Annotated in this window: 100 protein-coding genes (1 of these 100 running past the window's edge); 40 read left to right on the top strand and 60 right to left on the bottom strand. The window is 72.7% G+C overall.

Annotated features, from left to right (window positions below):
- The 3 genes from ACFP1K_RS15735 to ACFP1K_RS15745 form a co-directional block, all read right to left on the bottom strand.
- Positions 1-1,051: alkene reductase (locus ACFP1K_RS15735; protein WP_380753063.1), on the bottom strand; the 1,051-nt coding region annotated here is incomplete at its 3' end.
- Between the two features lie 599 nt (positions 1,052-1,650).
- Complete coding sequence (locus tag ACFP1K_RS15740) at positions 1,651-3,756, bottom strand: tetratricopeptide repeat protein (RefSeq protein WP_380753066.1); 2,106 nt, start codon at positions 3,754-3,756, stop codon at positions 1,651-1,653.
- Between the two features lie 12 nt (positions 3,757-3,768).
- Positions 3,769-5,025, bottom strand: coding sequence for a hypothetical protein (locus tag ACFP1K_RS15745; protein WP_380753069.1), 1,257 nt, complete (start codon positions 5,023-5,025; stop codon positions 3,769-3,771).
- 510 nt (positions 5,026-5,535) lie between these two features.
- Between ACFP1K_RS15745 and ACFP1K_RS15750 the strand changes: the two genes are divergently transcribed.
- Complete coding sequence (locus ACFP1K_RS15750) at positions 5,536-7,920, top strand: AfsR/SARP family transcriptional regulator (protein ID WP_380753072.1); 2,385 nt, start codon at positions 5,536-5,538, stop codon at positions 7,918-7,920.
- A 9-nt stretch (positions 7,921-7,929) separates the two neighbouring features.
- Here the strand turns inward: ACFP1K_RS15750 and ACFP1K_RS15755 are convergent, their stop codons facing one another.
- The 11 genes from ACFP1K_RS15755 to ACFP1K_RS15805 all read right to left on the bottom strand — a co-directional run bounded on the left by ACFP1K_RS15755 (position 7,930) and on the right by ACFP1K_RS15805 (position 19,071).
- Entirely contained in the window at positions 7,930-9,084 is a 1,155-nt protein-coding gene (locus ACFP1K_RS15755) for an alpha/beta hydrolase family protein (protein ID WP_380753075.1), read from the bottom strand.
- A gap of 70 nt (positions 9,085-9,154) precedes the next feature.
- On the bottom strand, positions 9,155-10,402 hold the full coding sequence (locus ACFP1K_RS15760; protein ID WP_380753078.1) for an amidohydrolase family protein: 1,248 nt from the start codon (positions 10,400-10,402) through the stop codon (positions 9,155-9,157).
- 64 nt (positions 10,403-10,466) lie between these two features.
- Entirely contained in the window at positions 10,467-11,468 is a 1,002-nt protein-coding gene (locus ACFP1K_RS15765; RefSeq protein ID WP_380753081.1) for an amidohydrolase family protein, read from the bottom strand.
- A complete protein-coding gene (locus ACFP1K_RS15770) occupies positions 11,468-11,992 on the bottom strand; it encodes a 3-hydroxyanthranilate 3,4-dioxygenase (RefSeq protein WP_380753084.1) in 525 nt (174 codons plus the stop codon). Before ACFP1K_RS15770 ends, ACFP1K_RS15765 begins: the two co-directional genes overlap by 1 nt.
- Complete coding sequence (locus ACFP1K_RS15775) at positions 11,989-12,411, bottom strand: RidA family protein (RefSeq protein WP_380753089.1); 423 nt, start codon at positions 12,409-12,411, stop codon at positions 11,989-11,991. Before ACFP1K_RS15775 ends, ACFP1K_RS15770 begins: the two co-directional genes overlap by 4 nt.
- Positions 12,408-13,919 carry a 2-hydroxymuconic semialdehyde dehydrogenase gene (locus tag ACFP1K_RS15780; protein WP_380753094.1) on the bottom strand — a complete coding sequence of 504 codons (1,512 nt, stop codon included), beginning with the start codon at positions 13,917-13,919 and terminating at the stop codon, positions 12,408-12,410. The genes ACFP1K_RS15775 and ACFP1K_RS15780 overlap by 4 nt, the downstream gene beginning before the upstream one ends.
- 1 nt (position 13,920) lies before the next feature.
- Positions 13,921-15,309, bottom strand: a complete 1,389-nt coding sequence (locus ACFP1K_RS15785; RefSeq protein WP_380753101.1) for an FAD-dependent oxidoreductase — start codon at positions 15,307-15,309, stop codon at positions 13,921-13,923.
- Positions 15,306-16,580 carry a kynureninase gene (gene kynU / locus ACFP1K_RS15790; protein ID WP_380753106.1) on the bottom strand — a complete coding sequence of 425 codons (1,275 nt, stop codon included), beginning with the start codon at positions 16,578-16,580 and terminating at the stop codon, positions 15,306-15,308. The genes ACFP1K_RS15785 and kynU overlap by 4 nt, the downstream gene beginning before the upstream one ends.
- A gap of 63 nt (positions 16,581-16,643) precedes the next feature.
- The gene (locus tag ACFP1K_RS15795) at positions 16,644-17,540 is read right to left on the bottom strand and encodes a tryptophan 2,3-dioxygenase (RefSeq protein WP_380753109.1); all 897 of its coding nucleotides are present in this window, start codon (positions 17,538-17,540) and stop codon (positions 16,644-16,646) included.
- 176 nt (positions 17,541-17,716) lie between these two features.
- Positions 17,717-18,730: an LLM class flavin-dependent oxidoreductase gene (locus ACFP1K_RS15800; protein WP_380753112.1), complete on the bottom strand. Its 1,014-nt coding sequence runs from the start codon at positions 18,728-18,730 to the stop codon at positions 17,717-17,719.
- Positions 18,727-19,071, bottom strand: coding sequence for a TIGR04076 family protein (locus ACFP1K_RS15805; RefSeq protein WP_380753115.1), 345 nt, complete (start codon positions 19,069-19,071; stop codon positions 18,727-18,729). The genes ACFP1K_RS15800 and ACFP1K_RS15805 overlap by 4 nt, the downstream gene beginning before the upstream one ends.
- A gap of 591 nt (positions 19,072-19,662) precedes the next feature.
- Between ACFP1K_RS15805 and ACFP1K_RS15810 the strand changes: the two genes are divergently transcribed.
- Positions 19,663-22,305 carry a LuxR C-terminal-related transcriptional regulator gene (locus ACFP1K_RS15810; RefSeq protein ID WP_380753118.1) on the top strand — a complete coding sequence of 881 codons (2,643 nt, stop codon included), beginning with the start codon at positions 19,663-19,665 and terminating at the stop codon, positions 22,303-22,305.
- 22 nt (positions 22,306-22,327) lie between these two features.
- Here ACFP1K_RS15810 and ACFP1K_RS15815 read toward each other — a convergent pair whose 3' ends face one another.
- Entirely contained in the window at positions 22,328-23,488 is a 1,161-nt protein-coding gene (locus ACFP1K_RS15815) for a GH12 family glycosyl hydrolase domain-containing protein (RefSeq protein ID WP_380753121.1), read from the bottom strand.
- Between the two features lie 240 nt (positions 23,489-23,728).
- Positions 23,729-24,436 (bottom strand): TetR/AcrR family transcriptional regulator, encoded by a 708-nt coding sequence (locus ACFP1K_RS15820; protein WP_380753124.1) that lies wholly within the window; start codon positions 24,434-24,436, stop codon positions 23,729-23,731.
- A gap of 117 nt (positions 24,437-24,553) precedes the next feature.
- Between ACFP1K_RS15820 and ACFP1K_RS15825 the strand changes: the two genes are divergently transcribed.
- Complete coding sequence (locus tag ACFP1K_RS15825) at positions 24,554-24,736, top strand: hypothetical protein (RefSeq protein WP_380753127.1); 183 nt, start codon at positions 24,554-24,556, stop codon at positions 24,734-24,736.
- Positions 24,733-28,191 carry an FxSxx-COOH system tetratricopeptide repeat protein gene (fxsT, locus tag ACFP1K_RS15830; RefSeq protein WP_380753130.1) on the top strand — a complete coding sequence of 1,153 codons (3,459 nt, stop codon included), beginning with the start codon at positions 24,733-24,735 and terminating at the stop codon, positions 28,189-28,191. Before ACFP1K_RS15825 ends, fxsT begins: the two co-directional genes overlap by 4 nt.
- Before the next feature lie 28 nt (positions 28,192-28,219).
- Here fxsT and ACFP1K_RS15835 read toward each other — a convergent pair whose 3' ends face one another.
- Positions 28,220-29,464, bottom strand: coding sequence for a CHAT domain-containing protein (locus ACFP1K_RS15835; RefSeq protein ID WP_380753133.1), 1,245 nt, complete (start codon positions 29,462-29,464; stop codon positions 28,220-28,222).
- 200 nt (positions 29,465-29,664) lie between these two features.
- On the opposite strand from ACFP1K_RS15835, the gene ACFP1K_RS15840 reads away from it, so the two are divergent.
- From ACFP1K_RS15840 to ACFP1K_RS15850, 3 genes are all read left to right on the top strand, one after another.
- On the top strand, positions 29,665-31,977 hold the full coding sequence (locus tag ACFP1K_RS15840) for a hypothetical protein (RefSeq protein WP_380753136.1): 2,313 nt from the start codon (positions 29,665-29,667) through the stop codon (positions 31,975-31,977).
- 238 nt (positions 31,978-32,215) lie between these two features.
- A complete protein-coding gene (locus ACFP1K_RS15845) occupies positions 32,216-33,451 on the top strand; it encodes a hypothetical protein (RefSeq protein ID WP_380753139.1) in 1,236 nt (411 codons plus the stop codon).
- Positions 33,448-34,434, top strand: coding sequence for a hypothetical protein (locus ACFP1K_RS15850; RefSeq protein WP_380753142.1), 987 nt, complete (start codon positions 33,448-33,450; stop codon positions 34,432-34,434). Before ACFP1K_RS15845 ends, ACFP1K_RS15850 begins: the two co-directional genes overlap by 4 nt.
- On the opposite strand, the gene ACFP1K_RS15855 is transcribed toward ACFP1K_RS15850, so the two are convergent.
- The 4 genes from ACFP1K_RS15855 to ACFP1K_RS15870 are packed head-to-tail and all read right to left on the bottom strand — an operon-like array spanning position 34,416 to position 37,624.
- On the bottom strand, positions 34,416-34,832 hold the full coding sequence (locus ACFP1K_RS15855) for an RrF2 family transcriptional regulator (protein ID WP_380753145.1): 417 nt from the start codon (positions 34,830-34,832) through the stop codon (positions 34,416-34,418). The two genes, ACFP1K_RS15850 and ACFP1K_RS15855, sit on opposite strands and share 19 nt — an antisense overlap.
- Positions 34,833-34,846: 14 nt before the next feature.
- Positions 34,847-35,725 (bottom strand): ABC transporter permease, encoded by an 879-nt coding sequence (locus ACFP1K_RS15860; RefSeq protein ID WP_380753148.1) that lies wholly within the window; start codon positions 35,723-35,725, stop codon positions 34,847-34,849.
- Complete coding sequence (locus ACFP1K_RS15865; protein ID WP_380753151.1) at positions 35,715-36,506, bottom strand: ABC transporter ATP-binding protein; 792 nt, start codon at positions 36,504-36,506, stop codon at positions 35,715-35,717. Before ACFP1K_RS15865 ends, ACFP1K_RS15860 begins: the two co-directional genes overlap by 11 nt.
- Before the next feature lie 29 nt (positions 36,507-36,535).
- Positions 36,536-37,624 (bottom strand): ABC transporter substrate-binding protein, encoded by a 1,089-nt coding sequence (locus ACFP1K_RS15870; protein ID WP_380753154.1) that lies wholly within the window; start codon positions 37,622-37,624, stop codon positions 36,536-36,538.
- A 288-nt stretch (positions 37,625-37,912) separates the two neighbouring features.
- Here ACFP1K_RS15870 and ACFP1K_RS15875 point away from each other — a divergent pair, with 288 nt between their 5' ends.
- The 5 genes from ACFP1K_RS15875 (at position 37,913) to ACFP1K_RS15895 (ending at position 42,277) form a co-directional block, all read left to right on the top strand.
- Positions 37,913-38,815 (top strand): TauD/TfdA dioxygenase family protein, encoded by a 903-nt coding sequence (locus tag ACFP1K_RS15875; RefSeq protein WP_380753156.1) that lies wholly within the window; start codon positions 37,913-37,915, stop codon positions 38,813-38,815.
- Positions 38,816-38,925: 110 nt separating this feature from the next.
- Positions 38,926-40,314, top strand: a complete 1,389-nt coding sequence (locus tag ACFP1K_RS15880) for a selenium-binding protein SBP56-related protein (RefSeq protein ID WP_380753159.1) — start codon at positions 38,926-38,928, stop codon at positions 40,312-40,314.
- Entirely contained in the window at positions 40,311-40,901 is a 591-nt protein-coding gene (locus ACFP1K_RS15885; protein ID WP_380753163.1) for a hypothetical protein, read from the top strand. Before ACFP1K_RS15880 ends, ACFP1K_RS15885 begins: the two co-directional genes overlap by 4 nt.
- 78 nt (positions 40,902-40,979) lie before the next feature.
- A complete protein-coding gene (locus ACFP1K_RS15890; protein WP_380753167.1) occupies positions 40,980-41,111 on the top strand; it encodes a hypothetical protein in 132 nt (43 codons plus the stop codon).
- Positions 41,111-42,277 carry a YeiH family protein gene (locus ACFP1K_RS15895; RefSeq protein ID WP_380753170.1) on the top strand — a complete coding sequence of 389 codons (1,167 nt, stop codon included), beginning with the start codon at positions 41,111-41,113 and terminating at the stop codon, positions 42,275-42,277. Before ACFP1K_RS15890 ends, ACFP1K_RS15895 begins: the two co-directional genes overlap by 1 nt.
- A 137-nt stretch (positions 42,278-42,414) precedes the next feature.
- Here the strand turns inward: ACFP1K_RS15895 and ACFP1K_RS15900 are convergent, their stop codons facing one another.
- Positions 42,415-43,206 (bottom strand): hypothetical protein, encoded by a 792-nt coding sequence (locus ACFP1K_RS15900; RefSeq protein ID WP_380753173.1) that lies wholly within the window; start codon positions 43,204-43,206, stop codon positions 42,415-42,417.
- Positions 43,207-43,452: 246 nt separating this feature from the next.
- On the opposite strand from ACFP1K_RS15900, the gene ACFP1K_RS15905 reads away from it, so the two are divergent.
- Entirely contained in the window at positions 43,453-43,749 is a 297-nt protein-coding gene (locus tag ACFP1K_RS15905) for a hypothetical protein (RefSeq protein WP_380753176.1), read from the top strand.
- Positions 43,750-43,759: 10 nt separating this feature from the next.
- Here ACFP1K_RS15905 and ACFP1K_RS15910 read toward each other — a convergent pair whose 3' ends face one another.
- The 3 genes from ACFP1K_RS15910 to ACFP1K_RS15920 form a co-directional block, all read right to left on the bottom strand.
- A complete protein-coding gene (locus ACFP1K_RS15910; RefSeq protein WP_380753179.1) occupies positions 43,760-44,503 on the bottom strand; it encodes an MBL fold metallo-hydrolase in 744 nt (247 codons plus the stop codon).
- Between the two features lie 28 nt (positions 44,504-44,531).
- The gene (locus ACFP1K_RS15915) at positions 44,532-45,179 is read right to left on the bottom strand and encodes an AAA family ATPase (RefSeq protein ID WP_380753186.1); all 648 of its coding nucleotides are present in this window, start codon (positions 45,177-45,179) and stop codon (positions 44,532-44,534) included.
- A 234-nt stretch (positions 45,180-45,413) separates the two neighbouring features.
- The gene (locus ACFP1K_RS15920; protein ID WP_380753190.1) at positions 45,414-46,256 is read right to left on the bottom strand and encodes a hypothetical protein; all 843 of its coding nucleotides are present in this window, start codon (positions 46,254-46,256) and stop codon (positions 45,414-45,416) included.
- A 178-nt stretch (positions 46,257-46,434) separates the two neighbouring features.
- On the opposite strand from ACFP1K_RS15920, the gene ACFP1K_RS15925 reads away from it, so the two are divergent.
- Positions 46,435-47,271: a hypothetical protein gene (locus ACFP1K_RS15925; RefSeq protein ID WP_380753195.1), complete on the top strand. Its 837-nt coding sequence runs from the start codon at positions 46,435-46,437 to the stop codon at positions 47,269-47,271.
- Here ACFP1K_RS15925 and ACFP1K_RS15930 read toward each other — a convergent pair.
- Positions 47,264-48,649 carry a C40 family peptidase gene (locus ACFP1K_RS15930; protein WP_380753200.1) on the bottom strand — a complete coding sequence of 462 codons (1,386 nt, stop codon included), beginning with the start codon at positions 48,647-48,649 and terminating at the stop codon, positions 47,264-47,266. The two genes, ACFP1K_RS15925 and ACFP1K_RS15930, sit on opposite strands and share 8 nt — an antisense overlap.
- A 159-nt stretch (positions 48,650-48,808) precedes the next feature.
- Between ACFP1K_RS15930 and ACFP1K_RS15935 the strand changes: the two genes are divergently transcribed.
- The 3 genes from ACFP1K_RS15935 to ACFP1K_RS15945 all read left to right on the top strand — a co-directional run bounded on the left by ACFP1K_RS15935 (position 48,809) and on the right by ACFP1K_RS15945 (position 52,527).
- Positions 48,809-51,496: an AAA family ATPase gene (locus ACFP1K_RS15935; RefSeq protein WP_380753205.1), complete on the top strand. Its 2,688-nt coding sequence runs from the start codon at positions 48,809-48,811 to the stop codon at positions 51,494-51,496.
- A 75-nt stretch (positions 51,497-51,571) separates the two neighbouring features.
- Positions 51,572-52,132, top strand: coding sequence for a carboxymuconolactone decarboxylase family protein (locus tag ACFP1K_RS15940; protein WP_380753208.1), 561 nt, complete (start codon positions 51,572-51,574; stop codon positions 52,130-52,132).
- A 29-nt stretch (positions 52,133-52,161) separates the two neighbouring features.
- Positions 52,162-52,527 carry a DsrE family protein gene (locus ACFP1K_RS15945; RefSeq protein WP_380753211.1) on the top strand — a complete coding sequence of 122 codons (366 nt, stop codon included), beginning with the start codon at positions 52,162-52,164 and terminating at the stop codon, positions 52,525-52,527.
- 100 nt (positions 52,528-52,627) lie between these two features.
- Here ACFP1K_RS15945 and ACFP1K_RS15950 read toward each other — a convergent pair whose 3' ends face one another.
- The 8 genes from ACFP1K_RS15950 to ACFP1K_RS15985 form a co-directional block, all read right to left on the bottom strand.
- Complete coding sequence (locus tag ACFP1K_RS15950) at positions 52,628-52,975, bottom strand: cellulose binding domain-containing protein (RefSeq protein ID WP_380753214.1); 348 nt, start codon at positions 52,973-52,975, stop codon at positions 52,628-52,630.
- A complete protein-coding gene (locus ACFP1K_RS15955; RefSeq protein WP_380753217.1) occupies positions 52,972-53,712 on the bottom strand; it encodes a lytic polysaccharide monooxygenase auxiliary activity family 9 protein in 741 nt (246 codons plus the stop codon). The genes ACFP1K_RS15950 and ACFP1K_RS15955 overlap by 4 nt, the downstream gene beginning before the upstream one ends.
- A gap of 265 nt (positions 53,713-53,977) precedes the next feature.
- Positions 53,978-54,694, bottom strand: coding sequence for an ABC transporter ATP-binding protein (locus tag ACFP1K_RS15960; protein ID WP_380753220.1), 717 nt, complete (start codon positions 54,692-54,694; stop codon positions 53,978-53,980).
- Complete coding sequence (locus tag ACFP1K_RS15965) at positions 54,687-54,743, bottom strand: ABC transporter ATP-binding protein C-terminal domain-containing protein (RefSeq protein ID WP_380753406.1); 57 nt, start codon at positions 54,741-54,743, stop codon at positions 54,687-54,689. Before ACFP1K_RS15965 ends, ACFP1K_RS15960 begins: the two co-directional genes overlap by 8 nt.
- On the bottom strand, positions 54,737-56,416 hold the full coding sequence (locus ACFP1K_RS15970; RefSeq protein WP_380753223.1) for an ABC transporter permease subunit: 1,680 nt from the start codon (positions 56,414-56,416) through the stop codon (positions 54,737-54,739). Before ACFP1K_RS15970 ends, ACFP1K_RS15965 begins: the two co-directional genes overlap by 7 nt.
- Positions 56,413-57,282 (bottom strand): branched-chain amino acid ABC transporter permease, encoded by an 870-nt coding sequence (locus tag ACFP1K_RS15975; RefSeq protein ID WP_380753226.1) that lies wholly within the window; start codon positions 57,280-57,282, stop codon positions 56,413-56,415. The genes ACFP1K_RS15970 and ACFP1K_RS15975 overlap by 4 nt, the downstream gene beginning before the upstream one ends.
- Before the next feature lie 68 nt (positions 57,283-57,350).
- Positions 57,351-57,917 carry an ABC transporter substrate-binding protein gene (locus tag ACFP1K_RS15980; protein ID WP_380753409.1) on the bottom strand — a complete coding sequence of 189 codons (567 nt, stop codon included), beginning with the start codon at positions 57,915-57,917 and terminating at the stop codon, positions 57,351-57,353.
- Positions 57,898-58,272 (bottom strand): ABC transporter substrate-binding protein, encoded by a 375-nt coding sequence (locus tag ACFP1K_RS15985; protein WP_380753229.1) that lies wholly within the window; start codon positions 58,270-58,272, stop codon positions 57,898-57,900. The genes ACFP1K_RS15980 and ACFP1K_RS15985 overlap by 20 nt, the downstream gene beginning before the upstream one ends.
- 17 nt (positions 58,273-58,289) lie before the next feature.
- Between ACFP1K_RS15985 and ACFP1K_RS15990 the strand changes: the two genes are divergently transcribed.
- The 5 genes from ACFP1K_RS15990 to ACFP1K_RS16010 all read left to right on the top strand — a co-directional run bounded on the left by ACFP1K_RS15990 (position 58,290) and on the right by ACFP1K_RS16010 (position 64,725).
- The gene (locus tag ACFP1K_RS15990; protein ID WP_380753232.1) at positions 58,290-58,940 is read left to right on the top strand and encodes an IclR family transcriptional regulator domain-containing protein; all 651 of its coding nucleotides are present in this window, start codon (positions 58,290-58,292) and stop codon (positions 58,938-58,940) included.
- 156 nt (positions 58,941-59,096) lie between these two features.
- Positions 59,097-60,866, top strand: coding sequence for an ABC transporter ATP-binding protein (locus ACFP1K_RS15995; RefSeq protein WP_380753235.1), 1,770 nt, complete (start codon positions 59,097-59,099; stop codon positions 60,864-60,866).
- Between the two features lie 97 nt (positions 60,867-60,963).
- Entirely contained in the window at positions 60,964-61,668 is a 705-nt protein-coding gene (locus ACFP1K_RS16000; protein WP_380753238.1) for a ThuA domain-containing protein, read from the top strand.
- Positions 61,653-62,741 carry a Gfo/Idh/MocA family protein gene (locus ACFP1K_RS16005; protein WP_380753241.1) on the top strand — a complete coding sequence of 363 codons (1,089 nt, stop codon included), beginning with the start codon at positions 61,653-61,655 and terminating at the stop codon, positions 62,739-62,741. The genes ACFP1K_RS16000 and ACFP1K_RS16005 overlap by 16 nt, the downstream gene beginning before the upstream one ends.
- 160 nt (positions 62,742-62,901) lie before the next feature.
- A complete protein-coding gene (locus tag ACFP1K_RS16010) occupies positions 62,902-64,725 on the top strand; it encodes an ABC transporter ATP-binding protein (protein ID WP_380753244.1) in 1,824 nt (607 codons plus the stop codon).
- 9 nt (positions 64,726-64,734) lie between these two features.
- On the opposite strand, the gene ACFP1K_RS16015 is transcribed toward ACFP1K_RS16010, so the two are convergent.
- A complete protein-coding gene (locus tag ACFP1K_RS16015) occupies positions 64,735-65,499 on the bottom strand; it encodes an endonuclease/exonuclease/phosphatase family protein (RefSeq protein WP_380753247.1) in 765 nt (254 codons plus the stop codon).
- 188 nt (positions 65,500-65,687) lie between these two features.
- Between ACFP1K_RS16015 and ACFP1K_RS16020 the strand changes: the two genes are divergently transcribed.
- From ACFP1K_RS16020 to ACFP1K_RS16040, 5 genes are all read left to right on the top strand, one after another.
- Positions 65,688-66,329, top strand: coding sequence for a hypothetical protein (locus ACFP1K_RS16020; RefSeq protein ID WP_380753250.1), 642 nt, complete (start codon positions 65,688-65,690; stop codon positions 66,327-66,329).
- Between the two features lie 120 nt (positions 66,330-66,449).
- Positions 66,450-67,331, top strand: a complete 882-nt coding sequence (locus tag ACFP1K_RS16025; protein ID WP_380753254.1) for an ABC transporter permease — start codon at positions 66,450-66,452, stop codon at positions 67,329-67,331.
- A 15-nt stretch (positions 67,332-67,346) separates the two neighbouring features.
- The gene (locus tag ACFP1K_RS16030) at positions 67,347-68,405 is read left to right on the top strand and encodes a taurine ABC transporter substrate-binding protein (protein ID WP_380753257.1); all 1,059 of its coding nucleotides are present in this window, start codon (positions 67,347-67,349) and stop codon (positions 68,403-68,405) included.
- The gene (locus ACFP1K_RS16035; protein ID WP_380753260.1) at positions 68,392-69,198 is read left to right on the top strand and encodes an ABC transporter ATP-binding protein; all 807 of its coding nucleotides are present in this window, start codon (positions 68,392-68,394) and stop codon (positions 69,196-69,198) included. Before ACFP1K_RS16030 ends, ACFP1K_RS16035 begins: the two co-directional genes overlap by 14 nt.
- A gap of 26 nt (positions 69,199-69,224) precedes the next feature.
- Complete coding sequence (locus ACFP1K_RS16040; protein ID WP_380753262.1) at positions 69,225-70,109, top strand: TauD/TfdA dioxygenase family protein; 885 nt, start codon at positions 69,225-69,227, stop codon at positions 70,107-70,109.
- A 110-nt stretch (positions 70,110-70,219) separates the two neighbouring features.
- On the opposite strand, the gene ACFP1K_RS16045 is transcribed toward ACFP1K_RS16040, so the two are convergent.
- Positions 70,220-70,882: an LLM class flavin-dependent oxidoreductase gene (locus ACFP1K_RS16045; RefSeq protein WP_380753265.1), complete on the bottom strand. Its 663-nt coding sequence runs from the start codon at positions 70,880-70,882 to the stop codon at positions 70,220-70,222.
- Between the two features lie 490 nt (positions 70,883-71,372).
- On the opposite strand from ACFP1K_RS16045, the gene ACFP1K_RS16050 reads away from it, so the two are divergent.
- Positions 71,373-72,434 (top strand): sensor histidine kinase, encoded by a 1,062-nt coding sequence (locus tag ACFP1K_RS16050; protein ID WP_380753268.1) that lies wholly within the window; start codon positions 71,373-71,375, stop codon positions 72,432-72,434.
- A gap of 16 nt (positions 72,435-72,450) precedes the next feature.
- Positions 72,451-73,161, top strand: a complete 711-nt coding sequence (locus ACFP1K_RS16055) for a response regulator (RefSeq protein WP_380753271.1) — start codon at positions 72,451-72,453, stop codon at positions 73,159-73,161.
- Here ACFP1K_RS16055 and ACFP1K_RS16060 read toward each other — a convergent pair.
- The 5 genes from ACFP1K_RS16060 to ACFP1K_RS16080 are packed head-to-tail and all read right to left on the bottom strand — an operon-like array spanning position 73,125 to position 77,774.
- Entirely contained in the window at positions 73,125-74,312 is a 1,188-nt protein-coding gene (locus ACFP1K_RS16060; RefSeq protein ID WP_380753274.1) for a glycosyltransferase, read from the bottom strand. The two genes, ACFP1K_RS16055 and ACFP1K_RS16060, sit on opposite strands and share 37 nt — an antisense overlap.
- Positions 74,313-74,363: 51 nt before the next feature.
- Positions 74,364-75,440 (bottom strand): endonuclease/exonuclease/phosphatase family protein, encoded by a 1,077-nt coding sequence (locus ACFP1K_RS16065; protein WP_380753277.1) that lies wholly within the window; start codon positions 75,438-75,440, stop codon positions 74,364-74,366.
- Positions 75,437-76,087 (bottom strand): class I SAM-dependent methyltransferase, encoded by a 651-nt coding sequence (locus ACFP1K_RS16070; RefSeq protein ID WP_380753280.1) that lies wholly within the window; start codon positions 76,085-76,087, stop codon positions 75,437-75,439. The genes ACFP1K_RS16065 and ACFP1K_RS16070 overlap by 4 nt, the downstream gene beginning before the upstream one ends.
- Positions 76,084-76,758 (bottom strand): class I SAM-dependent methyltransferase, encoded by a 675-nt coding sequence (locus tag ACFP1K_RS16075; protein ID WP_380753283.1) that lies wholly within the window; start codon positions 76,756-76,758, stop codon positions 76,084-76,086. The genes ACFP1K_RS16070 and ACFP1K_RS16075 overlap by 4 nt, the downstream gene beginning before the upstream one ends.
- The gene (locus ACFP1K_RS16080; protein ID WP_380753286.1) at positions 76,755-77,774 is read right to left on the bottom strand and encodes a glycosyltransferase family 2 protein; all 1,020 of its coding nucleotides are present in this window, start codon (positions 77,772-77,774) and stop codon (positions 76,755-76,757) included. Before ACFP1K_RS16080 ends, ACFP1K_RS16075 begins: the two co-directional genes overlap by 4 nt.
- 113 nt (positions 77,775-77,887) lie before the next feature.
- Here ACFP1K_RS16080 and ACFP1K_RS16085 point away from each other — a divergent pair, with 113 nt between their 5' ends.
- Positions 77,888-78,856, top strand: a complete 969-nt coding sequence (locus ACFP1K_RS16085) for a lysylphosphatidylglycerol synthase domain-containing protein (protein ID WP_380753289.1) — start codon at positions 77,888-77,890, stop codon at positions 78,854-78,856.
- A gap of 5 nt (positions 78,857-78,861) precedes the next feature.
- Here ACFP1K_RS16085 and ACFP1K_RS16090 read toward each other — a convergent pair whose 3' ends face one another.
- The 4 genes from ACFP1K_RS16090 to ACFP1K_RS16105 all read right to left on the bottom strand — a co-directional run bounded on the left by ACFP1K_RS16090 (position 78,862) and on the right by ACFP1K_RS16105 (position 83,145).
- Positions 78,862-79,653, bottom strand: coding sequence for an AfsR/SARP family transcriptional regulator (locus tag ACFP1K_RS16090; protein WP_380753292.1), 792 nt, complete (start codon positions 79,651-79,653; stop codon positions 78,862-78,864).
- On the bottom strand, positions 79,650-80,624 hold the full coding sequence (locus ACFP1K_RS16095) for a UbiA prenyltransferase family protein (RefSeq protein ID WP_380753295.1): 975 nt from the start codon (positions 80,622-80,624) through the stop codon (positions 79,650-79,652). The genes ACFP1K_RS16090 and ACFP1K_RS16095 overlap by 4 nt, the downstream gene beginning before the upstream one ends.
- 68 nt (positions 80,625-80,692) lie before the next feature.
- Positions 80,693-81,715, bottom strand: a complete 1,023-nt coding sequence (locus ACFP1K_RS16100; protein WP_380753298.1) for an NAD-dependent epimerase/dehydratase family protein — start codon at positions 81,713-81,715, stop codon at positions 80,693-80,695.
- Between the two features lie 11 nt (positions 81,716-81,726).
- Positions 81,727-83,145, bottom strand: a complete 1,419-nt coding sequence (locus ACFP1K_RS16105) for an aspartate aminotransferase family protein (protein ID WP_380753301.1) — start codon at positions 83,143-83,145, stop codon at positions 81,727-81,729.
- Between the two features lie 295 nt (positions 83,146-83,440).
- On the opposite strand from ACFP1K_RS16105, the gene ACFP1K_RS16110 reads away from it, so the two are divergent.
- From ACFP1K_RS16110 to ACFP1K_RS16130, 5 genes are all read left to right on the top strand, one after another.
- The gene (locus ACFP1K_RS16110; RefSeq protein WP_380753304.1) at positions 83,441-84,931 is read left to right on the top strand and encodes a helicase HerA-like domain-containing protein; all 1,491 of its coding nucleotides are present in this window, start codon (positions 83,441-83,443) and stop codon (positions 84,929-84,931) included.
- Positions 84,932-85,171: 240 nt separating this feature from the next.
- Positions 85,172-87,991: a carbohydrate-binding protein gene (locus ACFP1K_RS16115; RefSeq protein WP_380753307.1), complete on the top strand. Its 2,820-nt coding sequence runs from the start codon at positions 85,172-85,174 to the stop codon at positions 87,989-87,991.
- A gap of 75 nt (positions 87,992-88,066) precedes the next feature.
- On the top strand, positions 88,067-91,189 hold the full coding sequence (locus tag ACFP1K_RS16120; protein ID WP_380753310.1) for a glycosyl hydrolase family 95 catalytic domain-containing protein: 3,123 nt from the start codon (positions 88,067-88,069) through the stop codon (positions 91,187-91,189).
- Positions 91,190-91,260: 71 nt separating this feature from the next.
- A complete protein-coding gene (locus tag ACFP1K_RS16125) occupies positions 91,261-91,629 on the top strand; it encodes a DUF2203 domain-containing protein (protein ID WP_380753313.1) in 369 nt (122 codons plus the stop codon).
- A 74-nt stretch (positions 91,630-91,703) separates the two neighbouring features.
- Positions 91,704-92,153, top strand: coding sequence for a hypothetical protein (locus tag ACFP1K_RS16130; protein WP_380753316.1), 450 nt, complete (start codon positions 91,704-91,706; stop codon positions 92,151-92,153).
- 56 nt (positions 92,154-92,209) lie between these two features.
- Here ACFP1K_RS16130 and ACFP1K_RS16135 read toward each other — a convergent pair whose 3' ends face one another.
- Both ACFP1K_RS16135 and ACFP1K_RS16140 read right to left on the bottom strand, forming a co-directional pair.
- Complete coding sequence (locus tag ACFP1K_RS16135) at positions 92,210-93,442, bottom strand: hypothetical protein (protein WP_380753319.1); 1,233 nt, start codon at positions 93,440-93,442, stop codon at positions 92,210-92,212.
- Complete coding sequence (locus tag ACFP1K_RS16140; protein WP_380753322.1) at positions 93,439-94,167, bottom strand: TetR/AcrR family transcriptional regulator; 729 nt, start codon at positions 94,165-94,167, stop codon at positions 93,439-93,441. The genes ACFP1K_RS16135 and ACFP1K_RS16140 overlap by 4 nt, the downstream gene beginning before the upstream one ends.
- 136 nt (positions 94,168-94,303) lie before the next feature.
- Here ACFP1K_RS16140 and ACFP1K_RS16145 point away from each other — a divergent pair, with 136 nt between their 5' ends.
- Complete coding sequence (locus ACFP1K_RS16145) at positions 94,304-95,434, top strand: FAD-dependent oxidoreductase (RefSeq protein ID WP_380753325.1); 1,131 nt, start codon at positions 94,304-94,306, stop codon at positions 95,432-95,434.
- 9 nt (positions 95,435-95,443) lie between these two features.
- Here the strand turns inward: ACFP1K_RS16145 and ACFP1K_RS16150 are convergent, their stop codons facing one another.
- The 3 genes from ACFP1K_RS16150 to ACFP1K_RS16160 are packed head-to-tail and all read right to left on the bottom strand — an operon-like array spanning position 95,444 to position 97,170.
- The gene (locus tag ACFP1K_RS16150) at positions 95,444-95,956 is read right to left on the bottom strand and encodes a hypothetical protein (protein WP_380753328.1); all 513 of its coding nucleotides are present in this window, start codon (positions 95,954-95,956) and stop codon (positions 95,444-95,446) included.
- A gap of 12 nt (positions 95,957-95,968) precedes the next feature.
- The gene (locus tag ACFP1K_RS16155) at positions 95,969-96,844 is read right to left on the bottom strand and encodes a WXG100-like domain-containing protein (RefSeq protein WP_380753331.1); all 876 of its coding nucleotides are present in this window, start codon (positions 96,842-96,844) and stop codon (positions 95,969-95,971) included.
- Positions 96,835-97,170 carry a hypothetical protein gene (locus ACFP1K_RS16160; protein WP_380753334.1) on the bottom strand — a complete coding sequence of 112 codons (336 nt, stop codon included), beginning with the start codon at positions 97,168-97,170 and terminating at the stop codon, positions 96,835-96,837. The genes ACFP1K_RS16155 and ACFP1K_RS16160 overlap by 10 nt, the downstream gene beginning before the upstream one ends.
- A gap of 152 nt (positions 97,171-97,322) precedes the next feature.
- On the opposite strand from ACFP1K_RS16160, the gene ACFP1K_RS16165 reads away from it, so the two are divergent.
- The 4 genes from ACFP1K_RS16165 to ACFP1K_RS16180 all read left to right on the top strand — a co-directional run bounded on the left by ACFP1K_RS16165 (position 97,323) and on the right by ACFP1K_RS16180 (position 100,904).
- Entirely contained in the window at positions 97,323-97,718 is a 396-nt protein-coding gene (locus tag ACFP1K_RS16165) for a YbaB/EbfC family nucleoid-associated protein (RefSeq protein ID WP_380753337.1), read from the top strand.
- 21 nt (positions 97,719-97,739) lie between these two features.
- The gene (locus ACFP1K_RS16170) at positions 97,740-98,141 is read left to right on the top strand and encodes a YbaB/EbfC family nucleoid-associated protein (protein WP_380753340.1); all 402 of its coding nucleotides are present in this window, start codon (positions 97,740-97,742) and stop codon (positions 98,139-98,141) included.
- 200 nt (positions 98,142-98,341) lie between these two features.
- Positions 98,342-99,631 (top strand): SDR family NAD(P)-dependent oxidoreductase, encoded by a 1,290-nt coding sequence (locus tag ACFP1K_RS16175; RefSeq protein WP_380753343.1) that lies wholly within the window; start codon positions 98,342-98,344, stop codon positions 99,629-99,631.
- 172 nt (positions 99,632-99,803) lie between these two features.
- On the top strand, positions 99,804-100,904 hold the full coding sequence (locus ACFP1K_RS16180) for a M20 family metallopeptidase (protein ID WP_380753346.1): 1,101 nt from the start codon (positions 99,804-99,806) through the stop codon (positions 100,902-100,904).
- 44 nt (positions 100,905-100,948) lie between these two features.
- Here ACFP1K_RS16180 and ACFP1K_RS16185 read toward each other — a convergent pair whose 3' ends face one another.
- The 10 genes from ACFP1K_RS16185 to ACFP1K_RS16230 all read right to left on the bottom strand — a co-directional run.
- Complete coding sequence (locus ACFP1K_RS16185; RefSeq protein WP_380753349.1) at positions 100,949-102,568, bottom strand: PucR family transcriptional regulator; 1,620 nt, start codon at positions 102,566-102,568, stop codon at positions 100,949-100,951.
- A 22-nt stretch (positions 102,569-102,590) separates the two neighbouring features.
- Positions 102,591-103,715 (bottom strand): o-succinylbenzoate synthase, encoded by a 1,125-nt coding sequence (menC, locus tag ACFP1K_RS16190; protein ID WP_380753352.1) that lies wholly within the window; start codon positions 103,713-103,715, stop codon positions 102,591-102,593.
- Complete coding sequence (locus ACFP1K_RS16195) at positions 103,712-104,494, bottom strand: GNAT family N-acetyltransferase (protein ID WP_380753355.1); 783 nt, start codon at positions 104,492-104,494, stop codon at positions 103,712-103,714. The genes menC and ACFP1K_RS16195 overlap by 4 nt, the downstream gene beginning before the upstream one ends.
- Before the next feature lie 2 nt (positions 104,495-104,496).
- Positions 104,497-105,876: a serine hydrolase domain-containing protein gene (locus tag ACFP1K_RS16200; RefSeq protein WP_380753358.1), complete on the bottom strand. Its 1,380-nt coding sequence runs from the start codon at positions 105,874-105,876 to the stop codon at positions 104,497-104,499.
- A complete protein-coding gene (locus ACFP1K_RS16205; RefSeq protein WP_380753365.1) occupies positions 105,873-106,604 on the bottom strand; it encodes an ABC transporter ATP-binding protein in 732 nt (243 codons plus the stop codon). The genes ACFP1K_RS16200 and ACFP1K_RS16205 overlap by 4 nt, the downstream gene beginning before the upstream one ends.
- Positions 106,601-108,406: a dipeptide/oligopeptide/nickel ABC transporter permease/ATP-binding protein gene (locus ACFP1K_RS16210; protein WP_380753368.1), complete on the bottom strand. Its 1,806-nt coding sequence runs from the start codon at positions 108,404-108,406 to the stop codon at positions 106,601-106,603. Before ACFP1K_RS16210 ends, ACFP1K_RS16205 begins: the two co-directional genes overlap by 4 nt.
- A complete protein-coding gene (locus ACFP1K_RS16215; protein WP_380753371.1) occupies positions 108,406-109,368 on the bottom strand; it encodes an ABC transporter permease in 963 nt (320 codons plus the stop codon). The genes ACFP1K_RS16210 and ACFP1K_RS16215 overlap by 1 nt, the downstream gene beginning before the upstream one ends.
- A gap of 2 nt (positions 109,369-109,370) precedes the next feature.
- On the bottom strand, positions 109,371-110,963 hold the full coding sequence (locus ACFP1K_RS16220; protein ID WP_380753374.1) for an ABC transporter substrate-binding protein: 1,593 nt from the start codon (positions 110,961-110,963) through the stop codon (positions 109,371-109,373).
- On the bottom strand, positions 110,960-112,339 hold the full coding sequence (locus ACFP1K_RS16225) for a serine hydrolase domain-containing protein (protein ID WP_380753376.1): 1,380 nt from the start codon (positions 112,337-112,339) through the stop codon (positions 110,960-110,962). The genes ACFP1K_RS16220 and ACFP1K_RS16225 overlap by 4 nt, the downstream gene beginning before the upstream one ends.
- Positions 112,340-112,426: 87 nt before the next feature.
- Positions 112,427-113,315, bottom strand: partial view of a dipeptidase gene (locus ACFP1K_RS16230; RefSeq protein ID WP_380753379.1) — the 3' portion only. It continues 74 nt past the right edge of the window; 889 of the gene's 963 nt are visible here — the last part of the coding sequence; its start codon lies off the right edge, out of view — the gene reads right to left on this strand; its stop codon occupies positions 112,427-112,429.

The raw sequence follows: 113,315 nt of genomic DNA on the forward strand, positions 1-113,315 counted from the left end.
GGGTGTAGTCGGTGTAGCCGCGGTGGTCGCCGCCGTAGTACGTGGTGGGGTCGGGGGGGTTGAGGGGGGTGCGGGTGCGGAGGCGGGTTACCAGGTCGGGGTTGGCTAAGAAGGCTCGGCCGAAGGCGACCAGGTCGGCGCCTTGGGTCAGCCAGTGTTCGGCTGTTGAGCGGCCGCCGTCGGCGGGGAGGTCGCCGCCGGTGCTGGGGGCGGCTATCAAGGTGCCGGGCCAGGTGGCGCGGATTTTGCCGGCCAGGGGGGTGGCGGCGGGGACGCCTGCCAGGTGGAGGTAGGCGAGGTTCAGGGGGGCCAGGGCGGCGGCGAGGGCGGGGTAGGACTGGTCCGTGTCGTGTTCGGCGATGTCGTTCAGGGTGTTGCCGGGGGTGATGCGGAGGCCTACCCGCTCGGGGCCGATGGCGGTGGCGGTGGCGGTGGTGACCTCTATCGCGAAGCGGAGGCGGTCTTGGCCGTAGGGGTCTTCGCGGTGGTTGGTGCGGGCGGACAGGAACTGGTGGATCAGGTAGCCGTTGCCGCCGTGGAGTTCCACGCCGTCGAAGCCCGCGTCCATGGCTCTGCGGGCGGCGTCGGCGAAGTCGCGGATCGTCGCCTCCACCTCGGCCGTGGTCAGTTCGCGGGGGACGGGGTGGTCGCGGCGGCCGTCCCTCGTGTAGATCTGGCCGGCGGCCGGGATGGGGGACGGGGCCACCGGGAGCAGGCCGTTCAGGCTGGGGTGGCCGATGCGGCCGCTGTGCATGAGCTGGACGTAGATGTGGCCGCCCGCGGCGTGTACGGCGTCGGTGACCAGGCGCCAGGCGGCCACCTGGGCATCGGTGTGCAGGCCGGGGGTGCGGGGGTAGCCCTGGCCTTCCAGGCTGGGCTGGGCGGCCTCGGTGATAATCAGGCCGGCGGTGGCGCGCTGGGCGTAGTACAGGGGGGCGTCGGGCGGGAGTATCCCGTGGTCGTCGGCGCGGCTGCGGGTCATGGGCGACATCACCAGCCGGTTGGGCAGACGCAGCCGTCCGAGCCGGACGGGTTCGAATAGGTCGGCCATCGCACCTTCCCTTCAGATGTCGCGTGAACCTGCTGTCCGCGCGTCGTGTACCACGACTCCCCCGGCGCCTGCCGTCCCTGGCGGGCCGAACGGCGGGGGTGCCACCCGGCGGCCGGTTTCCCGGTACCCGGTGTCCCTCGCGGGGCCGACCGGGAGTGTTTACCCGGCGGCCGATCTCTCGATGCCTGGTGTCCCGGCCGGACGAGGTGACGCCCGGCGGCCGGTCCCCCGGTACCTGGCGTCCCTCGCGGACCGACCGGCACTTCTACCCGGCGGCCGATCCCTCGGTGCCTGGTTTATGGGACGAGTCCCGGCGGCCGATCCCCGGCGGTTCTCGCGGACCGCCCGGCCGAGGCCCGGCGGGCGATCCCCGGTCCCCGGCGGACCTCACGGACCGCCCGGCCGAGGTCCGATAGGCGATCCCCCGAGGCCCGGCGGTCCTCGCGGGCCTGCCACCGGTGTCCGGGTGTCCCTCGCGGGCCGCCCGGGTGGGGTGGTGCCATCCGGCGGCCGGGTGAGGCCGCTCTTGGGCCGGAGGTGCCCGGCCGTCGAGGCGGTGCCCGGCCGCCGGACGATCTTGTCCGGCCGCCTGACGGGTGTCAGGCGGGGGCGGGGGTGCCTTCCATGGCTTTCAGGGAGGCCTCCATGCGTTCCTTGGCGTCCTCGTCGCCGGTGGCGGCGTGGACCTTGCCGAAGTCGGTGGCGGCTTCGGTGTGACGGCCGGCGTCGGCGTAGACGACGGCGCGGTTGTAGAGGATCTCGGGGGAGTCGCTGAGGTCCACGGCGCGTTCGAAGTCCTCGATGGCGGCGGGCAGGTCGCCGGCCTGGTAGGCGAGTTCGCCGCGCAGGGCCCAGGCCTCGGCCAGGCGGGGGTTGCGGGCCAGGGCGGCGCTCAGCGCCTCGCGGGCGGCGCCGGGCTCGCCGCGTTCGGCGAGGAGGCGGCCCTTCAGGCACAGCAGGTGGGGGTGGGCGGGGGCGGCGTCGAGGCCGGTGCTGACGTCGCGCCAGGCGGCGGCGGTGTCGCCGAGGTCGCACAGCAGGCCCGCGCGGTTGGCCCGGGCGTCTACGTGAGCCGGGTCCAGTTCGATGGTGTACGAGAAGTCGGCCAGGGCGCCCTCGACGTCGCCGAGTTCGAGGCGGGCGTCGCCGCGGTTGTAGTAGGCCTCGGGGAACGGCGGGGACAGCTTCAGTGCCTGCTCGTACGCCGCGATGGCCTCCTCGTCGCGGTTGAGGCGCCGCAGCATGTTGCCGATGTTGAAGTGGTGCTCGGGGAAGTCGGGGTCGACCTCCAGCACCTTGCCGTAGTCGGCGAGCGCGTCCTCCAGGCGGCCCATCATGCCGAGGACCTGCGCCCGGTTGTAGCGGAGCACGGTGCGGTGCAGGGCGTGCTCCCCCGGTTCGAGCTCGCGGTCCAGGCGGGCCATGCCCTCCTCCAGCATGCGCAGCGCCGCCTGGGGGCTGTTCTGCCGGACCTCCACCAGGGCCAGCCCGTTACGCCCGAACACCGAGTGGAACGCGCGTTCCTTGGGCTCCTCCAGCAGGGACGCGATGGCGATGGAGACGTTCATCCAGGCGCGGGCCTGCTGGTAGTCCCGCTGCGGCTCGGGGTAGTGCCGCGCGTACAGCATGGCGGTGGCGTAGGCCAGTTCCATGTGCATGGCGGGGTCGATGCTCGCGGCGCGCGACTCGTCGTAGATCGCCTTGGCCTCGTCGGCGCGGCCGAGGGTGGCGAGCGTGATGCCGGTCGCGTCGGCGAAGTACCACCACTCCTCCTCCTGCGTCGCCCGGTCCACGATGGCCCGGGCCCGCAGGCCGAGGTCGGCGGCGGCCTGGTAGAGCCCGACGCCCCGGCAGTAGGCCACCGCGTTGTGCAGAGCGGTCAGGCCTGCGCCGCCGGGGTCGCTCCCGTGCTCGGCGTGGAAGGGGATCGCGCCCAGCGTCAGGGAGTACTCGTCGGAGCGCGCCAGTTCGGCCGCGCGCTCGTCGTGCAGCGCGGCCCGCTCCTCGGCGGCCAGCCGCTGGTAGGCGGCGATCTGGCGGGGGTCGTCGTCCACGCAGTCGCCCTGGACGTACGCGCGCGGGTCGGGCGCGGGGCCGTCCGGGTCGGCGACCGAAGGGGCGTCGACGGGGGTGGCGTACCGCTCCAGCAGCGGTGCGAGCGAGATAGAGATCTCGCCGGGCGGGTCGGCGACGGGATCGTCGCCGGTGCAGGCCACGACGGTCAGGGGGCCGAGGTCGCCGCGGCGCAGCAGCACCGCGACCAGTTCCTGGTCGGTGGCGTCGGCCTCGTGCAGGTTCTCGACGACCAGCGTGCGGGGGGCGCCGCCGAGGGCCGCGAGGTAGTCGCGGAGCAGTTCGGCGAGGCCGTTGGCGATGTTCAGGGTGTGCAGCCGGGAGTAGAACCGGGTGCGCTCCCCCTTGCGGGCGGACCACTCCAGCGAGGTCCAGGCGCGCGGCACGGCGTCGGCCAGCTCGGGGGTGCTCGTCATGATCTCGATGTTGTGCTCGATGCCGAGCTCGGGGGCGCGCTCCAGCAGGTCGGGCGCGATGGCCCGCAGCAGGGTGCCGGTGGCGGTGTACGGGCCGCGCAGGCGGCGGTGCGCGTCGACCACGGCCAGCTCCGGCGGCAGGGCGAGCCGGCCCCTGACCAGGTCTCGGTCGCGGCGTCTCGCGCCCCGGATCCAGTAGTGGTCACGCTCACCCATGGTGCGTCCCTTTCAAGCGATGACGTGGCGGAGCTCGCCCTGCCGCCGGCGGAGCCGGTCGCGCAGCGCGAGCCCGCCGAGAACGGCGAACTGGATCAGGATGAAACCGGCGAAGATCGTGGAGTCCAGCAGCTCGGCCCAGGTGGCGCCGTCGTCCACGAAGCGGGAGAGCACGGCGACGCCCATGGTGTACAGCAGCGGCACGACGGCCCAGGCGAAGGTGGCGAGGCTCACCGTGTAGCCGCCGAGGATCAGCCAGGAGTACCACCGCGCGGCCCGGCGGTCGGCCGGGTGCCACCGGGACTCGTCCACCAGCTTGTCGTGGCGGCGCAGCAGGCGGTTGAACCGGTTGCGCAGCAGCCGCTTGGCGGTGGTGTCGAGGTCGACGCAGCGCAGCACGGTGGACACCAGCACGTACAGGTCGGTGCGCAGGTAGAACGAGAACTGCCACAGCACCCGCAGCAGGATCGCGAACGCGAAGGCCAGGCAGAACCGCCCGGTCAGCGTGAACCCGCCGCCGGCGGTGCGGCTCAGGTCGGCCGCGATGGTGCACAGGGCGATCACGACGATGTCGGCGAACATCCCGGCGACGATGGGCAGGTATCTCTTGCGGCGCGGCACGGCCACCAGGCCGTCCAGGGAGGTCTCCAGCACGATGAAGTAGAGCCTGCGCCCGACGGACAGGCTGGAGCGCAGGCCGAGCCGGCGGCCGGCGAGGGCGTGGAAGGCCTCGTGCAGCAGGAGCTGCGGCACCGCCGCGATGAACAGCGTGACCTGGATGACGGTGTAGTAGTCGGTGAAGAAGACGTTCTGGTAGTTCGGCACCAGGTCGGGGTGCCGGATCATCGCGACCAGCGCCCAGCCGATGACCGCCGCGTACGCGACCCAGGCGAAGGGGGAGAACAGCGCCACACCGAGGCGCCGCCAGCGCACGGGGGCGCCGGGGGCGGGGCCGGGGGCGGCGGGCGGGTCCTCGGGGTCGCGGATGAAGCCGAGTTCGGCGAGCGCCCCGATCACGTCGTCGATGTCGACGTTCTCGTGGTAGGTCTCCGCGTACCACGCGGCGGCCTCGCGGGGGGTGTCGCCCTCCTCCAGCCTGCGCACCAGGGCGGCGCCGTCCGGCGGGAAGATCGCGTACGAGTCCGTGTCGCGGCGGCCCACGGTGACCTCGTCGCCGTCCGCCAGGTGGACGAGCGGGTGCAGCGGGAGCGGCCGGTCAGGGTCGTACTCGATCGCCACGGGGTCGTCCAGCGCCTCGGTTTCGGTCAACGGGACAACCCTCCGTGCGTTTATGTGCGTCCTTTTTCGGAGCGATTACGGTTTATCTTTCGGGTGTTTTCGGACGGGGAGACGCCGGACGCGGATGCCGCGTCCGGCGCGCCCACCGGTGCCGGTACTAGCTCGTCTTCTTGTAAACGGAGCACGCGGCGGCGGTCAGGCGAACCGGACCGGCCTTACGAATCTGAATCTTCTTCATGGGATCCTCCTCCCGAGGGATCAGCAGACACGAGCTACGATGACTCGCGCCGCTGGATCGGTGCCGCCACCTGGCTGGACGCGGCGGTGCCCGCCGCCCGCGCCGGGTCCAGCGGATCGTCAGCCGGACTCCAGCCCCATGGTGTCCCCCGACGTCAGGGCGATTTATTCGTTTTGCCGTATTGCATGAAACATGCGAGATGTGGCCAGATTAGGACACCGGACTATCTCGCATTACAGCCAGTCAAAACATATGATTCTTCCGATTTCCGGCACGTGTCCGCACTCGCTCCGGGGAGACACATGGCAGAGCTACGGTTTCACCTGCTGGGCCCGTTAAGGGTCTGGCGCCGGGAAACCGAAATCAAGATCAGCTCGGACAAGCAGCGGGCCGTGCTGGCCCTCCTGCTCCTCAAGGCCGGCATGCCCGTGCGGCGCCAGGAGATCATCGACGCCGTCTGGGGCGGCGACGCGCCGGACTCTGTCGTCAACCTCGTGCAGACCTACGTCGGGCGGCTGCGCCGCCGCATCGACCCCGGCGACGCCGCCCGCTCGGGCTCCTCCTGGCTCGCCGGCCTCGGCGCGGCCTACGCCGTCCGGCCGGACCGCTGCGAGGCCGACCTGGTCGCCTTCCGGGCGGCCGTCGGCTCGGCCAGGCAGGCCTCCTCCCCCCGTGAGTCCCTCCATCTGATGCTGGACGGTCTCAGGCTGTGGCAGGGACCGTGCCTGTCCGACCTGGACCACGTGCTGAAGGGCCACCCCTGGGTGCGCGCCGTCGACCAGGAACGCATCAACGTGCTCCTGGAGGCGGCCCGCACCGCGCTGCGGCTCGGGCTCGCCGACGAGGTGCTGCCCCAGCTGCGCGCGGTCGCCGAGGCCGAGCCGCTGAACGAGGCCGTGCAGTCGTGGCTGGTGCTGGCCCTGGCGGCGTCCGGCGCGCAGGCCGAGGCGCTGGCCGAGTACGACTCGGCGCGGGCGCGGCTGGCCGAGGAGCTCGGCATCGATCCCGGGCCCCAGCTGCGGGCCGCGCACCTTCAGGTGCTGCGGCAGGAGGCCGCGCCGCCGCCCTACGAGACCGCCTCCGCCGGGACGCTCCGGCCCTCGCTGCTGCCCGCCGGGGTCGGCGACTTCACCGGCAGGGAGAAGCTGGTGGAGCACCTGTGCGCGGTGACGGCCAAGCGGGTGACCGGCCCGCTCCCGGTGACGCTGATCACCGGGCAGGCCGGGGTGGGCAAGACGACGCTGGCCGTGCACGTGGCGCACCGCATGAGCGAGGCGTTCCCCGACGGCCAGCTGTACGCCGACCTGAAGGGCACCGAGGACCACCCCGCCGACCCCGGGCGGGTGCTCACCCGGTTCCTGCGGGCGCTCGGCGTGCACTCCTCGGCGATCCCCGAGGACATCGACGAGCGGGTCGACCTGTACCGCAGCCAGCTCGCCGGGCGCCGGATCCTGGTGGTGCTGGACGACGCGGCGGGGCAGACGCACGTGAAGCGGCTGCTGCCCGGGGCGCCGTCCTGCTCGGTGATCGTGACCAGCCGCTGCCGGCTGTCGGGCTGGCCCGGCGCCCGCATGGTGGACCTGGACGTGCTGGAGCCGCTGGACGCCGAGAACATGCTCACCGCGATCATCGGCGAGGAGCGCGGCCGCGCCGAGCCCGGCGCGGCGGCGGAGCTGGTCCGGCTGTGCGGCTACCTGCCGCTCGGCGTGCGCGCCGCGGGCACCAGGCTCAGCACGCGCAACCACTGGACGATCGCGCACTTCACCGAGCGCTTCGCCTCCGGCGGGCTGGACGAGCTCAGCATGAAGGACCTGGACGTGCGGGCCACCCTGGCGGTCGGCTACCAGAGGGTCGGCGACGCGGCGCGGCGCGCGTTCCGGCTGCTCGGGGTGCTGAACCTACCGTCGTTCTCCGCCTGCACGGCCGCCACCACCTTGGAGACCTCGCCCGGTCTCGCCGAGGAGCTCATCGACGCGCTCACCGACGAGCGCCTGCTGGAGGTCGCCGAGACCGACGCCATCGGCCGCACCCGCTACCGGTTCCACGCGCTGGTGCGCCTGTACGCCCGCGAGCGCGCCGCCGAGGAGGAGACCGAGACCAGCGTGCGGATCGTGATCACCCGGACGCTGGCCACGCTGCTCGCGCTGGCGCAGGAGGCCGACGGTCATCTGCCCGGCTCGTCGTACGCGCCGATCCGCGGCCGGGCGCCGCGCTGGCCGCCGCCGGGGCCGATCCACGAGCGGCTGCTCGCCAGCCCGGAGGCGTGGTTCGAGAGCGAGCGGGCCAGCCTGGTCGCCGCGGTGCGGCAGGCCGCCGCGACCGGGCACGACGAGCTGGCGTGGGAGCTGGCGGCGTCGACGCTGAACGTGTCGATGCTGCGGGACTACTGGAACGAGCTGGAGCAGACCCACCGGGTGGCCTTGGTGGCGTGCCGGTTGTCGGGCAACCGGCTCGGCGAGGCGGTGATGATGCGCGGGCTGGCCGAGCTGGAGCACACCCTCGGCCATCACACGGCCTGCGCGGGCGACCTGCGCGCCGCGCACGCCATCTTCGCCGACCTGCGGGTGCCGAGCGGCGCCGCCGAGGCCCTCGCCCGCCTGCGGGCCCTGCGCCAGGGCACCGCGCCGCCTCCCCTCCACCCGCCCGCGCACGTCACGGTCCGGCACCGGTCCAGCGGCCGTGCGTGACCCCCGCCGTCAGGGGCGCAGGCGGCGGGCCAGCTCGGCGGCGGTGGCCTGCCAGGCCGGGGAGGCGGGGTCGATGACGTCGAAGTGGTCGCCGGGGCGTTCCAGGTGGACGACGTCGTCGCCCGCGGCCTGGGCGGCGGCGGCGTAGCGGCGGCTCATGTCGATCATGTCGAGGTCGTCGCCGGTCCCCTGCACGACGAGCTGCGGCACGCCGAGCGGCAGCCGGGTCAGGGGGTCGGCCGCGGCGTAGACCCACGGCACCTCCTCGCGCGTCCCGCCGAGCGCCCCCGCGACCGCTCCGGTGCCGAGGCGCCGGCGGTCGGCCTCGGCGAGGTCCAGCACGCCGGCCAGCGACACCGCCAGGGCGACGCCGCCCGCGTCGGCGGCCAGCCGGAACGCGAGCTGGCCCCCGGCCGAGTGGCCGACGACGGCGATGCGCTCCGGGTCGAGCGGCGGGCCGTCCTCGATGGCGGGCCCGGCGGCGGGCGGAGGGGCCGAACCGGTGGCGAGGGCGGTGAGCGCGCCGAAGCCGTCGGCGACGTCGGCGGTGGTGGACTGCCAGCCGTGCTGGTCGGGGCGGCGGTATTCGAGGTTCCAGGCGGCGTAGCCGCGGGCGGCGAGGTCGATGGCCAGGGCGTCCATGAGGTCGGCGCCCCAGATGGAGCGCCAGAAGCCGCCGTGGACGAGCACCGCGACCGGCACGGGGGCGCCGCCGCGGACGTCCGGGAGGCGCAGCTCGGCCCACTGGTCGGCGGCGGGGCCGTAGGGGACCCGCCGGGCGGGATGGCGCAGCCGGTGGACGGCGTGCCGCACGGCCCAGGCCAGGCCCCAGATGCCGCGGCCGGCCATGCGCACCGAGCCGGTGGCGACCTCGGCGGGGCCGGGCAGTCCCGTGTCGTACCAGACGGTCCGCGCCGCGTGCGGGCCCGGTCGGGACAGGACGGGGCGGACGGCGACGTCGGGGCCGTGCAGCACCACGACCGCGCAGGTCTCGTCCTGGCCCGCGGCCGTCAGCACGTCCCACAGCGCGGTGGGGCCGCCCACCACGACCAGCCGGCCGGGCACCCCGAGCGCCCGCCACTCCGTCTCCGCCACCTGCCGCAGCAACCCGGGATCGGCGGCCACTCCCGGCCCGATCACGATCACCACGTTGGGTTCACCCATGCTCACCGCACCCCCCGGCGACCATCATCACATCCACGCCCCTCCGGAGCCGGGTGTACGCACCGGCAGGTCAGGGGACGGCCCAGCCCGTCGCGTCGTCCCGGACCACCGTGCCGCCGCGCATGACCCACCGTACGCCGCGGAACGCCGAGGTGGCGGCGAGAGGGTCGGCGTCCATGGCGACGAGGTCGGCGTACTTGCCGGGCTCGATCGTGCCGAGGTCGGCCTCGGCGCCCAGCCAGCGGACGGGGCCGAGGGTGGCGGCGTACAGGGCGCGGGCGGGACCGAGGCCGTTGCCCGACATGTGCTCCAGCTCGCGGACCGTGGCGTTGGTGCCCTCGAACGGCCAGAACGGCGGCATGTCGCTGCCGAGCAGCACCTCGACCCCGGCGGCGAGGGCCATGGCGTAGCTCTCCAGGTGGCGCGGGCCGGCGTCCAGGGAGCGGCGGCGCATCCACTCGGGCACGCCGAGCTCGGCGAAGAAGGATTCGCAGCGGGTGACGAGCAGGGTCGGCACCAGGGCGGTGCCGCGCCCGGCCATCAGGGCGGTCACCGGCTCGGTGAGCTGGTACCCGTGCTCCACGCAGTCCAGCCCGAGCTCGACGGCCTCGGCGACGACCCGCGCGGGGCCGGCGTGCGCGGTGACCTTGCGGCCCCAGGAGTGCGCGGTCTCGATGGCGGCGCGCAGCTCGTCGGAGAACAGCTGCCGGGTCGCGATCTGCTCGTGCTCCCCCGCGATGCCGCCGGAGATCATGATCTTGATGAGGTCGGCACCGGCCTTGACCTGGCTGCGCACGCCGCGCCGCATCCCATCGGCGCCGTCGCACTCCAGGGTGTCGGACCCCTCGTGGCCGTGGCCCCCGGTGCACACCAGCGCCCGGCCCGCCGTGTAGATCCGCGGGCCGGGCACGTGGCCCGCGGCGATGGCGCGGCGCAGCGCGAAGTCGGCGTGGTCTTTCTCGGCGACGCAGCGCACGGTGGTCACGCCGCACAGCAGGGTGCGGCGGGCGCCGTCGGCCATGTACAGCGCCAGGTCGTACGGCCCCATGTCCTTGAGCGCGTCCCCGGCCCTGCCCGGCAGGGACAGCGACAGGTGGGTGTGCATGTTGACCAGGCCCGGCGTGACGTACGCCCCGCCGAGGTCGATCTCCCTGACGTCTCCGGCGGCCCGCGCGGCGGCGGTCACCTCGGCGGCGGGGCCGACCGCGGCGATGCGCTCGCCGCGCACCCACACCCCGGCGCCGGGCAGCGGCCCGGTGCCGTCCAGGACCCGGCCGTCGACGACGGTGCAGCCGGTCAGCACGACCGAGGATTCCATGCGGCCTGTTCTATCAGGTGGTAATTCCGTGAACAAACCGCCCCTGTGTTCACGAGGGTGAACGTCAGCGGCCGAGGAAGCGCCGCGCGTTGCCCGACAGCAGCTTGGTGCGCTGGGCCGGGGTGAGGAAGCCCGACTCGTGGACCACCCGGCCCACCGGACGCTCGCCGAGAGGGTAGGGGTAGTCGCTGCCGAGGATCACCTGGTCCTCGCCCATGGTGTCCACGAGCAGGCGCAGCGCGGCGGGGTCGAAGACGACGGTGTCGACGTGGAAGCGGTCGGTGTAGTGGCTGGGCGGGAAGGCGGAACGGCCGCGGACCACGTCGCCGCGGCGGTGCCAGGCGTTGTCGGCGCGGCCCAGCCAGAAGGGGAACCCGCCGCCGCCGTGCGCGAAGCACAGCCGCAGCGAGCGGGGCACCCGGTCCAGCACGCCGCCGAGGATGAGGGCCAGGACCGACAGGTGGGTCTCGGCGGGCATGCCGGTGAGCCAGCGCGCCATCCACCGGTCCAGGCGCGGCCCGCCGGGCATGTCCCACGGGTGCACGAACACCGGGGCCCCTACCGAGGCGCAGTGCTGGAGGAACGTCACGATGCCCTCGTCGTCCAGGTCCCGGTCGCCCACGTGGTTGCCGATCTCGACACCCGCGTGCCCGGCGGCAAGGCAGCGGTCCAGCTCGGCGCAGGCCGCGTCGGGGTCCTGCAGCGGCACCTGGCAGAACGGCACCAGCCGGTTCCCGCCGGCCGCGGTGACCTTCAGCGTCAGGTCGTTGAGGATCCGCGCCGCGGCGGCGGCCTGGGCCGCCGGGCGCTCGTAGCCGAAGAACACCGGCGTGGGCGACACCACCTGCACGTCCACGCCGTCGGCGTCCATGTCGGCCAGCCGGGCCTCGGCGTCCCAGCACTCGGCGCCGACCGGCCGGAACTCGGTCTCACCGATCATGATGGTGGCGGCGCGCGGCGAGTCCACGCGCAGCCAGGGCCAGGCGGAGCCGCCGCAGCGCGCGGACAGGTCCGGCCAGCCCTTGGGCACGACGTGCGTGTGCACGTCGATCACCGGGTCGGGCATCAGCCCTTGCCCGGGTGCAGCGTGCCGCAGGCCTTGCAGGTGCGGGCCTCCAGGTCGCCGTAGAACGCCTGGAAGACCGGCGGCAGGTCGGTCACGATGTCGCGCACCTGCAGCTCGACCTCGTGCACCATGGCCTGGCAGGACGGGCAGTACCACTGGAAGCGCTCCAGCGTGCCCTCCTCGCGCACCCGCTCCACCACCATGCCGATCGAGCCGGGCTCGGGGCGCTGCGGCGAGTGCGGCACGCCGCCGGGCAGCATCCACATCTCGCCCTCGCCGATGCGCACCGACTCCGGCCCGTCCGGCGTCATGATGTCGACGTGCATGGTGCCCTTGACCTGGTAGAAGAACTCCTCGTACGGGTCGACGTGATAGTCGGTGCGCTGGTTCGGGCCGCCCACCACCTGCACGATGAAGTCCGACCCGCCGGGGAACATCTCCTTGTTGCCCACCGGAGGCTTGAGCAGGTGCCGGTTGGCCTCGATCCAGCCGGGGAAGCTCACCGGCCCGGCGATGTCACTCATCCCACGTTCCCTTCCGGTCGTACCGCGACGGCCTGCATCTCGATCAGCAGATGTGGATGGGGCAGCTGGTGCACCGCGACGGTGGTCCTGGTGGGGCCGCCCTCGTCGAAGTATTCGGCGTAGACCTCGTTGTACCCCCCGAAGTCATTCATGTTCACCAGATACGCGGTGATCTGCACCAGGTCGCCGAGGTCGGCCCCGGCGGCGCGGAGGATGTCGCGGATGTTCTCGATCACCGCGCGGGTCTGCTCGCGGATGTCCGCCGTGACGGTCCCCATCGCGTCCGCGCGCGCCCCCGCGATGGTGCCGTCGGGGCGCCTGCTGGAGGTGCCGGACACGAACACGAGGCCGCCGGCCACCTTGACGTGCGGGAACCGGCCGCGGGGCACCGCCTTTCCGGGCACGACCTGGCCGGTCATGACAGGTCCACGCAGACGTTGGTCAGCTCGGAGTAGAAGTTCAGGGAGTGCGCGCCGCCCTCGCGGCCGATGCCGGACGCCTTGGACCCGCCGAACGGGGTGCGCAGGTCGCGCAGGAACCAGGTGTTGACCCAGACCAGCCCTGCGTCCAAGCGGGCCCCGGCCCGGTGCGCGCGGCCCACGTCGCGGGTCCACACCGTGGCGGCCAGGCCGTACTCGCTGTCGTTGGCCAGCGCGAACGCCTCGTCCTCGTCGGCGAACGGCGCGATGTGGCACACCGGGCCGAAGATCTCCTCACGGTTGGTGCGCGCCTCGGGACCGAGGCCGGTGAGCACCGTCGGCCGCACGTAGGCGCCGCCGTCCCTGGCGTCGCCGAACACCGGGACGTCCCCGCCGGTCAGCACGGTGGCGCCCTCGGCGCGGGCCAGGTCGTAGTACCCCAGCACCTTGCGGCGGTGCGCGGTGGAGATGAGCGGCATGGTCGCGGTGGCCTCCGCGCACGGCCAGCCGAACTCCAGCGCGGCGGCCCGCGCGGCCAGCCGCTCGGTGAACTCCTCGAACACCGGCCGCTGGACGTACAGCCGCTCGGTGCACAGGCAGACCTGGCCGCCGTTGGTGAAGGTGGAGCGGACCGAGCCCGCCACCGCGGCCTCCAGGTCGGCGTCGGCGAAGACCACCCCGGCGTTCTTGCCGCCGAGCTCGAACGACACGGCCTTAACGCCGTCCGCGGCGGCCCGCATGATGGCGCTCCCGGTGGCGGACTCCCCGGTGAAGGTGATGGCGTCCACCCCGGGGTGCCGGGTGAGCATCTCGCCCGCCGCGCCCGGCCCGTGGCCGTGCACCAGGTTGAACACGCCGTCCGGCACGCCCGCCTCGGCGATCACCTCGGCCAGCACCGTGGCCGAGGACGGCGTCTCCTCCGACGGCTTCACCACCACCGCGTTCCCGCAGGCCAGCGCGGGGGCGACCTTCCAGGTGAGCAGCAGCAGCGGCAGGTTCCACGGCACGATGACCGCGACCACGCCGACCGGCTTGCGTATCGCGTAGTTGAGGGCACGCCCGCCGCCCGCGGTGGCGATGACGAACGACTCGCCGGGGGCGGTGACGGCGATCTCGGCGAACGCCCGGAAGTTGGCGGCGCCGCGCGGCACGTCCAGCGTGCGGGCCTGCGCGACCGGCTTGCCGGTGTCGGCGACCTCGGCGGCGACCAGGTCGTCGAAGCGGCGCTCCAGCCCGTCGGCGATCCTGCGCAGCACCGCCGCGCGCTCATGCTCACCCATCCGCCCCCACGGGCCGCGCAGCGCCCGCCGGGCGGCGGCCACCGCCGCGTCCACCGTGTCCTGGCCGGCCTCGGCGACCTCGAACAGGGTCTCGCCGGTGACCGGGCTGATCTTGGGGAACGTCGTCTCGGCGCCGGTGAAGGCGCCGCCGACGAAGTTGCGCAGCAGGCCGGGCTCCCCGGCCGGGCGTCCCGCCATCAGGTCCTGGCCCCACACCGTCGCGGTCATGTCACGTGCCCCTCCCGCCCGTCCCGCCGCGCGCGGCCCGCACGGCGAGCGCGCCCAGCACCAGCGTTCCCGCACCGGCCAGCGCCGCGAGCACCTGGTGCTGCCTGCGCACCCGGCGACGCACCCGCGCGTACGGCATGGTGGAGAACGACACCAGCTCGTACCGGGAAACGTACCGGCCGGGCAGGGCTCGTTCCAGGGCGTGCTCGACGCTCTTGCCGAGGCGGAACACCGGGGAGGCGACCTTGTCGCGCATCTCGACGAAGTTGGCGAGCGCCATCCGCGCGATGGCCTCGGTGTCGTCGCGGCGGCGCGCCTCGAACAGCGGCAGCGCCTCCGCCCAGTCGTCGCCCGCGGCGTCCAGGCAGCGGTCCAGCTCGACGACGTCCTCGAACGCGCAGTTGGCGCCCTGGCCGTAGAACGGCACGATGGCGTGCGCCGCGTCGCCGATGAGGCCGACGCGTCCCTCCGCGTGCCAGGACGCGCAGCGCACGGTGCCGAGGGTGCCCACCGGGTTGCGCAGGTAGTCCTCCACCAGGCCGGGGGCCAGCGGCATCACGTCGGGGTACTCGGCGCGGAAGTGCCGCTCGACGGCCTCGGGGGCGTCCAGGGAGGCGAAGCCGCCGGGGCCGTCGGCGGGCCAGAACAGCGTGCAGGTGAACGAGCGGTCCGGGTTGGGCAGGGCGATCATCATCGAGGTGCCGCGCGGCCAGATGTGCAGCGCCCCGGGGTCCAGCGCGAAGTCCCCGTCGTGCGGGGGGATGGTCAGCTCCTTGTAGCCGTGGTCCAGCAGGTCCACGGTCTCGGTCAGCGTGCCGTACGCCAGCAGCCTGCCGCGCACCGCCGAGCCCGCGCCGTCCGCGCCGAGGACCACCGGGGCGGACGCCTTCACCTCGCCGTCCTCGGTCTGGAACGTCATGGTGCCGCTCGCGGGGTCCAGGCCGGTCAGGCGGTGGCCGAACACGGCGCGCACGCCGGGCCGGCCGGTGGCGGCGGCGAGCAGGGCGTCGTTGAGGGCGCCGCGGCCGATCGAGTTGATGGCGCGGTCGCCGTGCGTGCTGTACGGCTGGAAGCCGGGGGTGCCGCGCACCGGGTGGACCATCCGGCCGCGCATCGGCAGCGCGCCCGCCATGACCTGCCCGTCCAGGCCGATGCGGCGCAGCGCGTCCAGGCCGCGCTCCGACAGGGCCAGGTTGATCGAGCGGCCCCGCTCCGGCGGGCGTCCCCGCGGGTCGGGGCGCCGTTCGTACAGCGTCACCTGGTAGCCGCGCCTGGCCAGGAAGCAGGCCAGCAGGCAGCCGGTGAGCCCGGCGCCGACCACCGCGACCTCGCCCATCCGCGGCCCGCCGCCCGGCGGCAGGCCGTTCCCCGCGTGCTCCCGGGGCGTCATCGGGTCTCCTCGACCAGGTGCGTGAGGGCCTCGGCGAGGCGCCAGCAGTCGTGGTAGGTCGAGTAGAGCGGGACCGGGGCGGCGCGCAGGACGTCAGGTTCGCGGGCGTCGGCGATGACGCCGTGTTCGTGCCGCAGGCGCTTGGCCAGCTCGCCCGCGCCCCGGCCCACCCGCAGGGAGAGCTGGGCGCCGCGCCGCGACGGGTCGCGCGGGGTGATCACGGTGACGGGGCGGGTGGCGGTGACCTCGTCGAGCAGGCGCTCCAGGTAGCCGGTCAGGCGGGTGCTGCGGGCCCGCAGCTCGGTCATGCCGACGCGGTCGAAGATCTCCAGGGAGGTGCGGACCGGGCCCATCGCGAGGATCGGCGGGTTGGACACCTGCCAGGCGTCCGCCCGCGCGGGCGGGCGGGACACCGGGGCCATCTCGAAGCGGGTGGCCGGGTCGGTGCTCCACCAGCCCTCGAACCGCTGGATCGCCGGGTCGCCGAGGTGCCGCTCGTGCACGAACACGCCGGCGAGGGCCCCCGGCCCGGAGTTGAGGTACTTGTAGGAGCACCAGGCGGCGAAGTCCACGTCCCAGGCGTGCAGCTCCAGGGGCACGTTGCCCGCCGCGTGCGCGAGGTCCCAGCCGACCACGGCGCCGGCAGCGCGGCCGGCCCGGGTGATCGCCGGGATGTCCATCAGCTCGCCGGTGAGGTAGTTGACCCCGCCGAGCAGCACCAGCGCGATCCGCTCCCCCTGTTCGGCGAGGACGGCCAGCACGTCCTCGGTGCGCAGCGTGTCCTCACCGGGCCTCGGCTTGAGGCGCAGCACCGCCCGGCCGGGGTCCAGGCCGTGGAAGCGGGCCTGGCTGCGGACCGCGTAACTGTCGGAGGGGAACGCGCCGTCCTCGACGACGATCAGGTTCCGCGTCCCGCCGGGCCGGTAGAACGACACCATCAGCAGGTGCAGGTCGACCGTCAGCGAGTTCATCACCACGGCCTCCTCGGGCAGGGCGCCCACCAGCCGGGCCGCGGTCGCGGTGAGGTACTCGTGGTACGGCAGCCAGGGCCGCGTCCCCTCCAGGTGGCCCTCCACGCCGAGCCGCGCCCACGCGTCCAGGTCGGCCAGCAGCTCGTCCCGGGTGGCCCTGGGCTGCAGGCCGAGGGAGTTGCCCGCCAGGTAGGCGGTCTCGGCGTACCGCCCCGCCGTGGCCGGCGGGACGTGGAACAGCTCGCGGTGCCCGGGGTCCCCGGTGTCCAGCCGCCGGGCCTCGTCCTCACCGTGGATCATCGTGCCCCGTTCTCGCCGCAGGTCGTCAGCCGTAACGTCATCGCACCAGCCCGTGGCGTCCGGTCACATGTGGGTCCGGGCGGTCAGGAGCTCGGGGAACACCACTTGTTCCATGCTGCGGCGCAGCCAGGCGACGCCGGCCGAGCCGCCGGTGCCCGCCTTGCCGCCCATGGCGCGCTGGGCCGCCTTCAGGTGCTCGTAGCGCCAGTCGGCGAAGCGCTCGGCGACCTCCGACAGGGCCTCGCCGAGCATGCGCAGGTGGTTGCCGGGGGTGTCGGTGCGATAGATCTCGACCCACGCGGCCTCCACGGCGGGGTGGACCTCGTGCTGGACGGTGACGTCCCGCTCCAGCAGGGCGGCCGGCACGTCGAAGCCCTGCCGGGCCAGCAGCGCGATCACCTCGTCCCACAGGCTGGGCACGCTCAGGTCGCGGACCAGTTCGTCGTGGACCTCGGGCTGGCGGCGGAACGGCCGGACCAGCGCCTCGTTGCGCACGCCGAGCGCGAACTCCAGCTGCCGGTACATCGCGGACTGGAAGCCCGAGCCCTCGCCGAGCAGGTCGCGGAAACGGTTGAAGTCGGACGGCGTCATCCAGCGCAGCCCGCGCCAGGCGGCGTTGAGGCCCTCCAGGTCCAGCGCGGCGCGGCGCAGCGGGCGCAGCGCGCCCCACACGTCGTCCGCGCGCAGGGACCGCGCGGCCTCGCGCAGCTCGAAGCGGGTGAGGCCGAAGTAGAGCTCCATGATCTGGCTGATCATGAGGAACGACATCTCGCCGGGGTCCTCACCCAGCGGCTGCTGCAGCGTGTGCAGGGTGGCCGCGCGCACGTAGGCGTCGTAGGGCAGGGCGTCGGCGAACTCCAGGGTGGGCTCCCCGGCGTTGGCGGACGCCCGCACGTCGCGTTCCTCGGCGGTGACGGGACGGACCCGGCCCGTCAAGATCTTGATCCCAGTGCTGTCCACGTGCCACTCGCCTCCTCGTCCTCGCCTGAGTGGTCTGTTCTCAGCTGCCTCGATACTCCCCCAATCCTCAGGTCCGCTGAATATCCAACAAACGGTATATGTGCCCATTAACCTGCACATTCACCGCCAACGGCTGCCCAGACTTAACGAACGGAAACCTTCCGCGCCGCCACACGTCACGACGCGGGGTCGCGGCGCAGGGACGGCAGCACGGCCGTGCCGAGCAGCTCGACGCCGGTGTCGTCGGTGAGGCCGTGCGGGGTGCCGAACTCGACCCGGCGCACGCCCGCGTCGATCAGCGCCTGGGCCTGGGCGGCCACCTGGTCGGGGGTGCCGGAGAACGCGAAGAGGTCCAGCACGTCGCCGGGCACCAGCCGCCCGGCCTCCTCGTGCCGTCCCGCCTCCACCAGCGCCGCCACCCTGGCCACCAGGTCCGGCGGCAGCTCCACGGTGGGGTCCAGCTCGGCCACCACGGCCAGGTACATGGCGACCTCGGTCCTGGCCCGCGCCCTCGCCGCCGCGCCGTCGCGGTCCACGACCGTCACCGCGCCGAGCACCACGCCGACGTCGCCCTCCGGCCGCCCGGCGGCCGTCTCGCCGGCCCGCACCCTGTCCCTGACCAGGCGGGCCATGGCCGGGTTGGCGCTGCCGCCGACCTTGATCTCGGCGGCGACGCGCCCGGCGAGCGCCGCGCCCTTCGGCCCCCAGGCGCCGAGCAGCAGCGGCGGGTCGGGTCTGCGCACCTCGTACCGGAACGCGGTGCCGGGGGCGAGGCGGAACACCGTCCCCTCGTATCCCTCGACGTCGCCGCGCAGCAGGCGGTACACCACCTCGGCGGCCTCGGCCAGCGTGGCGAGCGGCCGGGGGCGGTCGATGCCGACCGCGTCCAGCCAGGTGCCCCGGGCCAGCCCGAGGTAGGCGCGGCCGTCGGAGGCCAGGTCGAGCGCGGCCACCTGGCCGGCGATCTCGTACGGCGCCATGGAGTAGGGGTTGAGGCAGGCAGCGCCGAGGCGGACGCGGCCGGTGGCGGCGGCCATCTCCAGCAGCGGGAAGATCGGCGGCTGGTACATCAGGTCGCCGAACACGCTCAGCACGTCGAACCCGAGCTCCTCGGCGCGCCGGGCCAGCCGGGCGTAGTCGCCCGGCCGCTTGTCGCTCTGCAGCCCGAGGCCGATCTCGGCGGCCGTCACGTCAGGTCGGCGGAGTCCATCCGCCGCCTCCGGGTGCGCTCGACCCGCATGATCAGGCGCTCCTCCGGGTCCGGGCAGGCGAAGTGCGCATCCTGCGCCAGCCAGTCGCCCGGTGCCAGGTCGCGCTGCTTGGCCGCGAGGAACGGCAGCACCGCGGCCAGCGCGTAGACGCAGAAGTGCCGTCCCTCCGGCAGGGTCAGGTGGGCGCTCTCGGTCAGGTCGAAGTGGTCCCCCACCCGCATCCCGCACACCGACCGGCCCTCGATGCGTTCCACCCGCACCCGCAGGTCGTAGAGCTCCATGTCCCCGCCGCCGTCCGCGCCCGGCTCGTCGTCCGCCATCAGGCCCTCCTTCCACCGGCCCGCACGCCCGTGCCGCCGCCCCCGCACAGTAACCGGCGCCTCCCGGCCCCCCGCGCACGGCTCCCGCCGTCACCGTCCGCGTCCTCACTGGTGGGGTCGAGTAGTCGAATACCCGGGACGGATCGGCGTCCTTTCGGCAAACTCACTGGTACCGGCCGGAATCCTGTACGGAGAGGAGACATCGGCCTTGGCGGGGATCTGGACGACGCGATCACCGGCACGAGCGGTGCCCCTGGCCTGCGCGACCCTGGCCTGCCCGGCTTCCGGCGGCGCTCCCGGCGCGGGCCCGCCGTCCCTCTCCCCCGCCCGAGGCGCCCCGGCGCCACGATCGAGGTCCGCCACGACTGCCCCGGCGACGGCCCCTCGGACGGTCCGAGTGACGACCCTTCAGGTGACCCGAGCGACGGCCCTTCCGGTGGCCCGCCGGACGGCCCTTCCGGTGGCCCGCCGGACGGCCCTGCGGACGGCAGGCGGGAGCGGGGCCGGCAGGCGGGGACGCCGTCCGGCGGGTGCGGGGTGACGAACCGCGAGCACACCGGAAGCCGGGAGGGGCCGCCCTACAATCCCCTCATGGGCGGTGGTTGGCCGTTCGTCGGCCGGGAGCGGGAGTCGTCCGCGGTGCTCGCGGCGTTGCGCGGGCGGGACGAGGCCGGGGTGACGCTGGCGGGGCAGGCCGGCACCGGGAAGACCGAGCTGATGCGCCACGTGCTGGGCAGGCTGGCGCGGGCCGACCGCGGCGTCAAGGTGCTGCGCACGGTGGCCTGCGCGGCGGGCACCCCGATCCCGTTCGGCGCGATGTACCGCGTGCTGCCGAGGCCGCCCGCCGAGCCGCCGCCCATGTGGAACCCGGTGCAGCACGCCGCCGAGACCCTGCGCGCGTCGGCCGGGGGCCGCACCCTGGTCATCGGGGTGGACGACGCCCACCTGCTGGACGACCTGTCGGTGCTGCTGCTCGCCGACCTGGCGCGCTCCCGCGCGGCGCGGATCGTCGTGTCCGTCCGGGACGGCGAGCCCGCGCCGCGCACGCTGACCGCGCTGTGGAAGGAACGGGTGCTGCGGCGCGTCGACGTCGAGCCGCTGCCGGACGCCGACGTGGAGGCCGTGCTCACCGCCGCCCTCGGCGGCCAGATCGAGCGCGCCACCCTGGCCCGGCTGCGCGAGGCCGCGCGCGGCAACCCCCTGCTGCTGCGCGAGCTGGTGGAGTCCGGCCAGAGCACCGGTGCGCTGACCGAGCGCGACGGGGTGTGGTGGTGGCACGGCCGGTGGACGGCCTCGCCGCGGCTGCGCGAGCTGATCCACGCCCGGGTCGGCACGCTGGACGGCGACCGGCGCCGCGCCGTCGAGCTGCTGTCCTTCGCCGACTCCCTCGGGCTGGCCCAGCTCACCGCGATGACCTCGCCCGCGGCCGTCGAGGAACTGGAGCGTTCGGCCCTCGTGCGGGTCGACCGCGACGGCGAGCGGCTGCACGTCCGGCTCGGCCACCCGCTGCACGGCGACGTGATCAGGGCCGCGCTGCCGGTCACCCGGGCGCGGGCGTGCCAGGCCGAGCTCGCCGAGGCGGTCGCCCGGCACGGCGCCCGGCGCCGGGAGGACCCGCTGCGGGTCGCGCTGTGGCGCCTGGACAGCGGCACCCCGGCGACGGCGGAGTCTCTGGTCGCCGCGGCCAGGCAGGCATGGGCGGGGCACGACCTGCCGCTCACCAAGCGGCTGGCCACGGCCGCGGTCGCCGCCGGGAGCCGTGAGGCGGTGCCGCTGCTTGGGGACCTGCTGCTGTTCAGCGGGCGGCCCGAGCAGGCCGAGGAGTTCTACGCCGCGCCGCCGCCGTGCGCGGACCGGCTCGGCCTGGTGCGGCTGCGGTTCCTGCGCGGCCTCAACATGGTGTGGGGCCTCGGCCGGGCCCGGGAGGGGATCGCGCGGATGGCGGAGGCCGTGCCCGCCGTGCTGGACTCCCCGTGGCGGGACGACCTCGGCCCCACGCACCTGGTGTGGCTGGCGTACGTCGGGCGGTGCGGGGACGCGCTCCGGCTGGCGGGCGAGCTGACCGCGCCGCCCCCGCTGAGCGAGGCCGGGGAGACGGTGCTGCTGGCGGCGCGCAGCACCGTGGCGGCGTTCACGGGGAGTACCGCCGAGGCGTGCGCGACCGGCCGGGCGGCCCTGGCGCGTATGGACGCGCACGCCGCGGTCTATCCCTGGCTGCGCGGCGCCCCCGCGTTCGGCGTGATCTACGCCCTGCAGTTCGGCGGCGAGTTGCGGGAGGCCGAGGCCGCCGCCCGGGACTGGAACGACACCATGGTCGGCAACCCGACGGCGTGGTCCTACGCGACCGCGCTGTCGGCGCTCGCCCTCGGCCGTTCGGCGCGGCTGCTCGGGAAGGCGCGTTCGGCGGTCCGCCACCTCAAGGACGCGCGGCGGCTGTTCGGGGAGAGCGACGCGCAGCCGCTCGGGCACATCGGCGTGGCCGAGCTCGCGCACTCCCTGGCGCTGCTCGGCGACCTCGCCGCGGCGCGGCGGCTGCTGGCCGAGGCGCGCTCGGGCGACGGCGAGGCGTTCGCGTTGTTCGGCTTCACCCTGGACGCCGCCGAGGCGGCCGTCGCGGCGGCCGAGGGCGACGTACCCCGCGCCGCGGCCCTGGCGGAGGAGGCGGCCGGGCGGGCGCGCCGGATGGGGGCGCACTCCTGGGAGCCGCCGCTGCTGCACGACCTGGCACGGCTCGGCGAGCCCGCCCGGGCGCTGCCCCGCCTCGGCGAGCTGGCCGCGACGCTGGAGGGCCCGCTGCCCGCGCTGTACGCCCGGCACACCGAGGCCCTGGCCGGGCGGGACGCGCGGGCGCTGGACGCGGTCGCGGCGGACTTCGCGGGCCTCGGCGCCGCGCTGCTCGCCGCCGAGGCCGCCGCCCAGGCCAGTGCCGCGCACCGGGACCGGGGGCGGGCCGGCGCCGCGAGCCGTTCCGCGTGGCACGCGGCCCGGTGGGCGTCCGCCTGCGAAGGAGCCCGCACGCCCGCGCTGGACCTGACCCGCGCCCCCGTCCTGACCCGCCGGGAGTACCAGATCGCCCTGCGCGCCGCACAGGGCGAGACCAACCTGCAGATCGCCACGGCGCTCGGCATCGCCGCCCGCACCGTGGGCAACCACCTGTACAACAGCTACGACAAGCTCGGCGTCAGCGGGCGCACCGAGCTCGCGGACATGTTCCCCGAGGCCCGGCGCGGCTGACCGCGCCGGGTCCCGGCCGTCGCTAGGAGACGGTCACGGAGTACGCCGTGGTGTCCAGGCGGCCCTGGCCGATGAAGACCTCGGTGCCCGCCTGGACGCTGGTCAGGTACTTGGCGGAGGAGAGCCAGCCCCGGGAGACCAGCGCGCCGAGGAAGTCGCGCAGGTTCAGCTGCACGCTGGTCGCGTTGCCGGTGCGGACGAAGGAGTAGACCTCCCAGCCGACGTTGCCGCGCCAGAGCTCCCATGTGGTGCCGGCGAGGGTGACGGTGGCCTGACGGCTGCCCGCCGGACTGGCGCCGCCGCCGCGGTAGGTCCAGATCATGACCTCGTCCGAGGGATTCTCGGTGTTGGGGTTGGAGTTCGGATGCAGCCACAGGTCATAGGCGACGTTGAAGGTGTTGGTGCCGCCCTGCAGGGACACGTTGTAATTCCAGGTGGTGTTCACGTTGCGGTTGGCCGACACCTGGACGGGCAGGCCGCTGCCCGGCACCTTCCAGCCCCACTGCCAGCCGAGCACCGAACTGGCGTACGACTTGACCTGGCTGGGCGAGTTGCTCCACGTCCAGCTGGTCCCCCACGAGATCGTGTTGCCGCTCGTGGACCCGGACCAGACGCACTGCCGGCCCGTTCCGCTGCTCTGGCCCCAGAGGTTGTTGTTGATCCAGTACTTGCCCATGGTCACCGAGTCGCCGGAGGTGCAGAGCTGGTTCCCGGGGTTGGACGGCGTCGGCGTCGGCGTCGGCGTCGGCGTGGACGTCGGGTTCGGGGAGGTGGTGGCGCCCGTGCAGGCGACGCCGTTCAGCGTGAACGCCGTGGGCACCGCGTTCGTCGTGCCGCTCATCGAGGCGTTGAACCCGAACGTCGTCGACGCCCCCGTGCCGAGACCGCCGTTGTAGCTCGCGTTGACGGCGGTGACCTGCGTGCCGCTCTGGGTCACCGTGGCGCTCCACGCCTGGGTGATCCGCTGGTCGCCGGAGAACGTCCAGCGCAGCGTCCAGGAGGTGATGGGGTCGCCGAGGTTGCGGACCGTGACGTCCCCGTTGAAGCCGCCCGGCCACTCGGACGCGATCCGGTAGGTGATCTGGCACCCGGCGGCGGCACGGGCGGCGGTGGTGAGGGACACCACCCCGGTCACGGTGACGAGCAGGGCGGACAGCACGGCGGCCGTTCGTCGGATGGACATCGTCGAACTCCTTCCGCTCCCGCGCCGGGCGGTCGCCGCGCGCGGAGCGCTACCGGAACCTCGTCGCCCCGCGCCCTCGGCCACGGCACCCGCGTCGGTCCGGACCCCGGGGCGTCGGCGACCATGCCGAATATGTTAGGCGTCCGTCCAAACTATTTTCAGATCTCCCCACCCCGGGCACCACCTCCGCGACGGACGCACAGGTGACGGCCGAGACGCCTCCCCGCCGGCCGGAAACTTTCACCTCGAGTCCCGCCCACCGCGCGGGCCGTGCTCGCTCCGCCGATCCCCCGCGCCGTGGTCGTCGCCCGGGGTGTGCCCGCCGCCGCGCGTGCCGGCGAAGGCGCCGTACAGGAACATGTCGACGATCTCGGCCGCCTCCATGGGGATGGTGCCGTGGCCGGCCAGGCGGCCGGAGGAGGAGGCGGCGAACATGAAGACCTGGGCCGACCTGTCCGGGGAGAGCCGCAGCGTGTCCTGCTCGGGCTCGAACAGCTCGGCCAGCGCGTCGCGGACGGTGGCCAGGGAGCCCGCACGGTCCGGGAACTGGCGGCCCTCGGCGGTCGGGATCTGGTCTCGCCGGGGGCGGCGGCCGGAGGCCATCAGGGCCCCGGCGACGGCGCCCATCCGGCCGAGGTGGGCGCGCAGGGCCTCGATCGCCTCCACCAGCCGGTCCGCCAGGGGCTGGTCGAGCGAGATCGAGACCAGCTCGCGCAGGACGCGGTCGGGGGACGAGGCCTCGGCCATGCAGGCGTCGAGCACCTCGTCCTTGTCTGCGAAGACGCGGAAGATGGTCCCCTCGCCGATGCCGGCGGCCCGGGCGATCTGCTGGGTGGTGACCGCGGCGCCGTACTCGGCCACCAGCGGCAGCGCCGCCTGCACGATCATGTCTCTGCGTTGTTCCGGGCTCATCGCGGGCGCCCGGCGCCTCTTCTCCGTGGTCATCATGGCGGAAACTGTACGGAGTGAGCACTCACTCTGTCAATGAGTGAGTGCTCACTCGATACCGTCACCCTCCCGCCGGAACACCGCCACCGCGCCGGGTAAAGCGGCATACTTCGAGATATGAGCGTGGCGAAGGACCCCGGGCACGAGGCCGGAGACGTGCGGTTCACCGAAGCAGGGGACCTCGAGGTGTACGACGGGCGGCGCTGGAACCGCTACCTCGGCATGCCCCCGGACTCGGCGTCCAACAATCGCGACGACCCCGACGCCGGGCTGGACCGGTCGCTCCCGCGCGACGCGTGAACGAGCCGGCCGGCGTGACCGCGGACGACCCGCGGGGAATACTCGACCTCGTCGACGAGCCGCACCGGTCCGCGCTGCTCGCCTGGATGGACTACACCCGCACCGGCCTGCGGCCCGTGAAGTGGACCGGCACCGGGAACACCAAGGCGAGCCTGCTCGCGGTCTACGCCACCCGGCTGAACGCCCCCGCGGCCAAGCTCATCGTCAAACTGCACCCGGCCGGGTCCGGCATCCCGCCCGAGCCGGGCAGGCACGCCGACGCGCTGGCCCACTCACCCGTCGCCTTCCGCGCCGCCCGCCTGGTGGAGCAGCCCTTCGACCCGATCCCGGTGGACGGGGACGGCTACATCCTGTTCCTGGAGATCGCGGGCGGGCGCTTCAACGGGCTGGAGCCGCTGGCCCGGCCGCTGGAGCAGGGCCCGGCGGTGTTCGGGGACGTCGCGGCGATCTGCGCGGACGTGATGGCGATCGCCCTCGGCGAGTGGAACCCGCGCGGGCCGAAGCTGGCGCCGTACACCGTCCCCGGTTTCCTGACCTCGATCCTCGGCGACCGGGTGAAGACCCACGGCAAGGTGCGCGAGTGGCTGCGCGACCCGGCGAACCACGCGCGCGCCCTGCCCGGCGGCGCACCGGTCGTCCCGGACCCGCTGGCGCTGCTGGACGACCCCGCGCTGACGGCCGGCGTGAGCCTGATGGCGCTCACCGGGAACGCGCACGGCGACCTGCACCCCGGCAACGTCATCGTCTCCGCGGACCCGGCGGCGCGCCCCCCGGTGCGGCGGTTCATCGACCTGTCGCGGTTCCGCACGGACGCGCCGCTGTCCCACGACCCGCTGCACTTCGTGATGTCGGTCATCGCGCCGTGCCTGCCCGGCCTGCCCGAGGCGCAGCGCACCGCACTCGGCGAGTTCCTCATCAGCCCCGGCCACAGCCCTCAGTCCCTCGTGCTGAACGGCCTCGGCGAGATCGTCACCAGGATCAGCCTGGCCACGTCCGCGTGGGCGGGCTCGGTGAACTTCGCCGACGAGTGGGAGGACATGTACCTCCCGTCCGTGGTGTCCTGCGCCCTGCTGTACGCCGCCCGCGCCTTCTTCCCGCGCGAGGACCGCCTCTGGTTCACCTGGGTGGCCGCCCGCGCCGCCGCGGAGTTCCTCAAGGCCAAGGGCCTCGGCGACCGCGTCCCCTCCCCCGCCGCCACCCTCGCCCGGCGGGACACGCCCCCGGTCCCCGCACCCGTCGCCCCGGCGCCCGCCTCCCCGTCCGCCGTCACCCGCTCCGCGCCTCCGGCAGGCCGCCCGGAGCCGTGGGTGCGGATGTCGAACATGCCGGAGCGGGTGCCGTACTTCGTGGCGCGGAAGAACACGCTGGCCGGGCTGCGCGGGCTGATGCGGGCCGGGCGGACGTCGGTGGTGGCGGTGCACGGCATGCCCGGCACCGGCAAGACGCAGCTCGCGCTGGAGTACGCGCACCGGTACGCCGGCGAGTACACGCACCTGTGGTGGATCTCGGCGGGGCGGCCCGAGTTGCTCGGCGAGCAGTTCGGCGGCCTGGCCCGCGAGCTCGGCCTGGAGATCCCGGGGGACGTGCGCTCGATGCGCGGCGCCCTGTTCGACGAGATGCGCGCACGCGGGCACTGGCTGCTGATCTTCGACGGCGCGCCGGACGCCGCCGCGATCCAGGCGTACGTCCCGGCCAGCGACGCCGCGGACGTGCTGATCACCTCGCGCAGCCCGGAGTGGTCGAGCCTCGCCACCCCCCTGCCCCTCGGGCCGCTCACCCCCGAGGAGTCCCGCGACCTGCTGGCCGAGCTGCTGGACGGCGCCCTCGCCGCCCAGGCCGCTCCCATCGCCGAGACACTCGGGCACCTGCCGCTGGCGGTCGCGCAGGCGGCGCTGTTCCTGCAGGACGCCCCGCTGGACCCCGCGGGGTACGCCGGAGAGCTGTCGTCGAGGACGGCCGCCGCGCTGGACACCGAGCCGGTGCCCGGCTACGGCCAGACGCTGTCGGCCGCCTGGTCGCTCGGCCTGGACTCCCTGGCCGAGGCTCGCCCCGAGGCGGTGGACCTGCTGCGGGCCTGCGCGTTCCTCGCCGACGCCCCGGTGCCGCTGGACCTGCTGGCCGCGGGGGCGGACGGCCTGCCGTGGACGCTGCCCGCCGTGGCGGCGGACCGCATCCGCCTGACCGCCGTCGCGAAGGCGGCGGCCAGGTCGGGGCTGCTGCGGATCGAGGGCACCGCGCTGCGCGTGCACGGCCTGCTCCAGGCGTTCCTGCGCGACACCACTCCCACGCCCGCGCCGGACCTGCGGCCCGTGCTGGCCCGCGCCCACCCGGGCGACCCGCGCGACCCCGGCTCGTGGCCCGGATACGGCAGCCTGCTGCCGCACGTGCTGGCGCTGGACCTGCCAGGGTCCCCCGACCCGGCCTGTCACCGGCTGTACCTGGACGCGCTGCACTACCTCGCCGTGCGCGGCGACACCCGTACCGTCCGGGACCTCACCACGGCGGCCCGCGCGCGATGGCTGATCGGCGCGGGACCGGACGCCGGGCCCGTGCTGGAGGCGATGAGCCTGCTGTCCCGGGCGCACTACGACCTCGGCGAGTTCCGCAGGGCCCGCGAGCTGGACCAGGAGGTGTACGACCGGCGCGCGCGGCTGCTCGGCCCGGACGACCCGGCGACGCTGGCGGCCGGGCACAACCTGGCCGGCGACCTGTCGGCGCTGGCGGGCGGCGGTGACGTGCCGGCCGAGGTCGCCGAGCGGGCGAGCGCCCTGCTGGACACGGTGGTGGCCGCCCGCCGCCGGGTGCTCGGCGGACGGCACCCCGAGACGCTGCGCTCGGCGCACAACCTCGCCTCCGAGCTGCGCACCCAGGGGCGGCCCGGCCCGGCGAGGGAGCTGTGCGAGGAGGCGCTCGCCGGGCTGACCGAGGAGCTCGGCCCCGACCACCCCGACACCCTGCGCTCGGCGCACCTGCTCGCGCTGCTGCTCACTCCGGACGAGCCCGCGCGGGCCCACCGGCTGAACGAGGACACTCTGCACCGCCGGACCCGGGTGCTCGGCCCCGACCACCTGGACACCCTGCGCTCGGCGCACAGCCACGCCCGCGACCTGTGGACCTCCGGCTTCACCGCCCTGGCGCGGACGTACGCGCAGGACACCCGCCTGCGGCTCTGCGCGACGTTCGGCGAGGACCACCCCGAGGCCCTGCGCGCCGCCGACCTGCTGGCCCGCGTCCTGCGCACCCTCGGCGACCTGGACGGCGCCCACCACCTCGCCGAGGACACCTACCACCGCCGCGCCCGCCTCCTCGGCGAGGCCCACGTCGAGACCCTGCGCTCGGCCGACCTGTACGCCACGGCCCTGCGCACCGCCGGCGACACCGTCCGCGCCACCGAGCTCACCCGCCGGACCGGGCAGGCCCTGCGCCGGCTGACCGCCGCGACCGCGCGCGCCTAGAAGACGTCCGGCCCGGGGACGCGGCCGGTCAGGGGCCGGTGTGGGTGAAGGGCACCCACAGGCTGGGGCGGGCGGCGAAGCCGGTGCGCAGGGGGCGGACGGCGCGGTGGAGGGCGCGGGCCGCGTCGCCGGGAAGGAAGCGCCCGGTGGTGGTGAGCCTTTGGTAGACCGAGTCGGCGACCACGACCGCCAGGCGGTCGTGCACCGACCACAGGGTGCCGATCACCTGCCGGTACCCCGTGTAGTGCAGCGCCGCGGTGATCGTGATGGCCTCGTCGGGCAGCGCGGTGCCGCCGGTCGCCGTCTTGCACGCCGACAGGAACGCGAACTCGCCCTGGTAGCCCGCCGCGCCGATGTCGGTCACGGTCAGCTTCCCGTCCCTGAGCAGCAGCCCGCCCTGGGAGGGATCGGTGAGGTCCTGCCCGCCGTGACCGCTGAAGTGCACCCACCGGTGCCGGGGCAGCTCGGCCCGCACCCGGTCCCGCACGGCGTCGTCACCGGCGAGCAGGGTGTGCCGGTCACCGGGGAACAGCCTCGTCAGCACTTCCTGCTCGGTCACCACGTTCTCCAGGTGAGGCGCCCCCGGGGCGTCGGGCACCGCCACGATCAGCATGCGCCCTCCCCCGCCGTCGCCGTTCCCCTCGCCCGCCTCATCCCCGGCACGGCGCGCGTCCCCGGGCCCCCGCACGCCCCGGCGTTCCCCGCGTGCCTCCAGCAGCGCCCGCAATGTCGGCGTATAGGACGACACCACGCGGTCCATCACCGTGCGGCCGCCGCCTGCGGGCCCGTGGTGACCGGCGGCGTGCAGGGGCAGCAGGGTCAGCGGGCCGGTCGGGCACCACCACACCCGGGGCCACGTCCCGGCCGGCTCGGCGCGGTACCCGAGCGCGTCGAGCACCGGCTCGGCCACCGCGTCCCACAGCCAGCCAAGCGTCGAGGTCAGCACCGCCTCCCGCTCCTCCAGCCCGTCGCCCGTCACGACCCGCAGGTACTCCCCCAGCCGCTCCTGCGCCGACGCGAGGCTCAGCCCCGGCAGCGGCACCGCCCGCACCCCCTCGGTCGTCACGATGAGCGCGTCGCACCGCCACGCGCTGACGTTCACCATGACGACGGGCCCCTCGGCGGCGGCCGGGAGCAGCGTCTCGATCGGCGGCGGCAGCAGGAAGTCCTCGAACCCCTTCAGCGCCCGCACCTGCTCCAGTAACTCGTCCCATTCCCGGGCCAGCGCGATCCGCCGGTCGATCAATCGCGCCTCACTGGATTCAGGATTCATCCCGCCGCCCTGTTCCGATGGTCTTTCCGGCACCCGCCGGAGTTTCCCGGACCGGACCCGATGGATATCCGATGCTCTATCCACGTTCCGCCCCGTCTCCGATATGCAAATGTATACGGAGAAAGCCGGTCATGCCGGGTGCCACTCCCCGGTGGATTCGCCCGGACCACCCGGCCGGTCGATATCGGGAGTGCGACCTGATGCCTTCTCTGACGAGCCAACTCGCCGCCCGCCTCGCCGCGTTCGAACGGGGCGACGACTCGCCGTTGCGCGACGACAGGACACTCGCCGAGATCTCCGTACTGGCCCGGCAGATCCCCGACCCGGACACCCCCGGGGTCCCGGACACCGCCGGCATCCCAGACGTTCCTGGCGTCTCGGATGTTCCCGGCGTGCGGGACACCCTCGGCGCGCCGGATGCCCCCGGTGTCGCCGGGCCGGGTGCGGCGCTGGCTCTCGCCGCCACGGTGCTGGTGACCAGGCATCAGCTGGCGGGGGTGCATACGGTCGCCGGTGATGCCGAAGGGCTGGCCGCCGTGGCGCTCTATCGGCGCGCGGCGGGGTACGGTGCCGCCATTCCCGACGGGGTCGCGGTGATCTCGGCGGGTTCGTGGGAGACGGTCGCCGGCGCCTGGGCCGCGGCGGCGGCGGACCTGCTGGAGCGGGCCTTTCACGACGGTGACGCCGGGAGTCGCGACCAGGCGATCCGGCTGCTGTACGCGGTGGACATCGTCACGCCGCCCGACGAGATACGGCCGGCCCAGGCGAGCAACCTGGCCGCGGCGCTGAGCGCGCGGTACGAGGCCGGGCGGCGCCGCTTCCGCTGGGAGATCGACGAAGCCGTGCGGTTCGCCTGCTTCGGGACGCTGCCGCCGCCGGACGCGGACCCGGAGGCGGCGTCCCGGCTCTCGACACTCTCCCTCGTGCTGAACCGGCGGTTCAACGGCCTGCGCGACCCCGCGGACCTGGACGCCGCCATCGACGCCGGGCGCGCGGCCGCCGACGCCACCGGGCGCGCCGAGCCGTTGCGCGCCAGGTATCTGACCAACCTGGCCATGACCCTGACCGACCGGTTCGAGCTGACCGGCCGGATCACCGACCTGGACGAGGCGCGCGAGCACGCCCGCGCCGCCGTGGACGGGCCGATGCCCGGCACCGACCGCGTCGCCGTCCTGTCCAACGCCGGAGTCGTGTCCAACACCCACGCGCAGTACACCGGCGACCCCGGCAGCCTCGCCATGACGGTCGACGTGCTCACCCGAGCCGTGGAGGCCTGCGGGCCGCAGCACCCCCTGCGGGCCCGCTGCCTGGCCAATCTGTCGTCGGCACTGGTGACCCGCTACGACATGTTCGGTGCCCTGGCCGACATCGACACCGCGGTGGACGCGGCCCGCGAGGCGGCGTCAGCCACCGGCCCGGAGCATCCCAACCTGGCGAGCCGCTGGACCAATCTCGGCACCGCGGCCCGCATCCGCTACCTGCGCACCCAGGAGCCCGCCGACCTGGACACCGCCGTGGACGCGGCCCGCAGGGCGGCCGCCGCGTCCGCGGACCACCCCGGCGCGCGGCGCACCATCCACCTGTCCAACCTGGGCACCGCGCTGCTGACCCGGTTCGAGGTGTCGGGCGGGCACGCGGACCTCGACGAGGCGATCGCCGCCCACACAGGCGCCGCGGACGCCGCCGAGGAGAACCTCGACGTCACGGTGCACGCCACGGCCCTGCACAACCTCGCCCGCGCCCACGCTTTCGCCTGGCGGGCCCGCCACGACCCCGCCGCCCTCGCCCTCGCCCAGGCCACTGCCCGCCGCGCCGTCGCCCGAGCTCCCGCCACCCATCCCGACCGGCCGCTCTACCTCACCGAGTACGCGACGTACCTGCTGGAGACCCCGCCCGGCACGGCAGCCGTCCCAAGCGACGCCGCCGGCCACGCCTCTCGCCGGGACTCCGGCCGGGACCCGCGCCGTGAGCCCGGCCGCCGTCCTCCGCGCTCGGAGGTCGCGCGGATCGTCGCCCCGCGAGCCGAGGCCGTCCGCGCGCTGCGCGAGGCGGCGGGGGTGATGACGGCGCCGGCCGACACGCGCATCCGGGCCGCCCGCCGCCTGGCCCGGCTGGAGGCCGGCATGGGGCGGTGGGGCCCGGCCGCCGAGGTACTGACCGGTGCGGTGGAACTGCTGGCACGGGCCGCCTGGCCCGGCGTCGAGCGCCCGGACCAGGAGCACCGGCTCCGGCAGGTCACCGGCCTGGCCTCGGACGCCGCGGCGGCCCGCCTGACGGACGAGGAGCGGGAACACGCGGTGGAGCCGGGGGAGGGTGTACGCGCCACGGAGCCACCGCGGCGGGGTCGTGCGGTGGAGCTGCTGGAGCAGGGGCGGGGGGTGCTGCATGGGCAGATGCTCGATCGGCGTGCCGATCTGGCCGCGCTGGAGGGGCGCGTGCCCGCGCTCGCCGCGCGGTTGCGGGAGGTCGCCGCCGGGCTGGACGCCGCTGCCGGGGACATGCCGTTGCCCTAGATGGACAATTCCTACTTTTTCCCGCTATAGAGAATCGGATTTCGATCATTCCGGTGGGGCGGTGGCGCGGCTCGGAAGTTAACCCATTTCTATTATTTATATAAGGTGCATTCCCCTACCAAGCTGCCATACTGGCGTCGGTCGTAGTGGGGGATTCGCCGGGCCTATGGGGGGCTGAATTACGGGCGGATCCTCACGCGGAGTCGATCGCTGCCCGCTAGCCGTGCCAGGAGGTCCGGTGGCCGCGCGCCCAGTTCTGGTGGACCGTTTCGTCGTCGGGGTCGACGTCCAGAGATACAGTTCCCGCACCACCCGGCAGCAGCTGGAGGTGCAGCGGGATCTCGACGAGATCCTCGGCGCCGCGGCGGAGGCGGCGGGGCTGGACCGTGGCGGGTGGACCCGGCAGGTGAGCGGGGACGGCGAGCTGGCCGAGCTGCCCGAGGGGACCGATCTGGTCGCGGTGGTGCGGCGGTGGACGGCGGAGCTGGACCTGCTGCTGCGGGACCACAACGACGGGCACGCGCCGGGGCAGCGGATCCGTCTGCGGCTGGCCATGCACACCGACGTGCTGACGCGCGGCAGCCTCGGCACGGCGGGGCCGGCGCTGGTCGTGCTCAGCCGCCTGCTCGACTCCGTGCCGGTGCGCGAGGCGCTGGAGAGCGCGCCGGACGCCGCGCTCGCGCTGATCGTCTCCGATGTCGTGTACCGCAAGGTGGTGCTCTCCGAGCTCGGCGGGCTGCGTCCCGCGTGGTTCCGGGAGGTGGAGGTCGACCTGCCGGGCAAGGGCTTCCGCGAGCTCGCCCACGTCCACGTCCCCGGCGCCCCGCCTCCCGGCCCTTCCGGCCGCCGGGAACGGGAACGCGAGGGCCCGGGAACGGCACAGGATCCGGAGACCGGGCAGGGTTCTCGAACGGCGCGGGCCCGTACGGAGGCGCCGGGCGGTCCGGCCGGGGCGTCCGGTGGCCAGGGGGGCGCCGCGTTCCACATCGGCGCGCAGTACGGCGAGTCGATCTACCAGGCGCAGACGATCCAGATCCATCCGCCGGCCGAGCGGCCCGACCCGTTCGCGCTCGGCCTGCGGGCGCTCCGCGCCGGGCGGTACGGTCCGGCGCGGCGGCGGCTGACCGAGGCTCTGGAGCACGACCCGGAGGATCCCCAGGCCTGTTACTACCTGGCCCTCGCCCTGCTCGGGGGGCGCCGCCCGCACATGCACGGCCGGGCGGCCGTCGACGAGATCGTCGCGCTGCTCGACGGTGCCCGTGACGGGCTGCCGGAGGCCAGGGCCCTGTGGTGCCTGGTGCTGGAGGACCACAGGATGACCTGGACGCTGCGGCGGGCCGTCCCGCCCGAGCTGGTGCGCCTGGTGGAGGACGTGCCGCGGGACCGCGCCGCCGAGATCGTCCGGCTGTTCACGGCCGAGGAGAACCACGTATGGCGTCTGCTCGCCGCGCGGGCGGAGAGGAGCGCAGGATGAACGGCAAGATCGACCACACCGCCACCGAGCGGAAGAAGCGCATCAAGAAGTACTTCGCCAAGTCGCCGGACCCCGCCGACCGCGCCATGGCGCTGACGTGCCTGGCGGGGGCGGGGGTCTGCGCCGCGTTCGGCCTGGTGGGCCTCGCCTTCTCCCCCCCGATCGCGGCGGTGGCCTTCGTCGTCGCGGCCGTCGCGGGCATCGGCGGCGCCGTCATGAAGTTCAGCTACGACGAGGCCTACGCCAAGGCCGAGCCCAAGCCGACCGACGCCGAGATGGACAAGCTGCTCGCCGACGACCTGCTCAAGATCGAGCGGACCGCGATGACGTCGCTGGGCCTGACGGCCGAGGACCTGGAGACCGGGGAGAACGAGTGGGACCCGGTCAAGATGCTGAGCCGCGGCGCGACGGCCCAGGCGCCGGGCAGACGCCCCATCCTGGTCTACGGCCCGTCCACCCACAGCGGCTACACCGCCGGGAAGGACGACGTGTGGCGGTTCCAGCGGTACGAGGTCATGGTGATCTGCCCGACCCACCACCACCTGGCCATCTACCGCAGCGAGCTGGACCTGCTGACCGGCAAGCTGTTCCTGGAGCAGACCCAGGAGTACCAGTACGCCCACGTCGCGTCGGTGTCCACCATCACGGTCGCCGCCCCGGACGACTTCGAGCTGCGCCGCACCGACGCCGACCCGCCGGAGAAGAGCGACTCGGACGAGGACGACAAGAGGGCCGATCAGGATGACGACGACGAGGTCCGTTACGCCACCATCGTGTTCCGGCAGTTCGCGGTGGGTGTCTCCAGCGGGCAGAACACCTCGGTGACGGTGGGGATCTTCGACCAGTCCGATCCCGAGCACGGCGCCCACGTGCCCGATCTCGGCATCCAGCAGACCATCGCCTCGATCCGGCGGGTGCTGCGCGACAAGAACGGCGGCGCCGTCGGCTCTCCCCCGCGGGGGGTCTACGACGGGCGCGGCTGAGCGGCTTCGCCGGCGGTGGCGCGGGCGATGTCGGCCAGTGTGACGTCGGAGAGCATGGCCTGCTCGTGGTCGCGCAGCGCGTCCCAGACGCCGGCCAGCGGGCCGGCCACCCCGGGGAAGCCGCCGTGGTCGCCGCCCTCGGGGACGCCTTCGACGATGCGTACGATGTCGGCCAGGCTGATCTGGTCGGGGGCGCGGGCCAGCCAGTAGCCGCCCTCGGGGCCGCGCTGGCTGCGCAGCAGGCCGGCCCGGCGCAGCTGGAGCAGGATGTTGTCCAGGAACCTGCGCGGGATGCCCTGGGCCAGCGCGATCCTCTCCGCGGGCAGCGGGCCGGGCGAGGCGGCGGCCAGCTCGGCCGCCGCCCGCAGCGCGTACTGGGTCCTGGCGGAGATCCTCATCGCCGCCCGGCCCCTCAGTTGGTGACCTGGTGTAGTCCCCATCGGCGGCGTAGCGCGCTGTCGGCCGCGCCGAAGACCCGGTCGACCACGATGCCGATGAACAGAATGACGATCATGGTGGCGAGCAGGCCCGCGGAGTCGGCGAGCTCCCGGGCGAAGTGCAGCTGCTCGCCCAGCGACGGCCGGTTGGCGATGATGACCAGCAGCTCGCCCGCCATCAGCGAGCGCCACGCGAACGCCCAGCCCTGCTTGAGCCCGGCCAGGAACGACGGCAGCGACGCGGGCAGGATGACGTGCCGGTACAGCGACAGCCGCCGGAAGCCGAGCATGTGCCCGGCCCGCAGCAGGATCGGCGGGGTGTAGTCGACCCCCGCGATCAGGCCGTTGGCGATGGACGGCGCCGCGCCGAGCACGACGACGAACAGGATGGCGCTCTCGGTGAGGCCGAACAGCAGGATGGCGAGCGGGAACCACGCGATGGACGGCATGGTCTGCAGGCCGGTGATCAGCGAGCCGACCGCGCGCCGCAGCGGCCCGATCCGGGACACCAGCGCCCCGACGACCAGCCCGACCGCGATGGCGAGGGCGAAGCCCACGATGGCGCGGCGCATGGTGACCGCCACGGCCTGGTAGAACTCCCCCTCCCCGAGGCGCCCGGCGAGGTCGGTCAGGGTGGTGACCGGCCCGGCGAAGACGTACTCGGGCCACCAGCCGGCCCACACCACCGCCTGCCAGATGGCCAGCACGATGGCGATGGCGGACAGCACCGGCCAGGCCGCCGCCCAGATCCGGGGGATGATCCCGGCCTTCTGGCGGGTCGTCAGCTCCAGCGCGTCCAGCCCGGCGAGCTGCCGCGCGTGGGCGTCGCGCGCCGGCCGCGTGTCAGTTGCCATGGCGCATGACCTCCATTTTGAGCCGCTCGGTGATGTCGGCGGCCTGCCGCGCCACCTCGGCGGAGTCGGTGCGGCGCGGGCGCGGCAGTGTGATGGGGAAGTCCTCCACGACCGAGCCGGGGCGGCTGGACAGCAGCACGACCCGGTCGCCGAGCCGTACGGCCTCACGCACGTTGTGGGTGACGAACAGCACCGCGAGGTTGCGCTCGCGCCAGATGCGCTCCAGCTCGTCGTGCAGCAGGTCGCGGGTCATGGCGTCGAGCGCGCCGAACGGCTCGTCCATCAGCAGCACGTCGGCGTCCTGGGCCAGGGCCCTGGCCAGGGCGACCCGCTGGCGCATGCCGCCGGACAGCTCGTGCGGGCGCTTGGCCCCGAAGTCGCCGAGGTGCACGATCTCCAGGAACTCCGCGGCGCGGGCCCGGCGCTCCCGCTTGGCCACGCCCTTGGCGCGCAGCGCCATCTCGACGTTGGCCGACACCGTCAGCCAGGGGAAGAGCGCGGGCTCCTGGAACATCAGGGCCACCCGCCTGCGGTCGACCTCGATGCTCCCGGCGGTGGCCCGGTCCAGCCCGGCCACCAGCGACAGCAGCGTGCTCTTGCCGCAGCCGGAGGCGCCCAGCAGGCAGACGAACTCTCCGGGGGCCACGTCCAGCGACACCTCGTCCAGGGCGAGCAGGCCGGCCTTGCCCTGGCCGTAGATCTTGGAGACGGCCGAAAGCCGGATCGCGGGTCCATGCCCGTCGATCCGGCCGCCGGCCTGCTCCACCAGCGGAGCAGTCATGCTCACGGTTCCTCTCGGCTGCGTACCGGCTACTTGTCGGAGATGGCCTGCTCGCCCTTGGCGGCGAGCACCTGGTTGAGGATCGTCAGGTCGTAGATGCCGTTCAGGTCCACCGGGTCCAGCAGGCCGACCTTGATGGCGTGGTCGGCGCTGCCCACCAGCGACGAGGCGATCGGGTCGTTGGTGAAGGTGATGTTCTTGAAGGCGGCGTCCAGCACGTCGGGCTTGAGCGGCTTGCCGGTCAGCTTCTCCAGGGCCGCGTTGACGGTCTGGGCGGCGCCCGCGGGGTCGGAGTTGATGTACGCGTTGGCCTCGACGTGCGCCTCGACGAGCTTCTTGACGGTGTCGGGGTGCTCCTTGGCGAACTCCTGCCGCACGATCAGGTGGGTGATCACGAACTGCTTGTTCGGCCAGAGGTCGCGCTCGTCGACCAGCACCTTGCCGCCGCTCTCCTTGATGAGGCGGCTGGCGAACGGCTCGGGCACCCAGGCGCCGTCGATGTCGCCGGTGGCGAAGGTCTGGACGGTCTGGGAGTTCTCCTGCGGGACGATGGAGACCTCGCCGCCACCCTTGGTGTCGGTCTTGATGCCCTTCTCGTTCAGCCAGTAGCGCAGGGCCACGTCCTGGGTGTTGCCGAGCTGCGGGGTGGCGATCTTCTTGCCCTTGAGGTCCTCGGCCGAGTTGATGCCCGGCTTGACCACCAGGAACACGCCGCCCGACGCGGCACCCGCGACGATCTTGATGGCCTCGCCCTTGGACTTGGACCACGCGTTGATCGCCGGGTTCGGACCGATGTAGGTGGCGTCGATCGCGCCGGAGAACACCGCCTCGATGGCGGCGGGACCGGCGTTGAACTGGCTGGTCTTCAGCGCGGTGCCGCTGCCGAGGTGCTTGGCGAACAGGCCCTTCTCCACCCCGACGAGCGCGGTGGAGTGCGTGATGTTGGGGAAGAAGCCGAGCCGTACCTCGGCCGGGCCCGCGGCCGCCCCTCCGCTTGCCCCTCCACTGGCCCCTCCGGCCGGAGTCCCGGCGTCCGTGCCCCCGCAGGCCGCCGCTAAGGTCGTCATCGCCAGGGCGGCGATGACGGCCACCACCCCACGAACCCTGCGAGCGCTCATCTAAACTCCCTATTTCCCACTTATTTAGTAGATTTACTCGTTTATAGAGGTGGCCCCCCCGCGTCGTCAAGCCTGGAACGCGCCACGACCGGATCCGGTCATCGTGTAAACCCCTATTCCCTACCGGTTGTGTTGACTTTACGCCGCGCGACACTCTACCTTGGGGAACGTGACCACCACCTCCCTGATCATCCGGGGTCACGTGGACTTCTGCCGCGTGGCCAGCGCGCTGTGTCCTTCCTTCCGCTGAGACCCCCTCTCATCCCCTCCCGGAAGGAACCAGCCCCCATGTCCACCATCAACGTCTCCCCCGTAGCGGGCCGCATCGGCGCCGAGATCTCCGGCGTGCGGCTCGGCGGCGACCTGCCCGCCGGCGTGGTCTCCGAGCTACGCCTCCTCCTGCTCACCCACAAAGTGATCTTCTTCCGCAGCCAGTGGCACCTCGACGAGGAGGAGCAGGTGGCCTTCGCCCGGCTGCTCGGCGAGCCCACCACCGCGCATCCCACCGTCCCCGCCCTGGACGGCAACTCCCACATCCTCGACCTGGACTACAGCGCCGGCCAGAAGGTCGACCGCTGGCACACCGACGTCACCTTCGTCGACCGGCCGCCGCTGGCCTCGGTGCTGCGCGCCATCAAGGTCCCCCCGGCGGGCGGCGACACCATCTGGGCCAACACGGTGGCCGCCTACGAGCACCTGCCCGAAGCGCTGCGCGACCTGGCCGACCGGCTGCGCGCGGTGCACACCAACCAGTTCGACTACGCGCGGGTCGCCACCTCCGACGATCCGGAGCGGACCAGGAAGTACGCCGAGGTGTTCGCCTCGACGGAGTACCAAACCGAGCATCCGGTGGTGCGCGTGCACCCCGAGACCGGCGAGCGCGCCATCCTGCTCGGCGACTTCGCCAAGCGCATCACCGGCCTGACGGCGCAGACCTCCGCGTCGATCATCAACCTGCTCCAGGAGCAGGTCACCCAGGTGGAGAACACGGTGCGCTGGCGCTGGGCGCCGGGCGACGTGGCCATCTGGGACAACCGTGCCACCCAGCACCGCGTGGTGCACGACTTCGGCGACCAGGCCCGGCGGCTGCACCGGGTCACCATCGCCGGCGACGTCCCCGTGGGCGTCGACGACCGTCCCAGCGTGGCGCTGAGCGGGGACGCCACGGCGTACTCGCCGGTCGCCGCCTGAGACACGCCCGCGCCGGCCGGTTCCCCGCCTGCACGGGGAACCGGCCGGCGCCGAGGCGTGATCGCGCGATTACCTATTGACCTTGTAGGAATTAGCGGGATGCTGGGAAGATGGCACTCTGGACACCGGACCCCACCTTTTACCCCTCACCGCGGGACGCCGCGTCCGCACCGGCCGAACGGCTGGCCTACGTCGCCGCCTTCGACCGCCGGGCCGCCCGGCCGGACGCGATAGCCGTCCTGGACACCGACACGACCTCCCCCACCTACGGCGAGGTGGTCGGCTGGACCGACCTGCCGAACACCGGCGACGAACTCCACCACTTCGGGTGGAACGCCTGCAGCAGCGCGCTGTGCCCGTACGCGCCGCATCCGCACGTCGAGCGGCGCTACCTCGTGGTGCCCGGCCTGCGGTCGTCGCGCATCCACATCCTGGACACCAAGGACCGCATCAGCCCGGAGATCGTCAAGGTGGTCGAGCCAGAAGAGCTCGCCCGCCGCGCCGGGTACTCCCGGCCGCACACCGTCCACTGCGGGCCCGACGGCCTGTACGTGTCGGCGCTCGGCGGCGCGGGCGGCGAGGACGGCCCCGGCGGCATCGCGGTCCTGGACCACCGGTCGTTCGAGGTGCTCGGCCGCTGGGAGGTGGATCGCGGACCGCAGTACCTCGCCTACGACTTCTGGTGGCACATCAACCACGACGTGCTGGTCACCTCCGAGTGGGGCACGCCGTCCATGATCGAGGACGGCCTGGTCGGCGAGCTGCTGCTCGGCCGGAAGTACGGCCACAAACTGCACTTCTGGGACCTGCGCAAGCGCCGTCACCTCCAGGAGGTCGACCTCGGCGACCAGTACCAGATGCCGCTCGAACTGCGCCCCGCGCACGACCCGACCCGCACCTACGGCTTCGTCGGCGTGGTCACCAGCGTCGAGGACCTGTCGGCCTCGGTGTGGACCTGGTTCCACGAGGACGGCCGGTGGCAGGCCCGCCGGGTGATCGACATCCCGGCCGAACCCGCCGCCGCGGAGGACCTGCCGGACATCCTGAAGCCGTTCGGGGCGGTGCCGCCGCTGGTCACCGACATCGACCTGTCGGTGGACGACCAGCGGCTGTACGTCTCGTGCTGGGGCACCGGCGAGATCAAGCAGTACGACGTCTCCGACCCGTTCAAGCCGGTCGAGATCGGCTCGCTGCGGATCGGCGGCATCGTGGGCAACACCGCGCACCCCGCGCTGGACGCCCCGCTGCGCGGCGGGCCGCAGATGGTGGAGGTCAGCAGGGACGGGCGGCGGGTCTACGTCACCAACTCCCTCTACGGCTCGTGGGACGACCAGTTCTACCCCGAGGGCGTCGGCGCCTGGCTCGCCAAGATCGACGCGGAGTCCTTCACCTTCGACGAGCGGTTCTTCCCCAACGGCGACGCGTTCCGCGGCCTGCGCCCCCATCAGGTCAGGCTGCAGGGCGGCGACGCCTCCTCCGACTCCTACTGCTACCCGTGACCACCCTGACGGCCGTGCTGCTCGGCGCCTTCCACGGGCTGAACCCCGCCATGGGGTGGCTGTTCGCGGTGGCCCGGGGGCTGCAGGAACGCGACCAGGGCGTGGTGCTGGCGTCGCTGCCCGCCATCGCCGCCGGTCATCTGGCCTCGGTGGCGGTGGTCGCGCTGGCGGTCGGCCTCACCGGCTCGCTGGTGACGGCGACCGCGCTGACGGTGCTCGGCGGGGTGGTGCTGGTCGGGTTCGGCCTGTGGCGGCTGCTGTCCGACCGGCACTTCCGCTGGGTGGGCATGCGGCTGTCGCATCCGCAGCTGGCCGCCTGGTCGTTCCTGATGTCGTCGGCCCACGGCGCCGGCCTGATGCTCATCCCGCTGTTCACCGGCCTGCACGCCGAAGGCCGCTCGCTGCGCGGCGGCGTCGAGGTCGCCGCCCTGCACACGCTGGCGATGTTCGCGGTCGCGGGGGCGATCGCGATCGTGGTGTACCGGGTGGCGGGGCTGACCGTGCTGCGGCGCGCCTGGTTCAACGTGGACCGGATGTGGGCGCTGGCCCTGGTGGTGGCGGGCGGCCTGACGCTGGCACAGGCCTGACCCATGATCTCCCGGCCGCTCCCCCCGGCCGGGTACGTGTGATCCAGCGGCCACTCGGGCCGCGGAGAGGTAAGTGTCATGACCGACCCGGAACCGACCGCGCGGGAGAGCCGCGCCGCGTTCAACGAAGACTGGCTGGCGACCATCGTCGGCCTCGTCCTGCTCCTGCTGGTGCTCACCGGGGTCATCCCCACCGGGCTGGTGCCGTGATGAGCACCGGGGAGATCCAGCGGGACGAGCCGTCCCCCGACCGTGCCGCCACCGCCACCGCCACCACGACAGGTGACACGCCCTCGCCGGCCGCCCCGTCCGGGACGCTCGGGTGGGCGGTGCTCGGCGTGCTGGTCGTGCTGGTGCTCGCCGCGGCGACGAGGTTCCTGGAGAAGAACGTCCCCACCTGGTTCACCGGGTCGGACCTCGCCAAGGCCATCGAGTACCCGGTGTACGCGATCGTCCTCGGCCTGCTCGGCAACGCGGTCCTCACCGCCACGGGCCTGCGGGACCGCCTCTCCGGGGGCTTCCGCACCGAGTTCTTCATCAAGACCGGCCTGGTGCTGCTCGGCGCGTCGATCAACCTTTCGCTGATCGTCACCGCCGCCGGGCCCGCCATCATCCAGGCCATCGTGCTGATCAGCGCGGTGTTCCTGTTCACCTGGTGGCTCGGCGGGCGGCTCGGGCTGGACGACAAGCTGCGGGCCCTGCTGTCCGCCGCGGTGTCCATCTGCGGGGTCAGCGCCGCCATCGCCGCGGCCGGGGCCGTGCAGGCCAAGCGGGAACAGCTCGCCTACAGCGCCAGCCTGGTCATCGCGTTCGCGTTGCCGTCCATCTTCATCCTGCCCGCCCTGGCGGACGCCTTCGGGCTGAGCCCCGCGGTGGCCGGGGCCTGGATCGGCGGGAACATCGACACCACGGCCGCGGTGACCGCCGCCGGGGCCCTGGCGGGCGAGGACGCCCTGGCCATCGCGACCATCGTCAAGGTGACGCAGAACGCCCTCATCGGCATCGTGGTGGTGGCGCTGACCGCGTGGTTCGCCTTCCGGATCGAGCGCCGCCCGGGGGCGGCCCGGCCGGGGGCGGGCGAGCTCTGGCGGCGGTTCCCCAAGTTCGTGCTCGGGTTCGTGGCCGCGTCGGTGATCGCGACCTGGTACCTCGGCACGGTGTCCGCCGCCGAGGGCAAGGCCGTCATCGGCGTCGCCAACGACCTGCGGGTGTGGTTCCTCATCCTGGCGTTCGTCAGCATCGGCCTGGAGTTCCGGGTGGCGTCGCTGCGGGAGGCGGGCTGGCGCCCGGTCGCCGTGTTCGCCGCCGCGACGCTCGTCAACGTCGTGGTCGCCCTCGGGCTGGCCACGCTGCTGTTCAGCGGTTTCACCGCCTGACGGCCTTCGAGACCTCGGGCGGCTCAGGCTCCGCCGCCTGGGATCTGGGGTGCGGTGACGGAGGGCGTCGCCGCACCCCAGGCCCCGGGGCGCCGTTTCACGCGCTTCCGGCGCCCCGGGGCAGGGGGTCGTCCTCGTCAGCAGCCCACGCGTTGCGCGCTCAGCGCGATGTCGTCCATCCAGACGTCGTACGAGCCGGGGGTGGGGTTGCCCTGGTAGAGCTGCCAGCCCAGCTTGACGGTGTCGAAGCGGGGGAAGACGAAGTCGACCTGGTTGCCGCCGTGCTCGCGGGTGGAGACGGTGAGGTCGGGCTTGCGCACGCCGTCGAACCACACCGTGATGCGGTTGTCGGTGGCGTCCATCCGCCACTCCACGCACTGCCACACGCCCGCGCGGGACGGCGCGGACTCCCGCCAGTTGGTCCAGTCGCCGGTCGGGCCGCCGTCCGCCCCGACGCCCCACAGCGCGACGCCGTCGCCCACCTCGGGGACGTACTGGCCGCCGAGCGGGCGGATGACCTCCGGCCCGGCCCCGGTCGTCTCGATGAGCGTGTAGTGCGCCCAGTCGGGGGCCGTCGGGAACGCCTTGACCTTCAGCCGCACCCGGCCGTAGAAGCTGTTCCCCGGCGCCGCGAAGTCGTCCACCTTCAGGAACGCGCGCCCGTTGCCCTCGGTGCGCACGTGCAGCACCTTCTGCCCGTGCCGCCCGTCCCGCTCGACCGTCAGCATGCCGTGCTTGGTGTCGACCCCCCACTTGAGGCTGCTCGCCCCGCCCTCCGGCTGCCCCTGGAAGTCCTCACAGAACAGCAGCCCCGCACCGGCGCACGTCTTCGCCCCGTGCGCCGCCCGCTCCCCCGACGCCGAGGCGGCCGAAACCCCCGCCAGCGGCAGCAACATGGCCGCACAGGCCACGGATAACCACTTCCGCACCACGATCCCCTTCCGGACGGACGACCAGCAAGCAGCCCAAGCTACGACATCCCCCGCGCCGCCCCCAGTGCCCGCGATCACCCCCGCCCCCGCCGGGGGTCCGACCTGCGACGACGGCCGCGTCCCCCGGTCCCCGCTCTGAAAGCCTCATTCCGCGCCGCCCTCGCGAAGGTTGACCCGTCTCCCGCCGGGTACGCAGTCCTGGCACCGCGCTCAGGCCCACGTCCCCCGGCGAGAGGCACCCCCATGACCTCCCCCGCACAGCGCGCCGTCCGAGCCGTCGTCCTCGCGGCGGCGCTCACCGTCCCACTGCTGGTCCCCGGCGCCGCGCACGCCGACGCGTCCTACGACTGCGCGAGCGGCTACGCCACCCCGTCCCCGATTCCCGTGCTCGGGCCGTACTTCGTCTACGGCGAGGAGTGCACCGGTCAGGGCGGTGGCGAACCCGGGCTGGTCACCGTCCCGCCGGGCACCTACACCTACACCTGCGGCAGCGTCTGGGTGACCGGCCCCGGCACCGTCCTCGCCAACCGCTGCGAGTGACGCGCCGGGCTCAGGAGAGATCGAAGACGAGACCGGAGGCGGCGACGCCGACCTCCCCGTCGTACCCGGCCACGGCCGCCGCGCGGGCGGCCGTGGCGTCGGTGCCCGGCTGGAGGTGGGTCAGCACCAGGCGCCGCGCGCCGGCGTCCGCGGCGTACCGGCCCGCCTGGCGGGCGCTCGACAGGCTGGACCGCGAGTCCGGCGGGACCTCGTCCACGTAGGTGGCCTCGGCCAGGAGCAGGTCGGCGTCGCGCGCCAGCTCCACGACGGCCGGGCTCGGACCGGTGTCTCCGGTGTACGCGAGCACCCGCCCGCCCGCCGTCAGCCGCACCCCCGCGTTGGGCACCCAATGCGGCAGCGACCGCGTCTCGGCCCGGAACGGCCCGATGCCGAACGTGTCGCCCGGGGTGAACTCGTGCGGGACGCAGGCCCCGGCCATCATGCCGGGCCGGTCCAGCGCGAGCACCGCGTCCAGCGCACCGGGTGGTGAGTACACCGGCAGCGGCCCCGCCGGGTCGTCCCGCAGCGTACGCGCGCGCAGCAGGGGGTTGAGGTCCGCGCAGTGGTCGGGATGCCCGTGGCTGACGAACACCGCGTCGATCTGCCCGGCGGCGACCCGTTCCAGCAGCCGCGGCACCGTGGCGTACCCGGCGTCGACCAGCAGCCGGAACCCCTCGTACTCCACGAGGTACCCGCTACAGGCCTGTCCCGCGTCCGGCCACGCGCCGCACGCGCCGATGATCGTCAGCCGCATCCACGCATACTAGCCACCGGCTCGCCGGTCACCGGCGGGCGCCGTCGCCGTCGAAGCGGATGCCGCACAGCCGGTCGGCGGCGCCCCGGTCCAGGACGGTGACGCCGGCGGCCGAGGGGAGGCCGCCGGCACGGGCGCGGGCGAGGAGAACCTGCCAGCGGCGGCAGTGCCTGGCGAAGGTGGTCGTGGTGACGACCCGTCCCCGTGAGTACTGGCCGTCGCGGGCGGCCTGGGGCGGGGTGTCGAGGAGGATCAGGTGCATGGCGGCGCCGCGGCGGCGGGCGAGCCACGCGAAGCCGTACAGGATGTGCGGCCAGGTCCCCCGGGTGTGCGCGACGACGGCGTGCCCCCCCAGCACGGCACGCGCGATGCGCACCACGTGGGTGGCGTGCACCAGGGGCGTGCGGGCCCGCGGCGGCACCGGCCCGAGGAACCGCGCCCACCAGTTGCGCGCCTGCCGGGAGTCGACCACGCGCACGTCACCGGCCACCACCGGCTCCCGCTCGTCGCCGCTCATTCCGTACAGCCGCGCGAGCAGCGTGCTCTTGCCCGCCCCCGGCAGCCCGGCGAGCAGCACCAGTGACCCGGCGGGGTAACTCAGTGTTTCGGCGGTCGCCGCGGCCCGCACGAGGCACGGCTCGCGGTCCGTCCTCGTAGTGCTCGGCTCAGGGATCATTGACCTCTCGTCATCCGCTCGGGAGCCCGAGGAGCGAACGGGGATCACCGGTCCGATCGGGCCCGTTGCCCTGTCCAACGCACGGGACCCGCCCGGAGTTTCAGCCCCCGCCCCTCCGGCGGCGGATGACGCCGTTCCCGAACCGGCGGCAGGGAACCGTCCGGCCCGCTCCGGCGTGGCCGGATCGCCTCCGGCGTACACGGTCGCAGGAGCCGGGCCCGCGCGCGGAAGCGATCAACCGGTCCGGGTCAGGCGCAGGTAGGTGCGGTCGTCGAAGCTCCGCGCGCCGGGGGTGACGCCCTTGGTCGCCGGGTGGTCCCCGATGCGGAGCGGGTCGGTGCGCAGGGATTCGGCCAGCAGGTGCTCGGCGGCCTCAAGGGTCGGATCGGGGCGTAGGTAGCCGTCGGAGGCCAGCACCATCTCGTGAGCACCGGGGGGCAGGGGGACGACATCGACGAAACGGCCGGGGACCGGGCGTCCGTCCAGGGCGCCGTAGCCGTACGGGCCCGGACGGTTGGCCAGGGCGGCCTGGCGTTGCAGGACGGGGAGGATCACGGTGCGTCCCGGGTCGTCGGCGGCCAGATCGCCAGGGGTCGCGCCGGTCGCGAGCAGGGCGTGCAGGTAGGCCGCCCGGGTGGCGGCGAGTGCCCGGTCGACGGCTTTGCCGCCGTCGTGGCGTCGCCATGTGCCGCCGGGGTGCGCGATGCCGATGTGGACGTCTCCTACGCGCCAGACGAGTCCCTGGCGCGGCAGTGCCACGGCGGCCGCGGCGGACGGTCCGAGGGGGTCGTCGTCCTCGATGCCCCACCGTGCCCGTAGGCGGTGCAGATCGGCGGTGATCTCGGCTACGGCGGCGGCCGGTGCGGTGCCGGGGGGCAGGCGCCGCAGTGTGCGCACCACCTGCTCGGCGGCGAGCGCCCCTCCCGTCGCGCCCGCGTGGATCCGGCCGGACTTGTCGGTGCTTCCGTCGACCACGGCGGCGCACCAGACTCCGCGTTCGTCCTCCAGGACCACGGTCCGGTCCTCGCCCGCCCCGGGCCCTTTGGGCACCTCGGACCGCTCGGCCACCACCCACATCGGTCGCGAATTCCTTTTTACGGTGATACGTCCGGTGACCGATCCAACCATGCGGAACGCCGCGGGGGGCGGTGCCTCGCGACAGATCCCGATTTGGCCACATAAGGACGCAAAGACAACTCCCTTACCTCCGTAACCGTCCAGATTGAGGTCTGGTCTTGTCGGAACAGGAGTCGTCTTGCGCGCCCGCTCGCTCATCTCCGCCGCCGTGCTGAGCGGTGGCCTCGCCCTCGCCCCCCACACCGCGTACTCCGCCGCGCATCACGGCACGAAGTCCGCCACCAACCTCGTCGACTATCTGTGCACCAGCACCGCCGGGGTGGACACGCAGCTCGTCACCGTCAGCGTCGAGCTGACGATGCCCACCGGCGCGGTGACCGGACAGCAGCTGACCATCGGGTGGCGCGGTTCCTACGCCGACGGCACCACCGGCCTGCGGGCCCCCGCCGGCGGGCTGTCCGGCGTCAACCTGTACGCGTACGCCTCCATCAGCGACCTCCCCCAGCTGACCTCCGCGACCGGGGTCCAGGCGATCGGCACCGTGGCCGCGGGCGCGGTGATCCCGTTGCCGGCGACCACCGTCGGCCTGAAGACGACGTCCCGCAACAGCGGCACCGGCTCGGTGAAACCCGCGGCAATCAACTTCGGCCCGAAGCCCCAGGAGCCCTTGATCGAGTGCGAGGTCCTGAACAAGGACGCCCTGACCGCGGACTCCCTGACCGTCACGTCGTCCACCCGCAGCCCCTCCCCCTCCCCCTCCCCGACCACCACGCGCACGACCTCCCCGTCCCCCACGTCCACCGGCACCAGGCCGGCCCGCACGGTGACCGCCACCGTGACGGCGGCCGAGGAGAACCCGGGGGTGACCAGGACGCCGGTCGGCGCGGCGGACACCGGAGGCGGCGGCACCACGGGCCCGGACGGCCGTCCCCTGGTGGCGACGGGCTCGCTGATCCTGCTCGCCGCCACGAGCGGGCTCCTGCTGCGCCGCCGCGTCCGGCCGCGGGCTAGGTGACGAGCCGGTAGAACCCGGGGAGCCTGCCGCTCATCCCGGTGAGGTTGTCGACCCTGATGTTGGTGCCGGTCTTCAGCGCGTTGATCACCTGGTTGCCGCCGGCGAAGACGGCCACGTGCCGGGTGTTGCTGACCTTGGTCCCGAAGAACACCAGGTCACCCGGCTGGCCGATGTCGAACCGCCGCAGCCTGGCGATCTGCCCGTTGGTGTTCACGCCGCCGAAGACGTCGGTGCCGTAGGCCAGCGCGTACACCCAGCGGGCGAAGCCCGAGCAGTCCGTCCCGACGGTCCTGTTCGCGGGGCAGGGCCTGATCGAGCCGCTGTAACCGCTGCACGTGCCCAGGGAAGGACCGGGGGCCGATTTGTGGCCGCCTCCCCACACGTACGGCACGAGCCCACCGGCCCACGAGCCGACCGCCTTGCCGTTCTTGATGTCGGTGGCGTACTGAACGATCACGGCCCCGGTGGCGGCCGGCGGGAGCGCCGGCACCATGCAGGTCCCCGGCACGCCCACCGCGTCGCCGAAGAACCCCGCGTCGCCGTAAGCGAGCACAGCCCCGTCACGCGTGGCCAGGACGTAGCCGCCGCCCGGGGTGGCCGCGATGCCGCTCACCGGCTCCGCCGTCGCCGATCTGACGGCGGAACCGTGGAGGCGTGCCCCGTTGACCGCGAAGACGCCCCCGTCGGCGGCCGTCAGCAGGAACCCGCCGGTGGCGCCCACGCGGGTGGCCCCGACGACGGGGGCCCGCAGCCGGGTGCCGGGCGGCGGACCGCCCGCGACGGGCTCGGCGCCGCCGAACGCGGACACGCCGCCGTCGGCCGCGACGGTCCAGTACCCGTCCCCCGAGGGCGTGCTGACGATGTCCACCGTCGGTTTGCCCAGCGGCTTGGCGGCCGTCGATCCGAGGAACCGGGCGCCGCCGGTCGCGAACACCCCGCCGTCGGCCGTGGTCAGCCACAACCCCTGCCCCCAGCCCGCCCGGGTCGCGCCGACGACGGGCTTGCGGAGGCGCGTCGCGGGAAGCGGGTTGTACGCCGGCGCCCGCGCGTCGCCGAACGCGAAAATCGCTCCGTCGGCCGCCGCCAGCCAGTAGCCGTCACCGCTCGCCGTGGGCACGATGCCCACCACCGGCTGCTTGAGCGGCCTGCCCTCCATGCTCCCGAAGTACTTCGCGTCGCCGTAGGCGAACACCTCGCCGTCGGCACCGGCGAGCCAGTACCCCTCGCCTCTCGGCGTCGTGGCGGTGCCGACGATCTCCGGCGGCAGGCACCCGTTCGCCTCCGCCGACGCGGCCGGGGAACCGGGTCCCGGAATCACCCCGGGCAGCAGCACCAGGGAAACCACCAGGACACCGGACCGCGCCCATGACAACGACATACCTCTCCCTAAGGCTGTACCACCCGCGAAACGCCCATCTCCGGCAGCGGAATCCCTACGAAACAACACTTTCCACCCCTCCAGCCGCGGATTTCGCGAAGCATTCCGAATCAAACGACCGGCCCCAAAAACCACCGATGCCTGCTAAGGAGGCGATGATTGACCCGGGCACCCACGCCACGACGCGAGGTGATCCACCCCGGGATCGACGAGGCGAGGTTCGTACCGATGGAGTTGTGGGAGCGTTCCGCGACGCTGGACCTCCTCGGCGACCTGCTGCGGGACAGCGCGCGGGGCGGGCGCGTCGTCGTGGTGGCCGGTGAGGCGGGCATGGGCAAGTCGGTCCTGGTCTCGGAGTTCGCCCGCAGGTGCGGGGCGGGCGCGCGGGTGCTGTGGGGCGGCTGCGACCGGCTGATCACGCCGCGGGCGCTGGGGCCGCTGCACGACATCGGCCACCAGACCGGAGGCGTCCTGGCCGAACGCCTGAAGGCCGGCGCCGCGCAGGAGCAGATCTTCACGGCCTTCCTGGACGAGCTGTCCGGACCGGAGCGGCGGCGGCGCCCCGTCGTCGTGGTGGAGGACGCGCACTGGGCCGACGAGGCCACCCTCGACTGGCTGGTCTGGTCGGGCCGCCGGATCGGCCGGGCGCCGGCCCTGTTCGTGGTGACCTACCGAGACGACGAGGTCGGGGCCGAGCATCCGCTGCGCGGCGCCCTGGCCGCTCTGCCCAGCGCCCTGGTGCGGCGGGTGTCGCTGGCGCCGCTGTCCCCGGAGTGCGTGGCGGAGCAGGCACGCCGGGCCGGGCGGGACCCCGGGCAGGTCCACCGGCTGACCGGCGGCAACCCGCTGCTGGTGACCGAGCTGCTCAAGGCCGGGAGCCGGGAGGTGCCGGCCACCGTGCAGGACCTCATCCTGGACCGGCTGCGGGCCCTGCCGCGCCCCGCCGGGGATCTGGCCCGGCTGGTCGCGGTGATCCCCACCCGCGCCGACGCCGCCGTCGTGGCCGGCGTGCCCGACCTCGTTGACGCGTGCGTCGACGCCGGGGTGCTCGTACCGTCCGGGGACGGCGTGTCGTACCGGCACGAGCTGCTGCGCAACGCGGTGGAGGACGCGCTGCCGCCCGCGCGGCGCGCCGCCCTGCACCGGCGGGCGCTGGGCGTGCTGGCCGGCATCGACGGGGTCGACCCGGGCCGCCTGGTCCATCACGCGCTGCACGCGGGCGACGAGACCGCGGTCCTGCGGTACGGCCAGGTGGCGGGCGCCGGGGCGGCCCGGCAGGGCGCGCACCGGGAGGCGGCGGCGCATTACCGGGCCGCCGCCGCCCACGCCGGACGGCTGCCGGCCCCGGCGCGGGCCGATCTGCTGGAGGAGTACGCGTTCCAGGCGTACCTCGCCGGGCTGGCCGAGGACGGGCTGCGGGCCCGGCGCGCGGCGCTGGCCGTACGGGAGGAACTACGCGAGCCCGAACGGATCGGGGAGAACCTGCGCTGGATCTCCCGGCTGGCCTGGTGGGCCGGGCACGCCGAGGAGGCCCGCGCGGCGGCCGTCCGCGCGGTGACCGTCCTCGACGCCGAGCCGCCCAGCCGGCAGCTGGCCATGGCGTACAGCAACCGATCGCAGCTGCACATGCTGGCGGGCGAGCGGGAGACCGCGGTCGCCTGGGGCGAGCGGGCCCGGACCCTGGCCGACCGGCTCGGGGACGCGGAGACCTCCGTGCACGCCATGATCAACGTGAGCAGCGCGCGCCTGACGGACGGCGACCAGGAGGCCGCCGCCGCGCTGCGCGAGGCGCACGAACGGGCCGCGTCCCTCGGGCTCGCCGACCACGCGACCCGGGCCCTGGTCAACCTGGCCACCTCGCTGGTCCAGCTCGCCGAGTACGCGGCCGCCGCCCCGGCGATCGACCAGGCGCTCGCCTACGCCACGCGGCACGACCTCGACGGTTACGTCCAGTACCTGCTCGGGGTGCGGGCGGGGGTGCGGCTGGTCCGCTGCGACTGGCCCGGCGCCCTGGCCGACGCCTCCGCCGCCCTGGACCGCCCGGCACGGGCCGGTGTCGCCGTGGTCCCCGCGCTGGTGGCCCGGGGCCGGATCCAGGCGGCCCGCGGCGAGCCCGAGGCCCTTGCCACGCTGGACGAGGCCGCCCGCCAGGCCGACCGCACCGGCGAGGTGCAACGGGTCTGCCCGGTGGCGGCGGCCCGCTCGGAGTACTTCCTGCTGCACGGCGACACCGAGCGCGCGGCGCGGGAGGCCCGGCGCGGCCTCGGACCGGCACTGGCGGCGAACCACCCGTTCTACGCCGGCGAACTGGCCTACCGCCTGTGGCGGGCCGGCGGGACCGGCGTCCCGGCCGCGGTGGCCCGGCCCTACCAGCTGATGATCGACGGCGACTGGACGGCCGCCGCCGAGGAGTGGGCCCGGCGCGGCGCGACCCACCCGCGTCTGGAGGCCCTGTCGGCAGGTGACCGGCCCGCCGTCTCCGAGACCCTGCGCGCCCTGGACGGCCTGGAGGCCACCCAGTCCGCCGGACGGCTGCGCGCCGACCTCCGGACCCGCGGATTCACCCGGATCCCCCGCGGCCCCCGCCGCGCGACGTCCGCCGCTCCCGCCGGCCTCACCCCCCGCCAGACGGACGTCCTCGCCCTCCTGACCGAAGGCCTGTCCAACGCCGAGATCGCCACCCGCCTGTCCCTGTCCCCCAAGACCGTCGACCACCACATCTCCGCCATCCTGACCAAACTCGACGTCCCCACCCGAGGCCACGCCGCCGCCACGGCCCACCGCCTGAACCTCCTGCGGGACACCGCTCAAGAAACGTCTCCGGCACCGCCGGGCATCGCAAATTAGGGAGAACTCCCCAGTCGCCGCATGCCGCGAGCGCCCTACCGTTCCCCCACGGAGGCACCGCGACAAGGGGAGACCATGACGTACCTCACCACCCCCGCCGAATCACCGCTCTACCCGTCCGCGCGGGACGCCATGGGCTATGTCCCCAACTACCTGCGGGTACTGGCACTTTGTCCCGGCGTCCATACCGCCTGGCTTCACCTGAGCGAGACCGTCCGGGACGGTATGGACCTTCGTCGCTACGAACTGGTCACGCTCACCGCGGCCCGCAGGCTCGGCTCCACGTACTGTGCCCTCGCGCACGCGAGTGTGCTGCGTGGCCTGCTGCGTGACGACGCCGCGTGGCACGCGGTCGTCACCGGTGACCGGGGCGCCGGGCTTTCCCCGGCGGACGTCGCCGTCATGGACTTCGCCGGGCGCGTGGCCGCCGATCCCGTCACGGTGAGCGAGGCGGACATCGGGCTCCTGCGCGAGCACGCCCTGACCGACGCCGACATCCTCCAGATCGTCGTGGCCGTCTGCCTGCGCCGCTTCTTCAGCGGCATCCTCTCCGCGACCGGCGCCATACCTGACGCGATCTTCGACGACCTGCCCTCCGGGATCCGCGCGGCGCTCGAAAGCCCCGCCGGGCCCTGACGACGTCCCGTCCACCGAAGGAGAACCACATGCCTGGAAAGGCCGTCATCAGTCTGACCACCGGACTCGAGGACCCCGAGCGGGTCACCGTCGCGTTCCTGGTCGCGCTCGGCGCCGCCGAGCAGGGGCGCCCCACCCTCATGTTCCTCACCAAGGAGGCGGCCCGGCTCGCCCTGACCGGCGTCGCCACCGCCACGGCGTGCGACGGCTGCCCTCCGCTCGCCGGCCTGCTGGCCCGGTACGCCAAGGCGGGCGGGCGGTACCTGGTCTGCCCGATCTGCTTCGACTCCCGCGGGCTCGACGGCGACCGGCTGATCGAGGGGGCGGAGCTCGGCGGCACCGTCCCCATGTGGCAATGGATCGGCGACGAGGGGGCGACCACCTTCAGCTACTGAGGGCGCCCGGCGCCGGACGCGTGCGGCTCACGCGCCGGCCCGCCGCACGGGGGCGCGGCGGGCCGTCGTCATCGGGTGGACCGGCTGTTCCCTCGGGGGATCAGGACGCGGTGCAGCTGAGGGTGGGAGTGCTCGCGCTTCCGGTGCCGAGGAAGCCGAAGGTGGTGGCGGCTCCGGCGGCGAGCGCGCCGTTGTAGCCCGCGTCCCGGGCGGTGACCGTGGATCCGCTCGTGGTCACGGTGGCGCTCCACGGCCAGTTGACCGCCTCGTTCGCGCCGAGTGTCCAGCTCACCGTCCAGCCGCGGATCGCGGACGAGCCCGCGACCACGCGCACCTCGCCCTGGAAGCCGCCGGACCACTGCGAGACGACCCGGTAGGTGGCCGAGCAGCCCAGGTTGCCGGTCGGCGTGGGGGTCGGAGTCGGAGTGGGGGTGGGGGTGGGCGTCACGGTCGGGGTGGGTGTCGGCGTCGGGGTCGGGGTGGGAGTGGGGGTCGGGGTCGGGGTGGGGTCTGGCCGCCGGTGAAGTTGACGTCGCTGCAGAAGTAGTACGACTGGTCGAGGTGGCTGGCCTGCCACAGGGTGTAGACGATGTGGCGGCCGGTGCGGCCGGGCGCGTTGACCTGCACCGGCGTCGTGGTGCCGGTGGGCATCCTGCCCGTCGTGGTGACCAGTTCCAGGTCGCTCCAGCGCAACCGCTGGGTGGTGGCGTCGAAGCCCTGCCTGGTCACGTAGACGCGGATGAAGTCGGCGCCGTGCGACGACCCGTCCAGCAGGTTGAGGGTGAACCTGCTGGGGAGGTCCACGGTCTTCCAGGCACCCGGCTCGTCGAGCGCGGCGTACCGGCCGCTCGAGGTCCGGCCGCCGCTGCACAGCTGCCCGTCCGGGACTGCGGTCTGGTAGTTGCCGCCCACGCCGTCGCGCAGCAGCCCGTTCCAGTTCCACATGGCGTTGGGATCGGCCCGCCACGCCTGGTTGCACATCGGGTCCTCGGTCGCCATCCGCGGCGCCTGCCAGTCACTGGCCCACCGCGTGTAGCAGCTGTACGCCCGCGCCGGCGGGTCACTGACCGCGCCGTGCGCCAGCGCGGGCGTGGCCAGGACGGGGGTGAGCACGAGGGCGGACGCCACCGCGACGAACAGCCGCAGGATCCGGGACCGGCGCCGCCGGCCCTCGGACGTGTCCATGCCATCGTGCGACGACGGGTGTGCGCGCAACCTCATCCGCACTTCTCTCCTCAGGTCTCAAGGGCTCAGGACGTAAGGGTCAGGCACGCCCCACCGAGCATCGGGTCCCCTCGCGTCGTCCGGCCCCCACCGTCCACCACGCCCTGACCGGAGAACAACAACACCGCGAAAGCTCCCTGCCCAAGGCCCGCCCAGCTGCCGGAACACCTCCGCGCCGAACGAAACGTTCATCGGCGGCCACGGCCGGACGCCTCCCGGCGGCGGCTCACAGTCCGAGCACGCTGCGCCGGACCTCGGCGCTGTCGCGCAGGGTGGCGGCCGGGCCGGAGAGCACCACGCGGCCCTCGCCCAGCAGGTACGCCCGGCCGGCGACGGCCAGTGCGCGCTGGACGTCCTGTTCCACCACGACGACGCTCACGCCGCGCTTGTTGATGCGCTCGATCGCGTCGTAGACCTCGTCCACCCGGACCGGGGCCAGGCCGAGTGAAGGCTCGTCGAGCAGCAGGAGCCGTGGCTGCGCCATCAGGGCGCGGCCGATCGCCACCATCTGCTGTTCGCCGCCGCTGAGGCTGCCGGCCGGCTGGCCGGCGCGTTCGGCGAGCCGGGGGAAGATCTCGTACGCGCCGGCCAGGGTCGCCCGGTGCGCCCGGCGGGCGGCCTTGCGGTAGGCGCCGAGGATCAGGTTGTCCAGGACCGTCATCCGGGGGAAGCTCCGCCGGCCCTCGGGCACGATCGCCACGCCGTGGCCGCAGATCTGGTGGCCGCGCAGGCGGGTGACGTCGACCCCGCCGACGCCGATCCGGCCGCGGTGCGCCGGGTGGATCCCGGCGATGGCGGTGACCAGGGTGGACTTCCCGGCGCCGTTGGGGCCGACGACGCAGACGGCCTCTCCCTCGTGGACGTCGATCGCCACGTCCCACAGCGCCTGCGCGTCGCCGTAGCGCACGTCGAGGTCCCGGACCCGCAGCAGCGGCTCAGACATGGGCCTGCCTCCCGAGATAGGCACGGATGACGTCGGGGTCGTTCAGCACGGCCTGCGGTTCGCCGTCGGCGAGGCAGGTGCCGCGGTCGAGCCGAACGCCCGGGGGATCTGGTAGGTGCGGGCCATGCCGACGTGGGCGATCTTGTGCGGGGCCATGCGGGTGATGTCCTGCCCATCGAGGCGGATCAGGCCACGGGTCGGCCGGAACGCCCCGGACAGCAGGTTGACCAGCGTCGTCTTGCCCGACCCGTTCGGCCCCACCAGGCCCACCAGCTCACCGGCCCGGATGTCCAGCGTGACGTCCTCCAGCGCGTGCACCCCGCCGAAGTGGCGGGCCACCTCGCGGCACTCGACGAGCACCGCACCGAGCCGCCCGGCACCGTCTCCCGCCCCGGCCTCGCCGGCCACGACCTCGGCGGGCACCGGCTCCGCGGCCACGGACGCGGCGGCTACGGACTTGGCAGACGCGGACACGGACGCGGCGGGTACAGGCTCGGCAGACACGGGCTCGGCGGGTACGGGCTCGGCGGGTACGGGCTCGGCGGGTACAGGCTCGGCAGACACGGGCCCGGCGGGTACGGGCTCGGCAGGTGCGGACCGAGTGGTCGTGCCGGTCCGCCGGACGGGGAACCTGGCGGTGCCCCACCGGGAGCCCAGCACGATCGCCGACAGGCCGGCCGCGAGCATCCCGGCGAGCAGCCAGTCGAGAAGCTCGCCCCAGTCGCCGAGCACCGCCAGTCCCCCGCCGGCCACGAGCAGGGAGCCGAGGGCGACGAGCGGGCGGGCCCGCAGCCGGGCGTACAGGCCGTCGGGAGAGAGCGCGACCAGCAGCGCGAGGACGCCGCCGAGGATGATCGAGTACCAGGCGTCCAGGCCGTACGAGGAGAGCCGGTCCTGCAGGACGACGATCAGCACCGCGCCGATCACCGGGCCGAGCCAGTGGGTACGGCCGCCGAGCACCGCCATCACGATGACGAAGAGCGGGATGGTCAGGCCGAAGACGCTCTCCACGGTGACGAAGCCGATCTGCAGCGCGTACACGCTGCCGGCCACCCCGCCGAGCACGCCGCTCATCAGCATGGCCAGCATCTTGTAGCGGAAGGTGGCCACCCCCATCACCTCGGCGACGTCCTCGGCGTCGCGGATCGCCGCGAGCGCCGAGCCGGTCCGGCTGTGCTGGACGGCGTACGCGACCGCGACCGCGACGGCCGCGACCAGCAGGGCGAGCAGGTACTGGAACTGCTGCAACGAGCCGAACGCGTCAGGTAGCTCCGGGATCGGGACGGTGCTCCCCTGCCCGCCGTCGATCGACCGGTTGATCCGGGCGAACGCGGCGAGGATGAACGGCACCGCGAGGGTCAGCAGGGCGAAGATCTCGCCGCGCAGCGACCCGAGCCGGAACGCGACGGCGCCCACGCCGAGCGCCAGCAGCCCGCACAGGACGGCGGCGAGCGGGATGGTGAGGAAGAAGCCGACGCCGTACCGCCCGCTCAGCACCGCCGTGGTGTACGCCCCGACGCCGACGTACGCGGCCTGGCCGAAGCTGAAGTAGCCGCTGTACCCGGAGAGGATGTTCCAGCTGGTCGCCTGCGCGATCCAGAAGCAGATCGACCCGAGCAGGATGAGATAGAACGACGGCAGCCCCAGCTGGTCGCTGAACGCGCCCACCGCGACCAGCACCAGGAACGCCGCCGACAGCCCGGTGCCGTCTCGGCGCATCATCGGGCACCTCCCGCCGCGAACAGACCCTGCGGGCGCAGCAGCAGGGCCAGGATGATCGCCGAGAAGAGCACGAACGGCGCGGTCGCCGGCGACCACACCGCGGAGACCACGCCGGACAGGACGCCGACCAGGACACCGGCCGCGAACGTCCCCACCACCTCGCCGATTCCGCCGAGGATCACCACCGCGAAGACGGTGCCGAACCACTCGTACGCGGTCTCCGGGGTCAGCGCGTTGGCGAGGGCGAAGACCATCCCGGCCAGGGCGGCGGTGGCCCCGACCACTCCCCCGAGCAGCACGCTGAGCCGGCGGTGGTCGACGCCGAACGCGCCGGCCATCGCCCGGTCCTGGGCGATGGCCCGCATCGCCCGGCCGGCGAAGGTGCGGCGCAGCACCAGGTGGGCGGCGAGCACCACCAGCGCGGCCAGCCCGAAGGCCACCAGCGTCGTGACCGGGAAGACCAGCCGTCCGATCGCGACCGACCGGGTGGCGTACGGGTTGATCTCGGCGGACATCCGCTGGAAGTCGGCGCTCCAGACGTTGCTCGTCACCTGAATGGTGATGATCAGCAGTCCGAAGCTGACCAGCAGCGAGTTGAACTCGGTGAGCCGCAGCAGATCGAACAGCCACTGGATCGCGGCCCCGGCGAGGAACATGGCCGGCACGGTGACCACGAGCGTCAGGACCGGGTCGAGGTGCCAGGAGGTGGCCACCTGGAAGGTCAGGTAGGCGCCGATCAGGATCAGCCCGAAGTGGGCCAGGTTGATGACGCGCAGCACGCCCAAGGTCACCGAGAGGCCGGTGGCCATGAGGACGTAGAGGCCACCGATCAGCGCTCCGGTGAGCATGGCCTGGATAACGTTCATGCGGGGGTCAGCCTCGGGTCGGGTCGGAACCCGGGTGACCGGCGCGGGGCCGGTCACCCGGGCGGCGGTCAGGAGCGGGGGCCCTGCAACTGAGCGGCGGCCCGGCCGGCGGGCCACACGGTGACCCACTCGCCCTTCTGGATCTGCTTGAGGCTCTGCGTGGTGGGCCAGAAGTTGTGCACCTTCGGATCGAAGGTCAGGTGCCCGCTGAACGTCGTGTCGGCGCCCTTCTGGTGCAGCGTGTCGCACATCTCGCGCTGGTCGGTGCCGTTGCTGCTCTTCACCGCGGCGGTGAGGATCTCCCACGCGTTCCAGGACGCCGCGGCCTGGGTCTCGAAGACGGTGTACGGCAGCTTCGCCGCCTGGGCGCGCTTGGTGAACTCGGCGGTGATCTCGGTGGCCGCCGGGCCGAGCTTGTCGAGGGTCGGCTTGTTCGGCTCGAACATCGACACCGACAGCATCCCCTCGGCGTCGTCGCCGAGCGCCAGCAGCGGCCCCGGCGCGGGGAAGAGCCCGAACATCTGCTTCGGCCGGTAGTCGAGCTGGGCCATCGCCTGCAGGATGTTCGCCGCGTCCACGCCGAGGCCGTTGTTGACGACCAGGTCGGGGTCGGCCTCACGGACCTGGGCGGCGATCGGCGCCCAGTCGGTGGTGGCCGGCGGGTAGTGTCAGGTCGACCTTGTCCTGGCCGATCAGGCGCTCGTAGAGCTGGCTGACCTTGGCCTGGTCGGACTGGTCGTCGACGACCTTCCATTCGACCTTGCGGCCGAGCAGCCCGCCGGTCGCGTTGAGCCGGTCGACGTACACCTCACCGGTGATCTTGTGGATCTGGCCGGTCGCGGCGGACGCGCCGGTCAGCGACAGGGTGGAGCCGACGACGATGGGCTTGTCGCCGCCCCCTCCCGAGGAGCCCGAGCCGTCGCCGCATCCCGCGGCCGCGGCGCCGAGCACCAGGACGGTGCCGATGACAGCTAGGGAGCGCCTGCGCATCTCGTTATGACCTGAACGTGATCACCGCGTTCCACGCCGACAACCCGCGGCTGACCCTCACCGAGGTGGCCGCCGGGCTCGGCATGGCGTACATCGGCGCGCTCTCGCTGTGGGACATCGCCCGCCCGCACATGCGGGACCTGGTCGCGGCGAGCGGCGAGTCCACGTCGATGGCGCAGCTCGACGGCTCGGACATCGTCTACGTGGCCCGGGTGGCGGTGCCCAGGATCATCACACTGAGGGTCCAGATCGGCACCCGGTTCCCGGCGCAGGTGACCTCGCAGGGCAAGGTGCTGCTCGCCGCGCTCGACCCGGACGCGCTCGGCGCCGCGCTCGCGCAACCGGGCCGCTCCCGGGTGGAGCCACGGGTCAGGCACACCCGGGCCGCCCTCGACGCGATGCTGCGCGAGGTGCGGGCCCGCGGCTGGGCGCTCGCCGACGACGAGCTGGCCCCGGGCATCCGGTCGGTGGCGGTGCCGATCCGGGACGGGCAAGGTGTGGTCCGGGCCGCGATGAACGTGACCGTCCATTCGGCCGAGACCAGCGTCGAGACCCTCGTCGACCAGCACCTGCCGCGGCTCATCAAGGCGGCGAGCGCGATCAGCGCGGACTGGGCCCGCTGGCAGTCCCGGCCGCAGGCGGAGGCCCCGGCCACCGGCTCTCCCTGACGGCACCGCCGCCCCGGCCGGAGAAAACAGTTCGCTCCGGCCGCCCGCCCCGCGCGAACATGGCCACGACGGTGGGGCGTTCGGAGGGGGCGGATTACCGTGTTCGGATCACCTGATTCCCCTGCGGCCGTACCGTCCGCCCGGCGGTCGGCCGTCATGCTGGCGCTGCGGTACTACATCGGGCAGTTGCGGAGACAGTGGCCGCTCACCGTACCCGCGCTGGCACTTCCCGCGCTCGGGAACATCTGCCTGTTCTACCTCGCGCCGCTGGTGGTGGGCGGGATCGTGGGGCGTCTGGCCGAGGGCGGGGACGGCACCGCCGAGGTGCTCCTGCCGTACGTCCTGGGCTTCGGCGCGCTGCTGATCACGGGCGAGGTGCTGTGGCGGGCGGGTGTGCACGCCCTGATCCGCGTGGACGCCCGGGGGATCGAGGAGCTCGGCGCGACGGGCATGAACGAGTTCCTGGCCAAGGACGCCACGTTCTTCCACGACAACTTCGCCGGCTCGCTGACCAAACGCGTGCTGAACTTCTCCAACGGGTTCGAGGGCTTCACCGACACCCTCGCGTTCTCGATCGTCGCCAAGTTGACGCCGGTGGCGTTCGCCTCGGTGGTGCTGTGGCGGTACCACCCGCTGCTGGTCGTCGTCCTGGTGGGCCTCATCGCCGTCACCGGCTTCCTCGTCGCCCCGCTCGTCCACCGCCGCCAGAAGCTGGTGGACCGGCGAGAGGCCGCGAAGGTGCGGGTGTCCGGGCACGTCTCCGACGTCCTGGCCAACATGGAGACCGTCCGCGCCTTCGCCGCCGAGGACCGCGAGGAGGCCGAGCACCACACCCGGCTCGCCGAGCAGCGCAGGCTGACCGTGCGGTCCTGGGACTACAGCAACCTCCGGGTGGACACCGTCGTCGCACCGCTGTCGGTCCTCAGCAGCACGGCCGGGCTGCTCCTGGCGGTCAGCCTCCGCGGCGGCCTCGGCGTGGAGGCGATCGTGGTGACGTTCACCTACTACTCGAACGCGATCATCATCATGTTCGAGTTCAACCAGATCTACCGCCGGATGGAGAGCGTGCTCACCGAGGCGGCCCAGTTCACGGAGCTTCTCCTGACGCCGCCGCGGGTGACCGACCCGGAGAACCCGCAGCCGCTGCGCCCCGCCGACGCGAGCGTCCGTTTCGAGCGGGTGGAGTTCGCGCACGCCGGCAACCCGCCCTTGTTCGACGGCCTGGACCTGAACATCCCCAGCGGCACCAAGATCGGCCTCGTCGGCCGCTCCGGCGGCGGCAAGACCACCCTCACCCGCCTGCTGCTCCGCCTCATGGACATCGACCAAGGCCGCATCCTGATCGGCGGCCAGGACATCACCCGCCTGCGCCAGGCCGACCTGCGCGGCCTCATCGCGTACGTCCCCCAGGAACCCGCCATGTTCCACCGGTCGTTACGCGACAACATCGCGTTCGCCCGGCCGGGTGCCACCACGGCCGAGATCCACCAGGCAGCCCAGGCGGCGCACGTCACCGAGTTCGCCGAGGCCCTCCCGGACGGCTTCGACACCCTGGTCGGCGAACGCGGCGTCAAACTCTCCGGCGGCCAGCGGCAACGCGTCGCCCTCGCCCGCGCCATCCTGCGCGACGCCCCCATCCTCCTGCTGGACGAAGCCACCAGCGCCCTCGACTCAGAAAGCGAGATCCTCGTCCAGGAAGCCCTGTGGCACCTGATGCGCGACCGCACCGCCATCGTGGTCGCCCACCGCCTGAGCACCGTCGTCCGCATGGACCGCCTCGTGGTCCTCGACCGGGGCCGCATCGTGGAACAGGGCACCCACCACGAACTCCTCCAGGCCCAGGGGCCGTACTCCCGCCTGTGGCACCACCAGTCCGGCGGCTTCCTGGTCGAGGAGGAGGACACCCCCGCGGCCGTCCGCCGCTGACGCGGCCCGGAGAGATCCGTGGCGAGCCCGCCGGTAGTGACTATCCGCATGAAATGTCAGGATTGGAGTCGTTTGCCCTTTAGCGATAGGTGAAAGCATGACAGTCGATCACGGCCGCAGAGCTCTGGTGATCCGGGGGGGCTGGGAAGGCCACGTCCCGGTGGAGGCCACCGAGCTCTTCATCCCCTTCCTTGAGGAGCACGGATTCGAGGTGCACAGGGCGGACTCGCCGGCGCCGTACGCGGACGCGGCGTTCATGTCCGGGGTCGACCTCGTCGTGCAGTGCTACACCATGGGCACGATCAAGCCGGAGGAGCTCCAGGGGCTGGAGGCCGCGATCCGGGCCGGGACGGGGATGGCCGGCTGGCACGGCGGCATCGCCGACTCCTTCCGCAACTCCTCCGACTACCTGCACCTCATCGGCGGGCAGTTCGCCTGCCACCCCGGCAAGGACCCGGCCGAGCGGGACGGCTCGCAGGCCGACAACTTCGTCCCGTACACCGTCACCATGCTGCCCGCGGCGGCCACCCACCCCATCACCGCGGGCATCGCGGACTTCGACCTGGTCACCGAGCAGTACTGGGTGCTGAGCGACGAGTACGTCGACGTGCTGGCCACCAGCACGCAGAAGATCCGCCCGTGGGACCCCTGGCACAGGGAGGTCACCTCACCGGCGGTCTGGACCCGCGAATGGGGCAGCGGAAAGATCTTCGTCGCGACCCCGGGGCACAGTCTCGACGTCCTGCGCGACGACAACGTGCGCACCATCATCGAGAGGGGAATGCTGTGGGCCAGCCGGTGAACATCGGTGTCGTCGGGTGCGGGGTCATCTTCGCCCAGTACCTCCAGACCATCGACCGGCTGCCGGGACTGCGGCTCGTCGCCGTGGCCGACCAGGACCTCGGACGCGCGAGGGAGGCGGTGCGGTCGCACGCGGAGGTCGACGTGCTGAGCGTGGCGGAACTCATGGCCGACCCGCGCGTCGACGTCGTGCTGAACCTCACCATCCCCGCCGCGCACGCCGAGATCGCGTTGCTGGCCGTCGCGGCCGGCAAGGACGTCTTCAGCGAGAAGCCCCTCGCCGCGACCGGCGAGGACGCCGCGCGGGTGCTGCGCGCGGCCGCCGCCGCCGGGGTGCGGGTGGGCTGCGCGCCGGACACCGTGCTCGGCACCGGCACGCAGACCGCGCGCAAGGCGATCGACGACGGCCTGATCGGCAGGCCGATCTCGGCGACCGCGATCATGATGACGCCCGGCCACGAACGCTGGCACCCGAACCCCGACTTCTACTACGCCCCCGGCGGCGGCCCGCTCCTGGACATGGGCCCCTACTACATCACCAGCCTGGTCACCCTGCTCGGCCCGGTGACGACGGTCGTCGGCGCCGCCAGCCGTACACGCGCCAAGCGGACCATCGGCTCGGGCCCCCGCGGCGGCGAGGAGATCCCGGTGTCCGTGGACACGCACGTCACGGGCGTGCTCGTCCACGCGTCGGGGGCGATGTCCACCCTCGTGATGAGCTTCGACGGGGCGGCCACCCGTGCGCCCAACATCGAGGTGCACGGCGAACGAGGCTCGCTCGCCGTCCCGGACCCCAACCACTTCGACGGCCCCGTCCTGCTGAAGAGGGTGACCGGGGAGGACTGGGAGACCATCCCCGCCGGGGCCGGCTACACCGAGGCCGGGCGCGGGGTGGGCCTGGCCGACTTCGCCGCGACGCCGGCGGGCCGGGAGCCCCGCGCGGGCGGAGCGCTGGCGTACCACGTGCTCGACGTCATGGAGTCACTGCTGTCCTCGGCGCACTCCGGGACGGCGGTGACCGTCACGAGCACATGTGAACGGCCCGAGCCCGTGGCACTGATCCCGTTGGGGTGAGGCGTCCCGCGCCGGGGCAGGTCGCGGCGTGGTTCGCGGCCACGACCTGCCCCGCGCGCGGCCACCCGCCGCGCCCGGCCCGGCGAAAACCGTTCGCTACCGCCGCCCACCCTGCGTCACCATGGCCATTGGCCATGAGTGTTCGAAGGGCGGGGGGGCTGTGAGCGAATCACTCGATTTCTCCGAAGACGAACCGCCCGCCCGCAGGTCGGCCGTCATGCTGGCGCTGCGGTACTACAACGGGATGCTGCGGGAGCAGTGGCGGGTCGCCGTGCCCGCGCTGACCCTTCCCGCGCTCGGGAACATCTGCCTGTTCTACCTCGCGCCGCTGGTGGTGGGCCGGATCGTGGGGCATCTGGCCGGTGGCGGGAGCGGCACCGTCGACGTGCTCCTGCCGTACGTGCTCGGCTTCGGCGCGCTGCTGCTCGCGGGTGAGGCGCTGTGGCGGCTGGGCCTGCACTTCCTGAACCGCACGGAGGCCCGGGGCATCGAGCGGCTCGGCGCGACGGGCATGAACGAGCTGCTGGCCAAGGACGCCGCGTTCTTCCACGACAACTTCGCCGGTTCACTGACCAAACGCGTGCTGAACTTCTCCAACGGGTTCGAGGACTTCACCGACACGCTGACGTTCTCGATCATGGCCAAGCTGGTGCCGCTCGCGTTCGCCTCGGTGGTGCTGTGGCAGTACCACCCGCTGCTGGTCGTCGTCCTGGTGGGCCTCATCGCCGTCACCGGCTTCCTGGTCGCCCCGCTCGTCCGCCGCCGCCAGAAACTGGTGGACCGGCGAGAGGCCGCGAAGGTGCGGGTGTCCGGGCACGTCTCCGACGTGCTGGCCAACATGGAGACCGTCCGCGCCTTCGCCGCCGAGGACCGCGAGGAAGCGGAACACCGGATCCGCCTCGCCGAGCAGCGCAGGCTGACCGTGCGGTCCTGGGACTACAGCAACCTCCGGGTGGACACCGTCGTCGCACCGCTGTCGGTCCTCGCCAGCACCGCGGGCCTGCTGCTCGCCGTCGCGCTGCGCGGCGGCCTCGGCGTCGAGGCGATCGTGGTGACGTTCACCTACTACACGAACACGATCAGCATCATGTTCGACTTCAACCAGATCTACCGCCGCATGGAGAGCGTGCTCACCGAGTCGGCCCAGTTCACCGCGCTCCTGCTCACGCCGCCGCGTGTGCTCGACCCGGCCGATCCGCAGCCGCTGCGCCCCGCCGGCGCCGGCGTCCGTTTCGAGCGGGTGGCGTTCGCGCACGCCGGCAACCCGCCCCTGTTCGACGGCCTGGACCTGAACATCCCCAGCGGCACCAAGATCGGCCTCGTCGGCCGCTCCGGCGGCGGCAAGACCACCCTCACCCGCCTGCTGCTCCGCCTCATGGACATCGACCAAGGCCGCATCCTGATCGGCGGCCAGGACATCACCCGCCTGCGCCAGGCCGACCTGCGCGGCCTCATCGCGTACGTCCCCCAGGAACCCGCCATGTTCCACCGCACACTCCGCGAGAACATCGCCTTCGCCCGGCCAGGCGCCACCGACGCCGAGATCCACCAGGCGGCCCACGCCGCCCACGTCACCGAGTTCGCCGAATCCCTCCCCCGCGGCTTCGACACCCTCGTCGGCGAACGCGGCGTCAAACTCTCCGGCGGCCAGCGGCAACGCGTCGCCCTCGCCCGCGCCATCCTGCGCGACGCCCCCATCCTCCTGCTGGACGAGGCCACCAGCGCCCTCGACTCCGAAAGCGAGATCCTCGTCCAGGAAGCCCTGTGGGCCCTGATGCGCGACCGCACCGCCCTGGTGGTCGCCCACCGCCTGAGCACCGTCGTCCGCATGGACCGCCTCGTGGTCCTGGACCGGGGCCGCATCGTGGAACAGGGCACCCACCACGAACTCCTCCAGAACCAGGGCCCCTACTCCCGCCTGTGGCACCACCAGTCCGGCGGCTTCCTGGTCGAGGAGGACACCTCGGACGCCGTCACCCGCTGATCCTCGCCGTCACGGCCGGGTCAGGACGATGTGCAGGGCCGGGTGGTCGGTGTATCTCATGCCGATCACCTCGGTGCGGGTGAAGCCCATGTTGGCCGTGAAGACGTGCTGGACGGAGCCGTCTCCCTTGCGGAAGAAGGGGGACGCGTTGCAGTCCTGGACGTTGAGCCCGAACAGCGGGGCGTACCGGAGGTTGAAGTCGCCGGCCAGCACGGTCGGCTTGCCGGCCAGCGCCCTGTCGCGCAGCATCGCGACGGCCGCCTTGCACTGCGCCATGGCGACGTTCCCCGTGGTCGACAGGTGGGTGCTGCAACCGATCAGGTCGGGGAACTCCACGCACACGTACACCCGTTTCTCGGTCCCGCTGTCCTGGGTGGCGTACACCCCGGAGAAGACGGTTCCCGCGGTGGGTGAGCGGAAGATCAGGCCGTTGCCGTACTCGTCGCCGTTGGTGCAGCGCACGGGCGTGCCGTCGGGGCGGCGGGCCGGTGCGAACGTGCCGAAGCCGTTGCCCATGGCGGTGGCCAGTGGCGGCAGGTCGTTCCTGCAGATCTCGTTGAGCGAGACGACCTGCGGCTGCCTCGCGTTGATGACGTCGCGCGCCTCCTGGAGGGTGGCGGCCCCGTTGTAGCAGGCGGTGTTGACGCCGCCGTGGCACAGGTTGAGCTGCAGTACGCGGTACTCCTGCGCGGCGTTCGCGGAGGAGGCGCTCACCACCGAGGCGGTCGCGACCAGCATGAGGACGAGGAGAGGGACGGGCAGCAAGAGACGCATTGGTTCCCCTTACGCCGGCACATCGCAGCGGCCGGTCTCAACCCCGCCCAGACGGCACCGGGCCGCGGACAGGCGAAACCGATCTAGACGACAGCGTACCCAGATGATCCCGGCCGTACGAGACCGGAGCCGGGCCGCCGGGCCGGCGGCCCCCGCGCGGCCACGGGATTTCTCCGTAGGGTGAAGGCATGTTCTTCGAGCCCCCGGCGGCAGAGGAAGAAACGACCCGCCCGTCCAGGCCCGGACTGCCGGCCTGGTACGCGCCCCCGGCGGAAGAGATGGGCGCCGTGGTGGTCAGCGGTCTGGTGCTGGCCCGCACCCCGGACGTCGCCGTCACCTTGCCGACGCTCCAGGCCTTCGGCAACGGCTGCCTGATGAACGTGGACATCGTCCTGCGGCGCCACACCCTGTCCCCCGGTGACTTCCAGGCCCTCCAGCTGTCGGTGTACCCCCACATGGTCGGCGAGGTGGGCGCCGACCGTCTGCCGGACAAGCTCCTGCGATTCGGCGTCCGCTTCGCCGGCGGCGTCAAGGCCACCACCGTCGGGCAGAGTTTCGACCTGACGAGGCTCCAGCGGGACCCGCCACCGCCACCGCGGCTCTCGTTGCTGCTCGGCGGCGTCTCCATGCGCAGCGGCGACGACGACGCGGGCGTCGTCACCATGGGCCTGTGGCTCTGGCCCTCCCCACCCCCGGAGACCTTCGAGCTCGCCGTAAAGTGGCCCGCCGCCGGAATCGACCTGAGCATCACCGCCCTGGACGGCGCGGCTATCGCGTCCGCCGCGGGCCGGTCGCTCCCGTACTGGCCGGACTCCGCGCCAAGCGATTAGCCGCCCTTCCCTCTTCCCCGCGCACGGCGTGAAACGGGCCTTACGCGGGCCTGTTGCATAATTCATGTATTTACGGTAGGAAATATATGTGTTTATGCAGGCATGCCCCGGGAGGAGGCCGTGACCTCTCCCGTCTCCCTCCGCCCCGATCCGGCCGCCGACCCGGAGGCCGGTCCCGCGGCGGGGCGCGGCCCGGGGGCACCCGGGCGGAGCGTCCGGCGCGGCTGGGTGCGCCGGTTCGGTGTGCGCGTGCTCTCCCTGCTGGTGTTGCTGGTGTTGTGGCAGGTGGTGGCGGCCGCGATGCGCAACCCCTCGTTCATTCCCTCGCCGCGCGCGGTGTGGGACCAGCTCGTGCAGACCTCGACCGTGCACGACGGTGTCCGGGGGTACAGCGGCCACCTGCTCGTCGAGCATCTGGGGGTCAGCCTGCGCCGCATCCTCGTGGGCTCGGTCCTCGGCGTCGCGGCCGGGCTCGTGCTCGGGGTGGTGATGGGCACCGTGCCGTGGATCCGCGTGGTGACCGAGCCGTTGGTGACCTTCGTCCGCGCCCTGCCGCCCCTGGCGTACTTCAGCCTGCTGGTCATCTGGTTCGGCATCGACGAGAGCCCCAAGTTGTGGCTGCTCACCATCGCCGCGCTCCCGCCGGTCGCCGTCGCCACCGCCTCGGCCGTGTACGCCGCCCCGGCGGGGCTGGTGGAGGCCGCGCGGGCCCTCGGCGCGACGCGGTGGAACGTCATCGGGGACGTCGTGCTGCCGAGCGCCCTGCCGGAGATCTTCACCGGCGTACGGCTGGCCGTGGGCATCGCCTACTCCTCCGTCGTCGCGGCGGAGACCATCAACGGCGTCCCCGGCATCGGCGGCATGGTCCGCGACGCCCAGCGTTACCTGCAGACCGACGTCGTGGTGCTGGGGCTGCTCGCCATCGGCATCTCGGGTCTGCTCATCGACGGCGCCCTGCGCCTGCTGGAGCACAGGTTCATCCCGTGGCGTGGCCGCGCCTGAAAGGAAACACCCCCCATGATCACTAAGCGACTGCGCAGCCTGCTGCCCCTCGCCGCGGCCGCCCTGGCGGCGTCCCTTCTGGCCGCCTGCGGCGACGGCGCCGCCTCCGGAGGCGTGGGCGGCGGCGCCCCGGCCACCGGGAAGACCATCCGCCTGGCCTACCAGGCGTTCCCCAGCGGCGACCTCGTCGTCAAGAACAAGCGCTGGCTGGAGGAGGCGCTCCCCGGCTACCGCATCACCTGGACGAAGTTCGACTCCGGCGCCGACATCAACACCGCCTTCGTCGCCAAGAGCGTCGACATCGCCGCCATCGGCTCCAGCCCGGTGGCCCGCGGGCTGTCGGCTCCGCTCAACATCCCCTACCAGGTGGCGTTCGTCCTGGACGTCGCCGGCGACAACGAGGCGCTGGTCGCCCGGGACGGCAGCGGCATCACCACGATCGCCGGCCTTCGCGGCAAGAAGGTGGCCAGCCCGTTCGCCTCCACCTCGCACTACAGCCTGCTCGCCGCCCTGGACCAGGCCAAGGTGCCCGAGTCGGAAGTGAAGATCATCGACCTGGAACCGCAGGACATCCTGGCGGCCTGGACACGCGGCGACATCGACGCCGCCTACGTCTGGCTGCCGGTGCTGGACACCCTCAAGAAGAACGGCAAGGTGCTGATCACCAGCCGCGAGCTCGCCACCGCGGGCAAGCCCACGCTGGACCTCGGCGTCGTGTCCACCGCCTTCGCGCAGGCCCACCCGGACGCCGTCGACGCCTGGCGCAAGGCCGAGGCCAGGGCGCTCGACCTGATCGCGAGCGACCGGACCGCCGCCGCGACCGCGATCGGGGCGGAGCTGAACATCAGCCCCGCCGACGCCGGGCAGCAGCTCGACCTGGGCGTTTTCCTCAAGCCCGCCGACCTCTCCGGTCCCGAGTGGCTGGGCACCCCCGGCGCCCCGGGCGGCCTCGCGCGCAACCTGCTCAGCGCCGCGGAGTTCCTCAAAGCCCAGCAGAAGATCGACGCCGTGCCCGACCTGGAGACCGTCAACAAGGCCATCTACAACAAGGGACTCCCCGATGCCCTCTCCTGAGAGCGCGGGAACGGCCGCACCGGAGCGGCGGCTGCCCGCCGCCGTCGAGGTGCGCGAGGTGGAGCACGTCTACGGCCGGGGCGCGGACGCCGTCGCCGCGCTCGGGCCGCTGTCCCTGACCGTCGCGGACGGCGCCTTCCTGGTGATCGTCGGGGCGTCGGGCTGCGGCAAGAGCACCCTGCTGCGGCTCATCGCCGGCTTCGAGCCGCCCACCACCGGAACGGTGCGCGTCACCGGCGCCGCCCCGGTCCCGGGAAAGGGAGCCGGCGTCGTCTTCCAGCAGCCCCGGCTGTTCCCCTGGAAGACCGCCGGCGGGAACGTCGAGCTGGCGTTGCGCTACGCCGGGGTGCCGCGGGCGGAACGCCCCCGCAGGACCGAGGAGCTGCTGCGCCGGGTGGGACTGCACGACGTCGCCGGCCGGCGCGTCTGGCAGATCTCCGGCGGCCAGCAGCAGCGGGTCGCGATCGCCCGCGCGCTGGCCGGGGACGATCCGCTGCTGCTGCTCGACGAGCCGTTCGCCGCGCTCGACGCCCTCACCCGCGAGCGGCTGCAGGAGGACCTGCGCCGGATGAGCGCCGAGACCGGCCGCACCTCCGTCTTCGTCACGCACAGCATCGACGAGGCGGTGTTCCTCGGCAGCCGCGTCATCGTGCTGACCCCCCGTCCCGGCCGCGTCGCCCTGGACGTCGACGTCGACCTGCCGAGGACCGGGCTGGAACCCGACGAGCTGCGCGCCCATCCGCGGTACGCCGCGCTGCGCGCCGAGATCGGCCACGCCGTCCGCGCCACCTGACCCGAGAGAACCCGGAGGATCACGCCATGACCGTCACGACGGCACACCCGGCCGCCACGCTGACACTCGACCCGCTCGGCCCCGCCTTCGGCGCCGAGGTCCTCGGCCTCGACCTGGCGAGCGTCACCGACGCCGAACTGGCCGCCGTCCGCGCCGCGCTCGTGGACCGCAAGGTGCTGTTCTTCCGGGACCAGCGCCTCGACGAGGACAGCCAGGTCGCCCTGGGCCGGCGCCTCGGCGAGCTGACCCCCTCCCACCCGGTCGTCGCCGGCGTGGACGAGGCGCACCCGGAGATCTACGCGATCGACAGCGCCGACAACGGCTTCGCCGACGTGTGGCACACCGACGTCACCTTCATGCCCCGCCCGCCGCTCGGCTCCATCCTGCGCGCCGTCACCCTGCCGGAGTCCGGCGGCGACACCAGCTGGGCCGACGGCCAGCTCGCCTACGAGTCCCTGTCGCGGCCCGTCCGGGAAATGGCGGACCAGCTGACCGCCGTCCACGACGGCAACCGCGAGTTCGGCTACTACCTGGCCCAGCGCCGCGGCGGCAAGGGCAACGTCTGGGACGGCCGCACCGTCACCGCCCTCGACCCGGTGGAGCACCCGGTCATCCGCGTCCACCCCGAGACCGGCCGCAAAGGCATATTCGTGAACCCCGGCTTCACCTCGCACATAGTGGGCGTGTCGGACGCCGAAAGCCGCGCCGTCCTCGACCTGCTCTACGCGCATCTGACCAAGCCCGAACACATAATCCGCCACCGCTGGCGCCTCGGAGACGTCGCCATGTGGGACAACCGCAGCACATCCCACTACGCCAACCGCGACTACGGCACCACCCACAGAGTGATGCACCGCATCACGCTCCGCGGCGACCGTCCATTCGGCCCGGAAGGTCCCGCCACGGCGTAGCGCAAATGGGGTCCAAGCATTACTGGCGGCCCTACTAATACTGAATTCGCCACCGGTGCCGAAATCGCCGCCGCGACAATCGCGTGCGAAACGGAGAATGAGCGGGAGGGTCAGCGGATCTCGGGGAGCACCGAGGCGAGCAGGTCGACGACCGTGCCCGGGTCCGGGATTCCCTGGCTGTAGGTGTAGGCGACGGTGAACCCCAGGGCGCGCAGGTCCAGGAGGCGGCGGGTGAGTGTGTCCTTGGTGGTGGCCGGGTCCACTCCGATGACCGTCGTCTTCTCGATCTGGTCGTAGTCGCGCCTCGCGTCGTCGCAGTGGCGTCTGAGGACCTCCAGCCTGCGGGCGGCGTCGGGGCCGGCGAAGATGTTGCAGGCGTCGGCGTAGCGGGCGACCAGGCGCAGGGTCCTGCGTTCGCCCTCGCCGCCGATCAGGAGGTAGGGGCGGGGACGGGAGACGGCGGGCGGGGAGTTGAGGGTGCGGTCGAGGCGGTAGTGCTCGCCCTTGTAGGGGGCTTCGCTGCCGCTCCACATCTGCAGGCAGATCTGGATCGCCTCCTCCAGCCGCTCCAGGCGTTCCGCGGGGGGCGGGAAGCGGAAGCCGAGGCCCCGGGACCCGTCCTCGTTCCAGGCGGCGCCGATGCCGAGGCCCGCGCGGCCGCCGGAGAGGACGTCCAGGGTCGTGACCTGCTTGGCGACGAGGCCGGGCTCGCGGTAGACGACGCCGGTGACCAGGGTGTGCAGGAAGTCGGCGACGTGCAGGCCGAGTTCCATTGCCGGGCTCCTTTACGAGGTATCTGCCGATCTTGTGCCACCACATCGGACCCCGGGTATCCCGGATCCGTCTGATATCCATATTGACATCGTTTCGGCTCCGCGAATGGAATGACGCCGTGTGTTCTCGGCGCGCCGGCCCGGTGAAACTTTCACGGTGTACACGCCGGTTCGGCGGGGTCGAACCCGGCGGGAGATCCCCGCCGAGGTCGTCGATGGGGGGATCGTCGACCGTCGTATGCCGTCCCGCCGCGCACGGGCGATTTCCGCCCGCCGGCGGCACCATTAAATGCGGTAATAAAAAGCATTGACGGAGGCCGAAAGGCCGTCTGACGGCCTGAACGCGCATGCTGTGGAATAGAGCGGACAGTCTCTTGCCGGCCTGCCGAGGTGGCTTTCCCGAAAGATGGGGAGCCCGTGAGTGGCGACGCCGCCGGTGCGTCGCGAGTAGCAGAGCAATCACGAAATGCGACGATCGGGGAGGTACCTCGTGCCGAAGAAGGCGGATTGGACGAGCTACGGCGAGACCAGGGCGCTGGTGGACGACATAGCCTCGGCGTACCTGCTGCGAGGACGGCAGGGGGAGAGCTCTTCACCCACCCCTCCGACACTCACCCGCTGGATGACCGAGGTGGTCGACGGCGTGCTGGAGCGCATGCGGGCGCATCCGGACGAGGAGCGGGAGCAGGCGCCGCGGAGCGCCTACGACGTCCACAGGGCTCGTCCCGGCGAGAGCTCATGGACGACGACGGCGCTGTACGAGGTCGCGCTCGGCGCCCTGGCGTCGCGCGAGGCGATAACGGCCCGGTGGAACATGACCGAGCTGAGCGTCGCGCTCCACCAGGTGCTGACCGAGCAGCTCAGGCTCGCCGCGCTCTCCTCCGAGAGCGCGCGGTTCGAGCGGCTCCGCGCGTCGCTGAGGGAGGAGCGCAGGCGCGTCGCGAGGGAGCTCCACGACCGGGTGGGACACGGGGTCTACCTCGCGCTCCAGCATCTGGATCTGTACGAGCGCTACGCGGGCCGGCACCCCGACCAGGCGGCCGCGAAGCTGGTCAGGGCCGTCGAGATGCTCGACGAGGCGCTCGTGACGACCCAGCAGCTCGCCACGGAGCTGCGGCGGCCCATGCCGGGCGAGGATCTCGAGTACGCGTTGCGCGCCTACCTCGACATCTGCGCGCCTTCGACGGTGCACACGCACGTCGCGTTCTCCGGCGACACCACGAGGCTCACCCCCGGCCTCAACGAGGAGCTGTACCTGATCCTGCGCGAGGCGATCAGGAACGCGCTGCGCCACTCCGACCCCGGCAGGGTGACGCTGGACGTCGAGGTGACGGCGAGGGAGGTGCGCGCCACGGTCTCCGACGACGGGGCCGGGTTCGATCCGGCGGCCATGGCACGGACCGGCGGCCTCACCGCCATGCGTGAGCGAGCGGACGCGCTGCGGGGGACGCTGACCGTGCTCAGCGTCGCCGGCGGCGGCACCATGGTCACCCTGGAGGTCCCGCTGACGCCGCCGCGGCACGGGGAGTCCCCGGAGAAGGACGAGCAGTGACGCCGCGGGAGCACTCGTGACGCCCATCAGGGTCGTGCTGGCCGACGATCACGCGCTGTTCCTGGAGGGGATGACGGAGGTCCTCGCCTGCCACGACGGGTTGGAGGTGGTGGGTGAGGCGGCGACGGGAGAGCGCGCGATCGCGGTGACCCTGGAGACCCGGCCGGACGTGCTGCTGCTCGACGTCGAGATGCCGGGTCCCGGCGCCGCGGCCGTGATCCGGCACCTGCGCGACGCGTGCCCGGAGACCTCCGCCGTCGTGCTCACCATGCACGACGACGCGGTGGTCATGCGTGAGCTCCTTGACTGCGGCGCCGCCGCCTACCTCACCAAGGCGGTCCGGTCGGACGGCCTGGTCGCCGCGATGCGATCGGTCCGCAGCAATCCCGCGACCGTGCCGCTCTCGGTGTCCTGGCGGACCCTCGGCGGGCTCGTCGCGCGGGGCGAGGAGGCGGCGCCCGTCCCGCTGACGGTCAGGGAGCGGGAGATCCTCCACCTCGTGGCCCGCGCCATGAGCAACTCGGCGATCGCGGAACGGCTCGGCGTGACCCCGGCCACCGTCAAACGCCATCTCACCAACGTCTACGCCAAGCTGAACGCCGCGTCCCGGATCGACGCGGTGCGCAAGGCGTCGGAGGCGAAGCTGCTCGGTCCCACGTCCCACGTCGCGGGGCCCAGGAGCGGAAGGTCCTACGAGCCGCCGCCGCGAAGCACGCCCCAGCGGTGACGCGGGCCCTCGTGCGGGGTTGCCGCGTCGCGCAGGACACCCGTGAACGCCTTGTCGTAGGCGTCGACGCACGCCTCGACGCCGAACAGCCCTCTGGCCCGCGCGCGCCCCCGTTCCCGCTCGCGCGCGGGCAGCCGCGCGAGCTCGCGGACGGCGCCGAGCAGGGCCGCCGGGTCGCGGGGCGGGACGACACGGCCGAATCCCGTCGTCACGACGGGATGGCGTCCCCCGGGGAGGTCGGTGGTGACGCTCGGCACCCCGGCCATCATCGCCTCCGCCTGGACGATGCCGAACGACTCGGCGATCGACGGGAGCGCGAAGACGTCGATCGACGCGTAGAAGTCCCGGATCGCCTGCCCGCGCAACAGCCCGAGGAAGCGGATGCGGCCGTCGTCTCCCGCCTCGTGCCGCAAAAAGCCGATGTTGCTGCCGCCGGCGACGTTCGTGTAGTCGCCGCCGATCAGCAGCCGTGCGTCCGGGTCGTCGAGCGTCCTGAACGCCCTGATCAGGTACTCGATGCCCTTCTCGTCGGCGATCCTGCCGAGGAACCCCACGTGCAGGCCGGGCCCTTCCCGCAGGGTGGGGGCCCCTCCCCCGCGCTCCTCGCAGGGCGCGGGGATCGGCTCCACCGGCCGGGTGCGCAGCACCGGCCACAGCCGTGAGCCGCGCATCTGGTCGTCGCTGTTCACCACGATCAGGTCCGAACGGCGCAGCGCCACCCTGGCAGACGCGTCGGCGAAGCCCATCCCGAAGGAGTTCAGCCTGCCGGGCGGGAGGAAGGCGTCGATGTGATAGGTGGTCACCACCGGGATCCGCCGGGCGCACCAGCACACCACGGCCGCCTCCGGCATCGGCACGTGCAGGTGCAGCAGCGACGACCGGGCGGCCAGTCGGGCGGCGAGCGGCGGGAGGCCGGGGCTGAGCACACCCTTGCGCACCCGCCCCACGACCGGCGCGCGGAAGACGTGCACGCCGTCGATCACCTCGTGGTCCGGCAGACGGCGGTCGTGCCGGGTGCAGGCGACCGCGACGCGCCTCCCCCGCCCGGCGAGCCCTTCGGCGATCAGCCGGGCCGACTCGGTCAGGCCGCTCACGTACGGCGCGTAGTAGTCCAGGGCCACCGTGATGTCGAAACGGATCGGCGTCTTCATGAGGCACTCCTTCCGGCGCGGCCGCCGGTGTCGGGGGGACCGTGTCCGCGCTCAGCCCACGGCCACGGAGAACGCCTGGCCGAGGTGGTCGGAGAGCGCACCGGCGGGTTCGAAGCGGTAGTCGCTCACCCGGGCGCCGGTACCGGCGAAGACCCAGTCCAGGCGCCACACCCGGGGGAACGGGTAGTCGGTCGCCGGCCAGGACGAGGGGTACAGCGCGGCCGTGGGATCGGCGCGCCGGAAGCGCGGCCCGAGCCCGGCCATCCGGTCCAGCCCCATCCACGGGGAGTTGAAGTCTCCCGCGATCACCGCCGGAAGCGGGTTGCGCGCGGTGTCGGCGCGCAACGCCGACAACTCGCGCTGCCGCAGCGTGTACTGCTCGCCCGCGAAGCGGTAGAACTCCGCGCCCAGGGGGCTGGTGCCCCGGCGCCACGGCACGAACAGGTGCACGTTGTAGACCGTCAGGGTCGTCGCGCCCGCCCGGATGTCGACGCGCTGGGCCTTGTTGCCCCGCCAGTACCAGTCCGTTCCGGCCTGGGGCACGGCCCGCGGGTACGTCGCCACGACCGGCAGCCGGGACAGCGTGACCAGCTCGCCCTCGGCCACGACGTGGTAGCCGGGGAACTCGGCCCGCAGGCGGGCGGTGTCGTCCACCTTGAGCGGTCCCCCGCGGGCGTCGTCCCAGAACAGGTACTCCTGCAGCAGGTAGACGTCCGCCCGCTTGCTCCGCAGGAAGGCGAAGAACTCGCCGGGGTCCTTGTCCTGCGTCCAGACGTCGGTGTTCCAGGTGAAGAACGTCACCCGGGCTCCCGAGCCCGCCGCCCCCGCCTCGGGCACGCCGAAGGTCAGGCCCGACATCGGCACACCCAGCACGAGCAGGGCCGCCAGCAGCACCGACAGCGGGCGGCGCACGGGCCGGGCCAGGGGGACCACCGCCAGCAGCGCCAGCGGCACCAGCACCATGATCAGCGGAGGCGCGAACTCGGCCACCATCCACAGCCACCACCGGCCGTGCAGCAGCGCGTGGGCCAGCACGTACACGGTCCAGGCCGCGGTGGCGGCCACCACCAGCCGCGTGCCGAGGCACCAGCGGGCGCGCGGCGGCGACCGCGGGTCCGCGGACGTCACGGGGACTCCAGGCGCAGCCCGGTGTACAGGCGCAGGACGGGTCCGGCGGGCACGCGCACCTCTTCGACCAGGCCGAAGTTCCGGCGCAGCGCGGGCTGGAGCCGCTGCCGCCGGTCGCCGTAGAGCCGCGCGTCCTCACCCGTGGACAACCGCAGGGCCAGGTCCCACAGCGGCGAACTGCCCGGGGTGACGACGACCAGGACGCCACCCGGCCGCAGGACACGGCGGATCTCGCGGCACGCCGCCTCGATGTCGCCGACGCATTCGAGGGTGCTGACGGCGACGGCGCAGCCGGCGAAGCCGTCGGGGTAGGGCAGCGCCTCGGCCGAGCCGGTGGTCAGCGTGGCCTTCACCCCGTTGCCGGCCAGGCGCCCGGCGACGTCCTCGGCGTACGGATGGGTGTCCACGCCGTGCAGATCGTCGCAGTGGCGCGCCAGCTCCGGCATGAACACGCCGCTGCCGTACCCGATCTCGATCATCGTGCCGAAGCGCTCCCCGCCCAGCAACGAGACCGCCATGCGGAAACGCATCCGCTGCACCCGCCGCAGCACCGGCCGGTAGTTCCAGTCCGGATGGTCGATGGCGCTGGTCCGCACCAGCGCCGACTCCGGCAGCAACTGCAGCGACGCCGGGCGTGTGCCGGTCATGCGCCCGCTCCGAGCGACGGCGCGACCAGGCGCAGCCCCGTGTACAGGCGCACGGCGGGGCCGCCGGCGGCGGGCACGCGCACCTCTCCGGCGAGGTCGAAGTTCCGGCGCAGCGCGGGCTGGAGCCTCTCCCGACGATCGCCGTACTGGCCCGGCCCCTCCCGGGTCGCGACGCGCAGGGCCAGGTTCCACAAGGGGGTGGCGCCGGGGGTGATGACGATCAGGACGCCGCCCGGCCGCAGGACGCGGCGGATCTCCCGGCTCCCCGCCTCGATGTCGCCGACGTACTCCAGCGAGCTGACGGCGACCGCGCAGTCCGCGAAGCCGTCGGGGTAGGGCAGCGCCTCGGCCGAGCCGGTGGTCAGCGTCGCCTTCACCCCGTTGCCCGCCAGGCGCCCGGCGACCTCCTCGGCGTACGGATGGGTGTCCACGCCGTGCAGATCGTCGCAGTGGCGCGCCAGCTCCGGCATGAACACGCCGCTGCCGTACCCGATCTCGATCATCGTGCCGAAGCGCTCCCCGCCCAGCAACGACACCGCCATGCGGAAACGCATCCGCTGCACCCGCCGCAGCACCGGCCGGTAGTTCCAGTCCGGATGATCGATGGCGCTGGTCCGCACCAGCGCCGACTCCGGCAGCAACCGCAACGGTCCGGACAGTACGCCGCTCATCGGCCGACCTCTCTCGCTGATCGCTCGGTCATGTTCCATGTCTGGCCCCGCAGCACCGCCGACGCCACGCCAACCGCGAGCCCCGCCGCCAGGACCACGGTCACCAGGAAGTGCACGGCCATGAAGTACGGCACGAACGCCGGGCCGCGCGCACGCCGCACGAAGCCGGGGAGCCGGGGGTCGGCGAAGCCGAAGAGCACGGCGAAGGCGGCCGGCACCGCGAGCCAGGGTGCGCCGAGCAGGCCCAGAGGAAGCGTGGCGACCACCATCCCGGCGGCCACGACGCCGAGCGGGGGGTGGGCCCGCTCCAGGCCGGCGGCGCCGCGGCGCCTGGCGGCGAGCGCCATCCCGGCCAGGGGCACCGATCGCCGCCACTGCTCGGCCAGCAGCCCTGTCAGCGTGGCCTCGTCGTCGTGGCGTCCCGTCACCGTGCCGGTGAGGACGATCCGGTGCCGGGCGGGCAGCCGTCCGCTGAACTCCACGTCCTCGCAGTCACGCAGGTTCTCGTCGAACCCGCCCGTCTCCAGCAGGACGTCGCGGCGGATCGCGGCCAGGGCGAAGACGGCCGTGCGCACCTCGCCCTGGAGCCGTCCGCGCCAGGCGGCCGCGTGGATGAGCTGGTAGTGCTCCACGGGCCCGTCGTCGATCAGGGGCTCGAGATCGTAGGACCCGTGCACGCACGCGACGCCGGGATCGCGGCCGAGGATCGCCACGGCGTTCGCGACCGCGTCCGGGGCGAGCGCGACGTCCGCGTCCACGAAGAAGACGACGTCGCCGCCGCTCGCCCGCACCCCGGTGTTGCGGGCGGCCGACACCCCGCCGTTGCGGGCCCGCCTCATCACCGTGCAGGGGGTCCGGGCGGCGATCGCGCCCGACTCGTCGGTGCCGGCGTCGTCGACCACGATCACCTCGCGGATCGGGTACGTCTGCGCGAGGACCGCCGCGAGGCAGCTCCCGATCGTGCGGGCCGCGTTGTAGCAAGGGATGACCACGGAAACCGTAAGTTCCTGCCGCATGGCGGCCATGCTAGGCACGCCCTCTCGATTCCCGTGGTGAGCGAAGCTGGACTACCCAGCGTGATCCAGACCGGCTATCGATGGTGTGCAGGACGCCCGCTTACGGTTCCCGCATGACGGCTGACCCTTCCACTGTGCGCGGCGTGGTGGCCGCGCCGGGCCCCCGGCGGCGCCGGGGCCTGCGCCGCGTCCTGACCGGCGCGGGCGCGGCGGTGCTCCTGGTCTTCGCGTGGTACGCGCTGGGCGACCTCGACTGGTCGGTGCTGACGGCCGTGGCCGACCCCGGTGACCTGGTCCTGCTCGGCGCGGCGTTCGCCGTGAACGCGCTGGGGCTGGCCCTCGCGATGCTCGCGTGGCGGGCGCTGGTGGTCGCGCTCGGCTCGCCGCTGGACGTGCGGACCGGCGCGCGGATCTACTTCGTGGGGGTGCTCGCCAAGTTCGTGCCCGGCCGGGTGTGGACGCTGGCGGCGAACATCCGCATGGGCCAGGCGGCCGGTGTGCCGCCGGCCCGGATGGCGACCGTGTACCTGCTGATCACCCTCACCGCCGTGCTGACCGGCGTGGCGGTGGGCCTCGTCGCCGCGCCCGCGGTCCTGGGCGGCGCGGGCCTGTGGACCGCCCTGGCGGTGGTGCCGCTCGCCGTGCTCCTGGCCCGGCCGGGCCTCGTCCACCGGGTGGCGGTCGCCGCCGCGCGTGTGCTGCGCCGTCCCGCGCCGCAGCGGGAGGCGGACGCGGCGGGGATCCGGCGGACCATCGTCGGGCAGGCGCTCTCCTGGGTGGTCGCGGGCGTGCAGTTGTGGCTGGTCGCCGTCGCGGCCGGGGCGCCGCCCCTGCGGGCGCTACCGCTCTGCCTCGGCGCGTTCTCGCTGGCCGCGGTGGCCGGGACGCTGGTGGTGGTCGTGCCGGACGGCCTCGGCGTGCGCGAGGCGATCCTGATGGGCGCCCTCGCCGCGCTGCTGCCGCTGCCCGCCGCCGGTGCCGTCGTGGTGGGGAGCCGCCTGGTGTGCACGCTGAGCGAGGTCGCCTGCGCGGGCGCGGTCCTGCTGGCCACCGGGATCCCGCGCGGACGGCGCTCCCGCTGACCCGGTCACACGACCCTGGCCAGGGAAGGGATCGGCGGCGGGGGGCGCGTGTCGTGCAGCAGCGAGTGGTAGATCCCCGTCAGCTCCCCCGAGGGGTCCACCCCGAGGCGGTCGGACAGCAGGGCGCGCACCTCGTGGAACGCCGCCAGCGCCTCGGCCCGCCGGGAGGCGTAGGCGAGCGCGGTCAGCAGCAGCGCCCACAGCCGCTCGCGCAGAGGGTTGCCGGCGACCAGCGAGCGCAGCTCGGCCACGAGTCCGGCGTGGTCGCCGCGGGCGAGCCGTACCGCGGCGAGACTCTCCGACGCGTCCAGGCGCAGCTCGGCGAGCCGGGCGCGCTCCGCGGCGGCGAGCGGGCCGGACGCGCCGTCCAGCGGCCGGGGGCCGGTCCACAGCGCGAGCGCCGCGGCGAACGCGGCCTGCGCGCTGTCCGGCCCGCCGGCGAGAAGGGCCGTGCGGCCCCGGGCGAGGTGCCGTTCGAAGACCGTGGCGTCGACCTGTTCGCCGGTGACGGCGAGCTGGTATCCGGGGCGGTGGGAGTGGAGCACGGCGTGTTCCCCGAGCAGCCGCCGCAGCCGCCCGATGTAGGTGTGCACGAGGTTGGCCGCGCTCATCGGCGGGTCGTCGCCCCACAGATCCCCGGCGACCTGCTGGACGGAGACGACCGAGCGGCGGCGCAGCGCGAGGACGGCGAGGATCTCGCGCTGCTTGACCGGGCCGAGGTAGACGGGGCCCCCGGCGGCGCTCGCCGTGATCGGGCCCAGCAGGCTGATCCGCAGGTCCGTGCCGAGGCCGCTCATGACCCCACCAGCAGACCGGACAGCAGCGGGACGTGCCGCGCGCCCGCCACCACCGCCAGCGCGGTCGCCCACACCAGCGAGGTGACCAGCAGGACGCGGTCCCGCAGCAGCGTGCGCACCGGGTCGCCGCCGCCCTGCTCCACCACCACGACCTGCAGGTACCTGGCGAGGGCGAACACCACGCAGGGCAGTGACACGATCAGCGCCGCGTCGGTGTGGGGCTCGGCGAACCGCCGGTCGCTGAGGTAGAGCATGAAGGTCGTGGCGGTGAGCACGCCGCCGAGGACCATGAGGTAGTCGAGGAACTGGATGGAGTACGCCGCCAGGGACGGGCGGTGCGCCATGCCTCCCACCGTCATCTCGTGCCGGCGCTTTCCCGCGATCATCAGCAGGCAGAGGGTGAAGACGGACGCGAGCAGCCAGACGGACATGCGCGTCTGCGCGGCGGCGTAGCCCTGCGCGGCCCGCAGGACGAACCCGCTGGTGACCACGAAGACGTCGAACAGGGCCACGTGCTTGAGCCAGTGGCTGTAGGCGACGTTGACCACGAGGTAGGTCAGCAGCGGCCAGACGGGGATCGCCGGTCCCGTCACCACGGCGAGCAGGAGCAGGAGCGCCAGGACCGCCGCGAAGGCGCGCGCGGAGGCGAGGCTCACCGTCCCGGCCGCGAGGGGGCGGCTGCGCTTGGCGGGGTGCAGCAGGTCGCGTTCGCGGTCGGCGATGTCGTTGACCACGTAGACGACCGACGACGCGATGACGAACAGCACCAGGGACCAGCCCACGCGGGCCGCCGTCGTCAGGTCCAGCCGCTGCGCGTCGAACATCACGAGCGGCACGACCAGGAGGTTCTTGGCCCAGTGGCCGGGGCGCGCCAGGCTGATCAGCGCACGCACGCGCAGGCCGTTCGGCCTGGCGAGGGGTGGGGTGGGCGGGGAGAGGGGCTCCCCGCCGGTGATGGACGATGTGGGCACACCAGTGCCGCCTGCCTGCACCATTACCTCCATACCAGGGGTTGGCCGACGTCGGAGGGCGGCTCTCGTCAGAAGAACACCTTGGCCAGCCGGAGCACGCCCTGCCGCCAGGGATCGCGGCTCGTGTGCCCGCGCGACCGGCTGCCTTCCTTGTCCCGGGTCTCCCGCCACCAGCGGTAGGTGCCGAGGATCGCCTCACGGTTGGACAGCCGCGGCCGGAAGCCGAGACGCCCGGCCGCCTTGGCGATGCTGACGTAGGAGTCGCCGCGCAGTTTCCGCAGCAGCCGGCCGTACACGGGAGAGAGCCCGGTGCGTTCGGTGAGCTTCAGCAGCCCGGCGGCGGGGCCCATGGGGATCGACCGCACCCGGCCGCCGTGCCCGGCGGCGTCCAGCACCGCCTGGAAGTCCTCGCGCAGCGTGCCGAACTCGGCGGCGGCGAGGTTGTAGGTGTCGCCGGCCACCTCGGCCGGCGCGGTCACCGCGGTCATGACGGCGTCCAGCAGGTCCTCGACGGCGAGCATCTGGATGCGGACGTCCCCGCGGCCGAGCACCGGGAAGTCGCGCCCCTCGTCCGCCCATTCGAAGAGCATGGAGAACAGGCCCATGCGGCCGGGGCCGAGGAAGGTCTTGGGCCGCAGGATCGGCAGGCAGAGCCCGTCCGCGCGGTGGCGCTCGCAGACCTCCTCGGCCGCCGCCTTGGCCCGGCTGTAGGTGTCGACGGGGCTGCGCGGGTACTCCTCGGTGGTGGGCACCACCGAGGGCAGGCCGTACACGGCGGTGGACGAGATGTGCACCACCCTCGGCACGCCGGCCCGCCGCGCCGCCTCCAGTACGGTGGCCGTGCCGTCCACGATGATCGACCGGATCGTCGCGGCCGGGTAGCTCGGCAGCGCGGAGGCCGTGTGCACCACCACGTCCATGCCGTCCATGGCACGCCGCAGGCGCTCGCCGTCGCGGATGTCGGCCACGGTGTGCCGCACGTCGGGCGGCGTCTCCTCCGGGACCCGCAGGTCCACACCGTGCACGGCGTACCCCTCGGCGCTCATCCGCCGGACGAGGCCGCCGCCGAGCATTCCGGCGGATCCGGTCACCAGCGCGTTGGCTACCACAGCGACGACACCCGCTCGCGCACGAACCGGACCAGCAGCTTCGGCACACCCACGCTGAACGTGGCGTCCAGGCACTCGACGAAGTGCTTGACGTCGACGTCGGAGACGACCAGGGGCGGCCCGGCCACCAGAGGGCTGCGGCCGTTGAGGGTGTAGTAGGTGTAGATGTCGTGGTCGCGGTAGAGCGCGTCGATCACCGCGGACGTGACCAGCTTGGTGGCGAACAAGGGGTCCTTCGCCAGGCCCTTCGGCGCCAGGCGGCCCACCAGGTCCAGCACCTTGACGTTGTTGCGCAGGAACACGCCCCACAGCGCGCCCGCGCCGGCGACGTCGGCGACGATGTCGGGGTGGTCGTGCTGGAGCCGCCGCAGGCCCGGTTCGAGCAGGCGCCCGATGCGGCGCGCCTGCCCGGGGAAGTCCTCCTCGACGGCGACGTTGATCGCCTCGATGGCGGTGGCGGTCTCCTCGCCGAAGCCGTAGTAGGTGGTGCTCGTGCTCTGCAGCAGGGCGTCGGTGAGGTTCCCGTACGCCTTGTCGAAGACCGGGTCGCGGGCCACGTACGCGGAGATGGACGATTTGCCGCCGCCGAAGGACTTGCTCGTGGTGAGCACGTCGGGGAGCAGGCCCGGGTGGCGCATGAAATAGAAGAGCGTCCCCGTCTTCCCCCACCCGCTGTATATCTCGTCGAATATGAGCACGATGTCCTCCGCCGAGCAGAGCTCACGCAGCCCGCGCAGGAACTCCTCACTACAACTGCGCATGGTGGAGGCGCTGAACGGCTCGATGAGAATGGCGTAGACGTCACACCCGCCCTTGGCGTTCCGCGCCTGCTTCACCGCCGCGCGCACCGCGTCCAGGTCGTCGTACGGAAAACTGACCACACCGGGAATTGCGGGGAAGGCGAAATGGTTCTGCGCGCCCCCCGTGACGCTCCCCGAGCCGAGCAGTTTTCCGTGGAAGCTGATATCCGCGTGCATGATGGTGTTACGTCGCCCGCCGTGGTATTTGTAGGCCAGCTTGATCGCCCCCTCGACCGCCTCGGCACCCGAGTTGGGCAGGAACGACTTGTTGAGGTCCCCGGGGAGCACGGCGGCGAGATTGTGGCCGAGCGCCGCCAGATAAGGCGAGAAGTAGGTCTTGTGCACCTCCATACGCCTGGCTTCCTGGAACGCCTTGCGGGCGGCCAGGATCCGCGGGTGATTGTGCCCGTGGTTCAGCACGCCGACGCCGCCGGTGAAATCGAGGATCCGGCGCCCGTCGCGCATGTGGAGATAGGCTCCCTCGGCGTGGTCGACGAGTTCCCGGCCGAAGCCGAACGTCGTCATCAAGGTGACCTGGCTTGAATTCACGTGTGCGCGGTACAGGCTGTGGACCTCGCCGATGGAGAGCGCCTCCGCGTCGGCGACGGTCATGAGCGCAGGAGCCGGATTTTTCATCGCGCGCCTTCCGTATGCTTTGGGTTGCACCGGGAAAGTTTTATGTTTTCGCATGCTAAAACGCGCCGCGACCGCCGCCTAGGTGGCAAATCAATTCCTACGACCTCTTTCCCCGAAGGTGGTACGCCCTCCCCCGCGCCCGGCGCGCCGCCGGCCCGCGCCCGCCGCGCCACCGGCGTGCCACCGGCGCGCCATGATCATCGGCCGCCGCGGATGGGTAGCACCATGAGGGGCGGCGCCGCGGGCGCGGCGGAAGCGATCGGGGGGCCTGATGGAGGGGTACGACCTTCAGGGACCGGCACTGGAACTCGGGGCCCTGGTGCGTGCGGACGGCACCGCCGACGCCGCGGAGCAGATCCGGATCTCCCTGAGCATGCTGAACCGGCACGGCCTGGTCGCCGGGGCCACGGGAACGGGCAAGACCAAGACCCTCCAGCTCATGGCGGAGCAGCTCTCCGCCCAGGGCGTCCCGGTCTTCCTCGCCGACATCAAGGGCGACCTGTCCGGGCTGGCCTCCCCCGGCACCCCGTCCGGACGCGTCACCGCACGCGCCGCCGAGGTGGGCCAGACATGGCGGCCCGCCGCCTGTCCCGTGGAGTTCCTCTCCCTGGGCGGCCTCGGGCCCGGCGCCCCGATCCGCGCCACCATGACCGCCTTCGGCCCCACCCTGCTCGCCAAGGTCCTCGGCCTCAACGAGACGCAGGAGTCGTCCCTCGGCCTGATCTTCTACTTCGCCGACAAGAACGGCCTGCCCCTGCTGGACCTCAAGGACCTGATCGCGGTCATCCGCTACCTGACCGCCACCCCGGAGGCGTTGCACGGGATCGGCGGCCTGTCCGCGGCGACGGCGGGGGTCATCCTGCGTGCCTTGACCAACTTCGAGGCCCAGGAGGCCGAGGCGTTCTTCGGCGAGCCGGAGTTCGACGTCCACGACCTGCTCCGGGTGACGGGCGACGGCCAGGGAGTGATCTCCGTGCTGGAGCTGCCCGCCGTACAGGACCGCCCGCAGCTCTTCTCCAGCTTCCTGATGTGGCTGCTGGCCGACCTCTTCCACGCGCTCCCCGAGGTGGGCGACGCCGACAAGCCGAAGCTGGTGTTCTTCTTCGACGAGGCGCACCTGCTGTTCGGCGACGCGTCCAAGCCGTTCCTTCAATCGATCACCCAGACCGTCCGCCTGATCCGCTCCAAGGGCGTGGGCGTCTTCTTCGTCACCCAGACCCCCCAGGACGTCCCCCCCGACGTACTGGCCCAGCTGGGCGCCCGCGTGCAACACGCCCTGCGCGCCTTCACTCCGAAGGACGCCAAGGCCCTCAAGGCCACCGTCTCCACCTTCCCCAGGTCCTCCTACGACCTTTCGCACCTGCTGACCGCCCTCGGCATCGGTGAGGCGGTGGTCACGGTCCTCTCGGAGACGGGCTCGCCGACCCCCGTGGCCTGGACACGCCTGCGCGCGCCCCGGACGCTCATGGCGCCGTCGCCCCCGGACGTGATCCAGCGAGCCCTCGCCGCGTCCCCGCTCCAGCGGAAGTACGGCACGGCGGTGGACCGCCGCTCGGCCTACGAGCTCCTCTCCGCCAAACTGCCCGCACCCGAGGCCCCCCGCGAACGGGAGAGCGAGCCGGAACCCGCCCCCAAGCAGTCCATGCTGGAGAGCATGCTGGAGTCGAAGGAGCTCCGCTCCCTGACCCGCTCGGCCGCGTCCGCCCTGGGCCGGGAGATCACCAGATCGATCTTCGGCACGGCCCGCCGCGGACGGCGCTGACGACGGCACGGCACCTTGCGCGCCTTAACCCCTGGTGCAGGGGCCCTCTTCCCGTCCCCGCACTAGAGATCCGATGTGTCGACCGCAATACGGCCTGTCGAAGGCCTTGACAGCCGGAAACATGCGCTTAACATCGGGTGTCTGAGACCGAGATCGGCACGGTCGACGACCTTACGGCAACAGCGCGTCGGCGCGCGCCTTGCCTGACTGAAGTGTTCACGTCAGGAAGGAACGTCCCCCATGCTCCGACGTCGGTGGCTTCATGCTCTGGCCACGCTGGCGCTCCTCACCCCCGCGACCCTGACGCTCACCGCCCCCGCGGCCGGCGCCGCGCCCATCCCGCCCTCCGACTACCAGCAGGTCACCCTGGCGACCGGCGGCGCGGAACTCGGTGAGGCGATGTCGCTGGCCGTCATGCCCAACCGGTCGGTCGTCCACACGGCGCGCGACGGCACGGTGCGGGTCACCGACGCCGCCGGCAACACCAAGGTGGCGGGCAGGCTCAACGTCTACACCCACGACGAGGAGGGGCTGCAGGGCGTCGCCGTGGATCCGGGTTTCGCGACCAACCGGTACGTGTGGCTGTACTACTCGCCCCGGCTGAGCACCCCCGACGGTGACGCCCCGGTCACCGGCACGCAGTCGCAGTTCGACGCGTGGAAGGGTGAGCTCTACCTGTCGAGGTTCACGCTGAGGTCCGACGACACCCTGGACCTGTCCAGCGAGAAGATCGTCATGCGGGTCGCCAACGACCGGGGCCAGTGCTGCCACGTGGGCGGCGACATCGACTTCGACGCGGCCGGCAACCTGTACCTGACCACCGGCGACGACACCAACCCGTTCGAGTCCAGCGGCTACTCCCCGCTGGACGAGCGCACCGACCGCAACCCGCAGTACGACGCGCAGCGCTCGTCCGGCAACACCAACGACCTGCGCGGCAAGCTGCTGCGCATCAAGCCGCAGGCCGACGGCACGTACACCATCCCGAGCGGCAACCTCTTCGCGCCCGGCACCGCGCGGACCAGGCCCGAGATCTACGCGATGGGCTTCCGCAACCCGTTCCGGATGAGCGTGGACAAGCCCACCGGCATCGTCTACCTCGGCGACTACGGCCCGGACGCGGGGGTCACCGACGGCAACCGGGGCCCGAGCGGGCAGGTGGAGTTCGACCGCATCACCGCCGCGGGGAACTACGGCTGGCCGTACTGCACCGGGACCAACACCAGCGCCGAGACGTACAACGAGTGGACCTTCCCGAGCGGCCCCTCCCAGGGGAAGTACAACTGCGCGGGCGGCCCGGCCAACAACTCGTTCCGCAACACGGGCCTGGCCACGCTGCCGGCGGCGAAGCCGAGCTGGATCAGGTACGCCGGTGACGCGGGCTCGCCGCCGGAGTTCGGCAGCGGCTCGGAGTCACCGATGGGCGGCCCGGTCTACCGCTACAACGCGGGCCTGAGCTCCGCCGTCAAGTTCCCGCAGTCCCTGGACGGGCGGTACTTCGCCGGGGAGTACGGCCGCCGCTGGATCAAGGCCATCGAGGTCAAGACCGACGGCACCTACGGTGAGATCTCGGCGTTCCCGTGGAACGGCACGCAGGTCATGGACATGGCCTTCGGCCCGGACGGCGCGCTGTACGTCCTGGACTACGGCACCGGCGGCGGCAACCAGGCGCTGTACCGGGTCGAGTACATCGGCGGGGCCAACCGCAACCCGATCGCCAAGGCCGCCGCGGACAAGACGTCCGGGCGGGCGCCGCTCGCCGTGAACTTCTCCTCGGCCGGCAGCTCCGACCCCGAGGGCGGCGCGCTCACGTACTCGTGGAACTTCGGCGACGGCACCACCTCCACCGCCGCCAACCCGGCCAAGACCTACACCGCCAACGGCACCTTCACCGCGACCCTGACCGTCCGGGACCCGCAGGGCCTCACCGGGACCGCGAGCGTGATCGTGACCGTGGGCAACACCGCGCCGGTGGTCACCCTCGCCCAGCCGGGCGACGGCCAGCCGTTCTCCTTCGGCGACACGGTCCCCTTCCAGGTGACGGGAAGCGACGCCGAGGACGGCGCGCTGAACTGCTCAAGGGTGTCGGTCACCTACTTCCTCGGCCATGACAGCCACAGCCACCAGATCACCGGCAAGACGGGCAGCTGCACCGGGTCGATCACTGTGCCGGTGGACGGCGAGCACGACGCCGCGGCCAACCTGTACGGCCTGTTCGTGGCGTCCTACACCGACGCCGGCGGCCTGACCTCCACCAGCATCCGCACGCTCCAGCCGCGGCACCGGCAGGCCGAGCACTTCACCGCGCAGCAGGGCGTGCAGACGGCCGACCACGGCACGGCCGAGGGCGGCAGGACCGTGGGCTTCACCGACGACGGCGACTGGATCTCCTTCCAGCCGTACTCGCTGACGGCCGCCACGCGCTTCACCGCGCGGGTGTCCTCCGGCGGCGCGGGCGGCCGGATCGAGGTACGGGCCGGATCGGCGACGGGCACGCTGCTCGGCACGGCGACGGTGCCGGTCACCGGCGGCTGGGACACCTTCGCGGACGTCACGGCCAACCTCACCGCCATGCCCTCCGGCACGTCCGCGCTGTACTTCGTCTTCCGCGGGGTCACCGGGCAGGGCAACCTGTTCGACCTGGACGCCTTCACCGTCGACGCCGCCTCCGGCGGCAGCCAGACGGTGGAGGGCGAGGCATACACCTCGCAGACGGGTGTGCAGCCCGCCGACCACGCCGGCGCGAGCGGCGGCAAGACGGTGGGCTTCATCAACGCCGGCGACTGGGCGGCGTACTCGGGCGTCAGCACCGCGGGGCTGCGGGCGTTCAGCGCCCGGGTCTCCTCGGCGGGCTCCGGCGGGACCATCCAGATCCGCTCGGGATCGGCGACCGGCACGCTGCTCGGCTCGGTCGCCGTGGCGCCCACCGGGAGCTGGGACACCTTCCAGACGGTCTCCACCACGGTGACCGGCTCGGCGTCCGGCCCGCTGTACCTGGTCTTCACCGGCACCGGCACGGACTTCCTGTTCGACGTCGACAGCTTCACCGTGACCAGATGACCTGCCCATGGCTCCCGGCGGCACCTGCCGGGGCCGCAGTCCCATCCGCACCCCCCTTCGGGATGGAGAACGTAGATGTCCGACTTTTCGCGTAGGCAGCTGTTCAGGTTCGGCGTGGCGGGCGCCGGGGCGGCGTTGTTGCCGTTGCAGTGGACGGCGGTGGCGCGGGCCGCGTCGGTGGCGCCGTCGCAGGTGCTGGCGGCCAATGATCTGGCGTTGTGGTACGACGAGAGCGCGGGTACCGATTGGCTGCGTGCGCTTCCGATCGGTAACGGGCGTCTGGGTGCGATGGTGTACGGCAACGTCGATGTGGAGCGGTTGCAGCTCAACGAGGACACCGTCTGGGCCGGTGGGCCCTATGACCAGAGCAACACCCGGGGCGCGGGGGCGCTGGCGCAGATCCGGCAGCTGGTCTTCCAGAACCAGTGGAGCCAGGCCCAGACCCTGGTCGACCAGAACATGCTGGGCAGCCCCGCGGGCCAGCTCGCCTACCAGACCGTCGGCGACCTAAGGCTCACCTTCGGCGCCGGTGCCAGTGGAGTCTCGGAGTACAACCGGCTGCTCGACCTGACCACGGCCACCACGGTCACGACGTACCTGCAGAACGGAATCCGGTACCGGCGCGAGACGTTCGCCAGCGCCCCCGACCAGGTCATCGCCATCCGCCTGACCGCCGACCGAACGGGCTCGATCACGTTCTCCGCGACGTTCGACAGCCCGCAGCGCACCACCCGCACCAGCCCCGACGGCACCACCGTCGGCCTGGACGGCATCTCGGGCGACATGGAGGGCAAGACCGGCTCGGTCCGCTTCCTGGCGCTGGCCCGGGCCGTCGCCGACGGCGGCAACGTCACCAGTTCCGGCGGCACGCTCCAGGTACGCGCCGCCAACAGCGTGACCGTGCTCATCTCCATCGGGACCAGCTACGTCAACTACCAGAACGTCGGCGGCGACTACGGGGGCATCGCCCGCAACAACCTGAGCGCCGCCGCCGGCAGGTCCTACGACGACCTGCGGTCCCGGCACGTGGCCGACTACCAGCGGCTGTTCGGCCGCACCACCTTGGACCTGGGCCGTACCGCCGCGGCCGACCAGCCGACCGACGTGCGCATCGCACAACACGGCAGCACCAACGACCCGCAATTCTCGGTGCTGTTGTTCCAGTTCGGCCGGTACCTGCTGATCTCCTCGTCGCGGCCGGGCACCCAGCCGGCCAACCTGCAGGGCATCTGGAACGACTCGCTCGCCCCTGCGTGGGACTCCAAATACACCATCAACGCCAACATCCCGATGAACTACTGGCCGGCCGACACCACCAACCTGTCCGAGTGCTACGACCCGGTGTTCACGATGGTCAACGACCTGTCGGTCACCGGTGCCCGCACGGCGCGGGCGCAGTACAACGCGGGCGGCTGGGTCACCCACCACAACACCGACGGGTGGCGGGCCGCGTCCGTCACCGACGGCGCGTTCTGGGGCATGTGGCAGACCGGCGGCGCGTGGCTGGCCACCCTGATCTGGGAGCACTACCAGTTCACCGGCGACACCGCGTTCCTGCAGCGGTACTACCCGGCGTTGAAGGGCGCCGCGCAGTTCTTCCTGGACACCCTGGTGAGCGAGCCGAGTCTCGGATACCTGGTCACCAACCCCTCCAACTCCCCCGAGCTGTCGCACCATTCGGGGGTCAGCGTGTGCGCCGGGCCCACGATGGACAACCAGATCCTGCGCGACCTGTTCAACGCCTGCGCGCAGACCAGCCAGGTGCTGGGGGTGGACGCCGACTTCCGGTCGCGGGTGCTGGCGGCCCGGGACCGGCTCGCGCCGATGAAGGTCGGCTCACGCGGCAACATCCAGGAATGGCTGTACGACTGGGTGGAGACCGAGCCGAACCACCGGCACATCTCCCACCTGTACGGCCTGCACCCCAGCAACCAGATCACCCGGCGCGGCACCCCCGCGTTGTACACCGCCGCGCGGCGCACCCTGGAACTGCGCGGCGACGACGGCACCGGCTGGTCGTTGGCCTGGAAGATCAACTACTGGGCGCGCATGGAGGAGGGCGCCCGTGCGCACACCCTGATCCGCCTGCTGGTGACCACGGCCCGCCTCGCCCCCAACATGTTCGACCTGCACCCGCCGTTCCAGATCGACGGCAACTTCGGCGCCACCTCCGGCATCGCCGAGATGCTGCTGCAAAGCCACAACGGCGAACTCCACGTACTCCCCGCCCTCCCCTCGGCCTGGCCCAGCGGCAAGGTCCAGGGCCTGCGGGGCCGCGGCGGCTACACCGTGGACATCACCTGGAGCTCCGCCGGAACCGACCAGATCCTCCTCAAGTTCGACCGCGCCGGCGCCGTCAACGTGCGCAGCCGCATGTTCACCGGCACCTACGAGGTCGTCGACACCACCACCGGCGGCGCCGTCACCGTGACCAAACCCGAGGCCGACGTCATCAGGCTCACCGGCCAGGCCGGCCGCACCTACCGCCTGACCGCCCTGCAACGCACCACCGCCGCGGCGACCGTCTACGCCGACACCAACTACTCCGGCGCCGGCGCCGCCCTGGCACCCGGTAGCTACACCGCCGCGCAGCTCCAGTCCCTCGGCATCGGCCTGCGAGTCATCTCCTCCCTGCGCGTCACCAGCGGATACCAGGTCACCGGCTTCGCCAATGACAACTTCACCGGAACCAGCTGGACCTTCACCGCCGACAACCCCAACCTGCCCGCCACCGGTAACAACGACGCCATCGCCTCGCTCCGGGTGACCACCACCGGCGTACCGGCGGGCTACGTGCGAATCGCCAACGGCACCACCGGCCTGCTCCTGGACAGCGGCGGCAACGTCGCCTCCAGCTCCAACCTCAAACAGTGGACCAGCGACCCCAGCACCAACCTGCAGTGGCAGCTCGTCGACCTCGGCAGCGGCTGGTACCGCATCGTCAACCGCACCAACGGCATGGTCGCCGACAGCTTCGGCAACACCGCCAACGGCGCCCCCGCCAGGCAGGCCGCCTGGACCGGCGGCAACAACCAGCAATGGCGCCTCAACAGCACAGGCAACAACCGCTACCAGATCATCAACCGCGGCACCGGCACCGCCCTCGACGGCCAGGGCAGCACCACCGCCGGCTCCCCCGCGGTCCTATGGACCCCAGGCACCGGCACCAACAACCAATGGACCATCACGGCCGTCTGAGCTCCCCCGCCCCACCCGCTTCGCCGCGCCCACCGGACGCGGCGAAGCACAGGTGGGCATAGCGTTCTCCCGTGGACGGAATCTTCACCATAGAAGAGGCGCGGCGGCTCATGCCCCAGGTGCGCCGGCTCGTGGCCGAGGTCGTCACCCTCCGAGCCGACCTCGCCGAACTCAGCCACGACCTCAGAAGCAGCACACGCTCTACGCTCGGCGGCCTCCCCGAAGCGAAAGCCATGGAGTCGCGCATCGCCGAAATCCTCAGCTGGTTCGACGAACAGCAAATCGAGATAAAAGGCATCGCCCCCGTACTAATCGACTTCCCCGCCACCCTCGACAACACGTCCATACGCCTCTGCTGGCTAGAAGGCGAACCCACCCTCACCTGGTACCACCGCACCGACCTCGGCTTCGCCGCCCGCCGCCGCCTCCCCGAACCCTGACCCCGAAAGCATGGACTCCCGAGAGCCAACGGTGCTCCGACACGGCCGCACTCTCGTTTCTCTAAGATCCGCTCATGCGGAAACTACTCGCCACCACGGTCACCGGCTTCCTGCTCGCCGGATGTGGTGTCGCCGCACCCAAAAGGTCCACCACCGACATAGCGAAGCTGACGACCGCCTACCTGGCATCACACAAAACCGTCAGCCGCACGTTTCGCTCGGGGGACCAGAGCGTCACCTTGCTGACAGACGGAACCGAGGAGGACCTCACCGCCAGCCTCGGGGACGATTTCAGCGGTCGCGTCATCAAGACGAAGAACGCCACCTACTTCCAGATGCCGCTGGGCAAGGAGGTCGCTCCAGGAATCGGGCCTGCCGCCACCTACAAGCTCTGGGTGGACGCGGCGGGCCGCCCCGTCCGGCTGACCCTGACGGCCGAACGAAGCTCGGAGCTCACTTTCTCCGCCTGGGAAACCAGCCACATCCAGGCTCCACCGGCGGAGCAGATCCGTTCCCTCCGGTGACCCGCCCGATGCCGCGTGTCGGGTGCCGGTCCCGGTGCTCGTGGAATCGCGACTGTTCAGAACGACGTGCCGAAGCTACCCGAGTGGCCGCCGGTGTCGAAGCCGCTGGAGTGGGAACCGTCGGCATAGTTGGTGGACGGTCCGTGGGAGTGTCGTGACGGTTTTTGCTGTGGTGGGTATGTGACGATTGATTTGCCGGTTAGTGCCTGCCAGGCGTCTTCCGGGGAGCTGCACCCGTGCCATGTTTTCAGCACTTGTGAGGTGTCGCTGTCCCACGCGGCGATGGTCGAGGGGTGGTGGGTGCGTTCCTCGGCGAGTGCGGCCTGGACGTGGTCCAGGGTGATCCCGGCTTCTCCTTCCAGCTGGCTTTGGGGTTCGATCGCCGAGGTGGAATCCAACAGTAGTTGGATCTCGAACCACCGTGCTCTACTTGATTCGGTCACCGTATATGCCCACATGGCCGCGTCGGGCTCGGTGGCCATCGCCATGAGCCGCGCCGCGATGTAGTGCGGCCAGCCGTGCGACGAGTGCTCATTCAGTGCCTGGTCGGTGTGAGGCTCCCACGATACGAAGGTCTCACGGTGATTGGAGAGCTCCTCGGCGACGGCGGACAGAATCTGCTCCAGCGCCAGACCGGTCTCCACCGGTGCGGATACCCACGAAGACCTTTCGGCAGGGTCGAGGGATCGCAGGAAGATGGACATGGTCCGTTCGCCGTCTGCCGTATCCAGGTAATATCCCCACGCCGACTCGTCGAGTCCGTTGGCCAGCAACGTGGCTCTTTCTTGCCGCTCCCGCGTTTCTCTCGCTTGTCCGGCTTCGAGGTGGGCGGGCAGATCGCTCATCTGCGCACGAAAGTCCCGGAAGGCCCTCAGCAGATCGTTGTCGATGCGTTCCTTGGTGGATTCGTAGGCGGCGACAAACCGCTTCGCGCGAAGCCTCCAAAGAGCCCGCTCGACCAACCGCCGCGGAGCCCTCAGGGGGACCACGGCCTGGTTTAGTGCCGAGTTCGCGGTCTCGATGGCCAGAAGCAGCGCCTTCGTGGAGGCGGACCAGCGGGCGGCATCCGCAGTCGGCACACGTAAACGATGTTCAGGTGTGAAAACGTCCATGATGTCGACGACACAGTAGAGGTTCCGGACCTCGTCGGCCTGATCCGGGAATCGCACACGGCGGTCTCCGGAGCTCGGAGTCCTTGCCCGGTAGTAGGAGTGGAAGTGAGCGACGGCGATCTCCACCTCTTCGACATCCCTGTCCACAAACAGACCTGCCTTTCCGTGGCCGCTCACTCGGCGATGTGTGCCTGTCCGGTAGGTGGGTGGAGGTTGGTGATTCCGGTGAGGACGAGATCGATGCCGGCCAGGAACTGCTCGCGGTCGTTGTGCTGGCGCATTTGGTCGGCGATGGCCCGCATGAAGGGGTACTTGTCGGGGTCGAGTTCTTGCCATGCGATGGATGCGGCGTCGAGGAACTCGGCGCGGTCCACGTCGGGCGCGACGAGGGGGGCGTTCGGGCCGATCTGGGCGTTCTGGATGGTGGCGCCGAGGATGTACTGCACCAGTGCCGAGGTCGCGGTGAACCAGTTGCCCCGCGGCACGCCCAGGGCGCGGATCTGCCGGCCGATGCTTTCGAAGATGCCCAGCGTCACCGGCTCCCAGGGGGTGCGGGTGAGCTGGATGGCCAGCTGTGTGGCGAGCCACTGGTGTTCGGCGATCGCGTCGAACAGGCCGAGCGCGACGACGCGGATCTCGTCCTGGGGGGTGTCCGGAGCCTGGGCGGGGTCGGTGGCCAGCGCGGCGGCGATGACGGTGTCGGTCGCGGCGTCCAGTAGTTCGCCCCTGGTGCCCACGTGCCAGTAGATCGCCCCGGACCCGGTGGCCAGGCGCTCGGTCAGCGCCCGGACCGTCAGCCCGCTCTCGCCGGCGGCGTCGAGCAGCTCGACGGCGGCCTCGATGATGCTCTCCCGGGAGAGCGTCTGTCTGCGCCGCTGTGACTGGCGTGCCCGCATGGCCATGTTCTGATTCTGCCATGTCTGGAGCATTGTTCCAACATGGTGCGTCGTTCCATCATGGAGTACTGTTCCATGTTGGAACGCTGTACCAGAGATACCGTCCGGCCTCGCCGCGCGGCTTCGCTTCGGAGGAGTCATCATGCACACCGTCACGATCATCGGTGCCGGGCTCGGCGGACTCACGCTGGCCCGCGTCCTGCACGTCCACCAGATTCCGGTGGTGGTCTATGAGGCGGAGGCCTCGCCGACGGCGCGGGCACAGGGCGGGATGCTCGACATCCACGACTACAACGGCCAGCTCGCCATCGAGGCGGCCGGTCTGATGGACGAGTTCCGCGCCCTTGTCCTGGAGGGCCGTCAGGCGATGCGGGTCCTCGGCCCAGACGGCGCCGTCCTGTTCGAGAAGGCCGACGACGGCACGGGTGGCCGCCCGGAGGCGCAGCGCGCCGAACTGCGGCAGATGCTGCTCGACGCGCTCCCGGCGGGCACCGTGCGGTGGAGGCACAGGGTCACCGGCGCCCGCGCTCTTGACGGGGGCCGCCACGAGGTGACCTTCGCCCACGGCGGCACCGTCACCGCGGACCTGCTGGTCGGCGCGGACGGCGCGTGGTCACGGATCCGGCCGCTGCTGTCGGAGGCGGCACCCGAGTACGCCGGCACGGCGTTCGTCGAGACCTACTTGTTCGACGCCGACACCCGGCACCTGGCCGCCGCGCAGGCGGTCGGCGGCGGATCTCTGGTGGCACCCGCACAGGACAGGGCGATCCACGCTCACCGGGAACGCGGCGACACCCTGCACACCTACGTGGAGCTCACCAGGCCACAGGACTGGTTCGACGCCATCGATTTCACCGACGCCGCCGCGGCCACCGCGCGGATCGCGCAGGAGTTCGACGGCTGGGCACCCCAGCTGACCGCGCTGATCACCGACAGCGACACCCCACCGGTCCTGCGCCCGCACTACACCCTGCCGGCCGGGCACCGGTGGGATCGGGTGCCGGGGGTGACCCTGGTAGGCGACGCCGCCCACCTCCAGGCACCCAACGGCGAAGGCGCCAACCTGGCCATGTGCGACGGCGCCGAACTCGGCAGGATCCTCGCCGCACACCCCGGCGACAGCGAGGCCGCCCTCGCCGAATACGAGCAGGCCATGTTCACCCGCAACAGCCAAGCCGACGCCGAGACAGCCCGGCACCTCGAGGAGATGTTCGGCGACGGCATCCCCGATAGCCTGCGCGCCTTCATCCCCGAACAGCAGCAGGACCGGTGAGCGCCCGGATCATTTCGCGGGGTCGGGGCCGCACGACCAGGTCTGGTCCAGTACGACGAGGACGTCACCGTACTGGGACGGGTCCCATCCGTCGCGCATGAAGAGCTGCGCCACCACGTCGGACGGGGCGCCCAGCAGGTCTTCGCCGGACTGCTCTCCGGCCAGACGGCCGGCGGCCGCCACGTCCGTCACCAGGATCCGGTAAGCGGCCTCCAGGGTGACCACCGGGGACTCCTCGCCTGCGGGGCCGGCGGGCTCTTGCGCGGACTCCTCCTGCGCGGCGCGCCGATCGCTCTTCAGGTCGCTGAACGGGTCACCCCATCCGGCCTCCTCGGCGCACAGGTCGGCGTACGCGATGGCCAGGGCGCGGAGGCGGTTGACCGCCTCGACCACCCGCGGGTAGTCGTCGGGGGTCTCGGTGAGGATCCGGGCGTGCTCCTCGATGGCCGAGCCGAGGTCGCGGGCGCGGGCGGCCAGCCGGCCGTGCCCGGTCGCGTGGTCGTCCCCCTGGGACTCGTTCACGATCGTCTACTCCTAGTACGGGAAGTGCCTGGTGTGCATGATCTCACCCGCGGTGTTCAGGTAGTCCACGTGGAAGTGGTCGTCCTTCGCGCACGGGCCGCGGAACACCGCCCTGCTGCCCCCGTCGGCGGCCGCCTGCCGTGCCCGCGACTCCGCGTCCGATCTCGTTGCGGCCCTGGCGGCACCGGAGTTCGTCTTGTTGGCGGAGTTCTTCCGCCGCGCCATCTGGACGACGGCCGGTTTGCCGGGCCCGTCCACTCCGGGCGGCCGGGCGCGGGGAAGGCCGGCGGGGATGTGCCGCGGACCGCCGGCCATGGCGAGCGGGGGGCCGCCGCCCCAGGGACCGCGCGCGTTCCGCAGGATGCGTTCCAGGGGTTCGGTCACTTTGCGGGCGAGCGCGGGGGCCAGCACGCGGGCGCCGCCTTCGCCGGCCTCGTTGAGGATCCGGCCCATGGCGTAGCGGGCGGCCAGCACGGTGGCCGTGGCCGTGCCCAGAGCGAGCGGCCCACCCGCGAGCATGGAGGCGGCGAGCCTCACCGCGGCCACCGAGGCCTGCGAGACCACCGCGACCTTGGTGGCCGTGACGACCGTGGCGCCGCCGTCGAGCACCATCGGCGCGTACCTGGCGGCGTCGTTGGCCTGCCGCAGGTACCCGGTGCCGCCCGTCTGCCGCCAGTGGTCCGCCAGTGCGGCGGCGGACGCCCCCTTGTAGTGCTGGGACGCCTGCTGGACCGTGCGGTCCGAGCCTTCGGCGGCGGGGGCGGACCCGGCCAGGACGGTGCGCCAGGCCTGTGCGTCCTTGCGCATCTCGTCCTCGTCGATGTTCGGCCACGGGACGCCGGCCAGGTCGAGGATGCCGTCGGCCCAGCCGGGAAGCGTCACACCCATGTGGTGCCGGCTCCGCCGTCCAGGTCGTTCACGTGGCGGGTCATGTCCTCCTCGACGGAGGAGACCCGCCGGCTCGCCGCCGACATCCCGTCGCCGGTGCCGCTGATCACGCTCCCCATGTGGGAGTAGGTGTCCAGCGCGGCCGTGACCGACCGGAAGTAGGTGGAGACCAGGCCGCTCATCAGCCCGTCGTCCCCCCAGGACGCCCCGCCGGCGCCGCGCTCCCGGAGCCGTGCCAGTGCCGCCGCGTACTCTTCCCCGTGGACCCTCAGCCGGGAGGCGTCCACCTCCACCGGGGTGTGGGTGATGTCGAATCCCCGCTGCATGTGGGGCAGGTTAGCCATGATTTCCGGGCGCTGCGTTATCTTCGTGCGGATTGCCGCGCATATCTCTTCTTAAGGACATTGCTCCCATAGCGCGCCGGGCCACTAAGATCCTCGCGTCAGCCCCCCGTCCTCGGTGAAGGAGCGTGTGCCCGTTGCCCCCGTCCGAGCCATGGGAAGACGATCACCAGCGTCTGGAGCTGATCATCCGCCAGACCGAGGAGGCGATGCGCGGCCTCGAACACGCCCGGGCCGGCATCGGGCAGGTCACCGGCGAGGGAGAGGGCGCGGACGGCATGGTGCGGGCCGTCGCCGACGGCAGGGGGCGGCTCACCTCGCTCGACTTCAACCCGCGCGTCATGCGCCTCGCCCCCGGGCAGTTGGGCCAGGAGGTGGCGAAGGCCGTCCAGGAGGCGCAGGACGCGGCGCAGGAGCAGACCCGGGAGATCGTCGGCCGCGCCCAGGCCCGCGCCGCCGAGCTGATGGCCGAGCCGCTCGACGAGACGTTCGTACGTCGCCGCGTCGAGCAGGTCGCCCGCGACATCTCGTAACCACGGAACCGGGGGCAAGGGATGCGAAGGTTCGACGCGGATCCCGCCAACTGGCGGGAGGGCGACCTCGAGCGGGACGCCGAGCACGCCGCGAGGATCACGGCCTGGATCGAGGAAGGCCAGGCCGATCTTGAGGAGGTCGTCGGCGAGGGCGACGCCGCGGACGGCCAGGTCACGGTCACCACGACGTCCGGCGGCCGTGTACGCGACGTCACCGTCACGCCACGCGCCATGCGCCTGGACAGCCGGACGCTGGCCGAGGAGATCATGGCGGCCGTGGGCCGCGCACAGGACGACGCCGACCGCAAGTGCACCCGGCTGGTGAACGAGGCACTCGGCGGCATCCTGCCCGCGGAGGAGTTCGAGCCGGGGGCGATCGAGGAGCGTTTCACCCGCGTGCTCAAGTCGTTCGGCGCACCCTAGCCGTACACCGGGCTCTCACTCCCGCGGACAGCCAGGGGCCCGCGGGGGCCGCCGGCGACTGTCCCGATGTTCCTCGACCCCGTAATCGGGCACAGCAGTAAGTGTCCGAAATATACGCTTATGAGAGGTTCGGCGACGGCACGTCGGAGCGGCTGCTCACCTAGCGGTTGCCGCGCGAACGATGAGCGGGAGGTAGACCCGTGACCGAGGCGACCGGCAGGGTGGCATTGGTGACAGGGGCCGGCAGCGGAATCGGCGCGGCCACCGCGCGCCTTCTGGCCGCACGGGGGATGCGGGTCGTGGTCAACTACCTCCGCAACGTCACGACGGCCGGCGAGGTCGTGGCCGGCATCGAGGCGGCGGGCGGTCAGGCCATATCCGTGCGGGCCGACGTGCGCGAGGCGGCGGCGGTCGAGAGCATGATCGTGCGGGTCCAGGAGGCGTGGGGCGGCGTGGACGTGCTCGTGCACAACGCGCTCACCCCATACGTGATCAAGTCGTTCCAGGACATGACGTGGGACGAACTGGGCGGCAAGCTCGACGACGAGATGCGGGCCTCGTTCGCGGTCACCAAAGCCGTTCTGCCCGCCATGACCGAACAGGGCTGGGGACGCATCGTCTATCTCGGCACCGGCCTCAGCCGCCGGCCCCGGGAGGGCATGATCGCACTGGGCACGGCCAAGGCCGCACTGGCGCAGTTCGCCCGGTATCTCGCCCAGGAACTGGGCCCATGGGGAATCACGGTCAACGTCGTCGAGCCCGGCCCGGTGGAGGACACCCGCATGGCGGACGTGCTCAGCGACGAGAGCAGACAGCGGCAGCGCCCGCTGTTCTGGTTCCTCGCCCGCCCCTGCGTGAGCTCCCTGGCCGACATGGCCGGCCGGCGGCTGGCGATGCACGCCCCCCACACCGCACCCGGGTGCTTCGCCCGGATCGTGCTGCGCCGGTCCGGCCTCGACCCGGACCGCGACGTCCACACCGTCGTCCGCCCGCCCGGCGACTACGGCATGGACCTGCGCCGGCTGCGCGACGGCGGGATCGACGCCGCCCTGGTCGGCAGCACCATGGCACCGGAGGCGATAGCCGCCGAGCACGGCTGGCGGGTGCCGGCCTGGATCGGCGACCACTTCCAGGTCCCCACCGTGGGGGTGGCCGTCGACCCCGGCTTCATCCCCCCGGACGACCCCGCGGTCCAGGCCGTCGTACGAGCCCACCGGCGCGCCCTACGCCTGATCCACGACGATCCCGCCACCACGGTGCGGTACATGCAGACGTTCCTCGGCCGCCACACCGAAGACGAGACCCGGACCCACTACGAGACGTTCATCAGGTCGTACTTCACCACCGACGGCCAAGCCGACCTGGCCGTCGGCGCCACCGCGATCACCGCGGCCGCCGCCGAACTCGGCGTCCCCGCCACCTTCACCGCAGCCGAGTTCTACCGCACCACGCCAGGTCGCAGCACGAACTTCAGGCGGCCGAGCGGCTGACGCCGAGCGGGCGGCGCGGCAATCCGGCGAGCCGGTGCCGGCGGTGGGATGGGTTTCGGCTCGCGGGCGACGGCGCCGGGCACGTACCGGATCGACGCCCGGGACAGGTGGCCGCGAGCGCTTCCGGGATTGGCCCCTGGCGCGGGTGACGGCGGCGGGCGAACATGGGCCCATGGAGACCGTGCCCGAGTGGTTCGTACCCCTGGCCGAGGAGTTGCTCGCCGTCCCCTCGGTGGCCGGCCGCCCCGCCGATCTGCACCGGGCCCTGGACCTTGTGCTCGACTTCACCGGGCCCGGCTTCACGGTGGAGCGGTTCGAGTCGGGCGGTAAGCCGAGCGCGCTGGTCTACCCCGCCTCAGCGGCGCGCCAGCGGTTCCCGGTGATCTTCAACGCGCACCTGGACGTGGTCCCGGCGTCGCCGGACCAGTTCGTCCCCCGCCGCGAGGGCGATCGCCTGTACGCCAGAGGCGCCCAGGACATGAAGCTGTCGGCGCTGGTGATGGCGTGGGTGTTCCGCGAGTCGGCCGCCCGCCTGCCCTACCCGGTCGCGTTGCAGCTCGTCACCGACGAGGAGGTCGGGGGGCGCGACGGCACGCTGCACCAGCTCCGGCAAGGCGTCATCGGCGACTTCGTCGTGATCGGCGAGCAGAGCAGGCTGCAGGTGGTGACCGACTCCAAGGGCATGGTCGTGGCGAACCTGCGGGCCACCGGGCACGGCGCGCACGGCGCCTACCCCTGGCTCGGCGACAACGCCCTGCTCAAGCTGATGCGCAGCGTCGGCAACGTGCTGGCCCATTATCCGGTCGCCACCGAGGAGGTCTGGCGCACGACGGTGAACCTCGCGCGGGTCGAGACACCGAACCTCGCCCGCAACCAGGTCCCCGCCGTGGCCGAGGCGTGGCTGGACATCCGCTTCCCGTCGGAGGACGGCGACCTGGACGGCCGGACCACGCAGCAGGTCGCCGAGCATCTGCTGCGCTTCTGCGAGCCGGGCGTCACCCCTGTCGTCGACCACGTCGACCCGCCGCACCACGCCGACCGCGACCGTCCCGAGGTGCTCGCGCTGCGCGCGGCGGCGAGGGAAGAGGGCTACGACGCCCCCTTCCTGCGCAAACACGGCGCCGCCGACGGACGGTTCTACTACGAGCGGGGAGTGGACGCGGTCATCTTCGGCATCGGCGGCGACGGCCAGCACGGCCCGGACGAGTACGCCGACCTGACGACGGTGATGCCGTACCACCGGGCGCTCACGGCATTCCTCCGCGACCGCTGACCTGCCGGTCCCGGAGAGGCCTCCGGCGTCGGGGCGGGACGCCTTCAGCGGGGGGCCAGGATGCGGAGTTGCAGCATCGCCGCGAACCGTTGCTCCGGGTCGGTCAGGTCGATCTCGCCGACCTCGGTGACGCGTTTGAGCCGGTAGCGCAGGGTGTTCGGGTGGATGAAGAGGTCGCCCGCCGCCTTGGCCACGTCGCCGAGGGCGTCAAGCCAGGCTTCCAGGGATTCGATGAGGCCCGCGTTGTTGCGTTCGTCGTACTCCATCAGGCGGGCGATCGCACCGCCGGGGCGCTCGTCGCGGGCGGCGGCCAGGTCCCGCAGTTCCAGGACCAGGGCGAGCGTCTGGACGTCGTCGAGCTGGGCCACCCGGAGGCTGGTGTGGCCTTCGCGCATAACCCGCAGCACGCGGTCGGCCTGGGCCTTCCCGTGGACGATGCCGCTGATGTCCGATCCGGCCGGGGCGACCGCCACGATCGCGTGCAGGTTGCCGTCCACCCGGTCGACGAAGTCGGCGGCCAGCCGGGCGGCCCGCTGTTCGGGGCCGCCCGTCGTCACGACCACCGGCAGCAGGCCGTAGACCGTGCCGCCGACGGCGGCCACCGCGCTGGACGGCACCGTCGCCGACAGGTGGACCGACAGCGCGTCCGCGAGTCGTTCGAGGTCGGTGTGCGTGTGATCGTCCCCGGCCAGCAGGCCCGCGCTGACGATGACGAGGCGGCGGGCGGACAGGCCGAGGCGGGCGAGCGCGTCTCGTGCTCCGGCGCCGCCTTCCAGGACCGTGGCGATCAGGTCGGTGCGCAGCCGGCGCTGGACGTCGGCGCCGGCCCGGAGCCGCAGCAGGTGCAGCGCGACCAGTTTCGAGGCGTCGAGCAGGGCCTGGGTCCGTTCGCCGTCGACCTCGCCGTCCATGGCGGCCCAGATCGAGCCGAGGACCTCGTCGCCGGCGCGGACCGCGATGGCGACGCGTTGCACCGTGATGGCGTCGTCTGGCCCGAGGTCCTGGGGGCTGACGACGACCGGGCCCTGGTAGCGGTAGAGGTCGCGGAAGACGCCCAGTTCGGTCAGCCGGGTGGCGTACCGCTCGGGCACCTGGCGGCCGATGACGGTCTCCACGCGGGAGGGGTCGGCTTCGTCCTGGCGGCCGGAGAAGGCGAGGACGCGGGAGCTGCGGTCCTCGATGGTGATGGGGGCGTCGAGGAGGGCGGCCACGGCGTTGGCCACCGCGAAGAGGTCGCCGGACGGGAGACCGCCGAGCGACTCGTGGCCGGTGACCCCGATGTCGCCTTCGGCGAGCATCACGCGGATGAGGGCGGTGAGCTGCGTCCACGTGGCACCCCGGCGCAGGCCGATCAGAGCCACGCCGCTCTCCTGGACCGCCGCCCGCACCTCCGGGGTCAGCGCGACCGGGGCCCTGACCACAAGACCCACGGTGTCGTGGGCACCGAGTGAGCGCAGCAGCGGAGGCAGGGCGCCGGCGGCCGGATCGACGCCGACGCCCAGGACCAGCGAGCGCGGTGCGAGCACGGGTTCGTCGAGGGGGTCGAAGATGACGAGGGCGCTGATGCCCTCCGGGTGGTCGACGTCACCGGCGACGAGTTCGAGGAGGGTGGAGCCCAGGTCGTCGAGGACCCGGCCGAGGCTGGCGCGCGGTCGCTGACTCACGCCGGCAGTATAGGCGCGCACGTCAGAGAGCGATCCACTCCGTCGACGTCGTCACCCTCTCCAGCAGCTCGGGGATGGGGGTGACGCCCAGGCCGGGGCCGGTGGGCACCGCGACGTGGCCGTCCGCCAGGACGATGGGCTCGGTGATGTCCGTGCGGTAGAAGCGGTCCGAAGCCGAGACGTCGCCGGGCAGCGTGAAGCCGGGCAGAGCGGCCAGCGCGATGTTGGCGGCGCGGCCGAGGCCCGTCTCCACCATGCCGCCGCACCAGACCGCGATCCCGTGGGCGGCGGCCAGGTCGTGGATCTTCCTGGCCTCCAGGTATCCGCCGACCCGGCCGGGCTTGATGTTGATGATCTGGCAGGCGCCGAGCGTGATCGCCGCGGCGGCGGTCTGCGCGGACACGACGGATTCGTCGAGGCAGATCGGCGTCTCCAGTCGCCGCGCCAGGGCGGCGTGCCCGAGGATGTCCTCCTCCTCCAGTGGCTGCTCGATCAGGAGCAGGTCGAACGCGTCGAGCTTGGCCAGGTGACGTGCGTCGCGCAGGGTGTAGGCGGTGTTGGCGTCGACCTGGAGGAGCACGCCGGCGCCGAAACGTTCGCGGACGGCGGCCACCGGGGCCAGGTCCCAGCCCGGTTCGATCTTCAGTTTGATGCGGGCGTACCCCTCGTCCAGATAGCCCTGGACGGCGGACAGCAACTCGGGGATCGAGTCGTGGATGCCGACGGAGACGCCGCTCGGCACGCGGCCGGCGACGGCGCCGAGTTCGCGGCCGAACGAGCGGCCGAGCGCGCGCAGTTCCGCGTCGAGGATCGCCATCTCCACCGCGGCCTTGGCCATGCGGTGCCCCTTGAACGCGTGCAGCAGGCCCGCGACGGAGGCGGCGCCCGAGCGCGCGATCGCGGCCGCCCCCTCGGGCGAGGCCAGTTTCGGCAGCAGGAAGCGGCGCAGCACATCCTGCTGCGAGTCGACGTATTCGGCCGAATAGAGCGGGTCCGCCGGCGCGACGCATTCGCCCCAGCCTTCGGCGTCGGCGGTCACCACCTTGACCAGCAGGATGTCGCGCTCGGTCTGGGTGCCGAACGAGGTCCGGAACGGCGACACGAGCGGCATCGAGACACGGCGCAGTTCGATTCCGCGCAATTTCATGAGTTCTCCAGGTCGACGAGGTAGCCGAGGTCGCGGTCGAAGTCGACGACGCGACCTCCGGAGGCCATCAGCGGCGCCAGTTCGTCGCGGAGCCGGCGGCGCCAGGCCACGGCGGCGGCGACGTCGCCGGCGCGCAGGGCCTCGATGTCGGCCGGAGCCGCGACCCGGCGGCTCGACGGGCCGCCGGCCGGGCGCTCGAACGGCGTTCCCGAGCAGGCGGCGACGACCCTCGGGGACAGCAGGCTCCAGCGCACCAGCAGGCGGTCGGTCTCGTCGGCGCCGTTGATGGCGTCGTGCATCGCGCCGTAGAAGTTGGTGAGGTACTCCACCGGGAGCGCCCCCAGTCTGACGATGTTGAAGTAGGCGTTGCGGCTCACCAGCGGGTCGAAGGTCCACTCGATCGTGGGGATGTCGCGGGTGAGGGCCCAGGCGCGCTGATGCAGCTTGAGCGCCGTGCCGACACCGCGGCCCGCCAGGCCAGGCGCGACCCCGGCGACGTGACTGTGCAGGGTGCGGGCCGCCGGTTCCTCGTGGAAGCCGATGCAGACGCCGACGAGCCGGTCTCCCTCGTAGGCGCCGGCGGCGTAGTTGCCCGCCTTGGTCAGGGCCCGGAGGAACTCCACCGTGATCAGCGGGCGGCCCCAGATCCGCAGGAGCAGCTCGATCATGGCGTGGGCTTCGGGCAGTTCCCGGAGTTCCCTGATCTCCACGCCCGCCTTCCGGGCCCGTTCGCCCGCGTTCTGCGCCGCCAGGTCGAGCGTCTCGATGCTGAGGGGCACGGTCAGCCGAGTCTCTTCGGGGTCGCGCGGGCGCCGAAGTGGACGTAGTCCTCGCCGGTGGGCAGCGAGTAGAAGGTCACCGGCATCCACAACTCCATGCCGTCGGGCCGGACCGCGTACAGGGCCGGCTCGACCAGGGTCATCTCGTACGTCTGGACGGGATCCGCCTCCAGCTCGGCCAGCGGGCCCGTCGCCGTGACGCGCAGGGTCGGCTTGCCGTCCTCGTCGAACACCTCCATGCGGATCGACTCGCGCTCGTACGTGCCGGCGTACGGGGTCAGATCGCCGGTGACCGGCTCGGCCGGGGGCTCGAACGGCTCGGGCAGCCGCACACCGGTGAGCTCGGAGAAGATCTCGTCGTAGAGGTCGACGTAGAGGTCGTGGGTGTTGCCGCCGTTGGTGTTGAGCGCGACCGCGACGCCGGCCTCGGGCAGCACGCGCAGGAACGCCGCCTGGCCGATGGTGTTGCCGTCGTGGCCGTAGGCGCGGTGGCCGTGCCAGTCGCAGCGGAACCAGCCCAGCCCCCACGAGTCACCGAGCAGGCGCTTCTCGGGGCAGTCGGTCTGGTACTCCGACATCGCCGTGGCGCTCTCCTGCGACAGGACGCGGGTGCCGTCGGACGCGACCCCGCCGAGCAGGTGCATCCGGGCGAAGGCGAGCACGTCGGTGACGGTCGCCGTGATCAGCCCGGCCGGGCCGACCGCGCGGGGCAGCCCCCACACCGGCGCGACCACGGGTTCGGCGCCGCCCTTGACGTGGCCCATCGCGTGGGCGAAGACCATCGCGTCCTCGGGCAGGGTCGTGGAGTGGGTCAGGCCGAGCGGCGTGAAGAGCTTCTCCTTGATCGCCTGGTCCCAGGTCCGGCCGGTGGCGACCTCGATGATGCGGCCGAGCACGGAGTAGCCCGCGTTGCAGTAGGACCAGGTGGCGCCGATCGGGTGGTTCAGCGGGGAGTCGGCCAGCAGGGCGACGTACTTCTCCAGGGCGTCGTCGCCCCGCCCGGTGTCGGTGAACAGGTCGCCGTCGATGCCGCTGGTGTGGGTCAGCAGGTGCCAGACGGTGACGGCGGCGGTGGTCTCCGGGTCGCGTAGCCGGAACTCCGGCAAGATCTCGGCGACCGGGGAGCGCAGGGTGAAGGCGCCTTCGTCGACGAGTTGCATGATGACGGTCGCGGTCCACACCTTGGAGATCGAGCCGATCTGCCAGACGGAGTCGGTGGTGGCGGGCTGGCCGGTGCCGGCGTGCAGCACCCCGGTGGCGAGCGTGAGGAGTTCGTCGTTCTCGCCGATTCGGAGGATGCCGAGCTGGGCGCCGGGGACGCCGTGCTTGGCGGCGAGTTCGTCGAGGCGGTCCTGCCAGTGGGCCTGGTCGATGGTGGTCACGTCTGCTCCTTCAGGGATACGGCGGCGAGGAGATGGCGGGTGTAGTCGTGCTGCGGCGCGCCGAGCACCATGGCCGTGGGGCCGTATTCGACGATCTGCCCGGCGTGGAGCACCGCCACGTGGTCGGCGACGTACCGGACGACGGCGAGGTTGTGGGAGATGAACAACATGGACAGGCCCAGGTCGCGGCGCATGTCCCGGATGAGGTTGAGCACGGCGCCCTGCACGGACACGTCCAGCGCGGAGGTGATCTCGTCGGCGAGGATCACCTGCGGCCGGGCGGCGAGCGCGCGGGCCAGCGCGACCCGCTGACGCTGCCCGCCGGAGAGCCTTCCCGGGAGGTCTGCGGCCCGGGCCGCGTCGAGGTGGACCAGGGCGAGGAGCCGGGCGATCTCCGCCTGCCGGGCCTTCCTGCCGAGGCGGTCCGGCATGGCCTCCGCGATGCTCTCCCCCACGGTCATGCGGGGGTCGAGGGAGGAGTACGGATCCTGGAAGACCATCTGCACCGGGCGGCGGCCCCGGCTCGGGACCGGCCTGCCGTCGAGCAGGATCCGCCCGTCCGTCACGGGTGCCAGGCCGACGGCGGCCCGCGCGAGGGTCGACTTCCCGCAGCCCGACTCGCCGACCAGGCCGACGGTCTGACCCGCGGCCACCTCCAGGCTGACGTTGTCCAGCACGGTGTGCGCGCCGTACCGCACAGAGACTTCCTGGTAGCTGAGCACGCTCACCCGCCGGCCTCCTCGCTCTTGTGGCACGCCACGCCGGCCAGGAGCGCGGGCGCGACCGCGCGGCAGTGGTCGTCGGCGAGCGGGCAGCGGGGCGCGAAGGCGCACCCGGCCGGGGTGTGCGCGGGGTCGACGGGCAACCCGGGGATGACGGCGAGTGGCCGGTTCAGGTCGGTCTCCATGTCCGGTACGGCCGCGACGAGCGCCCGCGTGTACGGATGCCGCGCGAGCGTGCGCAGGTCTTTGGCGGGCAGCTCCTCGACGACGCGGCCCGCGTACATGACCAGCACCCGGTCGCACACGTCCATCACGACCGAGACGTCGTGGCTGATGAGCAGCAGGGCGGCGCCGGTGTCGCGGCGCACCTCGGCGAGCAGTTCCAGGACCTGCCGCTGGACGGTGACGTCGAGGGCGGTGGTCGGCTCGTCGGCGACGATGAGCCGGGGGTCTCCCATGAGACCCATACCGATCATCGCCCGCTGCCGCATGCCGCCGGAGAACTCGAAAGGGTACTGCCGGGCGCGCCGTCCGGGCTCGCCGATCCGCACGGCGCGCAACCTGTCGACCGCCTTGGCGAAGGCCGCCTTCCGGCCCATCCCTTGGTGGAAACGGCTCACCTCGGCCAGTTGCGGCCCGACCCGATGCGCCGGGTTGAAGGACGTCATCGGATCCTGGAACACGACCGCCAGCGAGGTGCCCAGGCGCCGATGAGCTCCGGCGGCCATGAGGTTCTCCCCCGCGACGACCAGGTGATTCGCGTCGACGCGTACCGGCGGCTCGAGGAGCCCGGCCACCGCCAGCGCCGTCACCGACTTGCCCGAGCCGGACTCGCCGACCACCCCGACGGCCTCGCCGTCCCCGACGGTGAACGTGATCCCCCGCACCGCCCGGATCGGGCCGGCCGGTCCGGGGATCGTCACCCGCAGGTCGTCCACGGACAGGATCGTGCCTGGAACGGGAGCCGTGACGGCCGACGGTCCGCGGGCCTCTCCGAGGGAGCGCGTCCTGCTGGGCGCCGCCGCGAAGGCCTCACCGGTGAGGTTGAACGCGAGCCCGGCGAGCACGACGGCGATGCCGGGGCCGAGTGCGGCGAGCGGGTGGACGTAGATGCCGTTCAGCCCGTCCTGCATGAGCTTGCCCCAGTCGTAGGAGGGCGCCTGCACGCCCAGTCCCAGGAAGGAGAGCCCGGCGAAGGCGAGCAGCACCCCACCGGCCGCCATCGTCGCGTTCACGATGAGCGGCCCGGCGATGTTCGGCAGCACGTGCCGCAGCAGCACCCGCACCCTGCTCACCCCGGCGATGCGCGCCGCCGCGATGTAGTCCCGCTCGGAGACGGCGGCGACGAGCGTGTGACACAACCGGGCGAACGCGGGCGCCCCGGCCAGGCCCACCGCGAGCGCGGCCCCCCGGGCGCCGACGCCGAAGACGACGGCGAAGAAGAGCACGAGCAGCAGGCCGGGGAAGGCCACCAGCACGTTGACGGCCGAGGTGACGAGACGGCCCAGCCGCCGCCCGGCCAGCATCGGCGCGGCCCCGAGGACGATGCCCAGCACCAGGCTGATCGCCGTCGCCGCCAATGCCAGCACGATCGAGAGCCGGGCGGCCACCAGCACCCGGGCGAACAGGTCCCGGCCGAGGTTGTCGGTGCCGATCCAGTGCTCGGCCGACGGCCCCGCCAGCAGGTTGCCGGTGTCGACGAGCGTGGCCCGCGCACCCCACAGGACGGGCCCGAACGCGGCGACGAACAGCACGAGGGCCAGCAGCCCCAACCCGGCGACGCCGACGGGCCTCGTCAGAGCCCGCATCAGCTTTCTCCGATCGCCGAACGGGGGTCGAGCAGCGCGAGCACCACGTCGACGAGGGTGTTGATCAGGAGTACGCCGACGCCGTAGACCAGGATGGTGCCCTGGACCAGCGGATAGTCCTTCGCGACGATCGAGGAGACGATCGAGGAGCCGAGCCCCGGCCAGGCGAACACGTTCTCCACCAGCACCGTCCCGGCCACCAGCGAACTCAGCAGCAGCCCCCCGATCGTCAGGGTCGCCGTCACCGCGTTCGGCAGCGCGTGCACGACGTGCACCCGCAGCGGAGTGAGCCGCTTGGCCCGCGCGGTGCGGATGTAGTCGGCCTCCATCACCGCGAGCATCTCCACCCGGACGATGCGCGACAGCACCGCGGCCGGACCGATCGCCAGCGCGAGCACCGGCAGCACGTAGGAGCGGGGCCCGTCGAGCCCCGCCACCGGGAACACGTGCATCTGCACCGCCAGCAGGTAGACGAGCCCGACGCCCAGCAGGAAGTCGGGGATCGCGCCGACCACGACGCTGGTGCCGGTGAACGCCAGCTCCGCGCGCCGCCCTCTCCCCCGGCGGGTGAGCACCGCCATCACCACGCCGACGGGCACCGCGACGGCCACCGCGAGCAGGAACGCGGCCACGGCGAGCTGGGCCGTGGCGGGCAGCCGATGGGCGATCGTCTCGCCCACCGGGAGCCGGCTGGAGATCGACACACCCAGTTCTCCGCTGAGCAGGCGGCTCAAGAAGTCGGCGTACTGCCGCCAGAGCGGGTCCAGCAGACCGAGCTCCTGTTTGTGGGCCAGCACCAGGTCCGCCGGGGCGGTCGGGCCGAGCGCCGCGCGTACCGGATCGCCCGGGACCAGGTGGATCATCAGGAACGAGGCGGTCACGAGCACCCAGAGCGACCCCAGCAGCCGCCCCCCGCGCCGGAGCGCGAAGCGCGGCCACCGGCTGCCTGTCGGGTTCTTCATCCCTAACCGAGCATCCGGATGCTGGTGGGGACGATGCTGCCGACGATGGACAGCTCCGCGCCCTTGAGGAAGGTCGGGATGACGTTGTTGGCGAACGGCACCAGGTCCGCGGACTCGTAGAGCGCCTGCTCGGCGGCGAACCAGTCCTTGCACCCGTCGGCGCCGGTGGCGCCCATCGCCTTGGTGGCGGCGGCGAGGTAGCCGTCGTTGTCGATGGCGGCGAAGTTGGTGCCCTTCGGCGTGGCCGGGCCGGAGACGAACGGCATGATCTGGTCGGGAGTGCTGACGTTGACGGGCGCCCAGGCGATGTCCCAGTCGCCGGTGCCGAAGAGCGCGCCGGAGAGCTGTGTCTGGTTCTGCTGGGTGGCCGTGACGTCGACGCCGATCGCCTTCCAGGCCGCCGCGGCCAGCTCGGCGGCGGCGCTTCCGCCGCTGCTGAGCGCGCCGTCGTAGATGAAGGAGGCCGAGAGCGGCTTCCCGTCCTTGGCGCGCACGCCGTCCGCGCCCTTCGTCCAGCCGGCGGCATCCAGGGTGGCCCCGGCGGCGGTGGCGTCGAAGGCCGGCAGGTGGCCGGTGACGGAGTCGCCGGCGCAGCCGGTCGGTTCGAGCGCGGCGAGCTGGGTCGCGGGGGCGCCCTTGCCGGAGGTGAGGGCGACCTGGAGCTGCTTGAGGTCGAGCGCCTGGGTCAGCGCCATCCGCACGGCCGGGTCGGAGGTGGCGTGGCCTTTGGCGTGGTTGTACCACTGCTGGCCGATCAGCGCCTGCGTGCCGACGAACTTCAGGCCCGCCCCCGCGAGGCGGGCGGCGTCGGAGCCGGTGATCTGGACCGCGTTGACCGTGCCCGCGAGCAGCTCGTTGGCGGCGGTGGTCTCGTTCGCGACGATCTTGACGACCACCTTGGCCGGCATTCCCTTCTCGGCCGTGGTGGCGCCGCCGGGACCCCAGGTGTAGCCCTCGCGCAACTGGTAGGTGTAGCGGTCGGACGGAACGGCCTCGGTGAGCACGTAGGGGCCGGTGCCGTTCGTGGCGGCCTTGAGGCTCGCCCGGTTCTTCATGCCGGCGTCGCAGACCATCGGCAGGTTCGAGAACGAGTTCAGCGCGAACGGCGCGGGCGCGGCCAGCTTGACGGTGACCGTCGAGCCCGACGCGGAGGCGGTGGCGCCGGCCGGGATGAATACGCCGAGGAACGGGCTCTTGTTCTTCGGGTCCTCCACGTAGGCGATGTTGTCGACCACCGTCTTCGCCGTGAACGGGGTGCCGTCGGCGCAGGTGACGCCGCTCTTGATGTCGAAGGTGAGGGTGGTGCCGTCGACGGTCCACGCGCTGGCCAGGTGCGGCAGGATCGTGCCGTCCTCGGCGACGGCCACCAGGTTGTCGTAGGCGAACTGCGTCATGCCGAACAGGGCGCTCACCGCCGAACCCTGCGGGTCGAGGGCGCCCGGGTCCGCCGGGAGGTCCAGCGTGAAGGTCTTGGCCGGGGATGCCTCACCGCCGCCACCGCCACCGTCATCGCCGCCGCCACCGCCGCAGCCGGCCGTGCCGATCAGGGTGATCAGGGCGAGGGCCCCGAGGGCCCCCGTGCGTATGGGACTCATACGGTTCCTTTTCTGGTACGGGCGACCACACGGCCGTAGTGGACGTATTTCGCGAGGCCCGTCTCGTCGCGCCCGATGAAGGCGAAGAGGGGGTGGATGCCGCGGAAGGGCTCGGCGGAGATCAGCGAGTCGCCGTCGAAGTGCACCAGCCGGAGACGCAGGGGCTTCTCGCCGATCTCGGCGATGACGCCCTTGGGCACCCGGTCGAGCCAGATGGCGCCGTCGGCGTCCTGGCTGACGGTGATGTCGGTGATCGTGTCGGCGTACCGGCCCAGGTAGGGCGTGGGGTCGATCGCCTCAGGCTCGGCTCGCGGCGCCGGCCGCCCCGGCAACGCGATGCCGGTGAGCTCCTTGAGCAGGTACGCCAGGACGTCGTCGAAGATCCCGAAGACGTCGCCGCCGTTGGTCAGCAGCGCGATCGCCACACCGTGGTCCGGCACGACCCGCAGGAAGGCCGCCTGGCCGATGGTCCCGCCGTCGTGCCCGACGACGGCGCGGCCGTCGTGCTCCGACATCTCCCAGCCCAGCCCCCACGAGTCGCCCATGGTGCCGAGCCGCGGCACCTTCACCTGCGGTTGCCACATGGCCGCCACCGTGCCCGGTCTGAGCACGCCGGAGCCGTCCGCCAGATGCATCGCGACGAAGCCGAGCAGGTCGCGCGCGGTCATCGCGAGCATCGAACCGGCGGGCGCGTTCGACCTGGCCAGCGCCCACGTCGGGGCGGACACCGGCGTGCCGTCCTCGCCCGGCACGTGCCCGACGGCAGCCCGGTGCAGAATCGCCTCGTAGGGGCTCGGCGAGACGTGCGTGAGGCCGAGCGGCGCGGCCAGCCGCTCGACCAGCACCTCGTCGAACGGCTTCCCGCGCAGCACCTCGACCAGGCGGCCGAGCACCACGAACCCGGTGTTGTTGTACGAGAACACCTCCCCCGGCTCGAAGAGCTGCGGGATGTCGCGGATCGAGGCGAGGTACCGCTCGACGGCGTCCGAGCCCCGGCCGGTGTCGGTGAAGATGTCGCCCTCGAAGCCCGCGACGTGGCAGAGCAACTGGCGGGTGGTGATCGCCGCGGACGCGGCCGCGTCGCCGACCGTGAAGCCGGGCAGGTAGGTGCGCAGGGGCGCGTCCAGGTCGATCACGCCGTCGTCGACGAGCTGCATCACCAGGGCGCTGGTCCACAACTTGGTGATCGACCCGATCTGGAAGACCGAGTCGGTGGTCGCCTCGACCCCGGTGGCCGTGCTGAGCACCCCGGCGGCGGCGGTGATCACCCGGTCCTGGGTCAGCACGGCGACCGAGGCGCCCGGTACTTCGCGTCGGGTCACGATCTCGGCGAAGCACTCGTCAAGCCAGTCCTGCACGCTTTCCGGCGACATCATGTGCTGAGGCTAGGTCGTGATCCAGCCCGCCGTACTCAGCCGATCGCACAACCTGAGCCGGTCGAGGTTGTGCGATCGGCCAACCGCTTACCTCCAGACCTGGGCCGCCACCCGCCGGAAGTTGCCGCCCAGGATGCCGCGCACCGCCTCCTCCGGATAGCCGCGCCCTACCAGCTCACGCTCGATCAGCAGCGTCGTCTCCGGCTCGACGAACTGGATCACGCCCCAGCGGGTGTACTCCTCGGGGAAGAGTTCCGGGTTGTCCTCCAGCTCCGCCATCACGTCCTCGGCGTCGAAGGAGTAGTCGCTGCCGATTCCGACGTGCTCGGGACCCACCAGCTCGACGGCGTAGTCGATGTGGGCGACGAAGGCGTCCAGGGTCGCGGTGTTGGGCCCGAGGAAGATGCCCACGCCGGGGATGCCGATGACGCCGCCGGTCGCGGCGCACTCGCGGGCCTGCTCGTCGGTGATGTTGCGGGCGTGGTCCCACAACCCGCGCATCGCCGAATGCGAGTAGATCATCGGCTGCTCGGAGGCCTCCGAGAGATCCAGCCCGGTGCGGGTGCCGCAGTGCGACCCGTCGACCAGCATGCCGACCTCGTTCATGTGCCGGACCAGCTCCCGGCCGTAGGCCGTCAGCCCCGTGTCGACGGCGTCGAGACAGCCGCCTCCGGCGGCGTTGCCGTTGTTGTAGCTCGGCAGCAGCGACTTCACCCCCAGGTCGTAGAAGGTCCGCACCATGCCGAGGTCACCCGCCAGCGGGCCCGAGTCCTCCAGGTCGAACGCCACCACGATCCGGTCGTCCGGTACCGCCGCGTCGATCTCACCGACGGTCGTGGCGAGCTCCAGGTCCGGGTGGGCCTCGATCGCGCGGGTGAAGTGGTCGATGTAGGAGAGCGAATCCTCACGGGAATGCGGCGCGTAGCCGACGTTGACACACACGTAGGCCCCGCCGGGACGGCGGTAGCGCAGGACG

The sequence above is a fragment of the Sphaerisporangium aureirubrum genome, assembly GCF_042658925.1.
Classification (GTDB): domain Bacteria; phylum Actinomycetota; class Actinomycetes; order Streptosporangiales; family Streptosporangiaceae; genus Sphaerisporangium; species Sphaerisporangium aureirubrum.

Excerpts from the sequence above, each read along its gene's own strand:
- ACFP1K_RS15785 (WP_380753101.1), bottom strand. The coding sequence starts at position 15,309 with ATGACGCCCCGGGAGCACGCGGGGAACGGCCTGCCGCCGGGCGGCGGG.
- ACFP1K_RS15870 (WP_380753154.1), bottom strand. The coding sequence starts at position 37,624 with ATGAGCGCTCGCAGGGTTCGTGGGGTGGTGGCCGTCATCGCCGCCCTG.
- ACFP1K_RS15880 (WP_380753159.1), top strand. The coding sequence starts at position 38,926 with ATGGCACTCTGGACACCGGACCCCACCTTTTACCCCTCACCGCGGGAC.
- ACFP1K_RS15805 (WP_380753115.1), bottom strand. The coding sequence starts at position 19,071 with ATGGCGGACGACGAGCCGGGCGCGGACGGCGGCGGGGACATGGAGCTC.
- ACFP1K_RS16060 (WP_380753274.1), bottom strand. The coding sequence starts at position 74,312 with ATGAAGACGCCGATCCGTTTCGACATCACGGTGGCCCTGGACTACTAC.
- ACFP1K_RS15750 (WP_380753072.1), top strand. The coding sequence starts at position 5,536 with ATGGCAGAGCTACGGTTTCACCTGCTGGGCCCGTTAAGGGTCTGGCGC.
- ACFP1K_RS15960 (WP_380753220.1), bottom strand. The coding sequence starts at position 54,694 with ATGTCTGAGCCGCTGCTGCGGGTCCGGGACCTCGACGTGCGCTACGGC.
- ACFP1K_RS16160 (WP_380753334.1), bottom strand. The coding sequence starts at position 97,170 with ATGCAGCGGGGATTCGACATCACCCACACCCCGGTGGAGGTGGACGCC.
- ACFP1K_RS15740 (WP_380753066.1), bottom strand. The coding sequence starts at position 3,756 with ATGGGTGAGCGTGACCACTACTGGATCCGGGGCGCGAGACGCCGCGAC.
- ACFP1K_RS15915 (WP_380753186.1), bottom strand. The coding sequence starts at position 45,179 with ATGATCCCTGAGCCGAGCACTACGAGGACGGACCGCGAGCCGTGCCTC.
- ACFP1K_RS15815 (WP_380753121.1), bottom strand. The coding sequence starts at position 23,488 with ATGTCCATCCGACGAACGGCCGCCGTGCTGTCCGCCCTGCTCGTCACC.
- ACFP1K_RS15850 (WP_380753142.1), top strand. The coding sequence starts at position 33,448 with ATGAACGGCAAGATCGACCACACCGCCACCGAGCGGAAGAAGCGCATC.
- ACFP1K_RS16045 (WP_380753265.1), bottom strand. The coding sequence starts at position 70,882 with ATGGAACTCGGCCTGCACGTCGCCGACTTCCTGCACACCCTGGTCACC.
- ACFP1K_RS15855 (WP_380753145.1), bottom strand. The coding sequence starts at position 34,832 with ATGAGGATCTCCGCCAGGACCCAGTACGCGCTGCGGGCGGCGGCCGAG.
- ACFP1K_RS16130 (WP_380753316.1), top strand. The coding sequence starts at position 91,704 with ATGCGGAAACTACTCGCCACCACGGTCACCGGCTTCCTGCTCGCCGGA.
- ACFP1K_RS15930 (WP_380753200.1), bottom strand. The coding sequence starts at position 48,649 with ATGTCGTTGTCATGGGCGCGGTCCGGTGTCCTGGTGGTTTCCCTGGTG.
- ACFP1K_RS16105 (WP_380753301.1), bottom strand. The coding sequence starts at position 83,145 with ATGACCGTCGCCGACGCGGAGGCGCTCTCCATCGGCGAGGTCCACAGC.
- ACFP1K_RS15940 (WP_380753208.1), top strand. The coding sequence starts at position 51,572 with ATGACGTACCTCACCACCCCCGCCGAATCACCGCTCTACCCGTCCGCG.
- ACFP1K_RS16035 (WP_380753260.1), top strand. The coding sequence starts at position 68,392 with ATGCCCTCTCCTGAGAGCGCGGGAACGGCCGCACCGGAGCGGCGGCTG.
- ACFP1K_RS16085 (WP_380753289.1), top strand. The coding sequence starts at position 77,888 with ATGACGGCTGACCCTTCCACTGTGCGCGGCGTGGTGGCCGCGCCGGGC.
- ACFP1K_RS15860 (WP_380753148.1), bottom strand. The coding sequence starts at position 35,725 with ATGGCAACTGACACGCGGCCGGCGCGCGACGCCCACGCGCGGCAGCTC.
- ACFP1K_RS16070 (WP_380753280.1), bottom strand. The coding sequence starts at position 76,087 with ATGACCGGCACACGCCCGGCGTCGCTGCAGTTGCTGCCGGAGTCGGCG.
- ACFP1K_RS15905 (WP_380753176.1), top strand. The coding sequence starts at position 43,453 with ATGACCTCCCCCGCACAGCGCGCCGTCCGAGCCGTCGTCCTCGCGGCG.
- ACFP1K_RS15810 (WP_380753118.1), top strand. The coding sequence starts at position 19,663 with ATGGGCGGTGGTTGGCCGTTCGTCGGCCGGGAGCGGGAGTCGTCCGCG.
- ACFP1K_RS16020 (WP_380753250.1), top strand. The coding sequence starts at position 65,688 with ATGTTCTTCGAGCCCCCGGCGGCAGAGGAAGAAACGACCCGCCCGTCC.
- ACFP1K_RS16115 (WP_380753307.1), top strand. The coding sequence starts at position 85,172 with ATGCTCCGACGTCGGTGGCTTCATGCTCTGGCCACGCTGGCGCTCCTC.
- ACFP1K_RS15780 (WP_380753094.1), bottom strand. The coding sequence starts at position 13,919 with ATGACCGCGACGGTGTGGGGCCAGGACCTGATGGCGGGACGCCCGGCC.
- ACFP1K_RS15770 (WP_380753084.1), bottom strand. The coding sequence starts at position 11,992 with ATGAGTGACATCGCCGGGCCGGTGAGCTTCCCCGGCTGGATCGAGGCC.
- ACFP1K_RS15910 (WP_380753179.1), bottom strand. The coding sequence starts at position 44,503 with ATGCGGCTGACGATCATCGGCGCGTGCGGCGCGTGGCCGGACGCGGGA.
- ACFP1K_RS16180 (WP_380753346.1), top strand. The coding sequence starts at position 99,804 with ATGGAGACCGTGCCCGAGTGGTTCGTACCCCTGGCCGAGGAGTTGCTC.
- ACFP1K_RS15775 (WP_380753089.1), bottom strand. The coding sequence starts at position 12,411 with ATGACCGGCCAGGTCGTGCCCGGAAAGGCGGTGCCCCGCGGCCGGTTC.
- ACFP1K_RS15840 (WP_380753136.1), top strand. The coding sequence starts at position 29,665 with ATGCCTTCTCTGACGAGCCAACTCGCCGCCCGCCTCGCCGCGTTCGAA.
- ACFP1K_RS15895 (WP_380753170.1), top strand. The coding sequence starts at position 41,111 with ATGAGCACCGGGGAGATCCAGCGGGACGAGCCGTCCCCCGACCGTGCC.
- ACFP1K_RS16120 (WP_380753310.1), top strand. The coding sequence starts at position 88,067 with ATGTCCGACTTTTCGCGTAGGCAGCTGTTCAGGTTCGGCGTGGCGGGC.
- ACFP1K_RS16220 (WP_380753374.1), bottom strand. The coding sequence starts at position 110,963 with ATGAGTCCCATACGCACGGGGGCCCTCGGGGCCCTCGCCCTGATCACC.
- ACFP1K_RS15760 (WP_380753078.1), bottom strand. The coding sequence starts at position 10,402 with ATGGAATCCTCGGTCGTGCTGACCGGCTGCACCGTCGTCGACGGCCGG.
- ACFP1K_RS15835 (WP_380753133.1), bottom strand. The coding sequence starts at position 29,464 with ATGAATCCTGAATCCAGTGAGGCGCGATTGATCGACCGGCGGATCGCG.
- ACFP1K_RS16145 (WP_380753325.1), top strand. The coding sequence starts at position 94,304 with ATGCACACCGTCACGATCATCGGTGCCGGGCTCGGCGGACTCACGCTG.
- ACFP1K_RS16030 (WP_380753257.1), top strand. The coding sequence starts at position 67,347 with ATGATCACTAAGCGACTGCGCAGCCTGCTGCCCCTCGCCGCGGCCGCC.
- ACFP1K_RS16080 (WP_380753286.1), bottom strand. The coding sequence starts at position 77,774 with ATGCGGCAGGAACTTACGGTTTCCGTGGTCATCCCTTGCTACAACGCG.
- ACFP1K_RS15920 (WP_380753190.1), bottom strand. The coding sequence starts at position 46,256 with ATGTGGGTGGTGGCCGAGCGGTCCGAGGTGCCCAAAGGGCCCGGGGCG.
- ACFP1K_RS16040 (WP_380753262.1), top strand. The coding sequence starts at position 69,225 with ATGACCGTCACGACGGCACACCCGGCCGCCACGCTGACACTCGACCCG.
- ACFP1K_RS15975 (WP_380753226.1), bottom strand. The coding sequence starts at position 57,282 with ATGAACGTTATCCAGGCCATGCTCACCGGAGCGCTGATCGGTGGCCTC.
- ACFP1K_RS15825 (WP_380753127.1), top strand. The coding sequence starts at position 24,554 with ATGAGCGTGGCGAAGGACCCCGGGCACGAGGCCGGAGACGTGCGGTTC.
- ACFP1K_RS16140 (WP_380753322.1), bottom strand. The coding sequence starts at position 94,167 with ATGGCCATGCGGGCACGCCAGTCACAGCGGCGCAGACAGACGCTCTCC.
- ACFP1K_RS15945 (WP_380753211.1), top strand. The coding sequence starts at position 52,162 with ATGCCTGGAAAGGCCGTCATCAGTCTGACCACCGGACTCGAGGACCCC.
- ACFP1K_RS16015 (WP_380753247.1), bottom strand. The coding sequence starts at position 65,499 with ATGCGTCTCTTGCTGCCCGTCCCTCTCCTCGTCCTCATGCTGGTCGCG.
- ACFP1K_RS15985 (WP_380753229.1), bottom strand. The coding sequence starts at position 58,272 with ATGCGCAGGCGCTCCCTAGCTGTCATCGGCACCGTCCTGGTGCTCGGC.
- ACFP1K_RS16225 (WP_380753376.1), bottom strand. The coding sequence starts at position 112,339 with ATGATGTCGCCGGAAAGCGTGCAGGACTGGCTTGACGAGTGCTTCGCC.
- ACFP1K_RS15995 (WP_380753235.1), top strand. The coding sequence starts at position 59,097 with ATGCTGGCGCTGCGGTACTACATCGGGCAGTTGCGGAGACAGTGGCCG.
- ACFP1K_RS15820 (WP_380753124.1), bottom strand. The coding sequence starts at position 24,436 with ATGATGACCACGGAGAAGAGGCGCCGGGCGCCCGCGATGAGCCCGGAA.
- menC (WP_380753352.1), bottom strand. The coding sequence starts at position 103,715 with ATGAAATTGCGCGGAATCGAACTGCGCCGTGTCTCGATGCCGCTCGTG.
- ACFP1K_RS15875 (WP_380753156.1), top strand. The coding sequence starts at position 37,913 with ATGTCCACCATCAACGTCTCCCCCGTAGCGGGCCGCATCGGCGCCGAG.
- ACFP1K_RS16110 (WP_380753304.1), top strand. The coding sequence starts at position 83,441 with ATGGAGGGGTACGACCTTCAGGGACCGGCACTGGAACTCGGGGCCCTG.
- ACFP1K_RS15865 (WP_380753151.1), bottom strand. The coding sequence starts at position 36,506 with ATGACTGCTCCGCTGGTGGAGCAGGCCGGCGGCCGGATCGACGGGCAT.
- kynU (WP_380753106.1), bottom strand. The coding sequence starts at position 16,580 with ATGATCCACGGTGAGGACGAGGCCCGGCGGCTGGACACCGGGGACCCC.
- ACFP1K_RS15890 (WP_380753167.1), top strand. The coding sequence starts at position 40,980 with ATGACCGACCCGGAACCGACCGCGCGGGAGAGCCGCGCCGCGTTCAAC.
- ACFP1K_RS15955 (WP_380753217.1), bottom strand. The coding sequence starts at position 53,712 with ATGGACACGTCCGAGGGCCGGCGGCGCCGGTCCCGGATCCTGCGGCTG.
- ACFP1K_RS16000 (WP_380753238.1), top strand. The coding sequence starts at position 60,964 with ATGACAGTCGATCACGGCCGCAGAGCTCTGGTGATCCGGGGGGGCTGG.
- ACFP1K_RS15970 (WP_380753223.1), bottom strand. The coding sequence starts at position 56,416 with ATGATGCGCCGAGACGGCACCGGGCTGTCGGCGGCGTTCCTGGTGCTG.
- ACFP1K_RS16075 (WP_380753283.1), bottom strand. The coding sequence starts at position 76,758 with ATGAGCGGCGTACTGTCCGGACCGTTGCGGTTGCTGCCGGAGTCGGCG.
- ACFP1K_RS16170 (WP_380753340.1), top strand. The coding sequence starts at position 97,740 with ATGCGAAGGTTCGACGCGGATCCCGCCAACTGGCGGGAGGGCGACCTC.
- ACFP1K_RS16155 (WP_380753331.1), bottom strand. The coding sequence starts at position 96,844 with ATGGGTGTGACGCTTCCCGGCTGGGCCGACGGCATCCTCGACCTGGCC.
- ACFP1K_RS16215 (WP_380753371.1), bottom strand. The coding sequence starts at position 109,368 with ATGAAGAACCCGACAGGCAGCCGGTGGCCGCGCTTCGCGCTCCGGCGC.
- ACFP1K_RS16210 (WP_380753368.1), bottom strand. The coding sequence starts at position 108,406 with ATGCGGGCTCTGACGAGGCCCGTCGGCGTCGCCGGGTTGGGGCTGCTG.
- ACFP1K_RS16090 (WP_380753292.1), bottom strand. The coding sequence starts at position 79,653 with ATGAGCGGCCTCGGCACGGACCTGCGGATCAGCCTGCTGGGCCCGATC.
- ACFP1K_RS15755 (WP_380753075.1), bottom strand. The coding sequence starts at position 9,084 with ATGGGTGAACCCAACGTGGTGATCGTGATCGGGCCGGGAGTGGCCGCC.
- ACFP1K_RS15765 (WP_380753081.1), bottom strand. The coding sequence starts at position 11,468 with ATGCCCGACCCGGTGATCGACGTGCACACGCACGTCGTGCCCAAGGGC.